Source organism: Micromonospora sp. DSM 43699 (assembly GCF_055517075.1).
The window spans coordinates 56,553-168,171 of record NZ_JBTMMT010000006.1 but is presented as its reverse complement, the minus strand read 5'-3'; the positions used below and the strand labels follow the sequence as shown (position 1 = coordinate 168,171).

At 72.9% G+C, this 111,619-nt stretch carries 60 protein-coding genes and 1 riboswitch (1 of these 61 running past the window's edge); of the genes, 34 read left to right on the top strand and 26 right to left on the bottom strand.

Features of this window, described 5'->3' with window-relative positions; genetic code table 11:
• The first annotated feature begins 31 nt into the window (after nucleotides 1–31).
• From AC0AIB_RS05480 to AC0AIB_RS05440, 9 genes are all read left to right on the top strand, one after another.
• Nucleotides 32–3,970 carry an SDR family NAD(P)-dependent oxidoreductase gene (locus AC0AIB_RS05480; protein WP_465096157.1) on the top strand — a complete coding sequence of 1,313 codons (3,939 nt, stop codon included), beginning with the start codon at nucleotides 32–34 and terminating at the stop codon, nucleotides 3,968–3,970.
• A gap of 46 nt (nucleotides 3,971–4,016) precedes the next feature.
• Complete coding sequence (locus AC0AIB_RS05475) at nucleotides 4,017–18,167, top strand: type I polyketide synthase (RefSeq protein ID WP_465096156.1); 14,151 nt, start codon at nucleotides 4,017–4,019, stop codon at nucleotides 18,165–18,167.
• A gap of 44 nt (nucleotides 18,168–18,211) precedes the next feature.
• Complete coding sequence (locus tag AC0AIB_RS05470; RefSeq protein WP_465096155.1) at nucleotides 18,212–29,179, top strand: type I polyketide synthase; 10,968 nt, start codon at nucleotides 18,212–18,214, stop codon at nucleotides 29,177–29,179.
• Nucleotides 29,180–29,254: 75 nt separating this feature from the next.
• A complete protein-coding gene (locus AC0AIB_RS05465) occupies nucleotides 29,255–34,198 on the top strand; it encodes a type I polyketide synthase (RefSeq protein ID WP_465096162.1) in 4,944 nt (1,647 codons plus the stop codon).
• Nucleotides 34,199–34,260: 62 nt separating this feature from the next.
• Nucleotides 34,261–43,689 carry a type I polyketide synthase gene (locus AC0AIB_RS05460; RefSeq protein WP_465096154.1) on the top strand — a complete coding sequence of 3,143 codons (9,429 nt, stop codon included), beginning with the start codon at nucleotides 34,261–34,263 and terminating at the stop codon, nucleotides 43,687–43,689.
• 25 nt (nucleotides 43,690–43,714) lie between these two features.
• A complete protein-coding gene (locus AC0AIB_RS05455; protein ID WP_465096153.1) occupies nucleotides 43,715–49,216 on the top strand; it encodes a type I polyketide synthase in 5,502 nt (1,833 codons plus the stop codon).
• 96 nt (nucleotides 49,217–49,312) lie between these two features.
• Nucleotides 49,313–50,368 (top strand): ABC transporter ATP-binding protein, encoded by a 1,056-nt coding sequence (locus AC0AIB_RS05450; RefSeq protein ID WP_465096151.1) that lies wholly within the window; start codon nucleotides 49,313–49,315, stop codon nucleotides 50,366–50,368.
• A complete protein-coding gene (locus AC0AIB_RS05445; RefSeq protein ID WP_328348231.1) occupies nucleotides 50,365–51,207 on the top strand; it encodes an ABC transporter permease in 843 nt (280 codons plus the stop codon). Before AC0AIB_RS05450 ends, AC0AIB_RS05445 begins: the two co-directional genes overlap by 4 nt.
• Nucleotides 51,208–51,216: 9 nt before the next feature.
• A complete protein-coding gene (locus tag AC0AIB_RS05440) occupies nucleotides 51,217–52,617 on the top strand; it encodes a glycosyltransferase (RefSeq protein WP_328348229.1) in 1,401 nt (466 codons plus the stop codon).
• A 129-nt stretch (nucleotides 52,618–52,746) separates the two neighbouring features.
• Here the strand turns inward: AC0AIB_RS05440 and AC0AIB_RS05435 are convergent, their stop codons facing one another.
• The gene (locus tag AC0AIB_RS05435) at nucleotides 52,747–55,578 is read right to left on the bottom strand and encodes a helix-turn-helix transcriptional regulator (protein ID WP_328348227.1); all 2,832 of its coding nucleotides are present in this window, start codon (nucleotides 55,576–55,578) and stop codon (nucleotides 52,747–52,749) included.
• Nucleotides 55,579–56,133: 555 nt separating this feature from the next.
• Nucleotides 56,134–58,950, bottom strand: a complete 2,817-nt coding sequence (locus AC0AIB_RS05430) for a helix-turn-helix transcriptional regulator (protein WP_465096150.1) — start codon at nucleotides 58,948–58,950, stop codon at nucleotides 56,134–56,136.
• A 1,326-nt stretch (nucleotides 58,951–60,276) separates the two neighbouring features.
• On the opposite strand from AC0AIB_RS05430, the gene AC0AIB_RS05425 reads away from it, so the two are divergent.
• The 6 genes from AC0AIB_RS05425 (at nucleotide 60,277) to AC0AIB_RS05400 (ending at nucleotide 65,799) form a co-directional block, all read left to right on the top strand.
• Nucleotides 60,277–61,671 carry an AMP-binding protein gene (locus AC0AIB_RS05425; RefSeq protein WP_328348223.1) on the top strand — a complete coding sequence of 465 codons (1,395 nt, stop codon included), beginning with the start codon at nucleotides 60,277–60,279 and terminating at the stop codon, nucleotides 61,669–61,671.
• A gap of 63 nt (nucleotides 61,672–61,734) precedes the next feature.
• A complete protein-coding gene (locus AC0AIB_RS05420) occupies nucleotides 61,735–62,235 on the top strand; it encodes a 4'-phosphopantetheinyl transferase family protein (protein ID WP_465096161.1) in 501 nt (166 codons plus the stop codon).
• A gap of 402 nt (nucleotides 62,236–62,637) precedes the next feature.
• Nucleotides 62,638–63,303 (top strand): HAD-IA family hydrolase, encoded by a 666-nt coding sequence (locus AC0AIB_RS05415; protein ID WP_442930819.1) that lies wholly within the window; start codon nucleotides 62,638–62,640, stop codon nucleotides 63,301–63,303.
• A gap of 225 nt (nucleotides 63,304–63,528) precedes the next feature.
• Nucleotides 63,529–64,470, top strand: a complete 942-nt coding sequence (locus AC0AIB_RS05410) for an ABC transporter ATP-binding protein (RefSeq protein ID WP_465096148.1) — start codon at nucleotides 63,529–63,531, stop codon at nucleotides 64,468–64,470.
• A complete protein-coding gene (locus tag AC0AIB_RS05405; RefSeq protein WP_328348217.1) occupies nucleotides 64,467–65,204 on the top strand; it encodes an ABC transporter permease in 738 nt (245 codons plus the stop codon). The genes AC0AIB_RS05410 and AC0AIB_RS05405 overlap by 4 nt, the downstream gene beginning before the upstream one ends.
• A gap of 277 nt (nucleotides 65,205–65,481) precedes the next feature.
• A complete protein-coding gene (locus tag AC0AIB_RS05400) occupies nucleotides 65,482–65,799 on the top strand; it encodes a DUF5988 family protein (RefSeq protein ID WP_328348215.1) in 318 nt (105 codons plus the stop codon).
• Between the two features lie 147 nt (nucleotides 65,800–65,946).
• Here the strand turns inward: AC0AIB_RS05400 and AC0AIB_RS05395 are convergent, their stop codons facing one another.
• From AC0AIB_RS05395 to AC0AIB_RS05385, 3 genes are all read right to left on the bottom strand, one after another.
• Nucleotides 65,947–66,780, bottom strand: coding sequence for a glycosyltransferase family 8 protein (locus AC0AIB_RS05395; RefSeq protein WP_328348213.1), 834 nt, complete (start codon nucleotides 66,778–66,780; stop codon nucleotides 65,947–65,949).
• Between the two features lie 437 nt (nucleotides 66,781–67,217).
• Nucleotides 67,218–68,357 (bottom strand): substrate-binding domain-containing protein, encoded by a 1,140-nt coding sequence (locus tag AC0AIB_RS05390; RefSeq protein WP_328348211.1) that lies wholly within the window; start codon nucleotides 68,355–68,357, stop codon nucleotides 67,218–67,220.
• Nucleotides 68,354–68,608 (bottom strand): hypothetical protein, encoded by a 255-nt coding sequence (locus AC0AIB_RS05385; RefSeq protein WP_465096146.1) that lies wholly within the window; start codon nucleotides 68,606–68,608, stop codon nucleotides 68,354–68,356. Before AC0AIB_RS05385 ends, AC0AIB_RS05390 begins: the two co-directional genes overlap by 4 nt.
• A gap of 241 nt (nucleotides 68,609–68,849) precedes the next feature.
• Here AC0AIB_RS05385 and AC0AIB_RS05380 point away from each other — a divergent pair, with 241 nt between their 5' ends.
• From AC0AIB_RS05380 to iolB, 7 genes are all read left to right on the top strand, one after another.
• A complete protein-coding gene (locus AC0AIB_RS05380; protein WP_465096145.1) occupies nucleotides 68,850–70,880 on the top strand; it encodes a DUF2264 domain-containing protein in 2,031 nt (676 codons plus the stop codon).
• Nucleotides 70,881–70,891: 11 nt separating this feature from the next.
• Complete coding sequence (locus AC0AIB_RS05375; protein ID WP_328348205.1) at nucleotides 70,892–72,196, top strand: ABC transporter substrate-binding protein; 1,305 nt, start codon at nucleotides 70,892–70,894, stop codon at nucleotides 72,194–72,196.
• A gap of 118 nt (nucleotides 72,197–72,314) precedes the next feature.
• Nucleotides 72,315–73,178: a carbohydrate ABC transporter permease gene (locus AC0AIB_RS05370; protein WP_328348203.1), complete on the top strand. Its 864-nt coding sequence runs from the start codon at nucleotides 72,315–72,317 to the stop codon at nucleotides 73,176–73,178.
• The gene (locus AC0AIB_RS05365) at nucleotides 73,178–74,074 is read left to right on the top strand and encodes a carbohydrate ABC transporter permease (RefSeq protein ID WP_465096144.1); all 897 of its coding nucleotides are present in this window, start codon (nucleotides 73,178–73,180) and stop codon (nucleotides 74,072–74,074) included. The genes AC0AIB_RS05370 and AC0AIB_RS05365 overlap by 1 nt, the downstream gene beginning before the upstream one ends.
• Nucleotides 74,075–74,079: 5 nt before the next feature.
• Complete coding sequence (locus AC0AIB_RS05360) at nucleotides 74,080–74,757, top strand: hypothetical protein (RefSeq protein WP_465096143.1); 678 nt, start codon at nucleotides 74,080–74,082, stop codon at nucleotides 74,755–74,757.
• 83 nt (nucleotides 74,758–74,840) lie between these two features.
• Nucleotides 74,841–76,025 carry a glycoside hydrolase family 88 protein gene (locus AC0AIB_RS05355; protein ID WP_465096142.1) on the top strand — a complete coding sequence of 395 codons (1,185 nt, stop codon included), beginning with the start codon at nucleotides 74,841–74,843 and terminating at the stop codon, nucleotides 76,023–76,025.
• A gap of 46 nt (nucleotides 76,026–76,071) precedes the next feature.
• The gene (gene iolB, locus AC0AIB_RS05350; protein ID WP_465096160.1) at nucleotides 76,072–76,896 is read left to right on the top strand and encodes a 5-deoxy-glucuronate isomerase; all 825 of its coding nucleotides are present in this window, start codon (nucleotides 76,072–76,074) and stop codon (nucleotides 76,894–76,896) included.
• A 122-nt stretch (nucleotides 76,897–77,018) separates the two neighbouring features.
• On the opposite strand, the gene AC0AIB_RS05345 is transcribed toward iolB, so the two are convergent.
• The 4 genes from AC0AIB_RS05345 to AC0AIB_RS05330 all read right to left on the bottom strand — a co-directional run bounded on the left by AC0AIB_RS05345 (nucleotide 77,019) and on the right by AC0AIB_RS05330 (nucleotide 79,750).
• Nucleotides 77,019–77,576, bottom strand: a complete 558-nt coding sequence (locus tag AC0AIB_RS05345) for a dihydrofolate reductase family protein (RefSeq protein WP_328348193.1) — start codon at nucleotides 77,574–77,576, stop codon at nucleotides 77,019–77,021.
• A gap of 52 nt (nucleotides 77,577–77,628) precedes the next feature.
• On the bottom strand, nucleotides 77,629–78,027 hold the full coding sequence (locus AC0AIB_RS05340) for a VOC family protein (protein WP_328348191.1): 399 nt from the start codon (nucleotides 78,025–78,027) through the stop codon (nucleotides 77,629–77,631).
• Between the two features lie 216 nt (nucleotides 78,028–78,243).
• A complete protein-coding gene (locus tag AC0AIB_RS05335; protein WP_465096141.1) occupies nucleotides 78,244–78,927 on the bottom strand; it encodes a lytic polysaccharide monooxygenase auxiliary activity family 9 protein in 684 nt (227 codons plus the stop codon).
• 244 nt (nucleotides 78,928–79,171) lie between these two features.
• Complete coding sequence (locus AC0AIB_RS05330; protein WP_465096140.1) at nucleotides 79,172–79,750, bottom strand: hypothetical protein; 579 nt, start codon at nucleotides 79,748–79,750, stop codon at nucleotides 79,172–79,174.
• A gap of 496 nt (nucleotides 79,751–80,246) precedes the next feature.
• Between AC0AIB_RS05330 and AC0AIB_RS05325 the strand changes: the two genes are divergently transcribed.
• The gene (locus tag AC0AIB_RS05325; RefSeq protein WP_328348186.1) at nucleotides 80,247–81,302 is read left to right on the top strand and encodes an arabinan endo-1,5-alpha-L-arabinosidase; all 1,056 of its coding nucleotides are present in this window, start codon (nucleotides 80,247–80,249) and stop codon (nucleotides 81,300–81,302) included.
• A 21-nt stretch (nucleotides 81,303–81,323) separates the two neighbouring features.
• On the opposite strand, the gene AC0AIB_RS05320 is transcribed toward AC0AIB_RS05325, so the two are convergent.
• Nucleotides 81,324–82,094: a TioE family transcriptional regulator gene (locus tag AC0AIB_RS05320; RefSeq protein ID WP_465096139.1), complete on the bottom strand. Its 771-nt coding sequence runs from the start codon at nucleotides 82,092–82,094 to the stop codon at nucleotides 81,324–81,326.
• Between the two features lie 27 nt (nucleotides 82,095–82,121).
• Here AC0AIB_RS05320 and AC0AIB_RS05315 point away from each other — a divergent pair, with 27 nt between their 5' ends.
• Entirely contained in the window at nucleotides 82,122–83,711 is a 1,590-nt protein-coding gene (locus AC0AIB_RS05315; RefSeq protein WP_328348182.1) for a DUF6194 family protein, read from the top strand.
• A 124-nt stretch (nucleotides 83,712–83,835) separates the two neighbouring features.
• Here AC0AIB_RS05315 and AC0AIB_RS05310 read toward each other — a convergent pair whose 3' ends face one another.
• Nucleotides 83,836–84,621 (bottom strand): ABC transporter ATP-binding protein, encoded by a 786-nt coding sequence (locus AC0AIB_RS05310; protein ID WP_465096138.1) that lies wholly within the window; start codon nucleotides 84,619–84,621, stop codon nucleotides 83,836–83,838.
• A 20-nt stretch (nucleotides 84,622–84,641) separates the two neighbouring features.
• Nucleotides 84,642–86,339 carry a 2-isopropylmalate synthase gene (leuA, locus tag AC0AIB_RS05305; RefSeq protein WP_328348831.1) on the bottom strand — a complete coding sequence of 566 codons (1,698 nt, stop codon included), beginning with the start codon at nucleotides 86,337–86,339 and terminating at the stop codon, nucleotides 84,642–84,644.
• A gap of 290 nt (nucleotides 86,340–86,629) precedes the next feature.
• Between leuA and AC0AIB_RS05300 the strand changes: the two genes are divergently transcribed.
• On the top strand, nucleotides 86,630–87,319 hold the full coding sequence (locus tag AC0AIB_RS05300) for a FadR/GntR family transcriptional regulator (RefSeq protein ID WP_328348178.1): 690 nt from the start codon (nucleotides 86,630–86,632) through the stop codon (nucleotides 87,317–87,319).
• A 177-nt stretch (nucleotides 87,320–87,496) separates the two neighbouring features.
• Here the strand turns inward: AC0AIB_RS05300 and AC0AIB_RS05295 are convergent, their stop codons facing one another.
• Nucleotides 87,497–88,234, bottom strand: a complete 738-nt coding sequence (locus tag AC0AIB_RS05295) for an isocitrate lyase/PEP mutase family protein (protein WP_465096137.1) — start codon at nucleotides 88,232–88,234, stop codon at nucleotides 87,497–87,499.
• Nucleotides 88,235–88,383: 149 nt separating this feature from the next.
• On the opposite strand from AC0AIB_RS05295, the gene AC0AIB_RS05290 reads away from it, so the two are divergent.
• Nucleotides 88,384–89,775: an outer membrane protein assembly factor BamB family protein gene (locus tag AC0AIB_RS05290; RefSeq protein WP_465096136.1), complete on the top strand. Its 1,392-nt coding sequence runs from the start codon at nucleotides 88,384–88,386 to the stop codon at nucleotides 89,773–89,775.
• 99 nt (nucleotides 89,776–89,874) lie between these two features.
• Here the strand turns inward: AC0AIB_RS05290 and AC0AIB_RS05285 are convergent, their stop codons facing one another.
• On the bottom strand, nucleotides 89,875–90,435 hold the full coding sequence (locus AC0AIB_RS05285) for a PepSY domain-containing protein (protein WP_465096135.1): 561 nt from the start codon (nucleotides 90,433–90,435) through the stop codon (nucleotides 89,875–89,877).
• Between the two features lie 75 nt (nucleotides 90,436–90,510).
• The gene (locus AC0AIB_RS05280; protein ID WP_465096134.1) at nucleotides 90,511–91,803 is read right to left on the bottom strand and encodes a sensor histidine kinase; all 1,293 of its coding nucleotides are present in this window, start codon (nucleotides 91,801–91,803) and stop codon (nucleotides 90,511–90,513) included.
• A 136-nt stretch (nucleotides 91,804–91,939) separates the two neighbouring features.
• On the opposite strand from AC0AIB_RS05280, the gene AC0AIB_RS05275 reads away from it, so the two are divergent.
• Nucleotides 91,940–92,434 carry a septum formation initiator gene (locus AC0AIB_RS05275; protein WP_465096133.1) on the top strand — a complete coding sequence of 165 codons (495 nt, stop codon included), beginning with the start codon at nucleotides 91,940–91,942 and terminating at the stop codon, nucleotides 92,432–92,434.
• A gap of 93 nt (nucleotides 92,435–92,527) precedes the next feature.
• Nucleotides 92,528–93,202 (top strand): hypothetical protein, encoded by a 675-nt coding sequence (locus tag AC0AIB_RS05270; protein ID WP_328348166.1) that lies wholly within the window; start codon nucleotides 92,528–92,530, stop codon nucleotides 93,200–93,202.
• 19 nt (nucleotides 93,203–93,221) lie between these two features.
• Here AC0AIB_RS05270 and AC0AIB_RS05265 read toward each other — a convergent pair whose 3' ends face one another.
• Nucleotides 93,222–93,755 carry a mycothiol transferase gene (locus AC0AIB_RS05265; RefSeq protein WP_465096132.1) on the bottom strand — a complete coding sequence of 178 codons (534 nt, stop codon included), beginning with the start codon at nucleotides 93,753–93,755 and terminating at the stop codon, nucleotides 93,222–93,224.
• Nucleotides 93,756–93,796: 41 nt separating this feature from the next.
• Between AC0AIB_RS05265 and AC0AIB_RS05260 the strand changes: the two genes are divergently transcribed.
• Nucleotides 93,797–95,137 carry a PIG-L family deacetylase gene (locus AC0AIB_RS05260; protein ID WP_465096131.1) on the top strand — a complete coding sequence of 447 codons (1,341 nt, stop codon included), beginning with the start codon at nucleotides 93,797–93,799 and terminating at the stop codon, nucleotides 95,135–95,137.
• 127 nt (nucleotides 95,138–95,264) lie between these two features.
• Here the strand turns inward: AC0AIB_RS05260 and AC0AIB_RS05255 are convergent, their stop codons facing one another.
• From AC0AIB_RS05255 to AC0AIB_RS05245, 3 genes are all read right to left on the bottom strand, one after another.
• On the bottom strand, nucleotides 95,265–96,242 hold the full coding sequence (locus AC0AIB_RS05255) for a ribonucleotide-diphosphate reductase subunit beta (RefSeq protein ID WP_328348830.1): 978 nt from the start codon (nucleotides 96,240–96,242) through the stop codon (nucleotides 95,265–95,267).
• 53 nt (nucleotides 96,243–96,295) lie between these two features.
• Nucleotides 96,296–98,674 (bottom strand): ribonucleoside-diphosphate reductase subunit alpha, encoded by a 2,379-nt coding sequence (locus AC0AIB_RS05250; protein WP_465096130.1) that lies wholly within the window; start codon nucleotides 98,672–98,674, stop codon nucleotides 96,296–96,298.
• A 119-nt stretch (nucleotides 98,675–98,793) separates the two neighbouring features.
• Nucleotides 98,794–99,014: riboswitch (cobalamin riboswitch) on the bottom strand.
• A gap of 26 nt (nucleotides 99,015–99,040) precedes the next feature.
• Nucleotides 99,041–99,928, bottom strand: coding sequence for a helix-turn-helix transcriptional regulator (locus tag AC0AIB_RS05245; RefSeq protein ID WP_465096129.1), 888 nt, complete (start codon nucleotides 99,926–99,928; stop codon nucleotides 99,041–99,043).
• A 127-nt stretch (nucleotides 99,929–100,055) separates the two neighbouring features.
• Between AC0AIB_RS05245 and AC0AIB_RS05240 the strand changes: the two genes are divergently transcribed.
• Together AC0AIB_RS05240 and AC0AIB_RS05235 are read left to right on the top strand one after the other, a co-directional pair.
• Nucleotides 100,056–100,961 carry an oxidoreductase gene (locus AC0AIB_RS05240; RefSeq protein WP_328348156.1) on the top strand — a complete coding sequence of 302 codons (906 nt, stop codon included), beginning with the start codon at nucleotides 100,056–100,058 and terminating at the stop codon, nucleotides 100,959–100,961.
• Nucleotides 100,962–101,016: 55 nt separating this feature from the next.
• Nucleotides 101,017–101,736 (top strand): hypothetical protein, encoded by a 720-nt coding sequence (locus AC0AIB_RS05235; protein WP_465096128.1) that lies wholly within the window; start codon nucleotides 101,017–101,019, stop codon nucleotides 101,734–101,736.
• A gap of 23 nt (nucleotides 101,737–101,759) precedes the next feature.
• Here AC0AIB_RS05235 and AC0AIB_RS05230 read toward each other — a convergent pair whose 3' ends face one another.
• The 3 genes from AC0AIB_RS05230 to AC0AIB_RS05220 all read right to left on the bottom strand — a co-directional run bounded on the left by AC0AIB_RS05230 (nucleotide 101,760) and on the right by AC0AIB_RS05220 (nucleotide 105,117).
• A complete protein-coding gene (locus tag AC0AIB_RS05230; protein ID WP_465096127.1) occupies nucleotides 101,760–103,547 on the bottom strand; it encodes a sensor histidine kinase in 1,788 nt (595 codons plus the stop codon).
• Nucleotides 103,544–104,233 (bottom strand): response regulator transcription factor, encoded by a 690-nt coding sequence (locus AC0AIB_RS05225; protein WP_328348150.1) that lies wholly within the window; start codon nucleotides 104,231–104,233, stop codon nucleotides 103,544–103,546. The genes AC0AIB_RS05230 and AC0AIB_RS05225 overlap by 4 nt, the downstream gene beginning before the upstream one ends.
• A gap of 323 nt (nucleotides 104,234–104,556) precedes the next feature.
• Nucleotides 104,557–105,117, bottom strand: a complete 561-nt coding sequence (locus tag AC0AIB_RS05220; RefSeq protein ID WP_465096126.1) for a hypothetical protein — start codon at nucleotides 105,115–105,117, stop codon at nucleotides 104,557–104,559.
• 280 nt (nucleotides 105,118–105,397) lie between these two features.
• On the opposite strand from AC0AIB_RS05220, the gene AC0AIB_RS05215 reads away from it, so the two are divergent.
• Nucleotides 105,398–106,108 carry a ThuA domain-containing protein gene (locus AC0AIB_RS05215; protein ID WP_465096125.1) on the top strand — a complete coding sequence of 237 codons (711 nt, stop codon included), beginning with the start codon at nucleotides 105,398–105,400 and terminating at the stop codon, nucleotides 106,106–106,108.
• On the top strand, nucleotides 106,078–107,181 hold the full coding sequence (locus AC0AIB_RS05210; protein ID WP_465096124.1) for a Gfo/Idh/MocA family protein: 1,104 nt from the start codon (nucleotides 106,078–106,080) through the stop codon (nucleotides 107,179–107,181). Before AC0AIB_RS05215 ends, AC0AIB_RS05210 begins: the two co-directional genes overlap by 31 nt.
• On the opposite strand, the gene AC0AIB_RS05205 is transcribed toward AC0AIB_RS05210, so the two are convergent.
• A complete protein-coding gene (locus tag AC0AIB_RS05205; protein WP_465096123.1) occupies nucleotides 107,150–108,250 on the bottom strand; it encodes a GNAT family N-acetyltransferase in 1,101 nt (366 codons plus the stop codon). The two genes, AC0AIB_RS05210 and AC0AIB_RS05205, sit on opposite strands and share 32 nt — an antisense overlap.
• 31 nt (nucleotides 108,251–108,281) lie before the next feature.
• Between AC0AIB_RS05205 and AC0AIB_RS05200 the strand changes: the two genes are divergently transcribed.
• Nucleotides 108,282–108,779 (top strand): MarR family winged helix-turn-helix transcriptional regulator, encoded by a 498-nt coding sequence (locus AC0AIB_RS05200; protein WP_465096122.1) that lies wholly within the window; start codon nucleotides 108,282–108,284, stop codon nucleotides 108,777–108,779.
• An 84-nt stretch (nucleotides 108,780–108,863) separates the two neighbouring features.
• On the opposite strand, the gene AC0AIB_RS05195 is transcribed toward AC0AIB_RS05200, so the two are convergent.
• From AC0AIB_RS05195 to AC0AIB_RS05185, 3 genes are all read right to left on the bottom strand, one after another.
• Nucleotides 108,864–109,808, bottom strand: a complete 945-nt coding sequence (locus tag AC0AIB_RS05195; protein ID WP_465096121.1) for an acyltransferase domain-containing protein — start codon at nucleotides 109,806–109,808, stop codon at nucleotides 108,864–108,866.
• 204 nt (nucleotides 109,809–110,012) lie between these two features.
• Nucleotides 110,013–111,605: a class I adenylate-forming enzyme family protein gene (locus AC0AIB_RS05190; protein WP_465096120.1), complete on the bottom strand. Its 1,593-nt coding sequence runs from the start codon at nucleotides 111,603–111,605 to the stop codon at nucleotides 110,013–110,015.
• Nucleotides 111,595–111,619, bottom strand: the final stretch of a protein-coding gene (locus tag AC0AIB_RS05185) for an NAD(P)-binding domain-containing protein (protein ID WP_328348136.1). The gene runs 1,541 nt beyond the window's last position; the window shows 25 of its 1,566 coding nt (coding positions 1,542–1,566); the start codon falls outside the window, past its right edge — the gene reads right to left on this strand; the stop codon is at nucleotides 111,595–111,597. The genes AC0AIB_RS05190 and AC0AIB_RS05185 overlap by 11 nt, the downstream gene beginning before the upstream one ends.

Genomic DNA, 111,619 nt, shown 5'->3' with positions numbered 1-111,619 from the left:
GTTGCGTCGTGGTGACGATGATCCGACGCGGTTGTTGACGAGTCTGGCGAGCGCGCACGCGATCGGTCTGCCGGTCGACTGGACCAGGGTCCTCACCCCGGCACCCACCCTCGACCTACCCACCTACGCCTTCGACCGGGAACGGTACTGGCTCAAGGCCCCCGCCCACCGGGTACGGGACGTCAGCTCGGCCGGTCTCCAGGACGCCGGGCACCCGATGCTCGCCGCGGCCGTACCGGTCGCCGACGACCAGACGGTGGTGCTCACCGGGCGGCTGTCAGTGCACACCCACCCGTGGCTGGCCGACCACGTCGTCGGTAAGGCGGTGGTCGTACCCGGCACCGGCCTGATGGACATGGTGATCCGCGCGGGCGACGAGGTCGATGCCGGCCAGGTGGGCGACCTGGCCCTGATCAGCCCGCTCGTGCTGCCGGCCACCGGCGCCGTCCAGGTGCAGGTGCGCCTCGGCGCGCCCGGAGCCGCCGGCGAACGGGGCGTCACCGTGCACTCGCGCCCCGAGGAGGGCGGGGACGGGGAGTGGATCCGGCACGCGGAGGGTCTGCTGCTGCCGGGACTCCCCGCTCCCGTGGCAGTGCCGGGTGAGTGGCCGCCGGCCGGCGCCGTCGAGGTCGACGTCGACCTGGACACCTGGTACGCCCACACGGCCGAGAGCGGGATCAGCTACGGTCCCGCCTTCGTCGGCCTGCGCCGGGTGTGGCGCCGCGACGACGAGGTCTACGCGGAGGTGGCACTGCCCGACGCGGTGGCCGCCGAGGCGTCCCAGTTCGGCCTGCATCCGGCCTTGTTCGACGCGGCTCTCCAGGCCACCGGCCCCAGCGGACTGCTCGGAAACCCGACGGACGCCGCCGGCACCGGCTGGTTGCCGTTCGCCTTCCGCGCGGTCAGCCTGCATGCCCACGGCGCTACCCGGCTGCGGGTGCGGCTCCGCTCGCTCGGCCCGGACACGGTCGCCGTCACCCTGGCCGATCCGACCGGGCAGCCGGTCGCCACCGTGGAGTCGCTGACCTTCCGCCCGGTCACCGCCGCCCGGACCGACGAGACCGCCGCGCTGCGCCGCAGCTCGCTGTTCCACCTGGACTGGACGCCGCTGCCGGCGATCGACACGGCCGCCGGGAGCACCACGCGCTGGGCGTTGCTCGGCGACGACTCCCTCGGTCTGGCCGACGCGCTGGCCGCCGCCGGGCACCCGGTGACGGGCCACGTCGACCTGGCGGCACTGGTCGCCGTGCTCGACGACGACGGCGACGTACCGGACGTCGTGGTCGACCTGCGGGCCGGCTCGGACCCGGACCCGGTCAGGGCCGACGTGGACGCGCACGACGCGGCGCGGGACACCCTGGCGCTGGTGCAGCGGTGGCTCACCGAGCCCCGGCTGGAGCAGACCCGCCTGGTCCTGCACACCCGGGGTGCGGTCGCCGCCGCACCCGGCGAGGCCCCCCGTGACCTCGCCCGCGCGGCCCTGTGGGGACTGGTCCGATCGGCGCAGTCGGAACACCCCGGCCGCTTCACGCTGCTCGACACCGACGACGCCGTCCCCTCCCTCGCCGCGGTCGCCGTCGCGGTCGCCTCCGGCGAGTCGCAGCTCGCGGTCCGCGACGGCGCCGTCCTGGTGCCCCGGCTCGCCCGGGCGCGGGACGCCGGGGCGTTGTCGCTGCCCGGCGACGAGGCGCCGTGGCAGCTCGACGTCACCGAGAAGGGCACCCTGGGGAACCTGGCCCTGCTGCCCGTTCCGGTCGGGGCGGACGAGGTGCCGGAGGGACACGTCGTCGTCGGGATGCGCGCCTCGGGGCTCAACTTCCGGGACGTGGTGCTGGCCCTCGGCATGGTCCCGGACCAGGAGGTGCTGGGCAGCGAGGGTGCCGGCGTGGTGCTCCAGGTCGGGCCGGGCGTCACCGGCCTCGCTCCCGGCGACCGCGTCATGGGCATCATCTCCGGCTCGTTCTCCTCCGTCGCGGTCACCGACCACCGCATGCTCACCCGCATCCCCGACGGCTGGTCGTACGCCGAGGCGGCGGCCGTGCCGGTGGTCTTCCTGACCGCCTGGTACGGGCTGGTCGAGCGGGGCCGGTTGACGTCCGGGGAGTCGGTGCTGGTGCACTCGGCCGCCGGTGGCGTCGGCATGGCCGCCGTGCAGATCGCCCGTCACCTCGGCGCGGAGGTCTACGGCACCGCCAGTCCCGGCAAGTGGCCGGCGCTGCGCGCCACCGGCTTTGACGACGCGCACATCGCGTCCTCCCGCACCCTCGACTTCGTCGACGAGTTCCGCGAGCGCACCGGCGGGCGCGGCGTGGACGTGGTGCTCAACGCGCTCAGTGGCGTGTTCGTGGACGCGTCGCTGCGGCTGCTGCCCCGGGGCGGCCGGTTCGTCGAGATGGGCAAGACGGACAAGCGGGACCCGCAGCGGATCGCGGCCGAACACCCCGGTGTGAGCTACCAGGTCTTCGACCTGATGGTGGCCGGCCCGGACACCATCGCCCGGATGCTGGACGAGCTGATGGCGTTGTTCGCCAGCGGCGCGCTGCGGCCACTGCCCCGGCGCACCTGGGACGTCCGGCGTGCCCCCGAGGCGTTCCGCTTCCTCAGCCAGGCCCGACACGTCGGCAAGCTGACCCTGAGCATCCCGCAGGTGCCGCGGCTCGACGGCACGGTGCTGGTCTCCGGCGCCACCGGGGCCCTGGGCGGGCTGCTCTGCCGACACCTGGTCACCGCGCACGGCGTCCGGCACCTGCTGCTGGTCAGTCGGCGCGGCCCGGACGCCGCGGGCGCGGACGAGTTGCTGGCCGACCTCAAGGCGCTCGGCGCGGACGTGTCGATCGTCGCCGCCGACCTGGCCGACCCGGACGCCGTCACCCACCTGCTGTCCATGGTGGACGCGCGGCACCCGCTGCGCGCGGTCGTGCACACCGCCGGTGTCACCGACGACGGCACCGTCGAGTCGCTCACCCCGGACCGCCTCGCCGCGGTGCTGCGGCCGAAGGTCGACGCGGCCTGGAACCTGCACCGGGCCACGCTCGACCAGGAGCTGACCGCGTTCGTGCTCTACTCCGCCGCCGCCGGCGTGTTCGGCGGGCCGGGCCAGGGCAACTACGCCGCCGGCAACGCGTTCCTCGACGCTCTCGCCGAACACCGGCGGGCCCTCGGCCTGCCGGCGGTCTCCCTCATCTGGGGCCTGTGGGCGCAGGCCAGCGGCATCACCGGGCATCTCGACACCGTCGACCGGCGGCGGCTGGAGCGCAGCGGGTTGGTGGCTCTCAGCAACGAGGAGGCCCTCGCCCTCTTCGACGCGTCCTGGCGGTCGGAGCGGGCGGTGCTGATGCCCGCGAAGATCAACACGGCGATGATGGCGTCCGGTGCGCCCGTACACCCGCTGCTGTCGGCCCTGGTCCGTCCGGCCAGCCGGCGGGCCGTCGCCGCCGAGGCCGCCGGCGGCCAGGCGTTCGTCGACACCCTGCGCACCCTCCCCGGGGACAAGCGGGAACGTGCCCTGCGCGATCTGGTGCTGTCGCACGTCGCCGTGGTCCTCGGCCGCGGCGACCCGGCCGGCATGGACCCGGGCAGGGCGTTCCGGGAACTCGGCTTCGACTCGCTCACCGCTGTCGAGCTGCGCAACCGGATCGGGGCGGCCACCGGGCTGCGGCTGCCGGCGACGCTGGTCTTCGACAACCCGACGCCGACGGCGCTCGCCGCGTACCTGGCGACGCAGTTCTCCTTCGCGGACACGGCGGCGGACCGGTCGGCGGGTGTCGGACGGGAACTCGACCGGCTGGAGGCGGCGCTGGACGGACTCGACCCGACCGACGACGAGTTCCGCCGGATCACCGACCGGCTGCACAGCCTGCTGGACCGGCTGGCCGACCGGCAGGCCGACGTGGCCGGCGACGACGACCTGGAGTCGGCCACCGCCGAGAACATCTTCGACCTGATCGACCGCGAGCTGGAGACATCGTGACCGCCAGCCGCAACGACCACGGCATGCCGAGTGAGGTGGGTCCACGGTGAGCAACGAGGACGAGAAGTACGTCGAGTACCTGAAGCGTACGACCTCGGAGCTGCGGCGTACCCGGCGGCGGCTGCGGGAGTTGGAGGCCCGGGAGTCCGAGCCCATCGCCATCGTGGCGATGAGCTGCCGGTTCCCGGGCGGGGTCGACTCGCCCGAGCGGCTGTGGCAGCTCGTGCGCGACGGCGGCGACGGGATCGGGCCCTTCCCCGCCGACCGGGGCTGGGACCTCGACGGGCTCTTCCACCCCGACCCCGACCACCCCGGCACCAGCTACGTCCGGGAGGGCGGCTTCGTCTACGACGCCGGGAACTTCGACGCCGACCTGTTCGGCATCAGCCCCCGCGAGGCCCTGGCCATGGACCCGCAGCAGCGGCTGCTGCTGGAGGCGTCCTGGGAGGCGTTCGAGCGGGCCGGGCTGCCGCTGCCGACCGTGCGGGGCAGCCGTACCGGGGTGTTCGTCGGGGCGGCCACGCACGGCTACGAGGCAGTGGTCGCCCAGGCCGAGAACGGTGAGGGGCACCTGCTCACCGGCAACGCCACAAGCGTCGTCTCCGGCCGGGTGGCGTACACCCTCGGTCTGGAGGGGCCGGCCGTCACCATCGACACCGCCTGCTCGGCCTCCCTCGTCGCGATCCACCTGGCCGCCCAGGGGCTGCGCAACGGCGACTGCGAGCTGGCCCTCGCCGGCGGTGTGACGGTGATGCCCACCCCGGCGGTCTTCGTCGGCTTCAGCCGGCAGCGCGGCCTCGCCCCCGACGGCCGGTGCAAGGCGTTCGCCGCCGGAGCGGACGGCACCTCCTGGTCCGAGGGCGCCGGCATGCTGCTGCTCGCCCGCCTCTCCGATGCGCAACGCCGTGGGTTCCCGGTCCTCGCCGTGATCCGGGGCAGCGCGGTCAACCAGGACGGCGCGTCCAACGGCCTGAGCGCCCCGCACGGCCCCTCCCAGGTGCGGGTCATCCGGCAGGCTCTCGCCAACGCCCGGCTCAGCCCCGGCGACGTGGACGCCGTGGAGGCGCACGCCACCGGCACCCGGCTCGGCGACCCGATCGAGGCGCAGGCGCTCATCGCCACGTACGGACAGGACCGGGGCGAGGCCGCCCCGCTGCTGCTGGGCTCGATCAAGTCCAATCTCGGCCACACCCAGGCCGCGGCGGGCGTCGCCGGCGTGATCAAGATGGTGCTCGCCATCCAGCACGGGATCGTCCCACCCACCCTGCACGTGGACGAGCCGTCCCCGCACGTCGACTGGACGGCCGGGGCGGTGGAACTCGCCGTCGAGGCGACCCGGTGGCCGGCCGTGGACCGTCCGCGCCGGGCGGCGGTCTCGTCGTTCGGGGTGTCCGGCACCAACGCGCACGCCATCATCGAGCAGGCCCCGGTGCCGGAGGCCCCCGTGCACGAGGGGGCTCCCGCCGCCGACCGCCCGGTCGTCCCGGTCCTGCTCTCCGCCCGCTCCGACGTCACCGTCGCCGCCCAGGCCGGCCGCTGGGCCGCCTGGCTGGCCGACGCCGACCGCGACGTCCGCCCCCTCGACGTCGCGTACTCGTCGGTGGTCTCCCGGTCCGTGCTGGAGCACCGCGCGGTGGTCGCCGCCACCGGACGCGACGACCTGCTGGCCGGGCTGCGCGCCCTGGCCACCGGCTCACCGGCCGGCAACGTCCTCGCCGGTACGGGTTCCGCGCTCGGTCAGCTCGCGGTGCTCTTCTCCGGTCAGGGTGCGCAGCGCGCCGGGATGGGTCGGGAGTTGTACGCGGCGTTCCCGGTGTTCGCGTCCGCGTTGGACGAGGTGTGTGGGTTTCTGGACCGGGCACTGCCGCAGCCGCTCCGGGGGGTGTTGTTCGCGGAGGCGGGTTCGCCTGAGGCGGGGTTGTTGGATCGGACGGTGTTTACGCAGGCGGGGTTGTTCGCGGTCGAGGTGGCGTTGTTCCGGTTGGTGGAGTCGTTCGGTGTGGTGCCGGACTTCGTGGGTGGTCATTCGGTCGGGGAGGTCACCGCCGCGTATGTGGCGGGGGTGTTGTCGCTGGAGCATGCGTGTGTGTTGGTGGCGGCGCGGGGTCGGTTGATGCAGGCGTTGCCGGCGGGTGGTGGGATGTTGGCGGTGAACGCCTCCGAGGCCGACGTGCTGGCCACGGTGGACGGCCTGGCCGACCGGGTGGGAATCGCCGCGGTCAACGGGCCGACCTCCGTGGTGGTCTCCGGGGACGCCGAGACCCTGGCCGAGGTGGAGCGGACCTGGCGGGACCGGGGCGTACGCACCCGGCGGCTGACGGTGAGCCACGCGTTCCACAGCCCTCTGATGGAGCCGATGCTGGCGAGGTTCCGGGCGGTCCTCGACCGGCTCACCTTCGCCGCTCCGGCGGTGCCGGTGGTGTCGAACCTGACCGGGGCGCTCGCCGACGCCGAGGAGATCCGCACGCCGGAGTACTGGGTGCGGCACGTCCGGGAGGCGGTCCGGTACGCCGACGGCGTCAACGCCCTGCGGGCCGCCGGGGTGGAGACGTTCCTGGAGGTCGGTCCGCAGAGCGTGCTGACCGCGATGGCCGTGGACATCCTGCCCGATGACGGGGGTGTGCGTGCCGTTTCCGCCCAGCGTGGGGACCGGCCGGAGGTCCAGGCTCTGCTGGCGGCCCTGTCCGAGCTGCACGTCCACGGCGTTCCGGTCACCTGGGGGTCCTGGTTCGCCGGCACCGACGCGACCCGGATCGACCTGCCCACGTACGCCTTCCAGCACCAGCGCTACTGGCCGGAGGCCGACGGCACGGCCGCCCCGTCGGGTGAGCGCGCCGACGGTGCCGAGGGCGACTTCTGGGCCGCCGTCGAACGCGGCGACCTGCCTGCCGTGGCATCCCACCTGGCCGTGCAGGACGACCCGGACGCCGTGGCGGCCCTCGCCCCTGCCGTACCGGTGCTCTCCTCGTGGCGTCGGGCCCGGCTGCGCGACGCCGTGGTGGACGCCTGGTCGTACCGGATCAGGTGGGACCCGATCCGCCCCGCCCCCGCCCTGGCCCTCACCGGCCGCTGGCTCGTCGTCACCCCCGGGGCGGACGCCGGCGAGGTGGCGGACGTGCTCGCCCGGGCCGGCGGCGACGTCGACGTGCTCGGCGTCGGCCCCGGCATCGGGCGGGAGGAGTTGGGGCCGCTGCTGCGGGACCGCGGGGAGCAGGGTTGGGCCGGCGTGCTCTGCCTGCTGCCCGAGCGGGACGAGCCGCTGCCGGACGCGCCCGCCGTACCCGCGGGGACGGCACTGCTGCTCACCCTCGTCCAGGCCCTCGCCGACACCGGACTGCCCGGCAGGCTCTGGTGCCTCACCCGGGGCGCCGTGGCGGTCGGCGGTGGCGAGACCGTCGTCGAGCCGTACGCGGCGGCTGCCTGGGGCCTCGGTCGCGTCGTCGCCCTGGAACAGCCGGACCGCTGGGGCGGCCTGATCGACCTGCCCGCCGCCAGCGCCGGGTCGCAGCGCGCCGGGGACCTCGACCGGGCCGCCGGGGACGCGCTGCTCGCCGTCCTCGCCGACGCCGGCCACGACCAGGTGGCGATCCGCCCACAGGGCGTGTTCGCACGGCGGCTCGTCCCCGCCACCGCGCCCGCCGGGGCGGCGTGGCGACCCACCGGCACCGTGCTCGTCACCGGCGGGACCGGCGCGCTGGGCCGGCACGTGGCCCGGTGGCTGCTCGCCAACGGCGCCGCCGAGGTGGTGCTCGCCTCCCGCCGTGGTCCGGACGCCTCCGGCGCGGCCGAACTGCGCGACGAGCTGACCGGACTCGGCGCGGCCCGGGTGGTCGCCTGCGACGTCACCGATGCGGACGCCGTGACCGCCCTCGTCGCCGACCTGCCCGACCTGACCGCCGTCGTGCACACCGCCGGGGTGGTCGACGACGGTGTCCTCGACGGTCTCGATCCGGCCCGGATGCAGGCCGTCCTCGACGGCAAGGTACGCGCCGCACGGGTGCTGCACGAGGCCACCGCCGGGCGGAACCTCGACGCGTTCGTGCTCTTCTCCTCCCTCGCCGGCATCGTCGGCAGCGCCGGGCAGGGCAACTACGCGGCGGCGAACGCGTACCTCGACGCGTTCGCCGCGTGGCGGCGCGGCCAGGGGCTGCCCGCCACCGCCATCGGCTGGGGCGCCTGGGCCTCCGACGGCATGGCGGCGGCGACCGCCGCGTTGACCGCCCGGCTCGCCCGGGGCGGCATCAACCCGCTGCCCGCCGCCGAGGCGGTCACCGCGCTCGGCCGGCTGGTCAACGCCGACGACCCGGCGGTCACCGTCGCCGACGTCGACTGGGGACGCCTCGCCGCCGCCTGGGGCGGACCGACCCCGTTGATCGCCGGTCTGCCCGGGGTACCGGTCGGGCGGACCGGACCGGTCCGCGCCGTCGTCGTCGGCCGGTCCCTGCCGCAGCTCACCGAGGTGGTCCGGACCCAGGTCGCCGCCGTGCTCGGCTACCCCGCCGGTAAGCCGCTACCCGACCGCACCTTCCGCGACCTCGGCTTCGACTCGCTCACCGCCGTCGAGCTGCGCAACCGGCTGACCGCCGAGACCGGCATGACCCTGCCCGCCACCCTCGTCTTCGACCACCCCACGGTCGCCGAACTCGCCGCCCACCTGCACGGCCTGACCGCCGGTCACGCCCCGGGCGAGGTGGTCGCCGACGGTGCCGGCCTGCACCGGGAGCCCATCGCGATCGTGGCGATGAGCTGCCGCCTCCCCGGCGGTGTGTCGTCGCCCGAGCAGCTGTGGGACCTCCTCGCCGCCGGCACCGACGCGATGACCCTGATGCCCGGTGAGCGCGGCTGGAACCTCGCCGAGCTGTACCACCCCGACCCCGAGCACCTCGGCACCAGCTACGTCCGTGAGGGCGGCTTCGTCGCCGGGGCAGGCGAGTTCGACCCCGCCTTCTTCGGCATCAGCCCCCGCGAGGCAGTGGCCATGGACCCGCAGCAGCGGCTGCTGCTGGAGGCCGGCTGGGAGGCGTTCGAGCGGGCCCGGATCGACCCGACAGAGCTGCGCGGCAGCCGCACCGGCGTGTACGTCGGCACCAACGGGCAGGACTACGGCTCGCTGCTGATGGCCGCCGGGGACGTCGACGAGAACTACCTCGCCACAGGTGTCTCCGCCAGCGTCATCTCCGGGCGGCTGGCGTACACGTTCGGGCTGCACGGCCCGGCCGTCACCGTCGACACGGCCTGCTCGGCGTCGCTGGTCGCGCTGCACCTCGCCGCGCAGGCCCTCCAGGCGGGCGAGTGCGACCTGGCCCTGGCCGGCGGTGCCACCATCATGGCCACCCCCGGCATCTTCGTCGGCTTCTCCCGCCAGCGCGGCCTCGCCGCCGACGGGCGGTGCAAGCCGTTCGCCGGCGCGGCCGACGGCACCAGTTGGGGCGAGGGCGTCGGCCTGCTGGTGCTCCAGCGGCTCTCCGACGCCCGGCGGGACGGCAACCCGGTCCTCGCGATCGTGCGGGGCAGCGCCGTCAACCAGGACGGTGCGAGCAACGGGCTGACCGCCCCGAACGGCCCCGCCCAGCAGCGGGTCATCCGGCAGGCGCTGGCCAACGCGCGGCTCACCCCGGCCCAGGTCGACGCGGTCGAGGCGCACGGCACGGGCACCACCCTGGGTGACCCGATCGAGGCGCAGGCGCTGCTCGCCACGTACGGGCAGGAGCGTCCCGCCGACCGTCCGCTGTGGCTCGGGTCGATCAAGTCGAACCTCGGTCACACCCAGGCCGCCGCCGGCGTCGCCGGGATCATCAAGATGGTGCTCGCCATGCGGCACGGCGTCCTGCCGCCCACCCTGCACGTCGACGAGCCCACCCCGCACGTCGACTGGTCCGCCGGCCACGTCGAGCTGCTCACCGAGGCCCGCCCCTGGGAGCCGGTCGACGGCGTCCGTCGCGCCGGGGTGTCCTCCTTCGGGATCAGCGGCACCAACGTGCACACCATCATCGAATCGGCACCCGCCGAGGAGCCCGCGCCGCAACCGGTGGCCGACGGACCGGTAGGCGAACTGCCCTGGGTGCTCTCCGGGCGCACCGCCGACGCCCTCGCCGACCGTGCGCGTGACCTGCTGGACCACCTGGAGGAGGTGCCGGCTGCCGCGCTCGGCGACGTCGGCTGGTCGCTCGTCGCCACCCGGGCCTCCCACGACCACCGCGCGGTGGTCTTTGCCGCCGAGCGCGAGGAACTGGCTGCCGGGTTGACGGCGCTGGCCGATGGTCGGCCCGGGTCGGAGGTCGTCGCGGGTGTCGCCGGTATCCCCGGTGAGGTGGCTTTCGTCTTCCCGGGGCAGGGTTCGCAGTGGGTGGGTATGGCGGCTGGACTGTTGGATACCGCTGCGGTGTTCGCGGAGAGGTTGGCTGCGTGTGCGGAGGCGTTGCGTCCGTACGTGGACTGGTCGTTGCTGGACGTGGTGCGTGGGGTGCCCGGGGCGGCGTCGCTGGAGCGGGTGGACGTGGTGCAGCCTGCTCTGTTCGCGGTCGGTGTGTCGCTGGCGGCGTTGTGGGAGTCGTACGGGGTTCGTCCGTCGGCGGTGGTGGGTCACTCGCAGGGTGAGATCGCTGCCGCGTGTGTCGCGGGGGCGTTGAGCCTTGACGACGCGGCGGCGGTGGTGGCGTTGCGGAGTCGGGTCATCGCGGGGATGGTCGGGGACGGTGGGATGGTCTCGGTGGCCACGAGCGCCGAGGAGGCGACGGAGACGATCGCCCGCTGGGGTGGCCGGGTGGCGTTGGCGGCCGTGAATGGGCCGACGTCGGTGGTGGTGTCCGGTGATGTGGCTGCGCTTGACGAGTTGGTGGCGTACTACGAGTCCGGGGGGGTTCGGGTTCGGCGGGTGCCGGTGGATTATGCGTCGCATTCGGTGCATGTGGAGCCGTTGCGTGAGCAGTTGCTGGAGTTGTTGGCGGGGTTGCGTCCGCGTTCCGGGGGGGTGCGGTTCTGGTCGACGGTGGTGGGGGGGTGGTTGGACACTGCGGGGTTGGATGGGGAGTACTGGTATCGGAATCTGCGGCAGACGGTGCGTTTCGATGAGGCGGTGCGGAGTCTGGTCGGGGTGGGTTACTCGACGTTTGTGGAGGTGAGTGCGCATCCGGTGTTGACGATGGCGGTGCAGGAGTCGGTGGAGTTGGTCGCTGCTGATCCGGCGGCGGTGACGGTGACGGGTAGTCTGCGTCGTGGTGAGGGTGGTCTGGGTCGGTTCCACTGTGCTCTGGCGGAGGTCTTCGTCAGGGGTGTGTCGGTCGACTGGCGGCCGGCGTTCGGTGGTTGGGGGCGTCGGGTGGACCTGCCCACCTACCCCTTCCAACGGCAGCACTACTGGCCGCAGCCCTCCGCCGCGGCCCGTCCCGCCGGTCCGGCCGCCGCAGCGGTGGCGGACGACGAGGTCGACGCCCGGTTCTGGGCCGCCGTCGAGGCGGAGGACCTGACCGCGCTCACCGCCGAACTCGCCGACACCGTCGACGCCGACACGGTGCCCGGGGCGGCCTTCGCCGACGTGCTGCCCGTGCTCGCCGCCTGGCGGCGCCGGCACCGCGACCAGGCCGCCGTCGACTCGTGGCGGTACCGCGACGCCTGGCTGCCCGTCGCCGACGGCGACGAGCCCGCCGTCACCGGCACGTGGTGGCTCGTCACCGGCCCCGACACCGCTGCCGACCAGGCCGCGTTCTGTCGGGACGCACTCGTCCGGCACGGCGCCACTGTCGTACCCGTGGTGCTGGAGGCCGAGCGGACCGACCGCGCCGCCCTCGCGGCCCGGGCCCGCGACCTCGCCACGGCCGTACCCGTCGCCGGGATCGTCTCCCTGCTCGCGCTCGACGAGACCCCGGCCCCCGCCCACCCGTCGGTGCCCGTCGGCTTCGCCGGCACCGTCACGCTGACGCAGGCCCTCGGTGACGCCGGTGTCCGTGCGCCGCTGTGGTGCCTCACCAGGGGTGCCGTCACCACCGACGCCGGCGACCCGCTGCCGCACCCCGTGCAGCAGCTCGCCTGGGGCTTCGGCCGGATCGCCGCCCTGGAACACCCCGACCGTTGGGGTGGCCTGCTCGACCTCCCCGACGAGCTGGACGCCACCGCCGGCCGCCGGCTCGTCCGCGTCCTCGCCGGACGGGACGGGGAGGACCAGGTGGCGCTGCGGCGCGCCGGCACGTTCGGTCGCCGGCTGCTGCGTGCCCCGCTCGGCGGTGCCCCGACCGCCCGCACCTGGCGACCCACCGGCACCGCCCTGGTCACCGGCGGCACCGGCGCCCTCGGCGGGCACGTGGCGCGCTGGCTCGCCGCCAACGGCGCGCCCCACCTGGTGCTGCTCAGTCGGCGCGGCCGGCAGGCCGAGGGCATCGCCGAGCTGGAGGCCGAGCTGGTCGGCCTCGGTGCCCGGGTCACCGTCGCCGCCTGCGACGCCGCGGACCGGGCGGCCCTCGCCACCGTCATCGACGGTCTGCCGGCCGAGCACCCGCTGACCACCGTCGTGCACACCGCCGCGGTGCTGGACGACTCCGTGATCAGCTCGCTCACCCTCGACCAGGTCGACCACGCGCTCAGCGCCAAGGTCACCGCGGCGGTCAACCTGCACGAGCTCACCCGCGACCGCAACCTCGACGCGTTCGTCCTGTTCTCCGCCATGGCCGGCACCGTCGGCAGCTCCGGCGTCGGCAACTACGCTCCCGGCAACGCGTTCCTCAACGCCCTGGCCGAGCACCGGCGCGGCCTCGGGCTGCCCGCCACGTCGATCGCCTGGGGCGCCTGGGGCGGCGGTGGCATGGCCGAGGGCGACTTCGGCCAGCTGCTGTACCGGCACGGTGCCCCCGAGATGGATCCGAAGCTCGCCGTCACCGCGCTGCACCAGGCCGTCGAGCACGACGAGACGTTCCTGACCATCTCGAACATCGCCTGGGACCGGTTCTACGTGGCGTTCACCGCGACCCGACCCGGGCCGCTGATCGCCGAGATCCCCGAGGCGCGGGCGATCGCGGCCACCAAGGGGCTCGTCCGGGCGGAGGTCGACGAGACCGGCCCCGCCGCCACCTTCGCCCGGATGAGCGCCGGCGAGCGCCAGCAGGCGCTGCTGGACCTGGTCCGCGACCAGGCGGCCACGGTCCTCAAGTACGCCGGCGGCCAGGCCGTCGACCCGCACCACGCCTTCCGGGACGTCGGCTTCGACTCGGTGACCGCCGTGGAGCTGCGCAACCGGCTCGCCACCGCCACCGGTCTGCGGCTGCCGGTGACCCTCGTCTTCGACTACCCGACCCCGACCGTGCTCGCCCGGCACCTGCACGAGGAGCTGGGTGGCGGGGCCGAGGTGGCCGCCGCCGCCCCGGTGACCCTGGCCGACGACGAGCCCGTCGCCATCGTCGCCATGTCCTGCCGGTTCCCCGGTGGTGGCCACGACCCGGAGCGGTTCTGGCAGATGCTGCACGCCGGCCGCGATGCCGTCTCCGACCTACCGGGCGACCGGGACTGGGACGTCGACCGGCTGTACGACCCCGACCCCTATTCCACAGGCACCTCCTACGTCCGCAGCGGTGCCTTCCTGTACGACGTCGCGGACTTCGATCCCGGTTTCTTCGGCATCAGCCCCCGTGAGGCGTTGGCGATGGATCCGCAGCAGCGGTTGTTGCTGGAGACGTCGTGGGAGGCGGTCGAGCGGGCAGGGGTTGACCCGGGGTCCTTGCGGGGTTCGCGAACAGGGGTGTTCGTGGGCACGAACGGTCAGGACTATGGGGCCCTGTTGATGATGGCCTCCGATGAGGTGGAGGGGTTCGGGGCGACGGGGAACGCCGCGAGTGTCCTGTCGGGTCGGGTGGCGTACGCGTTGGGGTTGGAGGGGCCGGCGGTGTCGGTGGACACGGCGTGTTCGTCGTCCCTCGTCGCGCTGCACCTGGCGGTGGAGTCGCTACGGCGGGGCGAGTGTGATCTTGCCCTGGCCGGGGGCGTGACAGTGATGGCGACGCCGGGCCTGTTCGTGGAGTTCTCCCGGCAGCGTGGGCTGGCGGCCGACGGGCGGTGCAAGGCGTTCGCCGCCGCGGCGGACGGCACCGGCTGGGGCGAGGGGGCCGGCATGCTGCTGGTCGAGAGGTTGTCGGACGCGCGGCGTAACGGCCACACGGTGCTGGCGGTGGTGCGCGGCTCGGCGGTGAACCAGGACGGTGCGTCGAACGGGTTGACGGCGCCGAATGGTCCGTCGCAGCAGCGGGTGATCCGTCAGGCGCTCGGCGCGGCGGGGTTGTCCGCGCGGGATGTGGATGTGGTGGAGGCGCACGGTACGGGTACGACGCTTGGTGATCCGATCGAGGCGCAGGCGTTGCTCGCCACATACGGGCAGGAGCGGCCGGATGGCCGGCCGTTGCTGTTGGGGTCGGTGAAGTCGAACATCGGCCATACCCAGGCCGCTGCGGGTGTGGCGGGTGTGATCAAGATGGTCCTCGCCTTGCGGCACGGGGTGGTGCCGGCGACGTTGCACGTGGATGAGCCGTCTCCGCATATCGATTGGTCGGCGGGTGCTGTGGAGTTGGTGACGGAGGCGCGGCCGTGGCCGGTGGTGGGGCGGCCGCGTCGGGCGGCGGTGTCGTCGTTCGGTATTTCCGGCACCAACGCGCACGTGATCGTCGAGCAGGCCGACGAGGTCGAGCTGCCGGTGGAGGTTGCTCCGGGGCTTGTCGACTCGGAGGTGACCGTGTGGTCGGTGTCCGCGCGGACCCGTGGCGCGTTGGCGGGTCAGGCGGGTCGGCTGGCCGCGTACGTGCGTGGGCATGGTGGTCTTGACCCGGCGGCGGTCGGTTGGTCCCTTGCCATCACGCGGTCCATCTTCGATCAGCGCGCGGCGGTGGTCGGGGCGGGCGTCGAGGAGTTGCTCGTCGGGTTGGAGGCGGTGGCGGCGGGTTCCCCGGCGGGGAATGTCGTGACGGGATCCGCCTCGGGGCACGGTGCTGGTCCGGTGTTCGTGTTTCCGGGTCAGGGTGGTCAGTCGGTGCGGATGGCGGCGGGTTTGGTGGGTCGGGTGCCGGTGTTCGATGCGCGGTTGGCGGAGTGTCAGCGGGCGTTGGGGCCGTATCTGGATGTGGATGTGGTGTCGGTGTTGACCGGGGATGACGAGTCGTGGTTGGGGCGGGTGGAGGTTGTCCAGCCGGTGTTGTGGGCGGTGGGTGTAGCCCTGGCGGCGGTGTGGGAGCACGTGGGGGTGTCTGCGGCGGTGGTGGTGGGTCATTCGCAGGGTGAGATCGGTGCGGCGTGTGTGGCGGGGATTTTGTCCTTGGAGGATGGGGCGAGGGTGGTGGCGTTGCGGTCGCGGGCGTTGGGGGTGTTGCGGGGTTCGGGGGCGATGGCGTCGGTGGATCTGTCGGTGGAGGCGGTCACCGAGCGGTTGGTGGGGTTCCCCGGGGTGGGGGTGGCGGCGGTGAACGGTCCGGCGACGGTGGTGGTGTCGGGTCCGCCGCAGCCGGTGGCCGATCTGGTGGCGGCGTGTGTGGCCGACGGGGTGCGGGCGCGGTTGGTTCCGGTGGATTATGCGTCCCACTCGGCCGCCGTGCAGGAGGTCGCCGAGCGGTTGCGCACCGATCTGGTCGATATCACCCCGCGGCCGGGCCACGCCCGGCTCGTCTCCACCCTGACCGGGGACTGGGTGGACCCGACCTCGATGACGGCGGAGTACTGGTATGAGAATCTGCGGCGGACGGTGCAGTTCGACGCGGCGGTGCGGGTGGCGGTCGCGGCGGGGCACAGCACGTTCGTGGAGGTCTCCCCGCATCCGGTGTTGACGATGCCGGTGACGGCGATCCTGGATGACACGGGTACGGCGGGGCATGTCCTGGGCACGTTGCGTCGGGGCGAGGACGACCCGACCCGCCTGTTGACCAACCTGGCTGCCGCGTACACGCTCGGTCTGCCGGTCGACCTGACCCGGGTCCTCGGCAGGACGCCGACGGTCGACCTGCCCACGTACGCCTTCGACCGGGCCCGGTTCTGGCCGAGCCGGGCCGACGGGCAGGGCGACGCGGACCTGGCGTCGAGCGGCGTCGACTCGGCGTTCTGGGCGGCCGTCGAACGGGAGGACCTGGCGGCGCTCGCGGAACTCACCGCGCAGGACGCCGGCGAGTCGCTGGAGCGGCTGGGCGCGGCTCTGCCCGTGCTCGCGTCCTGGCGTCGCCAGCAGCGGGAAAGGTCCGCCCTGGACGACCTGCGCTACCGCAGTGTCTGGCAGCCGTACCCGGGCATGCCCGTCAGCTTCCTCCCCGGCGCCTGGTGGGTGGTCGCGGACGTGCACCGCGCGGCCGAGGGCGAGGCCGCCGTGGCCGAGCTGACCCACCGGGGCGCCGACGTCCGGCTCGTGCTGCTGCCCGAGGAGCTGACCGACCGGGCGGCCGTCGCCGCGCACCTGGCCGCCGCAACCCGTACCGACGACGGCGGACACGTGCCGGTGGACGGCGTGCTGTCCCTGCTCGCCCTCGCCGACGCCCCGGTCGACGACACCCAGCCGGTGCCGCCCTTCCTGGCCCGGTCCCTCGCCCTGGTGCAGGCCCTCGGCGACCTCGACGTGGCCGCCCCGCTGTGGTGCGTCACCCGGGGCGCCGCCGGCACCACCCGGGGCGGAACCCCGGCACGGCCGGAGCAGTCGCTGCTCTGGGGCCTCGGCCGGGTCGTCGCCCTCGAACACCCGGAGCGCTGGGGTGGGCTGGTGGACGTGCCGGCGACCCTCGACGGCCACGGCTGGGACCTGCTCTGCGCCGCCCTGGCCGGTCTCGACGGCGAGGACCAACTCGCCGTCGACGGCACCACGATCCTCGTCCGCCGGCTGGTCCGGGCATCCGGTGGCACCGCCGCTCCGGAGGAGCCCGACCACTCCGGCACGACGCTGATCACCGGCGGCACCGGCGCCCTCGGCGCGGAGGTGGCCCGCTGGCTGGCCGCCCGGGGCGCCGAGCACCTGCTGCTGGCCAGTCGCCGGGGCCCGGACGCGCCAGGCACGGCCGACCTGGTCCGTGAGTTGACCGACGCCGGCGCGCGGGTGACCGTCGCCGTCTGCGACGTGGCTGACCGGGCCGCGCTGGCGAAGCTGCTCGCCGAGGTGCCCGCCGACGTGCCCCTGACCGGGGTGGTGCACGCGGCCGGGGTCCTCGACGACGGTGTCCTCGACGGCCTCACCGACGACCGGCTCGCCGTCGTCCTGCGGCCCAAGGTGCTCGGCGCGCTGCACCTGCACGAGCTGACCGCCGACCTGCCGCTGCGCGCGTTCGTGTTGTTCTCCGCGATGGTCGGCCAGCTCGGGGCCGCCGGGCAGGGCAGCTACGCCGCCGCCAACGCGTACCTCGACGCGCTCGCCGAGCAGCGGCACCAGCAGGGACTGCCGGCCACGTCGATCGCCTGGGGCCCCTGGGTCGCCGGCGGGATGGCCGCCGCCGACCGGGCCGTGGAGGAGCGCCGTCGCCGCACCGGTGTCGCCCGCCTCGACACCGCGACGGCGTTCGCCGCGCTCGCCGGGTGCGTGGCACGCCGCGAGCCGGCGACGCTGGTGGCCGGCATCGACTGGGCGCGGTACGTGCCGGGATTCGTCGCGGTGCGGCCCAGTCGGCTGCTCACAGGCGTTGCCGAGGCGCAGCGGGCCGTCGCCGAGCGGGCCGGGGACGCCGGGTCGTCCGCGGAGTCCCTCGCCGCCCTGCTCGCCGGGCAGACCGACGCCGAGCGGCGCAAGACGCTCCTCGACCTGGTACGCGGCCAGGCCGCCGCCGTCCTCGGGCACGCCTCGGCGGACGCCGTCGCGCCGGACCGGGCGTTCCGGGAGCTCGGCTTCGACTCGCTCACCGCGGTCGAGCTGCGTAACCGGCTGACCGCAGCGACGGGCGTACGGCTGCCCGCCACTGTCGTCTTCGACTACCCGACCGCCGCAGGCCTCGCCGAGTACGTGCGGGCGGCGATCGTCGACGGCGGCGTGGTCGGCGTCGCACCGGTCTTCGGCGAGCTGGACAGGTTGGAAGCGGCGCTTACCGGTTCGGCGCCGGACCGCAGCGCCCGGATTCGGATCACCGAGCGGCTACGGGCGCTGATGGCCTCCCTCAACGAGGCCGACACCCCGGCGGGCGGCGACGGGGACACCGTCGCCGAGAAGCTCCAGGACGCCACGTCCGATGAGGTCTTCGACTTCATCGACCGGGAGCTGGGGATGTCCTGACGTGATCGTTGCGTGCACGGGTCAACACAAGGAGCGGGCGGTCCATGGCTAACGAGGCGAAGCTTCTCGACTACCTCAAGCGGGTCACCGCCGACCTGCACCAGGCGCGGCAGCGGCTGCGTGAGGTGGAGGCCGGCGAGCAGGAACCGGTCGCCATCGTCTCCATGAGCTGCCGCTTCCCGGGCGGGGTACGGACGCCGGAGGATCTGTGGGAGGTGGTCGCGTCCGGGCAGGACGTGATCTCCGACTTCCCGGAGGACCGGGGCTGGGACCTCGCGTCCCTGTACGACGGCGACCAGGAGCAGGGCGGGCCCGGTACGACGTACACGGCGCAGGGCGGGTTCGTCCACGACCTGGCCGACTTCGACCCGGGCTTCTTCGGCATCTCCCCCCGCGAGGCCCTGGCCATGGACCCGCAGCAGCGGTGGCTGCTGGAGACCTCCTGGGAGGTCCTGGAACGGGCCGGCATCGACCCGCACTCGCTGAAGGGCAGTCGGACCGGCGTCTTCGCCGGCAGCACCGGCCAGGACTACGGCGGCGTGCTGATGGGCGCCGCGCAGGGCCTCGAGGGCCACCTGATGACCGGCAACGCCGGCAGCGTCGTCTCCGGCCGGATCGCCTACACGTTCGGCCTCGAGGGCCCGGCCGTCACGATCGACACCGCCTGCTCGTCGTCGCTGGTCGCCCTGCACCTTGCCGCCCAGGCGCTGCGCCAGCAGGAGTGCACCCTGGCCCTCGTTGCCGGGGTCACCGCCATGTGCACCCCGGCTGCGTTCGTCGAGTTCTCCCGCCAGCGTGGCCTCGCCGCCGACGGCCGGTGCAAGGCGTTCGCCGCCGCCGCCGACGGGACCGGCTGGTCCGAGGGCGTCGGCGTCCTGCTGCTGGAGCGGCTGTCCGACGCCAAGCGCAACGGCCACCCGATCCTCGCCGTCGTCCGGGGCAGCGCGGTCAACCAGGACGGCGCGTCCAACGGCCTGAGCGCCCCGAACGGGCCCTCCCAGCAGCGCGTCATCCAGCAGGCCCTCGCCAACGCCGGCCTCTCCGCCGGCGGCGTCGACGTGGTGGAGGCGCACGGCACGGGCACCCGGCTCGGCGACCCGATCGAGGCGCAGGCGCTGCTCGCCACGTACGGGCAGGACCGGGGCGGTGCGGAGCCGCTGCTGCTCGGCTCGGTCAAGTCGAACGTCGGGCACGCGCAGGCCGCCGCCGGCATCGCCGGTGTGATCAAGATGGTGATGGCGATGCGGCACGGCGTCGTGCCGCCCACCCTGCACGTCGACGAGCCCACCCCGCAGGTCGACTGGTCCGCCGGTGCCGTCGAGCTGGTCACCGAGGCGACGCCGTGGCCTGCGGTGGACCGTCCCCGCCGCTCGGCGGTGTCGTCGTTCGGGGTGTCCGGCACCAACGCGCACACCATCCTGGAGCAGGCCCCCGCCCCCGCCCCCGCCTCCGCCGAGGTCGACGCCGCGCCGACGGTGGCACGCCCGGTCGTGCCGGTGACGGTGTCGGCCCGCGACGCCGCCGCACTCGCCGCCCAGGCGGGTAACTGGGCCGCCCGGGTGGCCGCCGACCAGGCCCTTCGCCCCCTCGACGTCGCCTTCTCGTCGGTGGTCTCCCGGTCCGTGCTGGACCACCGGGCCGTGGTCGCCGCCACGACCCGGGACGACCTGCTGGCCGGGCTGCGCGCCCTGGCGGCGGAGGAGCCGTCCGGCGCGGTGGTCGCCGGCCAGGTCGGAGACCGGGGTTCGCTCGCGGTGCTCTTCTCCGGTCAGGGTGCGCAGCGCGCCGGGATGGGTCGGGAGTTGTACGCGGCGTTCCCGGTGTTCGCTGCCGCGTTGGACGAGGTGTGCGGCCATTTCGACCCGCTCCTGCCGCAGCCGTTGCGGGCTGTGTTGTTCGCCGAGGTGGGTTCGGTGGAGGCGGAGTTGTTGGATCAGACCGTCTTCACGCAGGCGGGGTTGTTCGCGGTCGAGGTGGCGTTGTTCCGGTTGGTGGAGTCGTTCGGGGTCGTGCCGGACTTCGTCGGTGGTCACTCGGTCGGGGAGGTCACCGCTGCTCATGTGGTCGGGGTGCTGTCGTTGGCCGATGCGTGTGTGTTGGTGGCGGCGCGGGGTCGGTTGATGCAGGCGCTGCCGGTCGGGGGCGGGATGCTCGCGGTGGGCGCGTCGGAGGAGGCGGTTGCCGAGACACTTGTCGGTCGGACCGATCGGGTCGGCCTCGCCGCCGTGAACGGTCCGTCGGCGGTGGTCGTCTCCGGGGTGGCCGACGCCCTGGACGAGGTGGAGGCGGTGTGGCGGGGTCGGGGTGTGCGGACGCGTCGGTTGACGGTGAGCCACGCGTTCCACAGCCCGTTGATGGAGCCGATGTTGGCGGAGTTCCGGGCGGTGTTGGAGGGGTTGACGTTTTCGACGCCGTTGGTGCCTGTGGTGTCGAACCTGACCGGGGCGCTGGCTGACCCGCAGGAGCTGACCCGGGCGGAGTATTGGGTGCGGCATGTGCGGGAGGCGGTCCGTTTCGCCGACGGGATCGCTGTCCTGAGGGCCGCTGGCGTCGACACGTTCCTGGAGGTTGGTCCGCAGAGTGTGCTGACCGCGTTGGCCGGCGACATCCTGCCGGGTGACGGGGGTGTGCTCGCCGTCGCCGCGCAGCGCCGGGACCGGTCCGAGGTGGAGGCCCTGCTCGCCGCCCTTGGTGAGCTGCACGTCCACGGGGTTCCGGTCGCCTGGGGGCCCTGGTTCACCGGCACCGGCGCGACCCGGATCGACCTGCCCACGTACGCGTTCCAGCACCAGCGCTACTGGCCCGAGGCCGGTGCCGGGTGGACCGGGGACGTCACCACGGTCGGTCTGCGCCCCGCCCGGCACCCCCTGCTCGGCGCCGCCGTCGGGGTCGCCCACGCCGAGGGCTTCCTGTTCACCGGCAGGCTGGCCCGGCGTACCCACCCGTGGATCAGCGACCACGTCGTGTTCGACACAGTGCTGCTGCCCGGCACCGGCTTCGTCGAACTCGCCCTCCAGGCCGGCGCACACGTCGGCGCGGACCACCTCCGGGAACTCACCCTGGAGTCGCCGCTGATCCTGCCGGAGACCGGCGGGGTCGACATCCAGCTCTGGATCGGTCCGGCCGACGGGACCGGCTGCCGGTCCGTGTCGCTGCACTCCGCCCCGGACGGCGAGCCCACCGACGGTGCCTCAGGCGAGCGCGCCTGGACCCGCAACGCCAGCGGCGTACTGGCCAGCGGGCCGGCGGGGTCCAGCGGCCCCGCCGGCTGGTCCGACCTGGCCGCCTGGCCGCCCGCCGGCGCGACCGAGGTGGCGACCGACGACCTGTACCTGAACCTCGCGGCGCAGGGCTACGACTACGGTCCGTCCTTCATCGCGCTGCGTTCGGCCTGGCGGCGCGGCGACGACGTCTTCGCCGAACTGGCGCTGCCCGAGACGCCCGCCGCCGAGGCCGGCGCGTACGGCCTGCATCCGGCGCTGCTCGACGCGGCCCTGCACACCCTCGGCCTCACCCCGCCCGGCGGTGCCCCGACCGGGGCGAACATCCCGCCCGGCTACGGCCGACTGCCGTTCTCCTGGAACGACGTCGCCCTGCACGCCGCCGGCGCGGCGGCGGCCCGGGTCCGCGTCACGCACACCGGCACCGACAGCATCTCCCTGGTGCTGGCCGACGTCACCGGCACCCCGATCATCTCCGTCGGCTCCCTCGTCCTGCGGCCCGTCTCCGCCGACCAGCTCCGGGCGGCCGGGGGCGGCGACACCGAGTCGCTGTTCCGCATCGAGTGGGCGCCGCTCGCCCCGCCCGCCGCCCCGGCCACCGTCGCCTGGGCGGTGGTCGGCACCGACGGCGGGCTCGCCGACGCCGTCGCCGCCACCGGGACGGCCGTCGCGGCGTACCCCGACCTGGACGCCCTGGCCGCAGCGCTGGACGACGGTGCCGATACCCCCGGCGTGCTGGTCGTGCCCTTCCTCGACCCGCCCGGGCCGGCCGACCTGCCCCGGGCGGTCGCGGAGACCACCCACCGGGCACTCGCCGTGCTCCAGCAGTTCCTCGCCGACGACCGGTACACCGACTCCCGTCTCGTCGTGCTGACCCGGGGTGCCGTCGCTACCGTGCGGGATGCCGACCTGACCGACCTGGCCGGCGCGGCGGTGATCGGCCTGCTGCGCTCCGCCCAGTCGGAGAACCCCGACCGGTTCGTGCTCGTCGACGTCGACGACATCGCCGGCTGCGCTGCCGCGTTGGTGCCGGCCCTCGCCACCGACGAGCCGCAGATCGTCGTGCGGGCCGGCGTCGCCGCCGGCGCCCGGCTCAACCGGGTCCCCGCCCGGGCCGAGCCGCCCGCCGCCCCCTTCGACGGCGACGGGACCGTCCTGATCACCGGTGCCACCGGCACCCTCGGCCAGCTGATGAGCCGGCACCTGGTGACCGTCCACGGCGTCCGGCACCTGATCCTCACCAGCCGGCGGGGCCGGTCCGCCGGGGGAGTCGCCGAACTCTGCGCCGACCTGGAGGCGCTCGGCGCGACCGTCACCGTCGCCGCCTGCGACGTCGCCGACCGGGAGGCCGTCGCGGAGCTGCTCGCCGCCATCCCGGCGGAGAACCCGCTCACCGCCGTCATCCACGCCGCCGGCGTCCGCGACGACGGCATCATCCCCTCGCTCACCCCCGAGCGGATGGACGGCGTCCTGCGGCCGAAGGTCGACGCCGCCTGGAACCTGCACGAGCTGACCGCCCACCTCGACCTGAAGGCGTTCGTCTCGTACTCGTCCCTCGCGGCCACCGCCGGTGGCCCCGGCCAGGGCAACTACGCCGCCGCCAACGCGTTCCTCGACGGGCTGGCCCACCACCGCAGGGCGCACGGCCTCGCCGCGCTCACCCTCGCCTGGGGCCTCTGGGCCGACCGCAGCGGCATGACGACCGAGTTGGACGACGTCCACCTCAACCGGATCTCCCGCTCCGGCGTCGCCGCGATGGAGGCCGAGGAGGGGCTGGCCCTCTTCGACGCCGCCTGCCGGACCCCCGACGCGGCGCTCGTCCCCGCCCGCCTCGACCTCGCCGCGATGAAGGTGCAGTTCGCCGGCAGCGTCCCGCCCCTGTACCGGGCGCTGATCCGTACCCCCGCCCGCGCCGCCGCGGCCACCACTGGCGCGTCTCTCGTCCGACAACTCGCGGCTCTCGGCGACACCGACCGGCTCGCCGCGCTGGTCGAGATCGTCCGGGGCCAGGCCGCCGCCGTGCTCGGCTACCCCGACCCGGGGGCGATCGAGCCGCGCCGGGCGTTCAACGAGCTCGGGTTCGACTCGCTCACCGCCGTCGAGATGCGTAACCGGCTGAACAACGCGTTCGGCATGCGCCTGCCGGCCACCCTCGTCTTCGACTACCCGAACCCGTACGACCTGGCGGTCTTCCTGGGAACGGAGATCGCCGGCACGCCCGTACCCGTGCGACCCACGACCACCACCGTCCCCGTCGGCGACGACGAGCCCCTCGCGATCATCGGCATGGCCTGCCGGCTGCCCGGCGGGGTGTGGTCCCCGGACGACCTGTGGCACCTCGTCGCCGACGGGGTCGACGCCATCACCGACCTGCCCACCGACCGGGGCTGGGACCTCGACTCGCTCTACAGCCCCGACCCCGACGCCACCGGCACCTTCTACACCCGGGGCGGCGGCTTCCTCAGCGGCGTCGACCGGTTCGACCCCGGATTCTTCGGCATCAGCCCGCGCGAGGCGCTCGCCATGGACCCGCAGCAGCGGTTGCTGCTGGAGACCACCTGGGAGACCTTCGAGTCCGCCGGCATCGACCCCGCGACCGCACGGGGCAGCAGCACCGGCGTGTTCGTCGGCACCAGCGGGCAGGACTACGCCAGCCTGCTCGCGTTCGCCCCGGAGGGCACCGAGGGCTACGCGCTGACCGGGCTCACCAGCAGCGTCATCTCCGGACGGGTGGCGTACACGTTCGGGCTGGAGGGACCGGCCGTGTCCCTGGACACCGCCTGCTCGTCGTCCCTGGTGGCCCTGCACTGGGCCGGGCAGGCGCTGCGTCGCGGCGAGTGCGACATGGCCCTCGCCGGGGGCGTGATGGTGATGGCCACCCCTACCGCCTTCATCGAGTTCTCCCGGCAGCGTGGGCTGGCGGCTGACGGGCGGTGTAAGTCGTTTGCTGCTTCGGCGGACGGTACCGGCTGGTCCGAGGGTGTGGGCATGCTGTTGGTGCAGCGGCTTTCCGATGCCCGTCGGGAGGGTCGGAAGGTCTTTGCGGTGGTGCGTGGTTCGGCGGTGAACCAGGACGGTGCGTCGAACGGGTTGACGGCGCCGAACGGTCCGTCGCAGCAGCGGGTGATCCGGCAGGCGTTGGCCAGCGCCCGGCTGTCCACGGCCGACGTGGACGTGGTGGAGGCGCACGGTACCGGCACCACCCTGGGTGACCCGATCGAGGCGCAGGCGCTGCTGGCCACGTACGGGCAGGACCGGCCCGTCGACCGGCCGCTGCTGCTCGGGTCCGTCAAGTCGAACATCGGGCATGCGCAGGCGGCTGCTGGTGTGGCGGGTGTGATCAAGGTGGTGCAGGCGATGCGGCACGGGGTGGTGCCGGCGTCGTTGCATGTGGATGAGCCGTCGCCGCATATCGACTGGTCGGCGGGTGCGGTGGAGTTGGTGACCGAGGCGCGGCCGTGGCCGGTGGTGGGGCGGCCGCGTCGGGCGGCGGTGTCGTCGTTCGGTATCTCCGGCACGAATGCGCACGTCATCGTCGAGCAGGCCGACGAGGTCGACGAGGTGGCCGTGGACGCCGCCCCGGGGCTTGTCGACTCGGACGTGGTGGTGTGGCCGTTGTCGGCGCGGTCGAAGGCCGCCCTGGCCCGGCAGGCCGCTCGTCTCGCCGAGTATGCGCGGATGCATCACGACATCGACCGGTCGGCGGTCGGTTGGTCCCTTGCCATCACGCGGTCCATCTTCGATCAGCGCGCGGCGGTGGTCGGGGCGGGCGTCGAGGAGTTGCTCGTCGGGTTGGAGGCGGTGGCGGCGGGTTCCCCGGCGGGGAATGTCGTGACGGGATCCGCCTCGGGGCACGGTGCTGGTCCGGTGTTCGTGTTTCCGGGTCAGGGTGGTCAGTCGGTGCGGATGGCGGCGGGTTTGGTGGGTCGGGTGCCGGTGTTCGATGCGCGGTTGGCGGAGTGTCAGCGGGCGTTGGGGCCGTATCTGGATGTGGATGTGGTGTCGGTGTTGACCGGGGATGACGAGTCGTGGTTGGGGCGGGTGGAGGTTGTCCAGCCGGTGTTGTGGGCGGTGGGTGTAGCCCTGGCGGCGGTGTGGGAGCACGTGGGGGTGTCTGCGGCGGTGGTGGTGGGTCATTCGCAGGGTGAGATCGGTGCGGCGTGTGTGGCGGGGATTTTGTCCTTGGAGGATGCGGCGAGGGTGGTGGCGTTGCGGTCGCGGGCGTTGGGGGTGTTGCGGGGTTCGGGGGCGATGGCGTCGGTGGATCTGTCGGTGGAGGCGGTCACCGAGCGGTTGGTGGGGTTCCCCGGGGTGGGGGTGGCGGCGGTGAACGGTCCGGCGACGGTGGTGGTGTCCGGTCCGCCGCAGCCGGTGGCCGACCTGGTCGCGGCGTGTGAGGCCGACGGGGTGCGGGCGCGGTTGGTTCCGGTGGATTATGCGTCGCATTCGCCGGCGGTGCAGGAGGTTGCCGAGCAGTTGCGTGCGGATCTGTCGGGGGTGAAGCCGCAGGCGGGTCACGTCCGGCTCGTGTCGACCCTGACCGGGGATTGGGTCGGGCCGGAAACCATGGATGCCGACTACTGGTACGAGAATCTGCGGCGGACGGTGCAGTTCGATGCGGCGGTGCGGGTGGCGGTCGCGGCGGGGCACAGCACGTTCGTGGAGGTTTCCCCGCATCCGGTGTTGACGATGCCGGTGACGGCGATCCTGGACGACGCGGGGGTGGCGGGGCATGTCCTGGGTACGTTGCGGCGGGGTGAGGACGACCCGACCCGGCTGTTGACCAACCTGGCCACCGCGCACGCCATCGGCCTGCCCGTGGACCTGACCCGGGTCCTGGCGGAGGCCGAGGTCGTGCCGCTGCCGACGTACGCCTTCGACCACCAGCGGTACTGGCTCGACCCGCCCGCGCACCGGGTGCAGGACGTCAGCTCCGCCGGCCTCCAGGACGCCGGGCACCCGCTGCTCAGCGCGACGCTGACGTTCCCCGACAGCGAGCGGATGGTCTTCACGGGCCGGCTGTCGGTGCGTACCCACCCGTGGCTCGGGGAGCACCGGGTGATGGACAACGTCCTGCTGCCCGGCACCGCCTTCGTCGAACTGGCCACGTACGCCGGCGAGCAGGCCGGCTGCCCGAGGCTGGAGGAGCTGACCCTGCTCGCCCCGCTCGTCCTGCCCGAACTCGGCGCGCTCCAGGTGCAGCTGCTGGTCGGTGACCGGGACGACGACGGTCGGCGCGGCGTCCAGCTCTACTCCCGGCCGTACCGGGAGGGCTCGGACGAGATCCTGGCCGACGTCGGCTGGACCTGCCACGCCACCGGCCTGCTCGGCCCCCGGCCCGCCGACGCGGGCACCCCCGGCTTCGACCTCGGGGTGTGGCCGCCGCCCGGCGCGACCCCCGTCCCGTCCGAGGGCTTCTACGCCGGCCTCGAGACGAGCGTCTTCGGCTACGGGCCGGTCTTCCGGGGCCTGCGCGCGGCGTGGACGCGCGGCGACGAGGTCTTCGCGGAGGTGGAGCTGCCGGCCGACCAGCACAGCGAGGCGGGCCGGTTCGGCGTGCACCCCGCGCTGCTCGACGGCGCGCTCCAGGCCATGTCGATCGGCGGTTTCCTGGGCCGCATGGGCGACGGCGCCGACGCCGCCGCACCGCGGCTGCCGTTCGCCTGGACCGGGGTCACCCTGCTCGCCGCCGGTGCCACCGCCCTGCGGGTACGCGTCGCGGCGGCCGGCGAGGTCGGGGTGTCCTTCCAGGTGGCCGACGCCACCGGCACCCCGGTCATGCACGTCGACTCGCTGATCATGCGCCGGGTCTCCGGCGACTCGCTCGGCGCGGCCCGTTCCGGTCGGCAGGAGTCGCTGTTCCAGGTCGACTGGCCGGCGCTGCCGCTGCCCACCGGCCCGGTGCCCGCCGCCACCCGGTGGGCGGTGCTCGGCGGCGACGACCTCGCCCTCAGCGCCGCCTGCGAGGCGGCGGGCGTGCGGGTACGCACCGACGTGGGCCTGGACTCCCTCGGGGACCTGCTCGCCGGGGGTGGGGCCGCGCCCGAGGCGGTGATCGTCCCCGTCGGCGGGACCGGCGACCCGACCGACCCGGCGCTGGCCGGGCAGGCGCGGGCCGCCGCGCACCGTACGCTCGCGGGGCTGCGGACCTGGCTCGCCGACGACCGGTTCGCCGAGTCCCGCCTGGTGCTGGTCACCCGCGACGCGGTCGTGGCGGGGGAGCAGGCCGTGGTCAACCTGCGGCAGGCCCCGGTGTGGGGACTGCTGCGCACCGCCCAGATCGAACACCCGGGCCGGCTGCAACTCGTCGACCTCGACGAGCACCCCGACAGCGCTGCCGCGCTGGCCGCTGCGGTCGCCTCGGGCGAACCGCAGCTCGCCCTGCGGGCCGGGCAGCTGCGCACCCCGCGCCTCGGCCGGGTCCCCGCGGGGGTGCAGCCGCTTTCCGGCGACGTCGACCCGGACGGCACCGTGCTGATCACCGGCGGCACCGGGGTACTGGGTCGCCTGCTGGCCCGGCACCTCGCCACCACCCACGGCATGCGGCACCTGCTGCTGGCCGGCCGGCGCGGCGCGGCTGCCGAGGGCATCGGCGACCTTGTCGCCGAACTGGCCGCCGCCGGTACGGAGGTGACCGTCGCGGCCTGCGACGCCGCCGATCCCGACGCCCTGGCCGCGCTGCTCGCCGGGGTGCCGGCCGCGCACCCGCTCACCGCCGTGGTGCACGCGGCCGGCGTCCTCGACGACGGCGTGGTGGAGTCGATGACCCCCGAACGCCTCGACGCGGTGGCCGTGCCGAAGATCGACGCCGCCTGGCACCTGCACCGACTCACCGAGGGCGCGGGCCTCGCGGCGTTCGTGCTCTTCTCCTCGGCGGCGGCCACCCTCGGCAGCGCCGGCCAGTCCAACTACGCGGCGGCGAACGCGTTCCTCGACGCCCTCGCCGCGCACCGACGGGCCCGGGGGCTGCCCGGCATCTCCCTCGCCTGGGGTCTGTGGGAGCAGGCCAGCGGCATGACCGGCCACCTCGGCGACGCGGACGTGCGGCGGATCACCGGGCAGGGCGCCGCCGGCCTGCCCACCGAGCAGGCCCTGGACCTGTTCGACGCGGCCTGGCGGCTCGACGCCGCGGCGATCGTGCCGATGCGGCTGGACGTCGGGACACTGCGGACGCAGGCGGAGTCCGGTGCCCTCGCGCCGATGCTGCGGGCCCTGGTCCGGGTGCCGCTGCGACGCTCGGTCGACGGGTCCGGCACCCGGGCCGGTGGGGTGCCGCTCAGCCAGCGGCTGGCCGGCCTGGCCGAGCCGGAGCGGCTCAAGGTCGTCCTGGACGTGGTGCGGGCGAACATCGCCGCCGTCCTCGGCCACGCGGGCGCCGACGCCATCGATCCGGGCCGGCTCTTCACCGAGCTCGGCTTCGATTCGCTCACCGCAGTGGACCTGCGCAACCGCCTGAACAGCCTGTCCGGGCTGCGGCTGCCGGCGACGCTGGTCTTCGACTACCCGACGCCGACCACGCTCGCGGAGAAGCTGGCCAGCGAGATCACCGCCGGGGAGGCCCCCTCCACCCAGCCCCTCTTCCAGGGCATCGACACCGTGGAGAGCCTGCTGACCAGCATTCCCCTCGATCCGGCGAACCGGGAGCGGTTCACCGCCCGGATGCGCGACCTGCTGGCCAAGGTGTCCGACCTGGCCGACGGTCCCGCCGCCGAGGAGGACCGGCCCGATCTCGAATCAGCCAGCGACGACGAGATCTTCGACTTCATCAGCAAAGAGTTTGGAATCTCCTGACATGACCGACCCCCGGATCGAGGCAGGTGCGGCCCGATGAGCGACGACGACAAGCTTCGGTACTTCCTCAAGCGGGTGACCGCCGATCTGCACGACACGAAGCGCAAGCTGCAGACCGTCGAGGCCCGCGACCAGGAACCCCTCGCCATCGTGTCGATGAGCTGCCGGTTCCCCGGCGGCGTCCGTACGCCTGAGGACCTCTGGGACCTCGTCGCCGACGGTCGGGACGCCCTCACCGAGTTCCCGGACGACCGGGGCTGGGACCTGGAGTCGCTCTACGACCCCGACCCGAACCAGCCGGGCAAGAGCTACACGCGGGTCGGTGGGTTCCTCGACGCCGCCGGTGACTTCGACGCCTCCCTCTTCGGGATCTCCCCGCGCGAGGCCCTCGCCATGGACCCGCAGCAGCGGTTGCTGCTGGAGACCTCCTGGGAGGCGGTCGAGCGGGCCGGCATCGACCCGCTGTCCCTGCGCGGCAGCCAGACCGGCGTCTTCGTCGGGCTCAGCACGTCCAACTACGGCATGGGTCTGCCGCATGTGCCCGAGGGCGTCGACATGTACCTCGGCACCGGCAACACCACAAGTGTCGCCTCGGGCCGGATCTCGTTCACCCTCGGGTTGAACGGCCCCGCCGTCACCGTCGACACCGCCTGCTCGTCCTCCCTGGTAGCCCTGCACCTGGCGGTGCACGCGCTGCGCCGGCGGGAGTGCGACCTGGCCATCGCCGGTGGCGTCACCGTGATGGCCACCCCCGGCGTCTTCGTCGTCTTCTCCCGGCAGCGCGGCATGTCCGTCGACGGGCGGTGCAAGGCGTTCGCGGCAGGCGCGGACGGCACCGGCTGGGGCGAGGGCGGCGGGGTGTTCGTCCTGGAGCGGCTCGCCGACGCGGAACGCAACGGCCACCCGATCCTCGCCGTGATCCGGGGCAGCGCCCTCAACCAGGACGGCGCGTCCAACGGCCTCACCGCCCCGAACGGCCCGTCGCAGCAGCGGGTGATCCGGCAGGCTCTCGTCAACGCCAGGCTCGGCACCGCCGACGTCGACATGGTGGAGGCGCACGGCACGGGTACCACCCTGGGTGACCCGATCGAGGCACAGGCGCTGATCGCCACCTACGGGCAGGACCGGCCCGCCGACCGGCCGCTCTGGCTCGGCTCGGTGAAGTCGAACATCGGCCACACCCAGAGCGCCGCCGGGGTCGCCGGCATGGTGAAGATGGTGATGGCCCTGCGCAACGGCGTGATGCCGGAGACCCTGCACGTCGACGCGCCGTCGACGCACGTGGACTGGTCCGCCGGGGCGGTCTCGCTGCTCACCGAGCGCCGGCCGTGGCCGGAGCTGGATCGACCCCGCCGAGGCGGTGTCTCCTCGTTCGGGGTGAGCGGCACCAACGCCCACGTGATCGTCGAGGAGTACCGGCCGTCCGTCACCACCGACGCGGAGCAGGCCGACGAGCCTACCCGGACCCGCGACCGGGCTTGCGGCCTGGTCGCCTCGGACGTGACCGCGTGGCCGGTGTCGGCGCGGTCCAAGGGCGCGCTGGCCGTTCTGGCCGCCCGCCTCGCCGAGCGCGTGCGCGAGCACGGTGCGGTGGACCCGACAGCGGTGGGCTGGTCGCTGCTGACCACCCGGTCGACCTTCGACCAGCGGGCCGTCGTGGTCGGCGCGGACCTCGACGAGCTGCTGGCCGGTCTGGACGCCCTGGCCGCCGGCTCGCCGGCCGGGAACCTGGTGTCCGGTACGGCCGTCGGTTCGTCTGCTGGTCCGGTGTTCGTGTTCCCGGGCCAGGGCGCGCAGTCGGCGCGGATGGCGGCTGGTCTGGTGGGTCGTTGTCCGGTGTTCGACGTGCGGCTGGCGGAGTGTCAGCGGGCGTTGGCCGCCTACCTGAATGTGGACCTGGTTTCGGTGTTGACCGGGGATGACGAGTCGTGGCTGGAGCGGGTCGAGGTCGTCCAGCCGGTGTTGTGGGCGGTGGGTGTCGCGCTGGCGGCCGTGTGGCAGCACGCCGGTGTCAGTCCGGCGGCGGTGGTCGGTCACTCGCAGGGTGAGATCGGTGCCGCCTGTGTCGCCGGGATCCTCAGCCTGGAGGACGCGGCGAGGGTTGTCGCGCTGCGGTCGCGTGCGTTGGCGGTGTTGCGGGGCACCGGGGCGATGGCCTCGGTCGACCTGTCCGCCGACGCTGTCGCGGAACGGCTGCCGGCATTCCCGGGTGTGGGGGTGGCGGCGGTGAACGGGCCGGCGACGGTGGTGGTGTCGGGTCCGTCGCAGCCGGTGAGGGATCTGGTGGCGGCGTGCCAGGCCGAGGGCGTCCGGGCGCGGATCATCCCGGTCGACTACGCGTCGCACTCGGCGGCGGTGCGGGGGGTCGCCGAGCAGTTGCGCGCCGATCTGGTGGACGTCACGCCCCGGGCGGGTCAGGTCCGTCTCGTGTCGACTCTGACGGGGGAGTGGGTGGACCCGGAGTCGATGGGGGCGGAGTACTGGTTCGAGAACCTGCGGCAGACGGTGTTGTTCGATCCGGCCGTCCGGGTTGCCGCCGCAGCGGGCCACAGCACGTTCATCGAGATGTCCCCGCATCCGGTGTTGGCGATGCCGGTGACCGCGATCCTGGACGACGTGGGCGTCACCGGGCACGCCCTGGGCACGTTGCGGCGGGGTGAGGACGACCCGACCCGCCTGCTGACCAGCCTGGTTACCGCCCACACCATCGGCCTCCCGGTGGATCTGCGGAAGGTCCTCGCCGAGACGGCGACGGTCGACCTGCCCACCTACGCCTTCGACCACCAGCACTACTGGCTGGACGGTAGCGGCGGACCCCAGCTGGAGGGCCTGACCCAGGGCACCGCCGACCCCGGCGACGCCGGCTTCTGGGCGGCCGTGGAACGCGGCGACCTGGCCGCGCTCGCCAACGTGGTCACCCCCGCCGACACCCCCGCCGAGCATGCCGCCGACGCGTTGCGGCCCGCCCTGCCGCTGCTCACCTCGTGGCGGCGGCAGCGACGCCGGCAGTCCGACATCGACAGCTGGCGTTACCAGGACACCTGGAAGCCGCTGACCGGAGTGGCCAACCGGGGCATGAGCGGTACCTGGCTCGTGGTGCTGCCGACCGGGGACTTCGTCGAGCCCTGGCAGGACGCTTCCGTCGAGGCGATCGCCGCGGCCGGCGCGAACGTCGTACCGGTCCCCGTCAGCACCACCGACGTCGACCGTGACCTGCTCGGCAAGCTCCTGCGGGAGGCCCTCGCCACCGGTACCGGCACCGACGGTGGGGACGCCGAGGTGACCGGCGTGGTGTCGCTGCTCGCCTTCGACGAACTGGTCCACCCGCTCTATCCCTCCGTACCCGGTGGCTTCGCCGCGACCGTCGCGCTCTTCCAGGCCCTCGGCGACATCGGCCTGTCCGCCCCGATGTGGAGCGTCACCTCCGGTGCCGTCTCCGTCGGCCGCGTCGACCAGCTCCGGGCACCGATGCAGGCGCTGGTCTGGGGCTTCGGCCGGGTCGCCGCGCTGGAACACCCGGAACGCTGGGGTGGCCTCGTCGACCTGCCCGAGGCGGTCGAGGAGCGCTCCGCCGACCTGCTCGTCGCGGCCCTCACCACCGCCGGCGAGGAGGACCAGATAGCCGTCCGCCCGACCGGACTGCTCGGCCGCCGCCTCACCCGTGTCCCGCTCGGGGACAGCCAGCCCGCCAACCCGTGGGAACCCTCCGGGACGGCCCTGGTCACCGGCGGTACCGGTGCCCTCGGTGGGCACGCCGCCCGCTGGCTGGCCCGCAGCGGAGTGGAGAACATCATCGTCGTCAGCCGGCGTGGCATGGCCGCGCCGGGTGCCCGGCAACTGGTGGACGATCTCACCGCCCTTGGTGCCCGCACCACTGTGGTCGCCTGCGACGCGTCCGACCGGGAGGCCCTGGCTGAGCTGATCGACGGCATCCCCGACGAGCAGCCCCTCACCACTGTCGTGCACGCCAGCGCGGTGCTGGACGACGCCCTGATCAACGAGATCCGGATCGACCAGATCGAACGGGTCCTCCAGGCCAAGGTCGACGTGGCGTACCACCTGCACGAGCTGACCCTCGGCCTGGACCTCTCGGCGTTCGTCATGTTCTCGTCCTTCGCCGGGACCGTGGCCAGCTCCGGCGTGGGCAACTACGCGCCGAGCAACGCCTTCCTCGACGCGCTCGCCCAGCACCGGCGTGGCCTCGGCATGCCCGCCACCGCCATCGCCTGGGGCGCCTGGGCCGGCGGTGGCATGGCCGACGGCCCGTTCGGCGAGCTGCTGCACCGGCACGGCGTCCCGGAGATGCCCCCGGAGGCCGCCATCACCGCTCTGCACCAGGTGGTGGACCACGGCGAGCCGGCGCTCACCATCGCCGACATCGCCTGGGAGCGGTTCGCCGTCGCGTTCACCGCGACCCGTCCCGGCCCGTTGATCAGCGACCTGCCGGACGTCCGTCGGCTCCAGGCCACCGAACACGCCGTCGCCGGCACCGAGTTGCCCGATGGCCCCGACCCGCTGCGGGACCGGCTCGCCGGGCTGCCCGCCGCCGACCGGATGGCCGTGCTGCTCGGGCTGGTCCGGGGCCAGGTCGCCGCCGTCCTCAACTACGCCTCGATGGAGTCGGTCGACGAACACCGGGCGTTCCGGGAACTGGGGTTCGACTCGGTCACCGCGGTCGAGCTGCGTAACCGGCTCGGCACGGCGACCGGGGTGGCCCTCCCGGTCACGCTGGTCTTCGACTACCCGACCCCGACCACCCTGGCCGAGTACCTCTTCGCCGAGGTGGCCCAGGAGGACGTGGTCACCCCGACCGTGCTCCTCGACGATCTCGACCGGATCGCCGACAGCCTCGACGTGGTGGCACGCGACGAGGCGGCCCGGGTCCGGGCCACCGTCCGTCTCCAGGCGATGCTCTCGTGGCTCGGCCAGGGCGGCGGTGGCGACATCGGCCGGCATCTCGACGACGCCACCGACGACGAACTGTTCGCGATGGTCGACAAGGACCTCGGGATCTCCTGACCCACTCCGGCTCTCCCGCCGACACCCCGGCTCTCCGTCCCCTGCGAGGAAGCGGCTCCGACATGGGCAATGAAGACAAGCTCCGCGACTACCTCAAGCGGGTCATGGCTGATCTCCACGACACCCGTCGACGGCTCAGCGAGGTCCAGTCCCAGGAACTGGAGCCGGTGGCGATCGTGGCGATGAGCTGTCGGCTGCCCGGCGGGGTGCGCAACCCGGACGACCTGTGGGAGCTGCTGCGGGACGGCCGGGACGCCGTCACCTTCTTCCCCGACGACCGGGGCTGGGACCTGGAGCGGCTCTACCACCCCGACCCCGACAACCCGGGCACCTCGTACGCCCGGGAAGGCGGGTTCATCGACGGGGCCGGTGACTTCGACGCCCGTTTCTTCGGCATCTCGCCCCGCGAGGCCCTCACCATGGACCCGCAGCAGCGGCTCCTGCTGGAGACAGCCTGGGAGGCGGTCGAATCCGCCGGCATCGACCCCGCCTCGTTGCGCGGCACCCGGACCGGAGTCTTCGTCGGCACCAACGGGCAGGACTACGGCACCCTGCTGATGATGTCGCCGGACGGGGACGAGGGCCACTCGATGACCGGAGGGGCGGCGGCCGTCGCCTCCGGGCGGGTGTCGTACACGCTGGGGCTGGAGGGGCCGGCGGTGTCGATCGACACGGCCTGCTCCTCCTCCCTGGTGGCGCTGCACCTCGCCGTGCAGGCGCTGCGCGCGGGGGAGTGCACGCTGGCCCTGGCCGGTGGGGTCACCGTGATGGCGACCCCCGGCCTCCTGGTCGGCTCCAGCCGGCAGCGTGCCCTGTCCCCGGACGGCCGGTGCAGGTCGTTCTCCGCTGCCGCCGACGGTGCCGGGTTCTCCGAGGGGGTCGGCTGGCTGCTGGTGGAGCGGCTGTCGGACGCCCGCCGTAACGGCCACCGGGTCCTGGCGGTCGTCCGGGGCAGTGCGGTCAACCAGGACGGCGCGTCGAACGGACTCACCGCCCCCCACGGGCCCGCGCAGCAGCGGGTGATCAGCCAGGCCCTCACCTCGGCCCGGCTCTCCACCGCCGACGTGGACGTGGTGGAGGCGCACGGCACGGGTACCCGCCTGGGTGACCCGATCGAGGCCCAGGCGCTGCTGGCCACGTACGGGCAGGACCGGGGGGAGGCCACCCCGGTGCTGTTGGGGTCGGTGAAGTCGAACCTCGGGCACACCCAGGCCGCCGCCGGTGTGGCCGGTGTGATCAAGGTGGTGCAGGCGATGCGGCACGGGGTTGTGCCGGCGACCCTGCACGTGGACGAGCCGTCGCCGCACATCGACTGGTCGGCGGGTGCGGTGGAGTTGGTGACCGAGGCGCGGCCGTGGCCGGCGGTGGGGCGGCCGCGTCGGGCGGCGGTGTCGTCGTTCGGCATCTCCGGCACCAACGCTCACGTGATCATCGAGCAGGCCGACGAATCCGTCGACGAGGAGGCCGAGACCCGTACCCGCGCTCCGGGCGTGGTCGGCTCGGAGGTGACCGTCTGGCCCGTGTCGGCGCGGACGAGGAACGCACTGGCCGGCCAGGCCGCCCGCCTCGCCGCGTACGTGCGCGAGCGCGACGGCCTGGACACCTCCGCGCTGGCCTGGTCGCTGGCGACCACCCGCGCCAGCCTCGACCAGCGGGCGGTGGTGGTCGGGTCGGGTGTGGAGGAGTTGCTGTCGGGGTTGGATGCGGTGGCGGCGGGTGTGCCGGCGGGGAACGTGGTTTCGGGTGCGGCTGCTGGTTCGTCTGCGGGTGCGGTGTTTGTGTTTCCGGGTCAGGGTGGGCAGTCGGTGGGGATGGCGGCGGGTTTGGTGGGGCGGGTGCCGGTGTTTGACGCGCGGTTGGCGGAGTGTCAGCGGGCGTTGGTGCCGTTTGTGGATGTGGATGTGGTGTCGGTGTTGACGGGGGGTGATGAGTCGTGGTTGGGGCGGGTGGAGGTGGTGCAGCCGGTGTTGTGGGCGGTGGGTGTGGCGTTGGCGGCGGTGTGGGAGGAGGTGGGTGTGTTGCCGGGGGTGGTGGTGGGTCATTCGCAGGGTGAGATCGGTGCGGCGTGTGTGGCGGGGGTCTTGTCTGTGGAGGATGGGGCGAGGGTGGTGGCGTTGCGGTCGCGGGCGTTGGGGGTGTTGCGGGGTTCGGGTGCGATGGCGTCGGTGGATTTGTCTGTTGGGGCGGTCACTGAGCGGTTGGTGGGTTTCCCGGGGGTGGGGGTGGCGGCGGTGAATGGTCCGGCGTCGGTGGTGGTGTCGGGTCCGCCGCAGCCGGTGGCTGACCTGGTGGCGGCATGTGTGGCCGATGGGGTGCGGGCCCGGTTGATTCCGGTGGATTATGCGTCGCATTCGGCTGCGGTGCAGGAGGTCGCGGAGCGGTTGCGTGCGGATCTGTCGGAGGTGAAGCCGCAGGCCGGTCACGTCCGGCTCGTCTCGACCTTGACCGGGGATTGGGTGGACCCGTCGTCGATGACGGCGGACTACTGGTATGAGAATTTGCGGCGGACGGTGCAGTTCGACGCTGCGGTGCGGGTGGCGGTCGCGGCGGGTTACCGCACGTTCGTGGAGGTGTCGCCGCATCCGGTGTTGACGATGCCGGTGACCGCGATCCTGGACGACGTGGAGGTGACCGGGCACGTCCTGGGTACGTTGCGGCGGGGTGAGGACGATCCGACCCGGTTGTTGATCAACCTGGCTACCGCGCACGCCATCGGTCTGCCGGTCGACCTGACCCGGGTGCTGCCCGAGGCCGAGGTCGTGCCGCTGCCGACGTACGCCTTCGACCACCAACGGTACTGGCCGGCACCGCCGATCTTCCTGAACCAGGACGACGGGGAGCCGGACCTCGACCGGTGGCGCTACCGGGTCACCTGGGAGGTACTGCCCGACCTGCCGCTGACCCGGCTCTCCGGCACCTGGCTCGTCCCGGTCCCCGCCGCCCTGGCCGAGGAGCCGCTGGTCGCCGGTGTGCTGGGGGCGCTCGGCAACGTCGGCGCGGACGTCGTACCCGTGCTGCTGGACGTGATCGACGAGCAGTCGGCGTTCACCGACCGGCTGCGCGCGGCCCTCCCCACCGATGGCCTCGCCGGCGTGCTCTCCCTGCTCGGCCTCGACGAGCGCGTGCACCCGGAGCACCTGGCGGCCCCGCTCGGCGTCGTCGGGGCCGCTCAACTGGTGCAGGCGCTCGGCACGCTGGGCGTGGAGGCCCCGCTGTGGTGTGCCACCCGACGGGCCGTCGCGGTCGGTGCCGGGGACGCCCCGCCGACCCCGGTGGCTGCCGCCGTCTGGGGCTTCGGCCGGGCGGTCGCACTCGAACACCCCGGTCGTTGGGGCGGACTGGTGGACCTGCCGGCCGACCTCGACCCGGGTACCGGCGCACGACTCTGCGCGGTTCTCGGCGGCAGCGGCGGCGAGGACCAGGTCGCCGTCCGGGAGACCGGCGTACTCGTCCGCCGCCTCACCCGGATCACCGGGCCCGAGCCGGCCACCACCGACCCCGGCGACGACGGTTGGCGGATGCGCGGCACGGTGCTGATCACCGGCGGAACCGGCGGACTCGGCGGGCACATGGCCCGCTGGGCGGCCCGCGCCGGCGCGGCGCACGTCCTGCTGGCCAGCCGACGCGGTCCGGACGCGCCGGGCGCCGCCGACCTGGCGGCGGAGCTGACCGACCTCGGCGTCCGCGTCACCGTGGCCCCCTGCGACGTCACCGACCGGACGCAGCTCGCCGCCCTGCTGGCGAGCACACCCGACGACGCCCCGCTCACCGCCGTGCTGCACACCGCCGCAGTCCTCGACGACGGCATCGTCGACACCGTCACCCCGGCCCGGCTGCACGCCGTCGCCGCACCCAAGTGCACCGCCGCAGAGCACCTGGACGAGCTGACCCGGGACCTCGACCTCGACGCCTTCGTCCTGTTCTCCTCCGTCGCCGGCACCACCGGCAACGCCGGACAGGGCGCCTACGGGGCGGCGAACGCGTACCTCGACGCCCTCGCCGAGCGACGCCGGGCCGAGGGGCGCCCCGCGCTCTCGGTCGGCTGGGGTGCCTGGAGCGGGGCCGGCCTGCCGGCCGAGAACGAGGTCGCCCGGCAGCGGCTCCAGCGTGGCGGCATGGTCGCCATGAAACCCGAGCTCGCGGTGGAGGCACTGGGCCTGGCCCTGCGGCGCGGCGAGGTCACCACGGTGATCGCCGACATCGACTGGACCCGGTTCGCCCCGGCGTTCACCCTGGTCCGGCCCAGCCCGCTGATCGGCGACCTGCCTGAGGTACGGCGGGCGGCCCCGCCGGCGGACCAGCCAGCGGAGGCAGCGCAGGACGCGCCGTCGTCGGCACTCGCCCAGCGGCTCGCCGGAATCAGCTCCGCCGACCGGAACGCGGAGCTGCGGGACCTGGTCCGGCAGTGTGCGGCAACCGCCCTCGGCTACGGGGCGGCCGAGGACGTCCCCGCCACCCGCCCGTTCCGGGACCTCGGCCTGGACTCGCTGACCGCGGTGGAGATGCGCAACTTCCTCGCCACCGCGACCGGCCTGCGGCTGCCGGCCACCCTCGCCTTCGACTACCCGAACCCGACGGTGCTCGCCGCGCACCTCGACGAACTGCTCACCGGGAACGCCGTCGACACGACCGCGCCCGTCGCGGCGGCTGCCGTGTCCGACGAACCCATCGCCATCGTCGCGATGGGCTGCCGGTTCCCCGGTGGGGCGGACACCCCCGAGCGGCTGTGGCAGCTGCTCGCCGCCGGAGGCGACGCGGTCGGGGAGTTCCCCACCGACCGGGGCTGGGACCTGGCCCGGCTCTTCGACGCCGACCCCGCCAACGAGGGCACCAGCTACGCCCGCGAGGGTGCCTTCGTCCCCGCGGCCGCCGAGTTCGACGCCGGCTTCTTCGGCATCAGCCCGCGTGAGGCCCTCGCCATGGATCCCCAGCAGCGGCTGCTGCTGGAGACCTCCTGGGAGGCGATCGAACGGGCCGGCATCGACCCGCAGGCGCTGCGGGGCAGCTCCACCGGTGTCTTCGTGGGCACGAACTACCAGGACTACCGCAACCTGATGATCGGCGCCGAGGGCGCCGAGGGCCACCTGATGACCGGCAACGCCGGCAGCGTGCTCTCCGGCCGGGTGGCCTACACCTTCGGGCTGGAGGGGCCGGCCGTCTCGGTGGACACCGCCTGCTCCTCGTCGCTGGTGGCGCTGCACTGGGCCTGTCAGGCGCTCCGTTCCGCCGAATGCTCCCTCGCCCTGGTCGGCGGGGTCACCGTGATGGCCACCCCCGGCGTGTTCGTCGGCTTCAGTCGGCAGCGGGGGTTGGCCCCGGACGGCCGGGTCAAGGCGTTCGCCTCCGCCGCCGACGGGACGAGCTGGGGTGAGGGTGCCGGCATGCTGCTGGTGGAGCGGCTCAGCGACGCCCGGCGCAACGGCCACCCGGTACTGGCGGTGATCCGGGGCAGCGCGGTCAACCAGGACGGTGCGTCGAACGGTCTCACCGCCCCGAACGGCCCCGCCCAGCAGCGGGTGATCCGGCAGGCGCTGAGCAACGCCCGGCTCTCCGCAGCCGACGTGGACGCCGTGGAGGCGCACGGTACGGGCACCCGGCTCGGTGACCCGATCGAGGCGCAGGCCCTGCTCGCCACCTACGGACAGGAGCGCCCCGCCGACCGTCCGCTCTGGCTCGGGTCGGTGAAGTCGAACATCGGCCACACCCAGGCCGCTGCCGGTGTCGCCGGGATCATCAAGATGGTCCTCGCCATGCGGAACGGCTACCTGCCACCGACCCTGCACGTCGACGAGCCCACCGACCAGGTGGACTGGAGCGTCGGCGCGGTCGGACTGCTCACCGAGGGGCGGCCCTGGCCGCTGACCGGACGGCCGCGCCGCGCCGCCGTCTCCTCCTTCGGGATCAGCGGCACCAACGCCCACACCATCCTCGAGCAGGCCCCCGAACCGGCCGTGCCGGTCGTGTCCCCGGCCGAACTGCCGCTGGTGCCGGTGCTGCTGTCGGCGCGGACCGCCGCGTCGCTGGCCGCCCAGGCGGGCCCGTGGGCCGACCGGCTCACCGGGCCGCAGGCGGCGCCGCTGGTCGACGTCGGCTGGTCGTCGGCGGTCTCCCGGGCCGTGTTGGAGCACCGGGCGGTCGTCCTGGCCGCCGACCGGAAGGAACTGCGTGCCGGGCTGCGGGCGTTGGCACGTGGCGACGACTCCCCGCTGCTGGTCACCGGGGCGGCCACTGGAACGCCGAAGGTCGCGTACCTCTTCTCCGGACAGGGGGCGCAGCGCCCCGGGATGGGCCGCGAGCTGGCCGGGGCGTACCCCGTCTTCGCCGCCGCCCTGGACGAGGTCTGCGCGGTCCTCGACCCGCACCTGCCCCGACCGCTGCGCGAGGTGATGTTCGCCGAGGCCGGTACGGTCGAGGCCGACCTGCTGGACCGGACCGAGTTCACCCAGCCGGCGATCTTCGCCGTCGAGGTGGCGCTGTTCCGGCTCCTGAGCGCCTGGGGCCTGCGCCCCGACGTGGTCGCCGGCCACTCCATCGGCGAGTTCGCCGCCGCCCACGCCGCCGGGGTGCTCACTGTGGCCGACGCCGCCGAACTGGTCGCCGCGCGGGGCCGGCTCATGCAGGCGTTGCCCGACGGTGGGGCGATGGTCGCCGTCGCCGCGCCGGAGGCCGACGTGCGCGCCAGCCTCGGTGACCGCGCCGACCGGGTCTGCGTGGCCGCGGTGAACGGTCCCACAGCGGTGGTGCTCTCCGGCCCGGCCGACGCCGTCGAGGAGGTGACCGCCGAGTGGGCCGCGCGGGGCGTACGGACCCGTAGGTTGGCGGTCAGCCACGCGTTCCACAGCCCGCTGATGGACCCGGTGCTCGACGACCTCGCCACCGTCGCCGCGCGGCTGTCGCACCACGCCCCGACCATCCCGCTGGTCTCCACGGTCACCGGCGCGCCGGTCGACGCGACGGAGATGGGCACGCCGGGGTACTGGGTGCGGCACGCCCGGGGCGCGGTGCGCTTCGCCGACGCGGTCACCGCCCTGCGCCGGCAGGGCTGCACCGGGTTCGTGGAGGTCGGCCCGGACGGGGTGCTGACCGCCCTCACCCAGGCCGCCCTCGCCGACGGCGGGTCGGCCGGCGGGCGGCCCGCGCTGGTGGTGCCCACCCTGCGCCGGGACCGTCCGGAGTCGGCCGCCCTGCTGCGGGCGGTCGCCACGCTGCACGCGCACGGCTGGTCGCCGGACTGGCCGGCCCTCTACGCCGACGCCGAACCGCAGCCCGCCGACCTGCCCACCCACGTCTTCGACAGGCAGCGCTTCTGGCCCGAACCGCCAGCGTGGCTCACCGCGCCGGTCGACGAGCGGACCGAGACCGACAGCCGGTTCTGGACGGCGGTGGAGGCCGAGGACCTCGACTCGCTGCTGCGCGAGCTGGACGTCGACCGGGACCAGCCGTTCGGCACGGTGCTGCCGGCGCTGTCCGCCTGGCGGCGGCGCGGGCGCGAACGATCCATGGTGGACAGTGCCCGCTACCGGGAGCTCTGGCAGCCGCTGGCCGCGCCGACCACCCCCTCGGCGACGCCTCCGGAGCGTTGGCTGGTGCTGCTGCCCGCCGCCCTGGCGGGCGACCCCGGTCTGGACGCCTGCGTCCGGGCGCTCGGCGCGAACGTGACAACCGTGCCGGTGGACACCGCCGCCGACCCGGACGAGCTGGTCGGCGTCCTGGCCGACGCGCTGGCCCGCACCGACCAGCCGCTGTCGATCCTGTCCCTCCTCGGCCTGGACGACTCCCCGCACGCCGAGTACCCGGCGCTGCCGCGTGGCCTCGTGGCGACCGTGCAGCTCCTGCACGCGATGACCGACCTGGACGTGGCGGCCCGGCTCTGGTGCGCCACGCGGGGCGCGGTCGGGGTCGCCGACGGCGACGCGCCGGCCAGCCCCCGGCAGACGGCGCTGTGGGGGCTGGGCCGGGTGGCGGCGCTGGAACAGTCCGCCCGCTGGGCCGGGCTGGTCGACCTGCCGGCCGCGATCGACGGCGGGACCGCGACGCGGCTCGCCGACCTCCTCACCGGCGGCGTCGCCGAGGATCAGCTCGCCGTCCGGGACGCCGGGGTGTTCGTCCGCCGGCTCGCCCCGGCCGCCACCGTCGGCGAACCGGAGCCGTGGCGGCCCCGGGGCACCGTGCTGGTCACCGGCGGCACCGGCGCGCTCGGTGGGCACATCGCCCGTTGGGTGGCCGCCGCCGGCGCCGAACGGATCGTGCTGACCAGCCGGCGCGGCATCGACACGCCCGGCGCCGCCGAGCTGCTGGCCGAACTGGAGGCGTCCGGCGTCGACTGCCGGGTGGCCCGCTGCGACGCCGCCGACCGGGCCGCAATGACCGACCTGATCGCCGAGCTGCGGCGGGAGGGCCCGCCGCTGCGGACGGTGATGCACGCCGCCGGGGTCAGCGAGTTGGTGCCGCTGGCCGACACCACCCTGGAGGACCTGGCGTACGTCATCGGCCCGAAGCTGGTCGGCGCGGAACTGCTCGACGAACTGCTCGACGGCGTCGAGCTGGACGCGTTCGTGCTCTTCTCGTCGATCGCGGCCGTCTGGGGCAGCGGCGGGCAGGGCGCGTACGCGGCCGGCAACGCCTACCTGGACGCCTTCGCCCAGCGACGGCGGGCGCGGGGGCTGCCCGCCACGTCGGTGGCCTGGGGCCCGTGGACGGAGTCCGGCATGTTCGACGACAGCGGGCCGGAGCAGCTACGCCGTCGTGGCCTGCGGGTGATGCCGCCCGGCGTGGCGTTGGCCGGGCTGCGGCACGCCCTCGCCGTCGGGGACACCTGCGTCACCATCGTCGACATCGACTGGGCCACCTTCCACCCGCCGTTCACCGCGCTGCGGTCCAGCCCGCTCCTGGCCGACCTGCCGGCCGTACGGGAGCTGAACGCCGGTCCCGCCGAGTCGGTCGGCACCCCTGCCACGGTCGGTCGGGACCTGCTCGCCGAGCTGCGTCCGCTGCCCGCCGCCGAACGGCGCGGCAGCCTCCTGGAGATGGTCCGGGTGACCGCGGCGAAGGTCCTCGGCCACTCCACTGCGGACGCCGTCGACACCGAACGGGGTTTCCTCGACCTCGGGTTCGACTCGCTCACCGCGGTGGAACTGCGCAACCTGCTCAGCGCCGAGACGGGGCACGAACTGGCCACCACCGTCGTCTTCGACTACCCGACCGCGGCCGACCTCGCCGGCCACCTCTACGGGGAGCTCTTCGGCGACGAGGGCGAGCCCGTCGACGGTGGCGACGAGGAGACGGTCCGGCGGGTCCTCGCGGCGATCCCACTGGACCAGTTGCGCCGCTCCGGCCTGCTCGACCCGTTGTTGCGGCTCGCGCGGGACACCGGCGCGCCGGAGCCGGATCCGGCCGCTGCGCCGACCGCTCCGGTCGCCCCCGAGGCCGAGATCCGTGAACTCGACGTCGCCAGTCTGGTCCGGCTCGCCCTCGAAGGCTCCGACTCGTGACCCGGCCAGCCCCGAGGAGTTTCCGATGAGCGTCTCACTGGACGAGGTCGTCAGTGCGCTGCGCGCGTCCCTGCTCGACAACCAGAAGCTCAAGCAGCAGAACCAGCAGCTCGTCGCCACGCTCAGCGAGCCGCTGGCGATCATCGGCATGAGCTGCCGGTTTCCCGGCGGTGTCCGGTCGCCGGAGCAGTTGTGGGAACTGGTCGCCACCGGCACGGACGCGATGGCGCCGTTCCCCGCCGACCGGGGCTGGGACCTCGACGCGCTCTACGACACCGACCCGGACAGCCGGGGCACCTCGTACGTGCGGGAAGGGGGGTTCCTGCACGACGCCGGGGACTTCGACCCCGCCTTCTTCGGCATCTCGCCGCGCGAGGCCCTCGCCATGGACCCGCAGCAGCGGCTCCTGCTGGAGACCGCCTGGGAGACGTTCGAGCACGCCGGGATCGACCCCACCACGCTGCGCGGCACGCCCACCGGCGTGTACGCGGCCACCAGCAGCCAGGGCGACTACGCGGCCCTGCTGGCCGGGGTCGGCGGCGGCGTCGAGGGCTACCTCGGCACCGGCAGCGCCGCCGCCGTCGCCAGCGGCCGCATCGCGTACGCCCTCGGGTTGGAGGGGCCGGCGGTCACCGTGGACACCGCCTGTTCCTCGTCCCTGGTCGCGCTCCACCTGGCTGCGCAGGCGCTCCGGCTGGGGGAGTGCACCCTCGCCCTCGCCGGCGGGGTGTCGGTGATGGCCACCCCGACGGTGTTCGTCGAGTTCTCCCGCCAGCGCGGCCTCTCCACCGACGGCCGGTGCAAGTCGTTCGCCGCCGCCGCGGACGGCACCGGCTGGTCCGAGGGGGTCGGCATGCTCCTCGTGGAGCGGCTCTCCGACGCCCGTCGCAACGGGCACCCGATTCTCGCCGTGGTCCGGGGCAGCGCGGTCAACCAGGACGGGGCGAGCAGCGGCCTGACCGCCCCGAACGGCCCGTCCCAGCGGCGGGTCGTCGCCCAGGCCCTGGCCAACGCGGGGCTGACTGCCCACCAGGTCGACGTGGTCGAGGCGCACGGCACCGGCACCACCCTGGGCGACCCGATCGAGGCGCAGGCGCTGCTGGCCACCTACGGACAGGGGCGGCCAGCGGACCGTCCGCTGTGGCTCGGGTCGGTGAAGTCGAACATCGGGCACACCCAGGCCGCGGCGGGCGTCGCCGGGGTGATCAAGATAGTGCTCGCCATGCGTCACGGCGTGCTCCCCGCCACGCTGCACGTCGACCGGCCCACCCCGCACGTCGACTGGTCCGCCGGCGCGGTACGGCTGGCGACCGAACGGATGCCGTGGCCGGACGGCGACGGCCCGCGCCGGGCCGGTGTCTCCGCCTTCGGGGTCAGCGGCACCAACGCGCACGCCATCCTGGAGCAGGCCGCTGCGGAGGACACCGTCGCGGCCACCCCGGCCGGACGGCAGGCCCCGCCCGCCCCGTGGCTGGTCACCGCCCGCTCCGCCCCGGCGCTGGCCGGGCAGGCCCACCGGTTGCTGGAGCGGCTGGCCGCCGATCCCGGGCTGCGCCCGGGCGACGTGGCGTACTCGCTGGTCACCACCCGGGCAGCGATGCCGCACCGGGCGGTGGTCACCGGGGACGACCGCAACGCGCTCGTCGAGGGCCTACGGGCAGTCGCCGAGGACCGCCCGGCCCCCAACGTGCTGCGCGGGGTGGCCCGTCCGGGCGGCAGGCTCGCCGTCCTGTTCACCGGTCAGGGTGCCCAGCGGGTCGGCATGGGCGCCGGGCTGCACCGGCGGTTCCCCGGGTTCGCCGCCGCGTTCGACGAGGTCGTGGCCGAACTCGACAAGCACCTGAGCCGGCCGTTGCGCGAGGTGGTGTTCGCCGCACCGGACACCCCGCAGGCCGCGCTGCTGGACCGGACCGAGTTCACCCAGCCGGCCCTGTTCGCCTACGAGGTGGCCGTGTACCGGCTGGTCACCTCCTGGGGGGTACGGCCGGCGTACCTGCTCGGGCACTCGGTCGGCGAACTGGCGGCGGCGCACGTGGCGGGTGTGCTGTCGCTTCCCGACGCGGCGGCCCTGGTGGCCGCGCGGGCCCGGTTGATGGGGGCGCTGCCCGTCGGTGGTGCGATGCTCGCCGTGCGGGCCACCGAGGCCGAGGTGGCCGCGTTGCTCGACGACCGGGTGGCCCTGGCCGCCGTGAACGGCCCCGCGTCGGTGGTCCTCTCCGGCGACGAGCATGCGGTGCTCGCGGCCGGGGAACAGCTCGCCGGCCAGGGCCGACAGATCCGCCGGCTGCGGGTCAGCCACGCGTTCCACTCCGCCCGGATGGACGCCATGCTGGACGACTTCCGGGTCGTCGCCGAGAAGGTCACCTGGCACCCGCCGACCGTGCCGCTGGTCTCCGACCGCACCGGCGAGCCGCTCACCGCCGCCCAGGCCACCGACCCGGGTTACTGGGTCGAACACGCCCGGGACACCGTCCGGTTCCACCGGGGCGTCGCCACCCTGGCCGCCGCGGGCACCGGGACGTTCCTGGAGATCGGCCCCGACGCGGCGCTCACCCCGATGGCCCGGGAGTGCCTGCCCGACCTGGAGGCGGCGGCGTTCGTGGCGACGGCCCGCCGGGACTCCTGCGAGGTGGCCGGCTTGCTCACCGCCGTCGCGGCGGTGGACCTGCGCGGCGGCGGAATGCGCTGGCCCGAACTCTTCGCCGGTACCGACGCCGTCCGGGTCGACCTGCCCACGTACGCCTTCGCACACGAGCGGTACTGGCCCGACCCGATCACCTTCGGCCTGCCTCCGGCGGACACCGGGGAGGACCGGGAGTTCTGGGCGGCCGCCGAGAGCGGGGACACCTCCGCGCTGGCGGCCGTGCTCGGGGTCGACGCCGACCGGGGGGAGGCGCTCCGGGCGGTGCTGCCCGCCCTGGCCGGATACCGGGACCGGCGTCGTCGCGTGTCCCGCGTGGACGCTCTGCGGTACCGCACCGGCTGGGTGCCCGTCGTGGCACCGTCCGGGCCGGCCCCGGCCGGGCGCTGCCTGGTGGTCGCGCCGGACGGTGCGCCGATCGGGCCGGTGCTGGCGGCGCTGCGCACCGAGGGGCTCTCCCCGGTGCCCGTGCCGGTCCGCCCCGGCGACGACCCGGGCGACGCGGTACGGGCGGCGCTCGGCGCGGACACCGACGCCCCGGCCCGGGTGCTGTCCCTGCTCGACGCGTACGACGACCGGTCGGACCCCGCAGTGCTGGCCGACACCGCAGTGCTGGCCGACACCGCCGGACTGGTCCGCGCCCTCGCCGATGCCGGGGCCGCCGTCCCGATGTGGTGCGTCACCCGTGGGGCGGTCGCCGTCGACGCGGATGATCCCGCGCCGCGCCCCGCCGGGGCGTCCGTCTGGGGCCTGGGCCGGGTGCTGGCGCTGGAGCAGCCCCGTCTCTGGGGCGGCCTGCTGGACCTGCCCGCTGCCGGCGACGAGGCGGACCTGGCCACGTTGGCGCGGGTCGTCGCAGGTGGTGGGGACGAGGACCAGGTCGCCGTCCGCTCCGGTGTGCTGCATGCCCGGCGACTGGAACACGTCCCGACCGGTCCGGCCGCCACGGGCGTGGCGTGGCGGCCCCGGGGTGCGGTGCTGGTGCACGGTGGCGCGGCGGTGCGCGGCCCACACGTGCTGCGCTGGCTCGCCGCCCGGGGCGCGACCCACCTGCTCCTCGCCGGGGCCCCGGTGTCGGCCGGGTTGACCGCCGAACTGTCCGCCGGTGGCGTCGACCTCACCACGGTCGCCGATCCCGCCGCGCTGCCGGCGGCACTGGACCGGCTCGACGCGGCCGGGACACCGGTGCGCACCGTGCTGCACCTCGTCGACTCCAGCGGACCCGGCGTCCCGGTCTCCGCCGTCACCCCGGCCGACCTCGCCACCGAGGTCGGCGAGCAGGTCGCCGCCGTGGCCGCCCTCGACGCCGCCTGCGTCGACCGGCCCTTCGACGAGTTCGTCGTCTTCACCTCGACCGCCGCCACCTGGGGAGGTGGCGGGGCGGCCGTCGCCGCCGCCACCGGTGCCGCGCTGGAGGCCCTGGCCGCCGGTCGCCGGGCCGCCGGCCGACCGGCCACCGTGGTGGCCTGGGCACCCTGGGTCGACGAGGTCACCGAGCCGGGCCAGCTGCGGCGGCGGGGCATCGTGCCGCTCGATCCGGAGCTGGCCGCCGACGCACTGCTGCGGACGGTCGAGGGACGCGACGACGCCGTCGCGGTGGCCGATGTCGACTGGCCCGCGTTCGTGCCGGCCTTCACCGCCGTGCGTCCGTCGCCGCTGCTGCGCGGCGTTCCGGAGGCGGCCGAGGTCGACGAGGCCGCCGGGCGGGTCACCGCGACGGCGACCGACCCGGCCCGTGCCCTGCGGGACCGGCTCGCCGGTGCCTCGGCCGCCGACCGGCACCGCATCCTGCTGGACCTGGTCCGGGCGCACGTGTCCACAGTGCTCGGGCACGCCTCGCCGGGCGCGATCGAGGCCGACCGGGATTTCCTCGAGCTGGGCTTCGACTCGCTGACCGCACTGGAACTGCGCGACGCCCTGCGCCAGGACACCGGGGCGGAACTCTCCGCCACCCTGCTCTTCGACCACTCCACCCCGGCCGAGCTGGCCCGTCACCTGCTCGGCCGGATCCTCGGCGACGCGGCCGGCGACGCGCCGGTCGAGGGGGCCACCGCGGAGGGCGCGGGCGGGATCCTCGGCGCGCTGTTCCGTGGGGCGAAAGCGCGCGAGGACGCCGCCGGGTACGCCGAACTGCTGGTGAAGCTCGCCCAGTTCCGCCCCAGTTTCACCGAGCCGGGACAGCTCACCCGTCCGGCCGGGATCGTGCGGCTCGCCGAGGGACCGGGCACCCCGGTCGTCTGCTGCTGCACCATGTCGCTGCTGTCCGGCGCCCACGAGTACGCCCGGTTCGCCGCCGGGCTGCGGGGCCGGCGCGACGTGTGGGCGCTGCCGAACCCGGGCTTCGGGGTCGGGGAGGAACTCCCCGTCGACCTCGACGCGCTGCTGCGGGTGCACGCCGACACCGTGCTACGCACCGTCGGCGACGGCCCGTTGGTGCTGGCCGGGCACTCCGGCGGCGCGATGGTGGCCAATGTGCTCGCCCGGGAGCTGGAGCGGCAGGGGCGGCCACCGGCCGCGGTGGTGCTGATGGACACCTATCCGGCCGACAGCGAGGTGCTCGGCGGCTGGACGAACCAGCTGCTCGACGGGATGGTCGAGCGGGACAGCGCGTACACCCCGATGGACGACCACCGGGCCACCGCCTGGGCCGGCTACCTCCCCCTCTTCCTGGGCTGGCGGCCGGCGCCGATGGAGTCGGCCACCCTGCTGGTCCGGGCCGGCGAGCCGCTGGGGGAGTGGTCCGGCGAGCCGGGCGGGTGGCGTTCCCGGTGGCCGTATCCGCACGAGGTGGCGGACGCGGCGGGCGACCACTTCACGATGGTCGGCGAGCGGGGTCCGGACCTCGGCGCGACCGTGCACGAATGGCTGGCCGGACGAGATCTCTGAGGCCGGCCGGGCACCGTGCCCCTGGCCTGCCCCTAGCACCCCCTATCGGAGCGAGAAGAACTGTCCCACCGGGACCCAGGACGGGAGCATGACGACGTGGACGACGCAGTAGTGGTCGAGGAGCTGGTCAAGAAGTACCGGCCCGACATGCCGCCGGCGGTGGACGGGCTGAGCTTCTCCGTCGCCGCGGGCGAGGTCTTCGGTCTGCTCGGGCCCAACGGCGCCGGCAAGACCACGACGATCGGCGTGCTGACGACGCGGGTCCGGGCCACCTCCGGCCGGGCCGTCGTGTGCGGCGCGGACGTGCTGGGCGCACCGGCGGTGGCGCGGAAGCTCCTGGCGGTCGTCCCGCAGCGGGTGAACCTGGACCGGTCGCTCAGCGTCCGGGAGAACCTGCTCTTCCATTCGGCGTACCACCGGATCCCCCGGTCGCAGCGGCTGCGCCGCGCCGACGAGCTGCTGGAGCAGATGGGGCTCGCCGAGCACGCCAAGTCCCGGACCGACTTCCTCTCCGGTGGCCTGGCGCAACGCACCATGATCGCCCGCGCGCTCATGCACGAGCCCCGGGTGCTCTTCCTCGACGAGCCCTCCGGCGGCCTCGACCCGCAGTCGCGGCTGTTCGTGCACGACCGGATCGCCGAGCTGAAGCGGGCCGGGGTCACCGTCGTGGTGACCACCCACGACATGGACGAGGCGGCGAAGCTCTGCGACCGGGTCGGCATCGTCGACCACGGGAAGCTGCTCACCCTCGGCACGCCGACCGCGCTGACCCGGACCCTGCCGGGCAGCAGCACGTTGACCCTGGTGGTCGCGGCCGGTGCCCCCGCCGAGGAGGTACAGGCCGCCCTGGACAACATCCCGGACGTCGAGCGGGTGGAGCGTGTGCGTCCCGGCGGCGCCCCGGCCGCTCCGGCCGGGGGCATGCCGATGCTGCCGGGCATGCCCCCGATGCCGACGCCGGCCCCGCAGGCCACCGCCGACCCGGACACCACGCTGTCGTTCCGCCTCTACACCTCGGGCGCACCGGCCAACGCCGTGCCGATGGCGCTGAAGATCCTCACCGACCTGAACTGCGCGGTAAGTGATCTCAGCATCGGCCAGCCCAGCCTGGAAGACGTGTTCATCCACCTGACCGGAAGGGAACTTCGGTGAGCGTCACCGCCCCCGTCACACCGTCCGCGCCGGCGTCGGCCACGACGCCCACGCCGGTGCGCTGGTCGGACCAGTTCGCCACCTTCCGGGCCGTGCTCTGGCGCGACCTCTTCGTCACCAGCCGGGGCGAGCTGGTCGGCTTCGTCGCCCAGGTTCTCATCCAGCCGCTGTTCATGCTGCTGATCTTCGGCAAGGTCCTCGGTGACCTCGGGTACGCCAGCGACAACTTCGCCAACGTGCTGCTGCCCGGCGTGGTCGCGCTGAACGCGTTCCTGATCGGCCTGGAGAACACCGCCCTGCCCATGGTGATGGACTTCTCGTTCACCCGGGAGATCGAGGACCGGCTGCTGGCCCCGATGGCGATCCCGCTGGTGGCCATCGAGAAGATCGTCTTCGGCGCGATCCGGGGTCTGATCGCCGGCCTGTTGCTCATCCCGATCGGGATGCTGATGCTCGACGTGAGCTGGCCGCTGTCGACGGTGCTGTCGGTGCTCGGCGTGCTGGTGATCGGTTCGCTTGTTGGTGCGGCCATGGGGCTGACCTTCGGCACCCTGGTCCCACCGAACATGATCCAGATCATGTTCACCGTGATCATGACGCCGTTGATGTTCACCGGCGCCACCCAGTTCCCGCTGCGCGCGCTCGACTCGATGCGCTGGTTCCAGGTGATCTGCGCGCTCAACCCGCTCACCTACGTCAGCGAGGCCACCCGGTCGCTTGTCGCCCCGCCCGGGGTCGAGTCGGTGCCGCTCTGGCTGGACCTGCTGGTCCTGACGGTGGTCTTCGTGTTCTTCACAGTCGTCGGCATCCGCGGCTTCATGCGCCGGGCGATGGACTAGGAGACGACGGTGACGACGTCCGACGAACGTCCGCTGCTGATCGTCAGCTCGGGCAGCGCAGGGCTGTTCAACCCGCTGCTCACCCTCGCCGGTGAGCTGAAGCGCCGGGGCGTCGGGCAGGTCCGGTTCGCCTGCACCGACGAGCGTCGGGCCGACATCGAGGCGCTGCCCGGCGAGGGTGACGTGCGGTTCCTGTCACTCGGTCCGGCCCGGCTCGAGATGCGCCCCGAGCACTGGGACGACGAGAAGCACAAGCGGATGTCCGCCGGGTCGCGGGTGGAGAACTTCGTCAGCTACGTCGACGCCTCGACCGACTACGACCACCTGCACCAGCTCTACGAGCGGTGCCGGGAACTGGTCGACCAGGTGGAACCGGCGCTGGCCGTGGTGGACTCGTTCGCCACCTACGGGATGGACGCGATGACCACCCGGGGTGTCCCGTACGTCATCAGCGTTTCGGTGCCGCCGTCGAACTTCCTGCAGGACAGCCTGCCGTCGGCGTACCCGACGCCACTGTCCGGCCTGCCGCTGCACATGAACCCGAGTCAGCGGGCCGCCAACGACCGCCACCGGGCGGCGCTGCTGAGCGCGTTGACCGAGCCGGAGCGGCTGGCCCGCAGCACCGCCGCCGCCGAGCACCGGCGGGCCGTCGGGATCAGCAACGCCGAGCTGAGCCCCACCCGGTACGCGGACGCCGCGGAGGCGGTGCTGGCCTACACGGTGTTCGGTCTGGAGTACCCGTTCGACACCGCCCCGGCGAACCTGCGCCTGGTCGGCTCGATGGTGCACCCGGACGTCACGCCGAGCCCGGACGGGACGCAGCTGCGGGACTGGCTCGACGCCCACCCGTCGGTGCTCTACATCGGATTCGGCACCATCATGCGGCCCTCGGCCGCCCAGGTGGCCGCACTGGTCGAGGTGGCCGCCCGGCTCGCGCCCGAGCACCACGTGCTCTGGAAGCTGCCGGCGCAACGGCAGCACCTCCTCCCGCCGGCCAGCGAGCTGCCCGCCAACCTCCGCGTCGAGTCGTGGCTGCCCTCGCAGGTCGAGGTGCTGGCCCACCCGAACGTGCGGGCGTTCTTCAACCACGCCGCCGCCAACGCGATCCACGAGGCGGCCTGGTTCGGGGTGCCGCAACTGGTGATGCCGTTCTGGCTCGACTGTCACGACGGTGCGGTCCGGGTCGTCGACGCCGGGATCGGGCTCGCCGCCGAGCAGGAGGACCCGCTGGACGTCGAGGACGTGGTCGCCAAGCTGCACCGGCTGTTGACCGACCCGGTCTTCCGGGAGCGCGCCGAGCTGTGGCGTGGGCGGCTGCGGCAGGCGGGCGGCGTCACCGCCGCCTCCGATCTGGTGCTGCGGCTGCGGGCCGGCGCGGCCGGCCGGACACCCGCCCCGGTCCCGGTCTGACCCGCACCCGGGTCGCGCGGTACGACACCCACGCGGGACGCGGGCGGAGGACCGCCGCTACCGTCCCGACGGACCCACGTCGGCGGGGCGCGCACCAGGCAGGACCCGGCGCGCGCCCCGCCGTGGGCGTCAGGACGCCGCCCCCTGCACCTCCTCGGCCAGCGGCTCCGCGTAGGCGACGAGCCGGGTCGGCAGGTCGGAGCGACGCTTCACGTCCAGCTTCCGATAGACCCGGGTGAGGTGCTGCTCGACCGTGCTCACCGTGATGAACAGCTTGCTGGAGATCTCCCGGTTGGTGTGGCCCTGGACGGCGAGCGCGGCCACCCGCCGCTCGGCCTCGCTCAGCCCGTCCTCCGACTCCGGCGTCTCGGCCGGCGGGTACCCCGGCAACCCACCCGGCTCGCGGCCGACCAGCCGTTGGGCCAGCACCGGCGCCCCGCAGTCCTGGGCGAGGTGGTACGCCCGGCGGACCAGCAGCCGGGCCTGCGCCCAGTCGCCCGCCCGCTGCAGTGTCTGACCGGTGTCGCCCAGCGCCCGGACCAGCTCCAGCCGGTCGCCGCAGTTCTGCAGCAGGTTGACCGCCTCGAAGAGCAGCTTGCGCCGGTGGTCCGGGGCGGCGGTGGTGGCGAGCAGTCGGAGCGTACGGCCGTGGGTCCGGTCGTCCACGCCGTGCGGCACACGTAGCTGCTCCTGGAGCAGTTGGTTGGCGTGCGCCTTGTTGCCCACGCTGAGCTGTACCCGGGCCAGCTCCAACCGCCAGGGGACCAGGCCGGCGACGTCGATGCCCCAGGTCCGCATCAGCTCCCCGCAGCGGAGCAGGTCGGCCGTTGCCGCGTGGGCGCGGCCCAGCGCCAGGTGGTGCCGGCCCCGCGCGGCCAGGTAGTGCACGCCCAGCGGGGTGTGGAACGCGCCGGGCGGCAGCGGCCGGGCCAGCCACTGGTCGGCCTCGCCGTGTCGGCCGGACTCCGTGGCACAGGCGATCAGGGTGGCCAGGGGGCCGGCCGCGGCCACTCCCCACGCCGGGACCGGCAGGTCCTCCAGGGCCGCGCGGGCGTGCTGCTCGGCGCCGGACAGGTCGCCCAGGCGCAGGGCTGCCTCGGCGCGCAGGGAGCGGATCACCGCCCGCCACACCGGGGTGTGCCGCACCGCCGGGCGGTCCAGCAGCGTGCCGCTCCAGACCGCCACCCGGTCCGAGCGGCCCGACCAGAGCAGCGCCAGCAACGGGGCGGTCAGCACGGGGAGGACGCCGTCGTCGGTGTGGTGCCGGTGCAGCAGCTGCTCGGCGGTGGCCACCGCGTCCTGCTCGGCGGCGGGCGTCAACGCCGAGCCGAGCACGGTCAGGGCGTGCAGTTGCAGGTGGCCGACGGCGGGCAGGACCGGCATCCGGCCCCCGGCGGCGACCGCCTCCCGTACCGCCGGGAGATGGTCGGGGTGGGAGAGGGAGAGCAGCAGCCGCATGGCCCCCAACCGGCTGGCGTCGGCCGGGTGGGCCTGGTCGTCGTCCGTGCCGCAGCCGACGATCGCCTCTGCGGCCTCCTCCGCCCGACCCTGCCAGAGCAGGTACGGCACGGCGGACAGGGTGGTGTCGGCGGGCCATCCGGCGTCGCGGGCCGTACGCACCAGCTGGGTGAGGTGTCCGTTGACCGTCAGCGGGTTGACCTGCCACCGGGCCTTGATCAGCATTGCCGTGGTGGTGGTGCGCTGCTGGTCGTCCACGTCGGCCCGGCTGACCAGCCGAAGGCAGGCGGCGGCCTCGTGCGGCCGTCCGGAGGCCAGGGCCTGTGCGGCGGCGTTCTGGAGCACCGGAACGGTCCAGGCGGCCTCGGCCCAGCCGGCGGCGACCAGGTGCTCGGCCACCGTACGCGGGTCGATGCCGTGTTCGTGCAGCACCTCGGCGGCGCGCTGGTGCGTCGCCCTGCGCTCCTCGGTGGACATGTCGCCCAGGATGGACCGGCGGATGCGCGGGTGACGTAGCTGGTCGCAGTTCATCAGACCGGAGGTGCGTAGCACCCGCACGGCCGGTACGACCGACTCGGACATGATGTCGAGCAGGTGGCCCAGCAGCTCTGTCGGTGCCGGCCGACTGAGTACCGCCAGTGCCTGGGCCACCCGCCGGAGCCCCGGCTCGTGCCGGTAGAGGCAACCGAGCACCGCCTGGTCGAACGCGTCGCCGAAGGCGGTGTCCGGGGCGGGATCCTCGTCGGACTCCTCGCGGGGCCGCTCGTCGATGAGTGCCCGGGTGAGCAACGGGTTGCCGCCGGTGATGCTCAGACAGCGCTCCGCGGTCTCCCGTACGGCGGCCTCGGTGCCCCCGCCGACCAGTTCGGCGATCGCCTCGACGGTCAGCAGCGGCAGGGTGATCCGGGTGAAGTGCGGCTGGCTGAACAGCTCGGCCCGGAAGTGCGGGTGTGGTGGGCGCAGCATCGTGGCCTCGGTGAGCACCACCACGATCGGGGCGTGCCGCAACCGGCGGGTGACGTACAGCAGGCAGTGCAGGGTCGCCGGGTCGGCGTGGTGAACGTCGTCGATGGTCAGCACCAGCGGTCCGGGCTCGGCGAGATCGAGCAGCGTGGTGAACAGCCCGTGCAGCACGGGTGCCCAGGCCCGGTTGCACGCCGACGACTCGTCCGTCGTGTTCAGGCTCGCCTCCAGCAGGGGGACGACGGATGGAGCCTCCCGCATCAGCTTCTCGACGCGGGCCGCGGCCTCCTGGCCCAGCCGCGCACTGTGGAACAGTTGTCCCAGCACCCCGAGGTGCAGTCCGCGTTCCGCCCGGGAACCTGCGGCACTGAGCACCCGTCCTCCGGCGGCAACCGCCCATTCACCGAACGACTCCAACACGCTCGTCTTGCCGCTGCCCACCGCGCCCGTCACGAGGGAGACATGGCCCCGTTGCTGCTCCTCGGACATCCGGAAGGCTTCCCGCAGCCGGGTGATCTGTTCCTCTCGCTGCACCAGCACCGTTCGCGTCAGCCTTTCTCATACCCGGCGCCGAGCGGGTCACTTCGCCCGGCACCGCCACCCCGAGGCTGACCACGGCCCCTGCCACGCGTACCCGTGCTTCGGGTAGGGGTGGAAGTGCGCGGGCCGTGTCGCCGGGTGGACCTGGATCCTGCCCTTCGGAACCCGCCACCGAGCGGCCGGAACCGGTTGCAGGGAGTCTGGCATCGGCATTGATGTGCGACAACGGGCGCGAGACCCCACCATTACGAGGGCTAACCTGTGGTCCGAATGGGCCGTTAGGGGTTGCGCTGCTGGCCGTGAGGAGCACCTCGGCGAGCCGAGTGAACAGCCGGGAACGCCAGGATGGACGGGCGGTATGACAGGACGGACGGGTGGTACGACAGGATGGACGGCCGACGTGACACTACGGACTGTCAGCGCGGCAGGCCGGACCACCAGTGATGACTATCCTACCCATGGTGCTATCCCCTCTTCGTGGCACACGCCTCGTCCGCACGGCCACCGACCGCCGAGGTCAGAGGGCGCCGACGGTCTGATGGTGCCGGGGGAGGGTCAGCGGTCGAGCCGGAGCCGGGCGGCCAGTTCGCTGCGCGAGTTGACGTCGAGCTTGCGGTAGATGCGGGTCAGTCGCTGCTCGATGGCGCTTACCGTGAGGTACATCTTCTCGGCGATCTCCCGGTTGGTGTACCCCTGCGCGGCCAGCGTGGCCACCCGGGACTCGGTGTCGTTGAGCCCGGTCAACAGGACGATCGCGTCGTCGTTGCGGTCGGCGCTGCCGTTGCGGCCGGCACGGGACGTGGGGCGCAGGACCGGAATGCCGCACTCGTCGGCGACGACCCGGGCGCACCGGGACACCTCACGCGCCTGTCGCAGGTCGCCCGCCTGCTGGTACGCATGACCCAGGTCGATGAGCGCATGGGCCAGTTCCACCCGGTCGCCGCACTGCCGCAGCAGTCGTACGGCGGCGCACAGGTGCCGGATACGGTCGGCGCCCTCCTCGACGCTGGCCAGCAACCGCAGTGCGGCCCCCCGGGGTCGCACCTGGTCCGGGCGCAGTCGGTCCAGCTCCTCCCGGACGAGCTTCTCGGCCTGCTGCCGGCGGCCCATGTGCCGCAGTGCGCGGGCCACCTCGGTCCGCCACGGGACGAGGGACGACAGGTCCAACCGCCACGAGGTCATCAGCTGACCGCAGAGCTGGAAGTCGGCCAGCGCGACCCCGGGGTTGCCCGTGGCCAGCGCGTGCAACCCGCGGGCGTGCAGGTAGTGCAGGCCGAACGGGGTCTCGAAGAGGGCCGGCGGGACCGGCGTCCGCAGGCAGGCGGCGGCCTCGTCCCACTCCTGGAGCGAGGTCAGCACCCGGAGCCGGATGGCGAGCGGCATGCCGATCATGACGCCCCACCCCTGGGGGGAGAGCCGGCTGAGGGCCACCTCGGTCAACTCCCGCGCCCGGCGGAGGTCACCGCTTCGGCCGGCGACGACACCGGCGAGGGCGGCGAGCAGCGCCCACGGGGTGTGGTGCCGGCCGGTGGCGCTGCGGTCCAATCGCTCGCACCAGTCACCGGCGATATCGAGCCGGTCGGCGTAGATCAGCGCGATCACCGCGCAGACGGCGTTCCAGAAGCTCGTCTCGTCGTCCAGGCGGAGCGCGCCGAGCATGTGGGGGGCGTCCTCGGCCGCGCTGGCGTTCCCCCGCTCCAGCACCGCGCCGAGCAGGGTGACCCCCCGAAGCTGCCGCTTGACTCGGGCGAGGGTCAGCGGGTCCCGGCCCGCCGAGTGGGCGGTCGGGCTGCCGACCGGAGCCCCCGGGTAGAGGGTCGCCATCCAGCTCTTCAGGACGATCAGGTCGGTCGCGGACTGCGGGTCGTTGCGATCGGTCCGTTCTCCCAGGTGGCGGATGAGTTCGAGCGCCTTGTCGATCTGCCCGTGCCAGAGCAGGTACTGGAAGGGACCCGCGGCCTGCCGGGTGCTGAGGTGCCCCGCCTGGACGGCGGTGGCGACGCCGAGCAGGTGGGGGACGGCGGCCTGCGGGTCGAGCCGCCACTCCGCGCGGGCCAGGGCGGAACGGATCCGCGCCCGTACGCACTCGTCGACGGCGTCCCGGTTGGCCCGCCGCAGGTACTGTCGGGCCGCGTCGACGTCACCGTCGGCGAGTGCCTGTTCTCCGGCGTCCAGCAGCACCTGGAGCATCCACGGCTGGTCCAGATCGTCGGTCTTGAGCAGGTGCGGGGCGATCCGCGCGGGTGGCGCGCCGTCGTCGTGCAGCAGACAGGCGGTGGCCCGTCGCAACCGGCCACGCTCCTCGACCGTCATGCTGTCCAGCACCGCCCGGCCGACCGCCGGGTGCCGGAGCCCCTCCTCGGTGACCAGGCCCGCGCTGGCCGACGCGTCCACCGCGTGGACGTCCAGTTCACCGGGGAGGTCGAGGAGTCGGGGCGCCAGCGGGCTGTGCGCCGACCCGCCGGTCACCGCGAGCACCCGGGCGGTCTTCAGGACGAGGTGCTCGCACCGGTAGAGGCAACTGAGCACGGCCTCGCGGAACGCCTCCCCGGTCGCAGGCCGGTCGCCCTGGCCGCCGGTGAGGTGGTCGTCGGCCAGGGCGTGCACCAGCAGGGGGTTGCCGCCGCTGATCCGGTACGCCTCGTCGACTGTCGCGCGGCCCACCGGGACGCCGAGGCGGTCGGCCAGCACCCGGTAGGTCCCGTCGGGGGAGAGCATGGGCAGTCGTACCCGGTGCGACCGCGCCGGCTGCACCAACTCGGCGTGGATGGTGGGGTGGCACGGTCGGGTCCGGTGCGCCTCGGTGAGGACGATCAGCACGGACAGGCCGGTCACGCGCCGGGCCAGGTAGTCCAGGCAGCGCAACGAGGGCCCGTCGGCGTGGTGGACGTCGTCGACCGCGATGACCAGGGGATCCTTCTCGGCGATCGTCAGTAGCTCGCCGCCGATCGCGGCGGTGAGCGGGGCGAGGGCCTCCCCGCCGTCGTCGTGCGGCTCGGACCAGGCGAGGGTGCCCCGGTCCAGCAGCCGTCCGAGCCGGTCCCGACCGCTCTCGTCCAGGGCCGCCTGCCGCACGAGCTGACGGATGATCTCCAGGGGCACGGTGCGTTCGCTGCGCGAGGCGCTCGCGACCAGGACGCTGACGCCGGCCTCGGCGCAGCGCCGGGCGAACGCCTGCAACAGGCTGGTCTTGCCGACGCCGACCGGCCCGGTCACCACCGTCACCGGTCCCGACGTGGTCGACGACTCGTCGGCCCGGAGCAGGTCGTCGAGCTGATGCGTCAGGATGTCGAGCTGCCGATCCCGCTCGATCAGCGTCATCGGGCCGGTCCCTTGGCGGGTGCCGGTGACCGAGGTCGCCTGGTTGTCCATCCGCTGTGGTCTCCCATGTCACTCAACGAAGTCAGAGACCCACAAATCCTTGACAATTATGCTGCGGAGGTCGATGGCGTTCGTGCGGCTTGTGACCGGTGCATTCCATAATTCGGAGGCTGCTCCGCCGTGCCCCCGGCCATCGATCTCAGTGCATAGTGTGGAGTATGGCAGTCCGGCAATTGAGCGGCAAGTCAAACGATGTGAAGGATCGACAAAGCTACGCTGTCGCGCCACTGGCCGGACGGAGCTTCGTTCGATCGGCAGCGTAACGTCATAGTGGCGATTCGGAGCGTGACATCGAACATCCTCTCCCGGTTTGGGTCGGGGCGCTTTGCAGGCTACCTGCCAATCTGTATTCAGGGAACCGGCATTGCGTTCGTGAACGTGCCCGTCGACCTCGACGGTGGGAGCGCTTCCGGTCGGCGGCGGCGTCCGGCCCGTCGGCGCCTGCCCGGTGTCGACGGAGCGTGGTGGCGCGCTCCACGTGGACGCGGTCTCGCCCCGACGGTGGGTTGTCGGCTGATATGGGGTCGTTCGTGGCGTTCTGGCGACCCGCCCTGCGTGGTGGCGCGGGGTCCTGTGTCATCCGGGTGCTGTGCCGCTCACCCGACGGCGATGGGCGGTTCGACGTGGACGACCCGGGCGGCGGGCGGGGGCCGGTCCCGCCCGGGTGTGTCGGTCCGTGCGACGTCGGGGTCTCTCCGTCGGATCGACCCCCGTCGCATGTCGGCATCCGCGGTAGGTTCCGCCGCCCGGTTCCGGCCCCTTTGATGCCTTTCTGGAATCTATCGGTTCGCCCCATGCCGTGAACTGTCCGCTGAATCAGCGAGCCAATCAGGAGAGCCGGAATCCGCGATCAGTGCCGGTTGGTGTTCGCCCGGTGTCGTGGATTCCGGGCCGTCGGTGGGCGCGGTTGCGCGCCACGGTTCCGCCGACCCGTCCGAACTGTCGCTCAGGCTCCGGTCGAATCGGGGAACTATTGGGGGAGATAGGCGCACATCCGTACGATCATCCGACTCCGCCGTCCTCGCCCGGCCGCAGTCGGATTACGATCGATGGTCGCCGATCGCCATCCGACCGTCACAGGCGGGACGGTTGCCGCCCGTGGCCTCGCCGTCCTGCGTACCGTCCCGTCCCGGCACGGACCGGCGACGAAGCTAGGGGTTGTCCGCGACCCTGGCGCAGCCTAATTTCGGGGCATCGCTCCGATCGGGAGATGACCGGACACCGAGGCCCCCGCCCACCCGGAGTACGAAGGGTTCCTGGCGCGATGCTCCAGCCACTGCCGAGACCCGTCGACGCGGCCGACAGGGGATAGCTCGGATGACTCTGCTGCCGGCGCTCCGCGGGTCCGGCGTCGACCGGGCCGACGCGCTCCGGGTCGGCGGCAGGACGCTTTCCAGCGAGGACCTCCAGGGCTGCGCCAACGCCGTCGCCGACCGGATCCGGGGGGCCCGGGCGGTGGCGGTCGAGGCCACCCCGAGCATCGAGACGATGGTCGGCATGGTGGGAGCCCTTCAGGCGGGCGTTCCGCTGGTGCCGGTGCCGCCACTGGCCACGGCGACGGAACGTCGCCGAATCCTGCGCGAGTCCGGCGCGAACCTCTTCCTCGGTGCCACCTCCACCGCCACTGCCGACGGCACGGCCGTCCCCGTCGTCCCCGTCGACCTGCGGCAGCGGTCCTGGGCCGCCCAGCCCGAGGCGGAACCCACCACCGACGCGGTCATCCTCTACACCGGCGGTGCCGGCGGGACGTCCCGAGGCGTCCGCATCTCCCGCCGGGCGATCGCGGCCGAGCTGGACCTGCTCGCGGACGCCTGGCGGTGGAGCCCCGACGACATCCTCGTCCAGGAGGCACCGCTCTTCCGGGCCTACGGCCTCGTCGCCGGCCTGTTCGGGGCGCTGCGGGTGGGTAGTCGCCTCGTCCACTCCGACGGACTCCCGGCCACCGGTCCGGTCGGCACCATCTACCTGGCCGTACCCGGCCAGTGGGCCCGCATCGCCCGGGATGTCGGGTGTGCCCGCACCCTGTCCGGGGCGCGGATCCTGATCTCCGGCGACGCGCCGCTGGCGCCGGCGGTGAGCGAGCGGATCCGGTTGCTCACCTCGCACTCCCTCATCCAGGGCTACGGCACCACCGAGACCCTCATCGTGGTGACCGGCCGCGCCGGCGCACCGGGAACCGCCGGCACCGCCGGGAACCCCCTGCCCGGCGTGCAGACCCGCCTGCTCGGCCGGGACGGGCAGGCGGTGCCCGCCGACGGTGAGTCCGCCGGGGAGCTGAGCATCCGCGGGCCGACCCTGTTCAGCGGCTACGTCTGCCGAACGGATCAGGGGACCCCCTCGGGCGGGTGGCACGCCACCGGAGACCTGGCCACCGTCGGCCCGGACGGCTGCCACCAGATCATCGGTCGGCGCCGGGTCGACGTGGTGCACTGCCGCGACCGACCGGTACCCGCCCGGCAGGTCGAGGAGGTCCTGCTCAGCCACCCCGGGGTCCACGATGCCGCCGTGGTGGGCACGCCGCACCGCGCCCTCGGGGATGAGATCGTCGCGTACGTCGTGGCGGCGGACGGACTCACCGCGCAGATGCTCATCGACCACGTCGGACGGATGCTGTCGGCCGTGCACCGGCCCCGGCGCGTGCACTTCCTCACCGAGTTGCCCCGCAGCGCCCAGGGTCGGGTCAGGAAGTGCCTGCTGATCGCGGCAGGGTGAGGGGGCCGGAGGAGCCGCCGGCCTGAGCTCCGGGTCCGGCCCCGGTGGAGCCCGGGCGTCCCCATCTGGCCGGCCGGGGTGGTCGGCAGCATGACCCACTGTGACGGCTACCGGTGCGCAGCCCTCGCCCCCGCGACCTCGGTCGTCTCCGTCGGGGTCGACGCCGAACCGCACGCGGCGCTGCCTGACGGCGTGCTCGACGCGATCGCGCTGCCCACCGAGCGGGCGCGTACGGCAGCGCTGCGCGCCACCGACCCGACGGTGTGCTGGGACCGCCTGCTGTTCAGCGCGAAGGAGTCGGTCTACAAGGCATGGTTCCCGCTGACCGGCCGCTGGTTGGACTTCTCCGAGGACATCGTGGTCGAACCGGACGGGACGTTCGCGGCCCGACTGCTCGTGCCCGGGCCGGTGCTGGACGGCACGGAGGTGACCACCTTCCCCGGCCGGTTCCTGGTCGAGGACGGACTGATCCTCACCACCGTCACCCTCCCGACCCGGTTTCGCCCGGGTCGGGAGGGTGCCGGGCCCCTCCTCGTCACCAGACGGCAGGAGGGGCCCGGGTAGCCACCACGGCGGGTGTCAGGCGTCGGTGAGCAGGTTGTTCCGCACCGTGCCCACCGCGTTGCGGGAGAGGTCGTCGACCAGCCGGGGGCACAGCTCCACCCAGGACACCGACCGGTCGTCGACGCGGAGCGCGTCCGGCCGCTCGTCGGTGGACTAGGACAGCCAGCTCGGCAGCGGCACGATGGCGCTCCTTCCGCGCGGGCCACCCGGTGGCGTGCCGCCGGCCGGTGGCGGCGCCGGCCCCGGTACGGTCGGTGGGCGGTCGGGAGGCCCCTACGCGTCCGGCCGGAGCCCCGACCGTGGTCGGGCCGCCCGGGGTCGGCCACCCCCATCGATCGGTCCGGGCGTCGTCGTGCCGTCGTGGTGGAGGAGGTGGGACCGGTGTCCGGTTCCGGGGGTCCGGTGGGGGCGGTGGGAGGGACGGTCGTCCCCGACGGGGTCCGCGCGGTCGTGCTCGACCTCGACGGTGTGCTCGTCGACAGTCTCGCCGTGGCCCGTGCGGCGTTCACCCTCGCCTACCGCGAGGTGGTCGGCGAGGGCGTCGTCCCGGTCGACGAGTACTGTCGCCACCCTGGTCGCTACCTGCCGGAGGTGCTGCGGCTGATGGGCCTGCCGGCGGCGATGGCGGAGCCGTTCGCGCGCGAGAGCAACCGCCTGGCGCACCTGGTCACACCGGTGCCCGGCGTGCCGGAACTCCTCCGCGAGCTGCGCGGGCACGGCATCGGCCTGGCCGTGGCGACCGGCCGCAGCGGGGAACGGGCCCGCTTCGTGCTGGACCGGGTCGGTCTGCTGCCCCTGGTCGACCACGTGGTCGGCGCGGACGAGGTGCCCCGGCCCAAGCCCGCCCCGGACATCGTCCGCCGGGCCCTCGACCTGCTGGACGTGCCACCCGGACGCGCGCTGATGGTCGGTGACGCGCCGGCCGACCTGGCCAGCGCCCGGAGCGCCGGAGTGGTCGCGGTGGCCGCCCTCTGGGGCGAGTCGGACGCGGAGACCCTCCGGGCCGCTGCCCCGGACGTCACTGTGACCCGGATCGGGGAGTTGGCCGCCCTCTGCCTCGGCGGCTGACCGGACAGGACGGACACTCCGCGTGAACCCGTAGAACCCCTGACGGGCCGGTGGTTCCGGGTCTACACCCCGATCCGTCCCCCGACGGGTTGATCACCGCCGCGGTTACCCGGATGATGGGCGGTGTCGGCCCCCGGGTCGATTCCGGACCGTTCCACTCACCGACGCCGACATTCCGAGGGTCCCGCCCTCACCACGGCAGCCGCACGTGACGGAGGACCACCCATGCCGGTCATCGAAGTCGAGCACCTGCACAAACGGTACGGCGACAAGGTCGCTGTCGAGGACGTCTCCCTCACTGTGGAGCAGGGCGAGATATTCGGCGTGGTCGGCCCGAACGGTGCCGGGAAGACCACCACCGTCGAGTGCGTGCAGGGACTGCGCCGGGCCGACGGCGGCCGGATCCGGGTGCTCGGTCTCGACCCGGTGCGGGACCGCACGGAGGTGCGCCAGCGGGTCGGTGCCCAGTTGCAGGAGAGTCAACTCCCCGACAAGCTGCGCGTACGCGAGGCCCTGGATCTGTACCGGTCCTTCTACCGCAACCGGGCCGACATCGACCAACTCCTGGCCGACCTCGGGCTGACCGGTCAGCGCGACACCGCCTTCCACAAGCTGTCCGGCGGCCAGAAGCAGCGGCTTTCGGTGGCCCTGGCGCTGGTCGGGCGACCGGAGATCGCGATCCTGGACGAGCTGACCACCGGGCTCGACCCGCAGGGCCGGCGGGACACCTGGAACCTGGTCGAACGGATCCGCGACAGTGGTGTGACGGTCATGCTGGTCACGCACTTCATGGAGGAGGCGGAGCGGCTCTGCGACCGGCTCGCCGTGATCGACGGTGGTCGGGTCGTCGCCATCGACACCCCGTCCGGTCTGCTCGCCCGCGTCGGCTCGGCCCACCAGGTGCACTTCCGGCCGCTCGACCCGCTCGACGAGGCGGTGCTCGACACGCTGCCCGAGGTGACCGGCGTGCGTCGCAGCGGCGACGAGGTGACCGTGGCCGGTCCCGAAGGCGTGGCCCAGGCGGTGCTCTCCGCGCTGGCCGACCGGAGGGTCCGCTACAGCGGGCTGCGTGTGGAGCAGCCCACCCTGGACGACGCCTTCGTCTCCCTGACCGGTCGTGCCGGCCAGACCGGTGCCCCCCAGACGATCGACGAGAGGTCATCGTGAACGCCCTGTCCAAGCTCGTCGCGGTCGAGGCCAAGCTGTTCCTGCGTGAGCCGGTGTCGTTGTTCTTCGTCTTCGCCCTGCCGCTGGGACTGATGCTCGTGTTCGGGCTCCCCTCGCGCGGGGCGACGCAGGGGAGCACCGGTCAGCACGGCGAGCTGACGTTCCTGCCGGCCCTCGCGCTCTCCCTCACCATCGGGATGCTCGCCCTGTTCACCCTGCCGATGGCGTTGGGCATCTACCGGGAACGGCGGGTGCTGCGCCGGCTCGCCACCACGCCGGTCAACCCCGCCCTGCTGCTCGTCGCGCAGGTGGTGGTCAACCTGGCCATGGGTGTCGCCGGTGCGGTGGTGACCGCCATCGGCGTCCGCTTCCTGCTGGACCAGCCGGCCCCGGCCAACGTGCCGGGCTTCGTGCTGGCCTTCCTTCTCGGGGTGGCCTGCCTGTTCGGGCTGGGTCTGCTCATCGCCGCGCTCGCCCCCTCGGCCCGGTCGGCCCAGTCCATCGGGCCGACGCTCTTCTTCCCGTTGCTCTTCCTCGCCGGGGCCTGGCTGCCGCGCGACCAGATGCCGACAGTGCTGGCGAGGATCGGGGACTACTCGCCGCTCGGGGCCACCGTGGACACCATCGCGGCGGCCTGGGCGGGGGACGCTCCGGCCGTACCGCAGCTGATGGCCCTGGCGGTCACCGCCGTGGTCGGCTGCCTACTGGCGGTCCGTTTCTTCCGCTGGGAGTGAGGTTGCGCGGGCGCGCCGTCCGTCGGGCTCGCCGGTGGCCGGCGCGGCCCCGCCACACCGGTGAAACCACGCTAGGGGGCGGCTAAGGGTTCTCGTCACAGTGTGACCTGGATTACGTTCGTGGCGGACGAGAGGCCGTCTCACCTGCGGCGGAACCACTGGTCCCGCCGCTTGCGTCTCCGGTGTCACGGGACGCGACGGCCCTCCCGTCGGCACCGGCGCCGCGGCAAGGACCGGCGCATGGCGAGGCGGAACGACGAGCGACGGAGGTCGTGCGATGACAGGTTCTTTCGATCCCGCCCCGACAGTCCGGACGGCGGATCCCTTCGTCGACGATGACGACCGGATCGCCCCCTCAGCCCCGGTAGGGACCGACATCAGCCGGGAGGCCGGCGGGATCGTCGACGCGGTCCTGGAGGGTGGGCCCACCACCCTGCCGGCCGAACTGCGCAGCCACCGGGTCCCCCTGGTGGAGCACAAGATCAAGCTACCTCACTACGGAGGGTACGAGCACTTCGAGCGGGACACCACAGGCGTCGTCGACGGCACGCCCGTGGTCTTCCAGTGGAGCGGCCGTACCCGGATCGCCGAGTAGCCGCGACCGGTCCCGGATCCGGTGTCCGGCGCGGGCCGGCACGACGCCCGGCTCCGGCACCGGGTCCGTACCCGTGACGCCCAGCTCTCCGACGTGGCGTGGCAGGTCGTCACGTCGGGCGGGACCCCTCAGGGGTGCGACCGGCGGTCACCTGCCGAAGGTCCGGGTCAGTGCTCCGGTGCTGCGCCGGTGCCGCCAGTACAGGTCCCGCCGGGCGCCCTTGGGGAAACCGGGCTGCCACGGCTTCACCGGTCCGGCCATGTGGAGCACGGCCGAGTCGCTGAGTTTGCCGCCGTACTCCGGCTCCAGCCGCCAGGCCATCAGGTCGTTCCACCGGTGGGACATCCGCAGCCAGTTGCCGTAGGTGGCGTAGTTGAGGGCGTCCTGGTCCGGGTATCGCGACTCGTGTGCGTGGCGGATGAGGTAGGCCAACGCCTTCTCGGACGCCTCGCATTCCTTCCACCGGCCGACGTCGATCAGCAGCACCCCGGAGTTGAAGTAGGACCCCCGTGGGTCGAGGTGCTCGTACGACGACAGGCCCGGGATGCCCCCCATGTCGTACAGCCGGCGGTTGAACGGGTCGCGGACCGCGCCGAGCGGGACGCCACCCATGTCCACCTCGAACAGCGGCTGGAGGCTGTTCGTGCACAGGGTGTCGCAGTCGAGGTAGAGCACCCGCTCCACGTCCGGCGGGAGCGCGGCGGGCACCAGCAGGCGCAGGTACATCGCCGGGGAGAGGTACGCCATCAAGGGGTCCTTCCCCTTGGGCAGGTCGACAGTGGAGGTGTCCACCTTCAGGTACTCGACGCAGGCGTGTGGACCCGCCGCCTTGACGAGAGCGGCCCGGGAGGAGGTCGACACGTCGTCCGCCGCGATGAGCCAGTACCTGAGCGGCTCGCCCGGGTTCGACTCGGCGACCGTCGACATGACGACTGCGGCGTGTGCCGCGTACGCGGCGTCGAAGGTCAGGGTGAGGTCCACGGGCGCTCTCCTCCGCATAGCTTGCGGTAAACCCGGAGAAAATAGCCCGGAAATTGCGAAACAGGCAAGGGCTTGGCCATTCAATTAGGGGTTGAAAAGTGGACCCCAGAAAGAACCCTTCAATTCGATCCCGCGGCTGGACAACGCGGCGTCGGCTGTGCGGTGGCGCTCGCGCGACTGCTCCTGGCGGTCGGCTGGACGGTCGTGGCCACCAGTGGCCGTACCGAGAGTGTCGTCGGTGCCACCGGGCGACCAGCCCGGCGGGCCGCTCGCCCTTGGACGGTACGGCAGGTTCATCCGCCGTGGGGGTTTCGGGGTGCGGATTCCCGACCCGGTGACGGAATACGTCCGGAAAGCCATTCCGGCAGATGCGGACGGCCGGTTCGTTCGAGGGTCCGGGGCTTGGACTCGGGTGGCGATCCAGGACGGAAGAGCACCTAGGCGGGAGGCGGCGCTGTCGATTCCCGGATCCGCAGTGACGGGCTGATGACGATCCGGTGGGTGGGGCGGCCGGGGTCGACGAGCCGGTCGGCGACGAGCCGCACGGCGGCCCGTCCGATCGAGCGTCGAGGCGGTCGGACGGCGGTCAGCGGCGGGCTGAAGAGCCCGGCGACCTCGTCGTCGTACGCCACGATGGAGAGGTCGCCGGGAACGGAGAGCTGCCGCTCCTCGCAGTGCTGCACCAGGGCGACGGCTTCGGCGTCGGCGTGCACCAGCAGAGCCGTCGTCCCGGTCGCCTGGCACCTGTCGAGGACGTCGTTGAGTACGGTGTCCCGCTCCGGTGAGCGTGCGTCGGGCACCACGGCCACCACTGTCGCGTCCGAGTCGAGGCCGCACTCGGTCGTGGCGTCGCGCCAGCCGCGCCGGATGTGCTGGCTGGTGGGGCTGTTGGCGTCGAGCACCAGACCGACCTTGCGGTGTCCGAGCGAGGTCAGGTGGCGTACCGCCATGGCCGCACCGAGTGCGTGGTCGGTGACCACCGACTCCATGACCGCGTGGTGGCTGCCTACCGTGGCAGTGCGTTCCAGCAGCACGACCGGGACGCCGACCTGGGCGAGCCACTCGATGGTGCGCTCGGCGCTCGGCGCGTCCATGCTCGGCGCGATGATGAGCGCGTCGACGCCCATCCGCTCCACGAGACGGGCCAGTTGCGGCTGGTCGTCCTCGGTGTCGTAGGAGGAGCCGCGCAGGACCACGCGCATGTCGAGCTCGCGGGCTGCTCCCTCGACGCCGCGAGCCACGTCCGGCCAGTAGTAGTCCAACGAGGGCACGAGCATGCCGAGGGCGCGTCCGACCAGCGGGTCCAGGCCGGCGACCGGTGCCTCGTCTGCTGCCGCGGCGTCGTCCGGCAGGATCAGGGCGACCCCACCGTGGACGCGGCGAACCAGACCCTCGGCGGCCAGGTCTGCAACGTCACGCCGGATGGTGACCGGCGCGGCGCCCAGCACGTGGGACAGGTCGGAGATGCGCATCGCGCCGTCCCGTTGCAGGGCGGCCAACAGTTGCTGGCGGCGGGCGACCTGAAGCGGCCCTCGGGATCCCTCCGCCGTGGCGACGACAGGACTGTCCTTGGTCATGGGGGACCTCCGGGGAACGCTTGGTGCGGCGTGAGTTTCTTGCCGGGTGCGGACGGGTTCGCCGGCCGGCCGGCGACGAGCGGGTGGATGTGGGGCGGTGAGGTCGCCTGGTCCGGGTCGAGGTCCCCGCCGTCGTCGTACGGCGACGCGAGCACCCGTGCCGGTAGTGCGAGCACCCGTGCCGGTAGTTCCGTGTCGTGATCGCGCCACGCCGCAGCCAGCGGGTCCGCGAAGCGGTCTGCGGCGGTCATGACCCCTCGGACGGTAGAGCGACTGTGAGCGATTGTGATCGTATCAGAGCACTTGGTCGGTCGGCGTAGCGTTCTGTGCTCTCCCGATCGATTGTGTCCGTACGGGTTTGAGAAGAGCATTGACTTGCTCTGATGTGAGCGTTTTACTTCGGAAACCCGGCGGATGTCCGTACGTCACATTCATGGGCAACGCACCGCTCGCCACCTTCCACGGAGACGGCTTGATGCGACAGGACCTCGGATGACGTCCGGACCGGCCGGCCGGCTGGCACCGGGAGCGAACCCCGCTGCCCCCACCGCCGCGACCTGGCACCGGGACGACTGGCTGGCCCTCGCCGACCGGATGCTCGCCGCCGTCCGGCCGTTCGCGTCGCCCGGCCACGCCCTCGTCACCCTTCCCGGGCCGGAGGGCGGTTACGGGCGGGCCGTCGACGGCCTGGAGGGGTTCGCTCGCACCTTCCTGCTGGCCGGCTTCCGCATCGCGGGCGCCCAGGGAGTGGGCGTGGACGAGCTCGTGGACCGGTACGCGACCGGCATCGCCGCCGGCACCGACCCGAGCTCTCCGGACCGCTGGGTGCGCTTGGACGAGCACCCCCAGGCGAAGGTGGAGGCCGCCTCGATCGCCCTGGTCCTGGACCTGACCCGGCCGTGGCTCTGGGACCGGTTGCCGTCCGCGGTGCGGGAGCGGGTGGTGGACTATCTGCGCCCGGCTGTCGGCGACGACACGTACCCACGGATCAACTGGGTCTGGTTCCGGCTGGTCGTACAGACGTTCCTGCGTTCGGTCGGCGGGCCGCACTCGCTCGACGAGATGGCCGAGGACCTGCGCACGCACGACGGTTTCGCCCGCGGGGACGGCTGGATGTCCGACGGTCCGGACCGCGCCTACGACCACTATGTGGGTTGGGCCCTGCACCTGTACCCGACGCTCTGGGCGCGTATGGCCGGCGCCGCGGACCTGGCCGAGCAGCGCCGCGAACGTGACCTGGCCGGCCTCGACCGTTTCCTGAGTGACGCGGTCGCGCTCGTGGGCGCCGACGGATCACCGTTGATCCAGGGACGAAGCCTGATCTACCGCTTCGCCGCGGCGGCGCCGTTCTGGGTCGGGGCCATCGCCGGCGTGTCCTCGGTCAGCCTCGGCCAGTTGCGGCGCGCGGCCACCCGCATCGTGCGCCACTTCGTCACCCACGGCGCCGTGGACGAACGCGGCCTACTCACCCTCGGCTGGCACGGGCCGTGGCCGCGACTGGCGCAGTCGTACTCCGGGCCGGGCTCACCGTACTGGGCCAGCAAAGGTCTGCTCGGCATCGCGCTCCCCGCCGACCATCCGGTCTGGACGACCCCCGAGGAGCCGCTGCCGGTCGAGGAGCGGGACACGGTGCGGGCGATACGGGCGCCCGGCTGGCTGGTCTCCGGCACCCGCGCCGACGGGGTCGTCCGCGTCGTCAACCACGGCACCGACCACGCCGTCGAGGGTGCCACCGTCGCAGACTCCCCGCTCTACGCCCGGCTGGGCTACTCCACCGCCACCAGCCCGGTCCTCGACGCCAGCGGCTGGGTCAGTCCGCTCGACCAGTCCGTCACCCTCGTCGACGACGCGGGTCGGGTCACCCACCGCGCCGGCATGCGCCTGTTGACCGTGCACGTCGACACCGACGGCGTGGGAGTGGCCGGATCACGTGCCCTCGTCCACTGGGTCGACCCGGATCCCGGTCAGCGTGATCACGGCGGCGGCCGCCTGGGCCGGTCCCGCCCGGCCGGGCACCTCACTGTGTACTCGCTGGTCCGCGGCCCCTGGGAGCTCCGGCTGACCCGCGTCGACGACCTCGCCGACGGTGTCGAGGCGGCTGCGCTGCGGCTACGGATCGGCGGCTGGGCCGTTGCCGGGGACGCGACGGTGACCCTGGGCGACCGGGTGGCGGCCGTGACCGGGGCCGGCCTGACCAGCACGCTCGACAGCGTTCACGGCGGCGGAACGGCCGGTGCCACCGCCGTTGCGCACGGCGGGCCGCTGGCCGGCGACCCGGTGGTGCCCTGGCTGGACCACCCCGTCCGGCCGGGCACATGGGTCGTCGCCCTCATCGAGCTGTCCACGGTGCCGGCAGCCACGGCCGGGCAGGCATGCCGGGTCGTGGCCGACGAGGACGTCGACGGCCTCCACCTGGCAGTCGACTGGCCCGACGGGATCCGCACGTCGACCCGGCTGGACACCGAGCATGCCGGGCCCACCCGGCCTGGTAGCAGTACGGGCCCCGCTGGGCCCCTGACCTGAAGGAGAAAGGGATGAAGCGCGCGATACCTGCCGTCATCAGCGCCGCGGCGGCCCTGACGCTTGTTCTCGCCGGTTGTGGCGGCGGAGACGAGCCAGTCGACCCCGACGCCCCCGTGACGATCACCCTGGCCGGCTGGAGCCTGGCGTCCACGCCCGAGTTCAAGACGCTCGCCGACGGCTTCAAGGCGACCCACCCGAACGTGACGGTGGAGCTCAAGGAGTACGCCCCGGGCAACGACTACGACACCCAGATGATCACTGACCTGGCCGCCGGCACCGCTCCGGACGTCTACGTGATGAAGAACCTCAGGAACTTCTACACGTACCAGAGCGGCGGTCAGCTGCTCGACGTCTCCGACGCCACCTCCGGTCTCGGCTCGGGCCCGGCGCTCGCGTCGTTCCAGGTGGACGGCAAGGCGTACGCGGTGCCGTACCGGCAGGACTCGTGGGTGCTGTTCTACAACAAGGACCTGTTCGCGAAGGCGAAGGTGGCGCCGCCGGACGGCAGTTGGACCTGGGACGACTACACCGACGCGACGAAGCGGCTGCACACCGGGCTGAAGGCGGCCGGCTCGAACGCGACAGGCGCGTACCAGCACACCTTCCAGTCGACGGTGCAGGGTTTCGCGCTCGCCCAGACCCCCGGCGCGGATCTGCTCTCCGGGGACTTCGGCTACCTGAAGCCGTACTACGAGCGGTCGCTGGACCTGCAGGCGGCCGGCGCGCAGCCGACCTTCGGCACCGCGAAGACCAACAAGCTCACCTACCAGGCGCAGTTCGGCAAGCAGCAGTCGGCGATGCTGCCGATGGGCACCTGGTACGTGGCCACGCTGCTCAACCAGCGCAAGAGCGGTGACGCCGACACGTTCCAGTGGGGGATCGCCCCGGCGCCGCAGTTCGACAAGTCCACCACCGGCACCTCCGCCACCCCCGTCACCTTCGGCGACCCGACCGGCCTGGGGATCAACCCGAAGATCAGTAAGTCGAAGGTCGCCGCGGCCAAGGCCTTCCTCCAGTACGCGGCCGGCCCGGATGCCGGCAAGGCGCTGGCCGGGATCGGCATCACCCCGGCCCAGGTCACCGACGCGGTCACCGCGACGCTGTTCGGGCTGGACGGCGTGCCGCAGGACGAACTGTCGAAGTTCGCCTACGCCAAGCACACGATCAAGCCGGAGAACCCCGTCTCGAAGCACACCGCCGGCCTGCAGAATCTCCTCAACGAGACGCACTCGGCGATCCTGTCCGACAGCAAGGGCGTCGACGCGGCGCTGAGCGAGGCGCAGACCCGCGCCAAGAACGAGGTCCTCAACCAGTGAGCTCACGGCGGGCCCGGCGTGCGTCTCTGCCGCATGCCGGACCCGCCGCCACGCCGAACGCTCCCGGAGACTCCCTATGGCAACACTGCCGCGCACGCGACCCAGGAACCGGCGTCTGGTGTGGCGCAACACGGTCACCGGTTGGTCGTTCATCCTGCCCAACTTCGTCGGCTTCGCCGTGCTCACCCTGCTACCCGTCGCGGTGCTGTTCTACGTGGCCTTCACCAGCTGGAACGTCTTCGGGGTGGCCGAGTGGACCGGCACCGCCAACTTCCGGCGGATGTGGGGTGACGCGAGCTTCTGGACCGCACTGCGCAACACCGTCTACTACACGGCCTTCCACATTCCGTTGACCCTCGCGGCATCACTCGGGCTTGCGCTGCTGCTCAACCGCAAACTGCGCGGTGTGCGGTTCTTCCGTACCGTCGCCTTCTTCCCCTACGTCACCTCGATCGTGGCGATCGCGATCGTGTGGAACCAGCTGTTCAGCCCGGAGTACGGGCCGGTCAACGCGCTCCTGCGCGCCGTGGGGGTGGACGACCCGCCGGGCTGGACCACGTCGTCCACCTGGTCGATGCCGGCGGTCATCATCGTCGGCACCTGGCGCTACATGGGCTACTACATGCTGCTGTTCCTGGCCGGCCTGCAGACCATCCCGGCCCAGCTCTACGAGGCCGCCCAGACCGACGGCGCCTCGGCGTGGCAGCGGTTCGTGCACGTGACCATCCCCGGCCTGCGGCACACCACCTTCTTCGTCACCGTGCTGCTCACCATCGAGAGTTTCAAGGTCTTCGACCTCATCCTCCTGATGACCGGCGGCGGGCCGGGCCAGTCCACACTGGTGCTCTCGCAGTACATCTACCAGAAGGGCTTCGAGGAGAACCAGTTCGGCTACGCCTCGGCGGTCTCCATCGTCCTGTTCGCCATCTGCTTCGGCATCACGGTCATCCAGTTCATGGTCAACAAGCGGGGGAACAGCTGATGACCGCGACCGACCTCTCCGTGCCCCCACCGGCCGTCGCCCCGCCCGGCGATCCCGGGAAACCCACCCGACGGGTCAGGCTCCGGGGCTGGCGGCTCCTCGGGTACGCCGCCCTCGTGCTCGCGGCGGTCGGGCTGCTGCTGCCGTTCTACTGGATGGTGCTGGCGTCGTTGAAGACCAACAACGACGTCTTCACCATCCCGATCACCTGGCTGCCCGATCCCGTGGTGTGGCGGAACTACCTCGACATCTGGCAGCGCTCGGACCTGACGACGTGGCTGCGGAACACCCTGCTGCTGTCGGTGGTCGTCACCTTCCTCCAGGTCCTCACCGGCAGCTTCGCCGCCTACGGCTTCGCCCGGGTCCGCTTCCCCGGCCGCAACCTGCTCTTCCTGGCGTACGTCGGGACGATCGCGGTGCCCTGGCAGTCGTACATGATCCCGCAGTTCATCCTCATGTCGAAGCTGCAGCTGTCGAACACCCTGTGGTCGATCGTCGCGCTACAGGCGTTCGGCGCGTTCGGCGTGTTCCTGATGAAGCAGTTCTACGAGACGGTCCCCGAGGAACTCAGCGAGTCGGCGCGGGTCGACGGGCTCAGCGAGTTCGGCATCTACCGACGGATCATGCTGCCGTTGTCCCGGCCGGCGCTCGCCAGCCTGGCCCTGCTGACGTTCGTGACCACCTGGAACGACTACCTCGGCCCGTTGATCTACCTGCGCAGTCCGGAACTGCGCACCGTCCAGTTGGGGTTGAACACCTTCATCTCCCAGTACAACGCCGAGTACGCGCTGATCATGACCGGCTCCGTGCTGTCCGTGCTGCCCGTCGCGGTCATCTTCCTGCTCGGCCAACGCCACTTCATCGAGGGCATCGCCACGACCGGACTGAAGGGGTGAGGCCGATGCGATCGCGCCACCACACCATCGCCGCCGTCTTCGACGGGATCCACGTAGCGCTCGTCACCAACCTGCTGCTGGTGCTCGGTTGCCTGCCCCTGGTGACCCTGGCGTTCACCACCGACGCGGCGCGCTCCTGGCCGCTCTACGCGCTGACCGCCCCGCTCTGCGCGCCCGGACTCTGTGCGGCCTTCGCGGTCATGTCCGCCTACTCGGCCGGCGACTCCGGCGGCGTGCTGCGGACCTACGGTCGCGCCTGGCGGGCCACCGCCCGGCCGGCGATGCTCTGGACGGCGGCAGCCATGGCGGCCCTGGTCGTGCTCGCCGTCGACGCCCGCGCCGCGTGGGGCCACCGGGTCGGGGCACTCGCCCTGCCGGTACTGGCGACTCTGATCGTCCTCACCGTGGCGACCACGCTGCTCGGGTTGGTGACCGTCGCCGAGCGACCCACCGCGCCGCTGCGCGACGTGGCCCGTGCCTGCGGATATCTGGCGGTGCGCCGGTGGTACCTCACCGTCGCGTCGCTGCTCGTGCTCGCGCTGCTCGTCCAGCTCCTGGCGGCTCGCCCCGCGCTCGCGCTCGGCCTCGCCGCCGCGCCGCTGCTCTACGTCGTCTGGGCCAACAGCCGCTTCACCCTGCGGGCCGTCCTCGACCCGTCGACGACCGCGGCCCAGCGCACCTGACCACCGCGTACCGGCCACCGAGCGGGGACGTCGACGACACACCTGCCCGGCACCGGACCCGACCACGAGGGAGAACCGCATCCATGACGGCGACCGACGTCCGTCCCAGCTCCGACGCAGAGGCCACGGCGGCTGCGGTGGCCGCCGCGATACGTACCGTCGACGCGAACATCGCCACCTTCGGCGACCGGTACCCCGCGGACACCACCGACGCCAACCGCTACCCGCTGCGACCACCGACCGCCGGTCAGCCCGAGGGCGCCAACGTCGGCTGGACGACCAGTTTCTGGCCCGGGATGTTGTGGCTGGCACACGACCTGACCGGCGACGAACACCAGCTGCGGGCAGCCCTGGCACATGTCGACAGCTTCGCGGACCGGGTGCACGGCGGCATCGACCTGGACACCCACGACCTCGGGTTCCTCTACACCCTCGCCTGCGTCAACCCGGCCCGCCGTACCGGTGACCCGCAGGCCCGGGACGCGGCGCTCGCCGCCGCCGACCACCTGATGACGCGCGTGCTCGAACCCGCCGGGATCATCCAGGCCTGGGGCGACCTCGACGATCCACGCCAACGCGGCCGCACCATCATCGACAGCCTGATGAACACGCCGCTGCTCTTCTGGGCCAGCCACACCACCGGCGACGACCGCTACGCCGCCGCGGCCCGCCGGCACACCGCCCAACTGCGCCAGCACATCCTGCGCCCGGACGGCACCACCTTCCACACCTTCTACTGGGACCCGGACAGCGGTGTGCCACTGCGCGGCGAAACCGAACAGGGCCACGCCGACAACTCCTGCTGGGCCCGTGGGCAGGCCTGGGGCATCTACGGGTTCAGCCTCAACCACCGGCACATCGGTGATCCGGCGCTGCTCGTCGCCGCGAGTGCCTGCGCCGACCGTTTCCTCGCCCACCTGCCGGCCGACCGCGTCGCCTACTGGGACCTGGAGTTCGGCGACGGCAGCGGCCAGGAACGGGACAGTTCCGCCGCGGCCATCGCCGTCTGCGGCCTGCGCGAACTCGCGGACAACCTCACCGACACGGCCAGCGCCGACCGGTACCGCACAGCCGCCGCCGAGATCCTGCGGTCGCTCATCGACCACTACTCCACCGGCGGCCAGCCGGTCTCGAACGCGCTGATCCTGCACGGCGTCTACGACAAACCCAAGGGTGTCGGCGTCGACGAGGGAACCCTGTGGGGCGACTACTTCTACCTGGAAGCCCTCACCCGCGCCACGATCCCCGGCTGGACCAGCCCCTGGTGATCGCCGCGACCGACCCGCACTGCCCCGCATCCCACGAAAGGTGACCATGGACTACCGCTACCACTGCGCCATTCCCGCCGCCGTCGGCCGGAACACGCTGCCCTTCAACCCCTGTCGGCTGTTGGACTTCACCCTGCTGCGGCTGTCGGCCGGCGAGTCCTGGACCGGCGAGTCCGGTGACCGGGAGATCCTGGCCGTCATCCTCGGTGGCACCGCCGACTTCACCGTCGCCGGCCACCACTTCCCGCAGGTCGGCCGACGGCCGGACGTGTTCTCCGGCAAACCGCACTCGGTCTACCTCCCGGCCGGTTCCTCGATCACCGTGGAGGCCGTCACCGACGTGGAGGTCGCCCTCCCCAGCGCCCCCAGCGATCTGGCCACCGACCCCTATGTCATCGTGCCGGAGCAGGTCGCGACCGGCCGCTGGGGGGCAGCCAACTTCGGCCGCAACTACCACCAGATCCTCACCGAGATCGCCCAACCGGACCTGCCCGCCCGCCGGCTCATCGTCGGCGAGACCTACACGCCCTCGGGCAACTGGAGCACCTACCCGCCACACCGGCACCGGGTCGACGACCTGCCCGCCGAGGCCGCACACGAGGAGATGTACTACTACCGCGTCAACCCGGCGGACGGGTTCGGTATCAGCCGGGTCTACACCGACGACGGGTACGAGGAGAACGTCACCATCCGCGAGCACGTGATGCAGATGATGCCCGAGGGCTACCACACCGTGGTCAGCGCACCCGGCTACACGACCTACTTCCTGTGGTTCCTGGCCGGCACGCAACGCACCCAGGGTGCCCGCGAAGACGCCGGTCTCGCCTGGGTGGGGCGGACCGTGCCAACCCTGCGCAGCCTGGGCCTGTAGGGACGGTCCCGGGCACTGTTCACCTCGACGGCCGGGTCGCGATGGTCACCATCCACAACCGTGGGATGGATCAGACCATCGCGACCAGGCCGGCGCGGAGACGACGCGTCGACTCCCGTGATTCAGCGCGCGCGGCGGTAGTGTACGGCCACCACGCCGTTGCGGAACGGCTCCGCCGAGAGCAACTCGAGCCGGCGCGTGCCGGGCAGCCCGCCCTGGTACAGGGTCGGGCCGTGGCCGGCGATCCTGGGCTGGACGAGCATCCGGTACTCGTCGATCAGGTCCAGCCGGTCGAGCTCGGTCGCGAGCTTGCCGCTTCCGAGGAGGACCCCGGCCGGGGTCGCGTCCTTGAGCTTCTGCACGCCCTCGCGCAGATCGCCGGCGATGTGGTGGCTGTTGGTCCACGGGAAGTCCGTGCGCGTCGACGACACGACGTACTTGGGTTTGGCCTCCAGCTTGGCCGCCCACTCGCGTATGGCCGGCGGCGCCTCCTGGTCGCCGCGGGCGACGGCCGGCCAGGAACTCTCCATCATCTCGTAGGTGACGCGACCCCACAGCATCGCCCCGCCCTCGTCCATGAGACGGGTGAAGAAGGCGTGCGTCTCGTCGTCGGCGATCCCCTCCTGGTGGTCGACGCAGCCGTCCAGGGTGAGGTTGAGGCTGAAGGTGAGGAGTCCCATGGCCGGGGAGTCTAACGCCAATGGCGTCGCGACCCGGGCGTGATCGGATCTGTCAGTCGTCGGTTTCGAGGGCGAAGGTGTTGCCGTCCGGGTCCTGGAACCAGGCGATACGTCCACCGCCTGCCCGAGCGGTGATGCCCTTGGCGTCGTGTTCCAACTGGTCGTAACGGATGAACTCGACGCCGGAGGAGACGAGTTCGTCAACGATCCGGTCGATGTCGTCGACATACCATGTCGCCAGTGTCGCCGGGGTCTTTCCGGCCGTGACCGCCTGGTACACATTCAGTGCCGGCGCGCCACCCGAACCATAGACGCGGCTGCCGTCGGCGATGTCGGCGCTGGGGCCGGAGTGCAGCGCCGGCAGGCCCAGTCTGCCTTCGTAGAACGCGACCGCCCGCTGTATGTCGGACACGGCGATCGACGTTCTGAGGTGATGGGCGCTCAACGGCATGAACCACTGTCCCACACGCGGGCGGTTGGAGGGCCGGGCTGGCCACCGCGTCGCGCATCCCCGACCTTGTGGCACGCTTCGCCAAGGAGGACCGCGGCGGCACCTGGCAACTGCCGCAGAGCCCGGTCACCCGTTCGAGCGCCCGTCAAAGCGGGGGAACTCAGCGTCCGGCCCAGGACGTCGACGCCCTGGGCCGGACTGGTGCCAGGTCGCCGTTCAGGCGATCTTGATGTCACTGCACCACATGTAGGTCTGGTCCGCGTGCGACGCCTTCCAGATCACGAACATGACGTGGTTTCCGGTACGCGAGGAGGGAATCGAGACGTTGAACGAGATGTTCTGTGCCGGCGCGTAACGCCCGGTCGTGGTGATCAGGTCGAGGTTGCCCCACCCGACCTTCTGCGTGGCGGGGTTGAACCCCTGCTTGGTGACGTAGACCCGGAAGAAGTCGGCGCCGTGGCTGGCCTGGTCGTACATCTGGACCGTGAGGTTGCGGTTGACGGTGGTCGCCTTCCACGCCCCGGGCTGGTTCAGTGAGTCGTTCCGGGAGAGCGCGTTGCTGCACAGCTGCCCGTCCGGGGTGCTGGACTGGTACTGACCGGCGAGGCCGTCGCGCAGCGCGCTCATCCAGTTCCACATGGTGTCCGGGTTGGCCTGGAACGCCTGCCAACACATCGGGTCCTGCTGCTGCATGGCCGGGTTTGTGTGCTGGCTGCCCCACGTCTTCCAGCACTGGTACGCCCGGGTCGCCGGGTTGATGATCGTCCCATGTGCCTGGGCTGGGCTGGTCACGGGCAGCGTACCGACCACCATGGCGAACATCAGGACGAGCGCCTGGAGGGACCGGCGGGCGGTTGACCGGGGGCGTCCGCCGGATTGGTCGGACTGGTGTGAACGCACTGTTCATCCTCCATTCGTCGGTACGGGACATCGGGAGGCGAATGCTCCCGAATCCACTGTCGCACCGATGGCTAGAAATATCAACGATGATCAATATTTAGTTGGATGTGGAGCGAGCTGTCCGGGATCGCCCGGATCCACGACACGCCTGTGCGTGGCCGGGCGCAGCCGCGGCATCGTCACGGGTGGGATCCGGCGGCCGGGCGAATGCGGGTCGTGACGCCTGCCGGGTCGTCCGGCGTGGTCACAGCCCGGCTGCGGCGTCGTACCGGCGGCGCTGGTCGGCCAGCTCCGAAGGGGCAAGCGCCTCCTCTTGCGCCAACGTCGCATACCTGGCGGGGAACATCTCCCGCAGCCGGTCGACGAACCTGACGTCGGCCGTAGCCTCGACGACCTGGATGCCCGGGGGGTCGGTGGACATGTCCATGATCAAGGGGCCGGCCAGCTTGACCGCCACGTCCCAGGGGCGCTTCTGTTCGGCGATTCCGCAGAGGTGGAAGCCGTAGACCTTCTGCACGTCGGCGAGCGTGGTGGCCTCGGCCGGCTCGTAGCCGTAGACGCGGACCCCGCAGATCACCGGCGGCTTCTCCTCGGTGCCGCCCTGCTGGGTGCTGTGTCCGGCGTGCTGGTGCTGCCCCGGGTCCGCCTGTTCGAGCGTGGTGCGCATCCGGGCCACGATCTGCGCCTGCAGATCCGCCGGCTCCGTCTCGGTGCTGGCCCGGTTGGCCAGTACGACAGTGCCGGCCGACACCGCCAACAGGGTCACCGCCGCCCATGCCAGGCGGTGGCGGTACCACCGCGCGAATCTCTCTCGGGAAACCATGGTCGCCTCTCACCTCGTCGCCGGCTCCGGTGTGCTGGCGGGCGGGATCGGATGCCCCCGCGTGTCGGGCGCGTGGGCCGTCGGGCGCGCGGGCCGGGGGGATACGTGTGGCGGGCGAGGGGCGCCCGCCGGCATGATGCCCCTCGTCGGGGGATGGCCCGGCGATGTGACAGGCGGGCGTCCGCCGGAAGGCGACGCGTTGCCGGCACTGCGATGCTCCCGCACTGGCCGTTCTCAGCACGGTTGCCCCCGTGCTGCGGCGATATGAGCCATTCCAACACGTCTGGTGCCGCTCTGCAACATTGACGAGCGTCGGTGTCGCTGCTTGCGATCATCGACGGGAGCTCGGTAGCGTGGCGAGCGAAAGCATCCAAGCTAGTCAATCTATTGGCGCTGGACCCCTCTGCCGGCTCCACCACGCACCAGAGCAACGTGTGCCACGTCGCGCCGCCACGGCCCGCAACCGGGTGCCCGGCGCCCGACCCGAGGACCTGTCGTGACCACCTCACCGTCCGCCGTACCGGCATCGCCCACCCTCCGCCGGCTGGCTCTGCTGTCCCTGGCCGTCGTGCTGACGGCCGCCGGCACGGCCGCGGCAACGCAGTCTTCGTCCGCCGCCGCGCCGACCGTCGCGCCCCGGGCGGCGGCGACCCCCACGACACCGCCTGGGTCGTACCCGGGGCCGGGCCGGGTCACCGGGGACGTCGGGGTGCACGATCCGACGATCGTGGTCCGTCCGGGTGGTGGTTACCTGTTGGCGCACACCGGTGCCAACATCGCCCTCAAGACCTCCAGTGACCGGACCGCGTTCCGTAACGCAGGTGCGGTGTTCCCCAACGGTGCGCCGTGGACCACCACGTACACCGGTGGCAGCAGCAACCTGTGGGCGCCGGACCTGTCCTACCGTGATGGTCGGTACTGGCTGTACTACTCGGCCTCGACGTTCGGGTCGAACCGGTCGGCGATCTTCCTGGCCACGAGCACCACCGGTGCCTCCGGCAGTTGGACCAACCAGGGTCTGGTGATCGAGTCCCGGACGTCGGACAACTTCAACGCGATCGATCCGAACCTGGTGGTCGACGCCTCCGGCAGGTGGTGGCTCAGCTTCGGGTCGTTCTGGTCCGGCATCAAGATGGTGGCGCTGAATCCGGCCACCGGGAAGCGCTCCGACACGACGGTGCGCAGCATCGCGGGCCGCAACGGAGGCGCGATCGAAGCCCCGGTGATCGTGCGGCACGGCAGCTACTACTACCTGTGGGTGTCGTTCGACAGGTGCTGCCAGGGCGCGGCGAGCACCTACCGGGTCATGGTGGGCCGGTCCACCTCGGTCACCGGGCCGTACCTCGACCGCAACGGTGTGGCGATGACCGCCGGCGGTGGCACCCAGGTGCTCGCCGGGCACGGCAACATCCACGGACCGGGGCATCAGGCGGTGTTCACCGACACCGACGCCGAGGTGCTCGTCTACCACTACTACGCCGACAACGGCGCGTCGTTGCTGGGCATCAACCTGCTCGGCTACGACAACGCCGGCTGGCCGTTCGTCTACTGACGGCGGCCGTCGTCCGAGATTTCACTGTGGTCGTGCGGTGGACCCGATGTCGGCGTCGAGGTGGTCGGCGAGCCGGGCGGCCCCGGTGAGCATGGCCCGGCCACGCTCGGTGAGCCGTTCACGCCACTGACGCAGTGACGCGGCGAGCGGTTCGGCGCCGCCGGCTTCGCGTACCCGACGCAGCACGCCGGCGATGTGGTCGAGCCGGTACCCGCCCCGGCGGAGCAGGTGAGCGAGTTCGGCGTCGCGGACGTCGTCCGGCGAGTAGACCCGGTAACGGGTCGTCGGATCGCGCGCCGGCTGCAGGATCCCGGCCCGCTCCCACTTGCGCAACGTCGCGGGTCGTACGCCGAGCCGGTGCGCCAGCACGCCGATCGGCACGGCCCGGCGACCCTGCGGTTGCCGTGGCGAAACGGTGAGGACGGCGACCGCCGCCTCGACCGCGTCCAGCGTTTCCCGGTCGCGTTGCAGCAAGATGTGGCTGTGGTCGATGGCGCGCCAGGCTGCCTCGAACTCACCCCGGTTGACCGCACGCATGATCTCGCCGCCGGCAGCATGGCCGTGGCCCGCGATCAGTGCGAGATAGGCGCTCAGCGCCCTGGCGTGCACCTCGGTGAAGCGCCGGTAGCCGTTCGGGTCGCGGGGGGCCGTGGGCAGGACGCCGTCCCGCTCGTAGTTGCGCACGGACTGCGCGGAGAGGCCGTGACGGCGCGCGAGGTCGGCCGGTCGGCGTACCCCTGGGTTTGAGGGTTTCGAGGCGCTCACCGTGCTCCGTCGCTCGTAGGTCTCCATCGGAGATTCAACGATACGGTTGAGGCAATGAGCTTCCTTCTCGACCTGTTCGCCGTACCGCCGACCCTGCTCGCGCTCGGCGAGCCGACGCATGGCGAGTCAGCCTTCCTCCAGATCCGCAACGAGGCGTTCCTGTCGCTGGCCGGGCACGGCTACCGCTCGATCGCGGTGGAGAGCGACCGGGCTGCCGGGCTGATCGCCGACGGGTTCGTCCAGGGTTGCGCCGCCGTCACGCTCGACCGGGCGCTCGCCGAAGGGTTCAGCCACGGGTTCGGGTCCGCCCCGGCCAATCGCGACCTGCTGCTCCGGATGCGCGAGTGGAACGCCGGACGACCGGCTGCCGAGCGGCTGACGTTCCACGGCTTCGACGCTCCGCTGGAGATCGAGGGCGCCCCGAGCCCACGGCGCCACCTCACCCGGGTCTGTGAGTTCCTCGGCCTCGACCGGGTAGCGGAGATCGACGACCTGGTCGGCGACGAGGCGCGGTGGAGCGACCCGGCCGCGGTCTGGGAGCCCGGCAGGTCGATCGGGCGCTCGACCGACGCCAGGTGTCTGCGGGTGCTCGCCGACGACCTGCTGACCGAGTTGTACCTGCGGGCACCCCGCCGACCTGTCGGCTGGCAGGCGGCGTTCGTGCACGCCACGTCCGCCGTCGCGGTGCTGCGCTACCACGCCGCGGCCGCCGCACCGTCGGAGCGGGAGGAACGCTTCGCCCGCCTGGCCGGGGTCCGGGACGGGCTGATGGCCGAGAACCTGCTGGCGATCCGGTCGGCCGAGGCGCAGCGAGGACCCACCCTGGTCTTCGCGCACAACGCCCACCTGCAACGTCATCCGATCACGATGACGGTGGCCGGAACGGACGTGTCGTGGGCGAGCGCCGGGGCGATCGTCTCCGCGCTGCGCCACGACCGGTACGCGGTGGTCGTCGGCAGCCTGGGTGCGAGCCCCGCGCTCGGCATCGAGGCGCCCACCGCGTCGACCTACGAGGGCCGGCTCCAGCAGGAGAGCGTCCTTCCCCGGTACGTGCGCGCATCCGAGATAGCGGCGGCCGAGCGCAGGACGCACGACCACCGCTACTACCCGCTGGACCGGGCCGCGATCGACCACGCCGACGCGGTGCTGCACGTCCCGACCGGTGTCGACGCGGCGGTGCTCGTCGATCGCATCCTCGCGCTGCCCGGCGTCGAGCAGCTGGTGGCGAGCGAGGAGAACGGGTCGCCCGAGGGGTCCTGGGGCGACCGGTTCTTCTATGTCGGTCCGGACCGTCGACAGCCGTTCGCCAGCATCGTCGCGCACGACGTGCCCGGCTTCGACGAGGCCTCCCAGCTCGACCGGCCCGGTGTCTTCCGGCTCAACCTCGACCTGGGCCGCGCCGAGTTCGAGAGGGTCTTCGGCTTTCCCCCGAAGGCCTTCGAGGAACACCGGCACGCCTTCGACTTCGCCCGGCTGGACACCCTCGTGCCCCACCCCGGCTACGCACGGTACGGCTTCGGCAGCATCGTCATGCCCGGCCCTCAGCTGCTGCCCGAGATCGACCGGCTACTCGCGACCGCGTACGCCCGCGCGGTCGACCGGCACGAGCGGGCCGTGCGCCGGTCGGCGGGCCGGCGGGGCTGAGCGGCGGCCCGAAGCGGCTCAGTGTTCCGTGGGCGCGGACGGCGTCCGCGACCGGGCGTGCGAAGTCGAGGGTCCGGTGGGCACCGGACCATGCGGTGGCGCACGCCGGTGAGCGCGCACCACCTCATCCGACGCGTGGCCGGGCCGGGTTCTGCGCTCTCACGCTCCACCGTCCTTCCGCGCGAGTGAGCCGGATGGGATGGTCGAAGCACGTGCTGACCTGGTCGCTGGTGAGGACCTCGTCGGCGGGCCCCGATGCCAGGCGGCACCCGTCCCGCAGCAGCAGCACATGGGTCGTCCCGGGAGGAAGCTCCTCCAGGTGGTGGGTGACCAGGACGGACGCGAGCTCCGGGTAGGTGTGTTGCAGGGTGTCGAGCCGTTCGGTGAGCTGCTCCCGGCCGGCGACGTCCAGACCGGTCGCGGGTTCGTCGAGCAGCAGGAGCCGTGGACTGGGCATCAGCGCACGGGCGATGAGCGCGCGGCCCCGTTCCCCCTGCGACAGGGTCGGCCATCGTGCCCCGTGACGCCCGCTGAGGCCGAGCAGGCCGATCAGACGGTCGGCCGTCGCGATCTGCTCGGGTGTCGGCTGCCAGCGGGGAATGCGTTCGATGGTGTTGGTCAGCCCGGTCAGCACGACGTCCTGCACCGTGAGGGGCGAACGAAGCTCGTGTCGCGGATTGACGTGGCCGACGTAGCACCGCAACTCGCGCATGTCGACCCGCCCCAACCGGTGGCCAAGCACCTCGACGGTGCCATGGGTGGGGTGCGCGAGCGCTCCGAGGAGACTGAGCAGCGTGCTCTTGCCCGCCCCGTTGGGGCCGAGTAGCGCCCAGTGCTCGCCGGCTCGTACCGTCAGCGACACCCCGTACAGGATCGGATTGCCGTCACGGACGACAGTCGCGTCGGTCACGCGCAGTACCGGGGGAGCGTTCACGAGGAAGCCCGCCCGGAGCGGTTGACGGCGGCCATCACCGCGTGCACCGAGGCGCTCAGGACGGACGTGTCCCAGCCGGCGCCCCAGCAGGTGGCGTCGTCCACCCGGCACTGGGCGTAGGCGACGGCCGGGCTGCCCGGTCCGGTGGTGGTGGAGTGCTCGGCGTAGCCGAGGATGTCGATGGTGATGCCGACGGTACCGAGGGCGTCGGCGAGGGCGGACAGCGGCCCGTTGCCGGTACCCCGGCAGGAGCGCTCCTCCCCGTCGACCTGCAGCGTGCAGACGAACTGGTGCTCGCCGGGCGCGGTCTCCGCGGTGTGCCAGGAGACCAGGGTGAGCGGGCCGTCCAGGGCCGGGGTGAGGTAGGTGGTGCGGAAGAGCGCGAACAGTTCCTTGTGGGTGAGCTCCTGACCGGTGGCATCGGTGACCTGCTGCACCGTGCGGGAGAAGTCCGGGCGCATGCCCTCGGGCAGGTCCAGGCCGTGGTGAGTGCGCAGAAGGTGCGCGATGCCTCCCTTGCCGGACTGGGAGTTGATGCGGATGACCTCCTCGTACGTGCGGCCGATGTCGCCCGGGTCGACGGGCAGGTACGGCACCGCCCACGGGGCCTCCCCGGCGGGTACGCCCAGCTGGGCGGCCTGCTTGGCGTGGTGAGTCATGCCCTTGGCGATGGCGTCCTGGTGGGTGCCGGAGAAGGCCGTGTGGACGAGGTCGCCTCCGTAGGGGTGACGGGGGTGGACCGGCAGCCGGTTGCAGTACTCCACCACCTCGCGCACCGCGTCGATGTCGGAGAAGTCGACCATCGGGTTCACGCCCTGCGCGTACAGGTTCAGGGCCAGGGTGACGAGGTCGACGTTTCCGGTGCGCTCGCCGTTGCCGAACAGGCAGCCTTCCACCCGCTGCGCCCCGGCCAGGACGGCGAGTTCGGCGCAGGCGACGCCGGTGCCGCGGTCGTTGTGCGGGTGGACCGACAGGATCACGGACTCGCGGCGTGCCAACTGACGGTTCATGTACTCGATCTGGTCCGCGTACACGTTGGGGGTGGCGATCTCCACCGTCGCCGGCAGGTTGTGGACCACCGGCCGGTCCGGGCTCGCCTCCCAGAGCTCGGTCAGACTGTCGCAGACCTCCAGGATGAAGTCCGGTTCCGTGAGGTTGAAGACCTCCGGGGAGAACTCGAACCTGATGTCGGCACCCGGACGCTCCTCGGCACGACGCATCAGGTAGGTGGCGGCGTCCCGGATCAGCTCGTGGACTTCGGCCCGGGAGCGACCGAGAACCACGTCTCGCCAGGTGGGCGCGGTCGCGGTGTAGAGGTGCACGAGCGTGCGGGGCAGTCCTTCGACGGAGGCGACGGTCCGGTCGATCAGGTCCCTGCGCGCCGCGGTGAACACGGAGACGGTGACGTCCTCGGGGACGACGCCACTCTCGGCCAGGTGGCGTACGAAGTCGAAGTCGGTCTGGCTGGCCGAGGGGTAACCTACCTCGATCTCCTTGAAGCCCATGGCGACCAGGAGATCGAACATCCGGCGCTTGCGTCCGGTGTCCATCGGCTCGGCCAGCGCCTGGTTGCCGTCGCGCAGGTCGACGGGCACCCACAGCGGGGCCCGCTCGATCCGCCGGGAGGGCCAGGTCCGGTCAGTGAGGGGCAGGGCGACCCGTTCGTGCGCGGGCTGGTAACGGTGGTGCGGCATCGCGCTCGGGCGCTGCGGATTCCAGTGCGGCGCATCCTCGGGGACGTCGCCGGCGGGCGTGCGCAGGGTGGGGAACACCGTGCCCTGAGAGTGGGAGATCATCGTGCGGAACTTCTTTCGGTCGGCTGTCCGGTGACCGGCACAACGCGGTGCCCCGCTGCGGGGTGCCGGTCGTGTCAGACCCCGCAGCGGCAGCCGAGGAGAAGAAGCTCATACAGCAGCATGAGGAGTAAGATAGCAACAACTCAGCTCCTCAGACAACCTGATAGGTTTAGAAGGGTGGACCACACATGTCGCTAGGTGCTTTGCGGCCGTCCCCTCTTGTCGAGCAGGCCACCGACCACCTGCGCGAGCAGATCACCGGCGGTGAGTGGGCGGTGGGGACGAAGCTCCCCGGCGAGACCGCCCTGGCCAAGGCGCTCGGCGTGGGGCGATCGACCGTCCGGGAGGCCCTGCGAGCCCTCGCCGGCGCAGGGCTGGTGCAGGCGCGTCAGGGATCCGGTGTCTTCGTCATCGCGACCAGGCCCCACCAGAGCTGGTCCACCCAACTCCGACGGGCGGCCATCACCGATGTCTACGAGGTCCGGATGCTCGTCGAGGTGGAGGCCGCGCAGTTGGCCGCGCTGCGCCGGACCGACGACGACGTCGTCGCCCTCCACGAGGCCCTGACCCGGCGTCGTGATGCCGCGAACGCTGACGACGCCGAGTTCGTCGCAGCCGACATCGCCCTGCACGAGAAGGTGGTCGCCGCAGCGCACAACCCGGTGCTCACCGGCCTGTTCACCGAGTTCGTACCGGTGCTGCAACAACGGCTGCTCGACCTGGTGGAACTGCTCGACCTGCGTGCCGACGACCCGAACCACGGCGACGAGGGGCACGCCGCGCTGGTGGGCGCCATCGCGGAGAGAGACGCCGAGGCGGCCGGGCAGGCGCTGCGGGACGAACTCAAGCAGACCCTCGCCCTGCTCCGTTCCCTCTGACACGTCATTCCTGCAGAGAGCGGCGGCCGGGGGCCGGCGACGGGGCACGTCCGAACCGGCGGAGGACTCGTCGGTCAGGAGTTCCAGGTACGCGGTGTGCAGTTCGGGGCTCGGGTCAATGTCGAAGTCGTCGCGCAGTTGCCGCTGGATGCGGGTGGCCCCGGCACCGCGCTGGCGTCACCGCGGGTGCGGTCCGGTGTTTACCTGTGCGTAGGAGGGCAGGTCCGCGCGCACCGGGCGGCCGTCGCGGACGGCCAGGGCCGCCTCCACCGTCGCGGCGAGGGCGGCGCGGAAGAGCAGGGAACCGGTGCTGATCCGTCGTACGCCCAGGTCGGTGAGGGTGGCGACGGTGTGCCGTCCGGGCAGGAACAGGACGTTGACCGGTACGTCCACCGCCGCCACGACGGCGGCGATGTCGGCGGGTCCGGCCAGGCCGGGGACGAACACGGCGTCGGCGCCGGCGTCCGTGTAACGCCGGATCCGGTGCAGGGTCTCGGCCAGGTCGCCGGGGCGCTGCCAGTGGGTGTCGGTCCGGGCGTTGACGAACAGGTGCGGCACCTCCCGCTTCACCGAGCGGATCAACGCCGCGTGTGTGGTGACCGGGCCCATGGCGTCCTCCATGTTGACGCCGACGGCACCGGCGGCGGCCACCGCGACCGCGGCGTCGACCGAGCCGGTCTCGATGTCGACGGTGACGTGGACCGGAAGTGTCGCCAGGCTCTGGGTGAGACGCAGGGTGTGGGCGTCGGCGGCGTGGACACCGTCGGGAAGGCCGTTGGCGGCCGCGACGCCGAGGCTGGTCGTGCCGAGTGCCGGGAAACCGGCGTCGACCAGGAGGCGGGCCGAGGCGACATCCCAGACGTTCGGCAGGACGAGCGGGTCGCCGGTGCGGTGGAGGGCGGCGAAGTCCCTCACCCGTGGGCTCCGGCGACGAGGGCGGTGTCACGACTGCTGAGCTGCGGCATGTGCCGAACCCTAACGGCCACCACTGTTCGACGGCCGCAGCCGAGAGTGCGCGCGGGTCCTATGGTGGCGGCTCTGACCGTCGATCGAGGGAGAGCCCGTTGTCGCCGTCGCACCGACCAGCCCGTTGGCGCACCGTCGCTGTCGCCCTGAGCCTGGTCATCGGGCTCCCCGGCTGCACCGCGCCCCGGGCGGAGCGGGCAGAGCGGGCAGAGCGGGCGGAACGACCGTCCGCGCGGGTCGAGCAGACTCAGGAGAGCCTGCGCGACGGCGTCGCGTCGGCCACCCCGGACGGACCTCGGCCGGCCTGGTCGGTGTCGGTCCGCCGGCTCGACCAAGAGCTCGGCGAGAGCGGTCAGCTCGTCATCGTCCCCGACGAGCGCGAACTACGGGCGGTGGACCGGGCCACCGGGCAGGACCGGTGGCGTCATCCGTTCACCACGGGCTACCAGTACGTGATCGCCGGTGGGTCGATCGTGGCCAGTGACAACGACGACGGCGGCATGGAGGTGCTCGACGCGGCCACCGGAGCCACCCGGTGGCGGGCGGACGGGAGCCAGGACGTCGTCGTCCACGAAGAGGCCGTCTACGCCAGGGAATGCGCCGGCACCGGCAGCTCGGCGACCTGCGTGATCACCGGTCGGGAGGTGCAGAACGGTCGCGAACTCTGGAAGCTGCCCGCCGACCGGTTCGCCAGGGTGAGCGACGTGACCCTCGGTGCGCGCACGCCGTACGCGCCGGCCACCGGCCGGTACGTGGTGGTGCGGCTGAGCACGCCGACCCGACCGGCCACCTACACGCCCGTCGCCCCGACCACCGGGCGGGCCGGGGCCGGGCGGTTGCCGAACCGGGCCTGGTACGGCTTCGTCGCCGGTGACCTGCTGGTGAGCACCGACAACGACCCTCCGAAGGGTGACCGGCGCTGCACGGTCAGCGTCACCAGCGTCAACGCGACGACCGGTGTCAAAGGCTGGTCCGGTGCGGTCTACAGCGGCCGCCGGGAGGACGGCGAGTGCGCCAAGCGGCTGGCCCACCACCGCAGCGGGCCGACGCTGATCGGGACCGGCACCCGGCTCGTCGCGGTCACCGCCGACGAGCGACCGCAACTCGTCGACCTGCGCACCGGCGGGACGGTGTGGAAGGGTGACGCCGCCGGCGTGCCGATCGACGGTGACGACCGGTCGGTGCTGGTGCGTGGCACCGCCGACACGGGTGCGCTGGCGTTGCTCGATCTCGCCACCGGCGTACCCCGGTGGACCGCGCCGGATCCGGCGCTGGCCGGTACGTCGGCGAGCTGGCGGTCGGCGGTGACCGCGGGGCTGGTGGCGGTCAGCGCGGCCGAGGACGACCGGCCGCAGGTTGTCGTGTACGAGGTGGGCACGGGTCGTCAGCTCGGCCGTTATCCGGGCTGGCTCGCCGGGGCCGGGAAGGACTGGGTCGCGGTCAGCCACTCCGGTGCCGGCGGCCTCGCGGTGGAGCTGCACACCTTCTGACCGGCCGCCGGTGCCGGCCACCGGACCGCGACGTGCCCCGGCGGAATCCGCCGGGGCACTCACCGCACTGCCGCGCTGCGGCCGGCTCGACGGTCCGGGTCAGTCGTCGTCCCCGTCGTCCGAGTCGTCATCGTCGTCGTCCCTGCCGGACCTGTCGTCGTGGTCCGCCTTCTCCTGCTCGGACTTGACGATCGCGCCGCTTTCCCGGTCGACCTCGACCTCGTGTTCGGTGTCGCCGTTGATGATCTCCACGCTCCAGACCGGGCGGCCCTCCTCCTGCTCCCGCTCGATCTCGGTGATCTGGCCCCCGCCGGCCTTGGCCAGGGCGATCTCACCGGCCCGCTGCTGGCTGACCGGGTCGTCGGTGGCCGGTGCGGTGCTGCCCGTCGAGGCGGGCGTGCCGGGCGTCGAGGTGGTGGCGCTCGGCGTGCCGGGCGTTGAGGTGGTGGCGCTCGGCGTGCCGGGCGTTGAGGTGGTGGCGCTCGGCGTGCCGGGCGTTGAGGTGGTAGCGCTCGGGTCCACCGGGGCGGGATCGGTCGTCTCGGCGACGGGGGCGGGGGCAGGGGCCCGTTCCGCGGCGGACACGCCGAGCGCCGTGCCGGTGACGGCGAGGACGGCGGCGCCGCCGACGGCCGCCAGGAGCAGGGATGTGCGCTTCATGATGCGTACCTCCGGAGGTCTCGGTTGTTGCAGTGAGCTTGCTCCGGCGGTGGATAGCGGCGCGCTGTGCCGACGCTAAGCCCCGGTTAAGGCCGGGCCGAGCCGCAGGGTCACCACCGCGCCGCCCTCCGCACCGGCACCCAGGTCGAGCCGGCCGCCGCTCGCCTGCGCGGCACGACGGGCGATGTCCAGACCGAGCCCGGTCGAGCCGGCCCGGCTGGCACCCCGTTCGATCAGGCCGGCCGGTATCCCCGGCCCGGCGTCGCGGACGACCAGGGTGGCGCCGGTCGCCTCCCGGGTCAGCCGGACGGTGAACCCGGTGCCGTCCGGGGTGTGCGCGAAGACGTTGCCCAGCAGGGCGTCCACTGCGGCGGCCAGCTCGTCGGCGGGCACTCCGACCGGCAGCGGCCCGGTGGCGAGGTCGAGGGTGACCGTGCGGCCGGTGTCCTCGGCGAGCACCGACCAGAAGGCGACCCGTTCGCCCACGATCGTGGCGGCGTCGGCGGCGACCGCGCCGGGACCGGTGTCGGTCGGGTGGCTGCGCCAGCGTGCCTGCCGGATCAGGCCGGTGACCGCCCGTTCCAGCGCGTCCACGGCCGACGACACCCGGGCCGCGTCGTCCGGGTCGCGCAGCGACTCCGCCTCCAGCCGCAACGCGGTCAGCGGCGTACGCAGTCGATGTGACAGGTCCGCCACCTGCTCCCGTTCCTCGCGCAGCAGCACCTGGATCCGGGCGGCCAGGTGGTTGAGCGCACCGGCGACCTCGCGCAGCTCCGGTGGGCCGGCGGGCTGGGCGCGGGCGGTGAGCTCGGCGTTGGCCAGCCGGTGCGAGACCGAGGAGAGTTCGGTGATCGGCCGGACCAGGGTGCGGGCCAGCCGGTCGGCGACGGCGAGGCTGAGCAGCACGAGCACGATGCCGAGCGCGGCCAGTACCAGCCAGGCACGGGCCACCCCGGCGGTGATGTCGGACCGGGGGACCACCGTCCGGATCACACCGGTGCCGTCGGCCCGGCCCTGCACGGCGATCACGATCTCCCGACCGCCGTCGAGCTCCGCGGTGAGGCTCTGGCCCCGCGCGGCGAGGGCCACCGCGGCGGTACGCGGCTCCGGCGCGCCGAGCACCGTGCCGTCGGGCAGGAATACGCTGACCGGCCGCCCCGACTCGGCGGTGAGCTGCTCCACGGTCAACCGGATCGTCGCGGTGTCGGCCGTGCCGACCACCGGCACCAGCCCCTGCACATCGGCGGTGGCCCGGACGGTGGCCCGGTCCTCGGCGACGGTGCGCACCAGCAGGGCCAGCGGCACCAGGAAGGCGACCAGGGTCAGGCAGGTGGTCGCCATCACCAGCAGCGCCAGCCGCCGTCTCATCCGTCGTCCCCGATCACGGGCAGGGTTGCCACAGCTAGGCAGGTTAACCGGTCCGACCGGCGTCCGGGCCGGGTCTTAACCTCCACTTATCCTGCTGCCGTGCTCGGCTTAGCGGGCGGTCGGGCATAGTCGGGGCATGGGTCGCCGTACGCTCCTCGCCACCGCCGGCTGGCTGGCCGCCGCCGTGCTCGCCACCCTGATCGGGGTGGCCGCGATCCGCCTGGTCGGGGAGAGCATCACCGGCACGCCCGGCGGGGTGCGCAGCCAGGCCGAGGTCGAGCGGGCCCTGGCGGCTCCGGAACCGACCCCGGTGACGGCGGTGCCGCCGAGCGCGGTGCCCGCCACGCCGTCGTCCCCGTCGGCTGTCTCCGCCACGCCGTCGTCCCCGTCCACGGCACCCGGCCTGCGCCGTAGCTTCTCCACCGCGGGCGGTACGGCGGTCGCCGAGTGCGTGGGGACCGACGTCCGGCTGGTCACCTGGGCACCGGCGCAGGACTACCGGGTGAAGGACGTCGACCGTGGGCCGGACGACGACGCCGAGGTGACCTTCGCCGGCCCGGCGGGGGAGTTCGAGGTGAAGGTCGGCTGCATCGGCGGCGAGCCGGTGGCCCGTCCGGGTGACGGCGACTGACCTGACGCCCTGCGGGGACTCTCGTCGGGTATCGACCGGCCTCGGACGGGACGGCTAGGCTGCGACCAGGCTCCGTCGACGCAGGGAGACATCGTGTCACGCCGCACCGGTAGGCCCTCTTACCAACTGTCCGCGCCTGCCCCGCGCTCCCGTCGGCTGACCCGGCTCGGCGTGGTCGTGGCGGTCGGGCTCGTCGTCGCTCTCCTGGGCGGCGTCGTGGGCTACACGGTCGGTCGACCGGACGAGGTGGAGTCGTCCATCGCCGACATCCGTCGGGCCGAGACGCAGCGGGACAGCAAGCAGATCGCCGAGCTGACGGCGACGGCCCGCCGCCTGCGGGAGGAGATCTCACCCATTCTCGTCGCCCTCCGGGCGGACGTGCCCGTCGATCGGCAGCCGGGCCCCGAGCAGGCCCGCCAGTGGCAGCAGGTCCTGACGCGGGCGGCGGAGCCGTTCGCCAACCCGCCGTCGGGCACCACCGCCACCAACGTGGCGCGCGGCGGGCTGCGCGGCGCCGTGGAGCAGGCGTCCCTGGCGGTGGAGTCGTACCTCCTCGCGGTCACCGGCCCGGCCAGCCAACGCGCCGCGCTGACGGCTCTGGCGAAACGGCAGGCGGTCCAGGCGGCCACCGCCTGGTCGGTCGCCGCCACCCAGCTCGATCAGGTCAACGTCGATGCCGGTCAGGGCCATCAGCACGTCTATCTGGAAGGGGAGCACGACGACGGTGCGATCACCCCGGACGGCGTGGAGGAGGGCCATGACGAGTGATCCGGGCGAGGCCGGCCGGCTACTCGCCGGTCGTGCCGTCGATCAACTGCCGGGCCACGTCGAGTTGCCCCACGTGCCGCGCGTACTCCTGCACGAGATGGAAGAGGATCCGCTGTAGCGTGGGGGCCTCGGCCGAGGTGTGGAACCGGCCGCCGACCCGGGACCGTCGGTCCAGCGGCACCCCTTCGACGACGGCGTCGACCGCCCGGATCTCCTCCTGGTACCACCGGGTGACGGTGTTCAGGGAGTCGTCGGGCGTGACGACCCACTCCTCGCCGTCGGCCGGAAACGGTGACACGTCCTCGGCCGCGAAACCCCACCGCAGCCACCGCCGTTCGACCCCGCCGAGGTGGATCGCGAAGCCATCGCTCCACCATAGGCAGCGGTGGGTCGTACCGCATGTCGGTCCTTCGCGCGGGTCTGCTGCCGCCCCGAACGGCGTGAGCGGGCGCGGACACCAACGGACGAACGTCTGTCGGAGCGGCGTGCGTCGAGTCGTCCCGGCTTTCCTGCGGTGGTCGCTCAGGGCGGGCAGAGATAGGCGGCTGTCCATGATAGAAAGAGTTCGCACGCTACTGCTACGGGGAGGTAACTGTGCGTCGATCCGACCTGCGTCCACATCGCTCTTCAGGCCGCCCGCTCCGCCGGGCCCTGGCCGTCGCACTGGCTGCCAGCTGCGCGGCAGCGGCCCTGGGTGGACCGCCCGCCGCCCAGGCCAGCCCGAGCTGTCCGCAGGGCGCGATCATGAACGTGGTCGCCCACCAGGACGACGACCTGCTCTTCCTCAGCCCGGACCTGCTGCACGACGTGCAGGCCAACCGCTGTGTCCGCACGGTCTTCGTCACGGCGGGCGACGCCGGCCGGGACAGCACCTACTGGGGCGGTCGGGAGACCGGGGCCAAGGTGGCCTACGCCCAGATGGCCGGGGTCGCCAACACCTGGACCCAGGCGGACGCCGGCATCACCGGGCATCCGATCCCGGTCTTCACCCTCACCGGCAAGCCCACCGTCTCGCTGGCCTTCCTCCGGCTTCCCGACGGCTATCCCGGTGGCACGGGCCACCCGAACACCGGCTCGCAGAGCCTGCAGAAGCTCTGGCTCAACGACATCTCCACGATCACGTCGCTGGGCACCGGCTCGTCCAGTTACAGCCGGACCAGTCTGATCAACACCCTCGCCGGGCTGATGGCGGCCTACCAGCCGGACGCCGTCAACACCCAGGACCACGTGGGGAGTTTCGGCGACGGCGACCACAGCGACCACCACGCCGCGGCCTACTTCGCCCAGGCCGCCGAGCAGGCGTACGTCGGCTCGCCCACCTTCACCGGCTACCACGATTACAAGATCAAGAACTATCCGGCGAACCTGGGGTCGACCGACGTCGCCGGCAAGTCCGCGGCCTTCTTCGCCTACGGCCAGTACGACGACGGGGCCTGCACCAGCCTGCCCACCTGCGGCGGCTACGACTACCCGGCTTTCCTCCAGCGGCAGTACAAGGTGCTCGGCCCCAACCTGGCCCGGACGGCGACCGTCACCGCGACCAGCCAGGACACCGGCAGCGGGCAGACGGCGGCCAAGGCGGTCGACGGGGTGGTCGCCGGCTGGCCCGACGACCCGACCCGGGAGTGGGCGACCGTCTCCGGCGGCGTCAACAGCCAGCTCACCCTGAGCTGGTCGAGCCCGCGCACCATCCGCCGGATCGTCCTCTACGACCGGCCCAACCCCTACGACCAGATCACCGGCGGCACCCTGCTGTTCAGCGACGGCACCTCCACGGCGGTCGGCGCCCTCGACAACGGCGGCGGCCCGACCGAGATCATTCTTCCGGCGGCGAAGACGGTGACCAGCGTCAAGCTCACCGTCACCGGGGTCATCAGCTCCACCGTCAACATCGGCCTCGCCGAGATCGAGGTGTTCAACAACACCGGCCCCTGAGACCGAAGCGAGCCGCAGCCCGGCCCGGTGGCGTACCCGCCACCGGGACCGGGCTGCCGCTCAGGAACCGGCCCGGCCGGTGAACGGTGCACCCGGGCACGGTCGGCCGGGCTGCGGCCCGACCGGGTCAGAAGTCGTCGTCGAAGGTGACGCTGCCGCTGACCCCCACCTGGTATGCCGACACCCGCCGCTCGAAGAAGTTCGACAGCTCCTGCACGTCCTGCAGGTCCATGAACGCGAACGGGTTCTGTGCGCCGTAGCGCGGCGCGATGCCGAGCTGGGCGAGCCGCCGGTCGGCCACGTGCTCCAGGTACGCCCGCATGTCCGTCAGCGACAACCCGGAGACGCCCTGTTCGAGCAGGTCCTCGGCGAACTGCACCTCGCACTCGACCGCCTCGGCGAGCATCTCGGTGACCTGCTGCTCCAATTCGGCGTCGAACAGCTCCGGCTCCTCCCGCCGGACGGTCTCCACCACGTCGAAGGCGAACGCCATGTGCATCGACTCGTCGCGGAACACCCAGTTGGTGCCGGAGGCCAACCCGTTGAGCAGGCCCCGGGACCGAAGGAAGTAGACGTAGGCGAAGGCGCCGTAGAAGAACAGCCCCTCGATGCAGGCGGCGAAGCAGATCAGGTTGAGCAGGAACGCCCGCCGGTCGGCGCGGCTGTTCAGCTCGCGCAGGCCGAAGACCGAGTCGATCCAGCGGAAACAGAACTCGGCCTTGCGCCGGATCGAGGGGATGTTCTCGATGGCGGCGAACGCGGCGAAGCGTTCCTGCTCGTCGGGGACGTACGTGTCGAGCAGGTTCAGGTAGAACTGCACGTGCACGGCTTCCTCGAACAGCTGCCGGGACAGGTAGAGCCGGCCCTCCGGGGAGTTGACGTGCTGGTAGAGGTTGAGCACCAGGTTGTTGGCGACGATGGTGTCGCCGGTGGCGAAGAACGCCACCAGCCGGGACACCAGGTGCCGCTCGGCCGGCGAGAGCCGTTCCAGGTCGGCCAGGTCGGAGTGCAGGTCGACCTCCTCCACCGTCCAGGTGTTCTTGATGGCGTCCTTGAACCTGTCGAAGAAGTGCGGGTAACGCATCGGCCGCAGGGTGAGGTCCATGCCGGGGTCGAGCAGCAGGTGCCGCCCGTCGGTGCGGGGTTCGTCGACGATGGTCACTGGCACGCCTCGCAGCTCTCGGGGTTCTCCAGGGAACAGGCCAGCGCCTCGGCGTCGCCGGCCGCGACGACCGGGGCGACGGTGACGGTGGCCTGCTGGATCCGGGTCGCCGGACGCGACCGCAGGTAGTAGGTGGTCTTCAGGCCGGACTTCCAGGCGTACAGGTACATCGAGGACAGCTTGCCGATGGTCGGCGCGCTCAGGAACAGGTTCAGCGACTGCGACTGGTCGATGTAGGGTGCCCGCGCGGCGGCCAGGTCGACAAGCGCCCGCTGCGGCAGCTCCCACGCGGTGCGGAACAGCTCCCGCACCTCGGCGGGCAGGTCGACGATCCCCTGCACCGACCCCTCGGCCCGCTTGATCTGGTCGCGGATCTCCGGCGTCCACAGCCCGCGCGCCTTCAGCTCCCGCACCAGGTAGGTGTTGATCTGGAGGAACTCGCCGGACATGGTCTCGCGCTTGAACAGGTTGGACACCTGCGGTTCGATGCACTCGTAGCAGCCGGCGATCGACGCGATGGTGGCGGTCGGGGCGATCGCGACGAGCAGCGAGTTGCGCAGCCCGTGCGCCGCGATCCGGGCACGCAGCGCGGCCCACCGCGCGACCTGGGTGGGTTCGACCCCCCACAGGTCCGGGTGCAGGTCACCCCGGGCCGCCCGGGTCTCGTGGTACGCCGGGTGCGTGCCGAACCGTTCGGCGAGGCCGGTCGACGTCTCCAGGGCGGTCAGGAAGATCTCCTCCTGCACCCGGGTGGACAGCTCCCTGGCCGCCACCGAGTCGAACGGCAGGCGCAGCGCGAAGAACGCGTCCTGCAGGCCCATCAGCCCCAGCCCGACCGGTCGCCAGCGCGGGTTCGACGCCGCCGCCTGCGCGGCCGGGTAGTAGTTGATGTCGATCACCCGGTCCAGGAACACCACAGCCGTACGCACCGTGGCGCGCAGCTTCTCCCAGTCGACGCCGTCCCCGGCCAGGTGCGCGCCGAGGTTGACCGACCCGAGATTGCAGACCGCCGTCTCGGTGTCGCTGTTCACCTCGAGGATCTCGGTGCACAGGTTGGACAGGTGGATCGTGTTGCCCGGGGCGCCGGTCTGGTTGGACAGCCGGTTGGCCGGGTCCTTGAACGTCATCCACCCGTTGCCGGTCTGCGCCAGGGTGCGCATCATCCGCCCGTACAGGTCCCGGGCCCTGACCGTCCGGATGGCCTTCTTCTCCGCGACCCGGTACGCGGCGTCGAACTCCTCGCCGTACAGGTCGGGCAGCTCCGGGGCGTCCGACGGGTCGATCAACGACCAGTCGGCGTCGGCTTCGACCCGGCGCATGAACTCGTCCGGAATCCAGTTGGCCAGGTTGAGATTGTGGGTACGCCGGGCCTCCTCGCCGGTGTTGTCCCGCAGCTCCAGGAACTCCTCGACGTCCGGATGCCACGGCTCCAGATAGACGCAGGCGGCCCCCTTGCGCCGGCCGCCCTGGTTGACCGCCGCCACCCCGGCGTCGAGGGTCTTGAGGAACGGCACGATCCCGTTCGACCGGCCGTTGGTGCCCCGGATCAACGCGCCCCGGCCACGTACCCGCGACCAGGAGATGCCGATGCCGCCGGAGAACTTGGACAGCTTCGCCACCTGGTGGTAGCGCTCGTAGATCGAGTCGAGCTCGTCGCGGGGCGAGTCGACCAGGAAACACGACGACATCTGCGTGTGCCGGGTGCCGGAGTTGAACAACGTGGGGGAACTCGGCAGGTAGGCAAGCGACGACATCAACCGGTAGAACCCGACCGCCTCGTCGGGCGTGGTGGACAGCCCGCAGGCCACCCGCAGCAGCCAGTACTGCGGGGTCTCCACCACCAGCCGCGACTCGGGGTGCCGCAGCAGGTACCGGTCGGCGACCGTGCGCAGTCCGAAGTACTCGAACCGCAGGTCACCCGCCGGGTCGACCGCGTCGTCGAGGGTGCGGGCGTTGCGGGCCACGAACGCGGCGGTGTCGTCGGAGATCAGGCCGAGGCCGTGGGCGTACCGGATGGACTGGCTGAAGCTCGCCACCGCCTGCCCGCGGACCTCCTGCTCCACGTAGCCGGCCAGCAGCCGGGCCGCCAGCCGGGAGTACTGCGGTTCGGTGCCGATCAGCTCCGCCGCCGTCTGGATCGACAGCTTGTCCAGCTCGGCAGTGGTCGCCCCGTCGTAGAGGCCGCTTATCGTCTTGGTCGCCACCCGCAGCGGGTCCACCTCGTCCAGGTCGGCGGCCCACCGCTCGACCGCCTTGACGATCTTGTTGACGTCCACCGGCTCGGTGTCGCCGTTGCGCTTGCGTACCCGCATCGCCGGCCGGCGTGGCTCCGCGCCGTCGGCCTCGGACGGGGGGCTCTCCGCTACGTTCGTCATGACCTCTCCTCGCTGTCACCGATGGCCCTCGGACGCGGGAGAACGCCAACGGGCGCGGCGCGGCGGCCGGCCCGGTTGCTGGCGTCGGTCGTCCCGCGCGACCTCCGACCGCCGCACGCAGCAGCGCACGGCGCACTGGCAGGTCTTCGGACTCGCGGGCCTGACCGGGTTCCACCGGTCGCCTACTGGCCGTCGCTTCCCAGACCTCGCGGCCCAGTGCTCGATGACGGCGGTCGTTCCCACTCACCGCTGCGGGGCAGTCCCGGATTTACACCGGGTTCCCTGTTGCCTCGACCGGGCCGTTCAGGCCCGGTCGAACCAGCTGCGTGGGACACCATATATGGCGTCCCCTGGGGAGAAGCAACACTAGATGTCGCGTCGGCGTGTCGGATCACTCTCACCCGCCCGGCCGGTCGCGCGCAGTGACGCCAGCAGCCGTAGCCGGTCGGCGTCGGGGCTGCCCGGCGCGGCGGTGAAGACCAGCATGACCGGGCCGGGGTTGCCGGGCAGCGGGTAGGTGTCCCAGTCCAGGACGATGTCACCGACCTCGGGGACCTCGAAGGTCTTGGTGCCGCTGACCGAAGCGCGCACGTCGTGCCGGGCCCACAGCCGTCGGAACTCGGCGCTGCGGATGCTCAGCTCGCCGACGATCGCGGTGGCCCGGGGGTGGGTGGGGTCCGTGGCGACGGCGGCACGCATCATGCCGATGTAGTCCATGGCCTGCTGTTCCCACGCCGCGCAGCGCCGCGACGCGGTCGTCGGGTCGTCGAACATCAGCAGGAGCATGTTGAGCCGGTCGGGCGGGTAGCCCTCCGGGTCGCCGAGCAGCGCCGTCGCCCACGGGTTCCAGGCGAGCAGGTCGAGGTGTCGGCCGAGCACGACCGCCGGGGTGTCCAGCACCAGCAGCAGCCGTCGGGTGCTCTCCGGCACCCGCTCCGGGCCGGGGTCCACCCGGACGGGCACCGGCCGGCGGGCGGCGCGGGCCAGGGTGAACAGGTGCCGGCGTTCCTCGTCGTCGAGGCCGAGCGCGCCGGCGAGCGCGTCCAACACGTCGTCGGACGGGCGGACCTCGCGGCCCTGCTCCATCCGCTGGTAGTAGTCGGTGCTCAACCCGGCCAGCAGGGCCAGTTCCTCACGCCGCAACCCGGTGACCTTACGTCGGCCGCCCGGCTCCAGGCCGACGTCGCGGGGGTGCAGCCGGCCGCGCCGGGCGCGCAGGAAATCGCCGAGTTCGCGGGCGTACGGATGGGTCATGCCGCAAGTGTGTCGCGGCCCGGACCGGTGAAGGTAGGTCCGGCAGACCTGGGCAACCGGGAACGACCGATCCGGCCCGGATTGCTCCTAACGTCGTCGCTCCACCCCGATTTCCCAGGAGCAGCAGATGACCGGATGGACCGCCGCCCACATCCCCGACCAGCACGGCCGTACCGCCGTCGTGACCGGCGCGAACTCGGGCCTCGGCCTGGTCACCGCCACCGCACTGGCCCGCCACGGCGCGCACGTCGTGCTCGCCGTCCGCAACACCGCCGCCGGGGAGCAGGCCGCCCGCCGGATGGACGGCGACGTCGAGGTACGCGAGCTGGACCTGGCCTCCCTCGCCTCGGTACGGGCGTTCGCGGCGAAGCTGACAGTCGATCATCCGGTGCTCGACCTGCTGGTCAACAACGCCGGTGCGGTGCTGCTCGGCCCGCGCCGCACCACGCCCGACGGCTTCGAGGCGCACCTCGGCACCAACCTGCTGGGCCACTTCGCGCTGACCGGCCTGCTGCTCGGCAACCTGGCGGCGGCGCGGGCGGCCCGGGTGGTGAGTCTCAGCTCGATCACCCACCGGAGCGCACACCTGGACTTCGCCGACCTGATGTTCGAACGTGGCTACCGGGCCGCCGCCGCCTACGGCCGGTCCAAGCTCGCCACCACCGTCTTCGGTGTCGAGCTGGACCGCCGACTGCGCGCCACCGGATCACCTGTCCTCAGCACGCTGGCCCACCCCGGCGTCACCCGCACCAACCTGACTCCCCGGGCGTGGGAACACCGGGGCCGGCGGGGCCGGGTGATCGCGTGGCTCGGCCTGCTGGCCACCCAGCCGGTGGAGCGGGGCGCGCTGCCGCAGTTGCGTGCCGCCACCGACCCCGGGGTACGGGGCGGCCAGTTCTTCGGTCCGTCCCGGCTCGGGGAGACATGGGGACCGGTCGCCGAGGCCCGGCTCAGCCGGGAGGCCGCCGATCCCGCCGTCGGCCGTCGGCTCTGGACGGCGGCCGAGGAACTGACAGGCGTCAGCTGTCTCTGACGTCGGGGCGCACTAGCATGGCTGCGGTCGGTGACGGCGGTGGAGACGAGGCGACATGGGATGGCTCGGGCGGGTACTGGGCGGCGGGGGCCGGCAGGTCCAGGACGATCCGGTCCGGCAGGCGGCGCTGTTGACCGAGGTGCGGCAGCGGTACGGCGCTCACCTGGCGGTCCGGTCGGCCGAACAGGTGGCGGAGATCGTCCGCCGGCTCGACGACGGCGACGGAGCGGCGGTGGCGGCCACGATCGTCGGTGAGTTCGCCGACGCGGCCCATGCGGACCTGCTGGCCCAGACGGCGGAGCTGTACCGGCGTGGCGGTCACCGGTTCCCGGTCGACCGCCGCAACTACCGACCACTGTGGCGGGCGGCCGGTGCCCAACTGCACTGGCCGCTGTTCGCGCTGCCGGGCGGCCTCCACCCGTACGTGCACGTCACCGCCGCCGCCACGGTCATCGGTGGTCGGGCCCCGCAGTTCGTCCGGGCGACCGACCCCCACCCGCTGCTCGCCTGCCTGTTCGAGGTGCTCGACCTCACCACCTGCGGCTGGGAGTACGGCCGGGTACGGGTCGACCACGACGGCGCGTCGCTGGTCGGTCGACTGATCTCGACCGCCCGGGACGTCCGGGCGGCGATGAAGGAGCCACCGTCGCTGCCGCCGTCGACCCGGGAACTCATGCGCAGCAACCGGACCGTCAACGTCTTCGACCTCACCGGTGACCGGGTGGTCGGCACGATCAACGTGGGCGCGGAGCTGCGACCGGCGCTGCTGACCTGACGCCGCCATCCCCGGACCACGGGTCAGGAGCGGGCCGGGACGACGATCGGTAGTCGGACGGTGAAGGTGCTGCCCTGACCCAGGACGCTCTCGACGTCGATCGTGCCGTCGTGCGCCTCGACGAGCTTGCGCGCGATGGACAGGCCGAGCCCGCTGCCGCCGGTGCTGCGGGCCCGGGAGTCGTCGGCCCGCCAGAACCTGTCGAAGATCCTGGCCTGGTCGGCGGGGTCGATGCCGGTTCCGGTGTCGGACACCGCGATGGCCAACTGGTCGTCGCGCACGGCGCAGTGCACGACGACCGAGCCGCCCGGGGTGGTGTGCCGGACCGCGTTGGCGACGATGTTGCCGACGATCTGGCGCAGTCGGGCGCCGTCGACCGCCATCTCCAGGTCGGTGCCCACCGAGGTGCGCAGCCGTACCCCGGCGGCCTCGGCGGCGCCCCGGTGCGCCTCGACGACCTGCTCCAGCAGGTCGGCCACGAAGTACGGCTCGCGGTGGATGCGCAGGTCGCCGGCGTCGGCGGCGGCCAGGTCCCGCAGGTCGTCGATGATGTGCTGCAGCAGCAGCGCCTCGTCGAGCAGCAGGGTGAGCAGTTGGGTGTCGAGCTGCGCCAGACCGTCCTGGGCGGCCTCCAGCCAACTGCGCATGTTGGTCAGCGGGGTGCGCAACTCGTGCGCCACGTCGCTGACCATGTTCCGGCGCAGCGCCTCGGTCTGTTCGCGCCGGGCGGCGAGGTCGTTCAGCGCGGTGGCCAGCAGGCCGATCTCGTCGCGGGTGGTCACCGGCACCCGGGCCGGTTCGGCCATCGGCTGCCGGGTGGCGTCGGTGAGCGCCCGCAGCGGTCGGACCAGCCGCCGCCCGACCAGCACGGTGATCAGCACGGTGGCCACCAGCACCGTTCCGGTCACCTGGGCGATGCGCACCACGTTCGCCCGGGACAGGTTGAACACCGGCTCGGCGCCACCCTGGGCCTCGTCGGTCACGAACAGCAACGCCGGTGGCGCCACGTACGCGCGCAGTTGGGCCGTGCGCGCCTTCTGCAGGCAGCCGTCGACCTGCTTGTCGAATCCGGAGTCACGGCTGCGTACCGCGGTACGGTCCGCCCTGATCTCGACCCGGGTCGGTGCTCCGAGCTCGCGGAGGCAGCTCTTGGTCAGGGTCTCCAGTTGGGTGATCCCGTCGGCCTCGCTCGGCAACGGCTCCGTCAGCTCCGCAGGCAGGCAGAACTCGACGATGCCGCGGTCTCTCGCGTCGGTCACCTGCACCGAGGCCCGTCCGGTCGGACCGACCACCACCCTCGCGTCCGCCGTGGATTCGGCCTGGACGCAGCCGAGCTGCCGGGTGGCCAGGTCCCGGGTGGTGGTGCTCTCCCGCTTGGTCAGCCGGTACGGCCCGACCGCGCGCGGATCGGTGCGCTCGGTCCCGCCGGTCAGGCCGAGGTCCACCTGCAACGGGTCGACGGTCGCCGACGGTCGGGCCGTCTGCAACGACGGGCCGTCCGGCGCGGAGTCGGCGATCACCTGCCGGTCCGGGGTCATCAGGGTGATCCGGCGTTCGAGCCGGTCGGCCCGCCCGGCGAGCACCGCCTCCACGCCAGTCCAGTCCCGGTGGGTGGCGGCGTGGGTCAACAGCGTGTCGTAGATGCTCTTGTCGTCGGCGAGCGAGCGGCCCTGTTCCTGTCGGATCGCCCGGGTGGTCGACTGCACGGCCAGCCAGGTCGTGGCCAGGATCGCGCAGACCGCCACCAGCAGCGAGGTGGCCAGCAGCCGCACCACCAGGCTGCGGTGCAGGGGGACCCGTTGCCGCTTCACGACGTGCCGGCACCCAGCTTGTAACCGACGCCGTAGACGGTCAGCAGCTGCTGCGGCCGGCGGGGGTTGGCCTCGATCTTGCGGCGCAGGTTCATCACGTGGACGTCGATGGTGCGCCCGGTCGACTCCCGGTCGACGCCCCGGGTGTGTTCCAGCAGTTGACCACGGCTGAACACCCGACCGGGCTGACGGATCATCGCGGCGAGGATGGCGAACTCGCCGGCCGTGCAGTCGACCGGGGCATCCCCCGCGGTGACCAGGCGGCGGGCCTCGTCGACGGTGAGCCGCCCGAGCCGGTGCACCGGCGACTGCTGGGGTGCGGTCCGGACCCGACGCAGCAGCGTCCGGATCCGGGCGACCAACTCGCGCGGGCTGTACGGCTTGGTCATGTAGTCGTCGGCGCCCAGATCCAGCCCGCGCAGCAGGTCGTCCTCGGCCGACCGCGCGGTCAGCATCAGCACCGGCACGTCCGACTCCTGGCGGATCATCCGGCAGACCTGCATGCCGTCCAGTTTCGGCAGCATCACGTCGAGCAGGAGGAGGTCGAACGGCTGTTCCCGGGCCTGGCGCAGGGCCGTCTCACCGTCGGCCACGATCGTCGCCCGGTGACCCGCCGCGACGAGGTACCGGCGCAGCGCCTCGGCCTGCCGCTCGTCGTCCTCCGCGAGCATCACGTGTGCGCACATGGTGGGGAATATAGAGCAGGTCACCGGGGTGCGAATCCTGCGAAAGGTGGTGACACCGGGTGTCCTCCGGTCCTTCCGCAGTTCGGTGGACGGGTGGGGTGGGGACCCGGCGACCGTGAGAAGAAGGTCATCCCGGCCCCTGACCGGTTCCTGACAAACCGGTGTCACGATCGGCCCGCAGGGCTGCCGTCGGCACTCGGAACCGTCGCGGTCCGCATCCGGGCCGTCATGGTTCGTGTCCCGGGACGTCGCGGCCGGTGGCGTCGCCCCGGTCGGGACGACGCCACCGTGGCAGGGCGGTCGTGGACCTCCCGCGCTCGCGGCTACTTCCGCTTCGCGGCGACCTCACGCTCACACGCCGGGGAGTACTTCAACCCCTTGGAGATCGAGTCCGAGTCGTTGTCCTTGCCGCCGAAGGCCCAGCCCGTGCCGTCCGAGCCCACCTCGACGTACCGGACGCCCTTCTCCTTCAGGCACTTCACCACGTCCCGCGCGAAGTCCTTCGCCTCCGGGTTGGCCGGGTCCAGCTCCCACGGCGGCAGCGGCATCAGGGCGTCGCACGCCCTGCTCGCCTCGCCGACCTTGCCCGACTTGGTGGTGCCGGCACGTTCCCTGTGGACGTCGACACCGTGCTCCAGCATGCACTTCTCGTACGGTTTGTAGCGCGCCTTGGTGTCCTCCTCGGTGTCGTCCAGGCGCTCCCGTGGCCGCTCGGCCTGCGGCGTCGCCGACGTGGTGGGAGTGGGCGGGCCGGTATGGAGGGTGGCCACCTCCGCCTGCTGCGTGGTGGCACCGGCCTCGGGCCGGTCGTCGCCGGCGGCCGAGCACCCTGTGCCGCCGATCAGCACGGCGGTGAACAGCGCGGCCATCAGTTGCTTCCTCATCGTGACGCCTTCCGGTCGGCTCTACGGCGATCTCGCCGAAACCGAGCATCACCGTCGACTGTCAGGAAGCTGTTTACCGCGGCGGACGAACACCGGCCCGCCGCACCGCCGGGACGACGACGCCTCCCGGGTGACCGCGTCGAGGCAGAGGTCGTCCGGGACCAATCGTGTCGGTGGATACGAGTACGGTTTCGGTGCCCGGCCGGCAGGGTCGTCGGCGCACTTCGCCGGGGCGGGAGCGGCCGGCCCGGTGGGCGACTGACCGTGGAGGGGAGCGAGGGTGACGCAGCGCAGAGCACTTGTGGTACGCGGTGGATGGGAGGGGCACCAGCCGGTCCGGGCGACCGAGCTGTTCCTCCCCTTCCTCGAAGGCAACGGCTACACCGTGCGGATCGAGGAGTCCACAGAGGTCTACGCCGACGCCGCCGCGATGGCCGACACCGACCTCGTCGTACAGTGCATGACGATGGCGGAGATCACCGCCGAGCAGGTGGCGGGCCTGAGTGCGGCGGTGGTCGCCGGGACGGGCCTGACCGGCTGGCACGGCGGCATCGTGGACGCCTTCCGGGCCTCGTCGGACTACCTGCACCTGGTGGGCGGCCAGTTCGCCACCCATCCGGGTCGGCAGCCCTGCGAGCGCAGCGGGGGCGAGGAGGACAACTTCCTGCCGCACACGGTGACGGTCACCGACCTCGGCCGGGAGCATCCGGTCACCGCCGGGATCGCCGACATCGAGCTGGTCACCGAGCAGTACTGGGTGCTGCACGACGACCTGATCGACGTGCTGGCCACCACCGTCCACCCCACCCGGGACTGGCACCCCTGGCACCGGCCGGTCACCTCGCCGGCGATCTGGACCCGACGTTGGGGCGCCGGCCGGGTCGTCGTGACGACCCCGGGTCACAGCCTCGACGTGCTGGAACACCCGTCCGTGCGGACCGTCATCGAGAGGGGGATGCTGTGGGCGACCCGCACCGCGTCGGCATCGTAGGACTCGGGGTCATCTCCCGCGCCTATCTGGACACCCTGGCGCACCACCCCGAGATCAGCATCGTCGCGGTGGCCGACCTGGACGCCACCCGGTCGGCCGAGGCCGCCGCCACGATCCCCGGTGCCGCGGCGGTGGGCGTCGCGGACCTGCTCGCCCGCCCGGACGTGCAGACGGTGCTCAACCTGACCATCCCCGCGGCGCACGCCGAGATCTCGCTCGCCGCGATCGACGCGGGCAAGCACGTGTACGTCGAGAAGCCGCTCGCCGTGACGTTCCCGGACGGTCGGGCGGTCGTCGACCGGGCCGCAGCGGCCGGCGTCCGGGTAGGCTGCGCGCCGGACACCGTCCTGGGCACCGGGACGCAGACGGCCCGTGCGGCGATCGACGGCGGGCTGATCGGGCGTCCGCTGGCCGCCTCGGCCGTCATGGTCACCCCCGGGCACGAGCGCTGGCATCCGCACCCCGACTTCTACTACGCCCCGGGGGGTGGCCCGTTGCTGGACATGGGCCCGTACTACCTCTCGGCGTTGATCCACCTGCTCGGGCCGGTACGCGCGGTGACCGCGGCGGCCAGCCGGCTGCGCCCCGAGCGGGTCGTCGGCTCCGGCCCACGCCTGGGCCAGCGCATCCCGGTGCAGGTGGACACCCATGTGAGCGGCGTGCTCGAACACGCCAGCGGTGTGCTGTCCACCATCACCACGAGTTTCGACGGGGTCACCACGACGGCCGCGCCGATCGAGGTGCACGGGGAGACCGGCACCCTGGCGGTGCCCGATCCGAACTACTTCGACGGCGAGGTCCGGCTCTGCCCGCTCGGCGGTGACGGATGGCGGGTGCTCCCGCCGTCGGCGGGTTACCGGGAGGGCGCCCGGGGCCTCGGGTTGATCGACGCGGTCCGGGCCGATGCCACGCGGGCGCCCCGGGCGGGCGGTGACCTGGCGTTGCACGTGCTCGACACGATGACGGGCCTGCTGCGGGCGGCGGCCGAGGGTCGGCGGATCGCGCTGACCACGACGGTGCGGCGACCCAGCCCCGTCCCGCTCACCCCCACCGGGGAGTGGCAGGGGCGCTGACCGGCGCGGACAGCTCCTTGGCCAGGCAGACCGTGCCGTCCGGGCTGGTCAGTGGCACCGGCTGGTAGCCCACGCTCCGGTAGAGGTCGATGTTGCGCAGGCTCCGGGTGCCGGTGAACAGCAGGATGCGGTGGCACTGCGGCCCGGCGGTGGCCTCGACGGCCCGCAACAGCCACCGGCCCAGCCCCCGGCCGCGCAGGTCGGGCACGACGGCGAGCCGGCCCAGGTGGCAGTCGGTGCCGTCGGTGCGGATCCGCACCATGCCCAGCAGCCGGCCGTCACGCCAGACGCCGGTGGTGTGCCAGCTCTCCAGCCACTCCCGTACCTCCTCCGGCGACTCGTGCAGCGGTGGGATGGCAAGCGTGTCGTTGGCCACCGCCTCCTCGGTCCAGCAGCACCGTTGCAGCACGGTGACCTCCGGGGCGTCGTGCGGGGTCAGCCGCCTCGCGTAGGAGCCCGGCAGCGGGCCGGGCACACTGTCGGCCCGCCCGCGCTCGCGCATCGGCCGCAGGGCGTGGGCCAGCCGGACCACCTCGTCCAGCAGCGCGACACCCGTGGCGTCCCGGCCGGCGTCCGGCCGCAGCCGGCCGTCCACCACGGCGTCGCCGATGCCGATGGCGACCGTGGCGCCCGTCGGCACCAGGCGCAGCGGGGTGACCACCTGCTTGGCGTGCGCCACCGCCCGGGTGCCGGCCGCGGTGTAGCCGTAGCTGACGAAGCCGATCGGCTTCCACGCCCACTCGCTGCCGAGGTAGTCCAACGCGTTCTTCAGGGTCGCCGGCATCGCGTGGTTGTACTCCGGGGTGACCGCGATGAAGCCGTCCGCCGCGTCGACGGTCGCGCTCCACCGGCGGGTGTGCTCGTGCCGGTAGACACCCGACGACGGGGATTCCTCCTCGTCGAGGAACGGCAGCTCCAGGTCGCCGAGCGCCACCGGCACCACCTCGACGTCGAGCTCGGCGGCCCGGGGGGAGACCGCTTCGAGCAACCACCGCCCCACCTCGGGGCCGAGCGCGCCGGGGCGGGTGCTGCAGGTCAGCGCAAGAATGCGAAGCGGTCTCGTTGACATAGAAACGAAGGCTAGATGCTAGATTGATTACATGTCAACTAAGTCGGGGTCGGCCCGTTGGCTGGAGCCGGCCGAGGAACGGGCCTGGCGGGCCTGGCGGCGGGTGATGGTCGCCGTCCAGACCGGCACCGCGCGTGACCTGGCGGTGATCGGCCTCTCCGAAGCCGACTACGAGGTGCTGAGCACCCTGTCGGAACAACACGCACAGACCAGCACGCTTGGCGAACAGGCCGACAAGATGGGCTGGTCACGCAGCCGGCTGTCCCGGCACGCGAGCCGGATGGAAGCGCGCGGGCTGTTGCGCCGCGCACCGGATCCGGCCGACGGCAGGGGCTGCCTGCTCGTGCTGACCGCACCGGGCCGGGCCGCCCTCCGGGACGCCGCACCGGTCCACGTCGAGTCGGTACGGCGGCACCTCATCGACCGGCTAGCCCCTCGGGACCTCGCCGCCCTCGAACAGATCGCCGGACGGCTGGAGCAGCCCCGCTCCGACGACGATCCCGACGGGTCAGGGCAGTCCCCGGCGTGATCGTCCTCCGCGGGACTGTCCACCGTCGACCCGGGCGGGCGGTCCGGCACCGCATCCGACCGGCGGGCCCCGGACGCCCCGGCTCTAGATCGGGAAGCGGCCGTGCCGCCAGTGCCAGTGACCGCCGGCCGTCAGGTGGTCGACGATCGCGCGTTGCAGCACGGTACGCCGGGGTAGCTGGTCGAGCGGCGTGCTGAGCGTACGGAAGGCGAACCGTAGTACCTCGACGTCGGCGTCCGGCCCGTCCTGCGGCACGTAGGGCTGCAACTCGAACCGGCGCTGGAACCGGATGATGTTGGAGTCCTCGGGGAGGTAGTCCCGCAGTTGCGGATCGAGCAGCCAGGAGCCGCAGGAGAAGGCGGTGTGGTCCTCGTCGGGGAAGTGCCGGGGGAAGAACTCCCGGGCCGCGTCGAGCGACGCGTCGACCGCCTCCGGCGTCAGCGGCCCCGCGTCCGGGATGTGCAGGTCGATGGCGCTGCCACCACGCTGGTGCTGGAGCCGGCCCAGCTCGTAGAGGCCGCCACGGACGTGCAGGGTCAACCAGCTCTGCATGACCGGCCAGCCCTCGCCGTGCATCCGCCTGTCGATCGCCAGGTTGCGGCCCAGGTCGGCGAGGGTCGTCCAGGAGACGGACCCGGCGATGCCGTGCTCGCGGTGAAACCCGGTGACCACGTCGACCAGGGCGAGGTAGCCGTACACGTAGAGGTGTCGCCAGGCGGGGCCCCGGTCGCGGGGAAGCTCCGGGCCGGGCGACAGCCACTCGTAACCGCCGAGGTCGGCGCGGACCAGGGCCGTCGAGCGGTCGAGCAGCCAGCGCAGCTCCGGGGTCCACAGGGGAGAGTCGGGGTCGGGCCAGCCGGCCATGATCTCGGCGGCGTCGTCCGGTCGTACCGCGAGCCGGTCGAGGATCTCCGACGCGTCGGCCCTGGCGGGCAGCGGGGTCGACGGTCGGTCACCGGCGAGCCGGTGCACCCGCTCGACCTCCTCGACGGGCAACCCGAGTCGGGCGGCGATGTCGTCCAGGTCCACCGGCTGATCGTACCGGCCACCGGGCTGTCCTCCGCACTCCGTCAGGGCGTTACCGGACCCGACGCGTGGACGGGGCTGTACCGCAGCCCGGTGGCGACCGCCAAGGCGTCCCGGTCGATCTCGGACCGCACGGCGAAGCCGGCCGGCACGGCACCCACCAGCGCCAGCACACCATCGCGACGTCCGCGTGTGCTGTCCGACGACTCAGGAGCGGCCCACCGCGCCCAGGGCATGTTTGTCGGGTTTGCCGCTCGGCCCGACGGGGACCCCCGTGATCTCTTCGACGGTCCTCGGGGCCGCGGCCTCCCCCAGGGCCGCCACGACCCGGGCGCGTAACCGTCCGGCATCCGGCGAGTGGCCGGCGGCCGGCACCACGTACGCGTGCACCGCCTCGCCGGTGACGTCGTCGGGGCGGCCGACCACGTACGCCTCGGCGACCGAGGGGTCGGCGGCGAGGACCCGTTCGATCGGGCCGGCGTACACCAGGTTGGCGTTGACGATGACGACGTCCCGGACCCGACCGGCCAGGTGCAGGTAGCCGTCGGCGTCCAGCCGGGCCAGGTCGCGGGTGCGCACCCAGCCGTCGGTGAACACGTCGGCGGTCTCGACCGGGTCCGCCCAGTAGGCGGTGGCCTGCGCCGGGGTCCGGACGAAGAGTTCACCCTCGGTGGCGGGGCGGCCGTCCGCGTCCCGGATCGACAGGTCGACCACGGCGGGTGCCCGGCCGACCGAGGCGAGCCTGCCCGGGTCGGCCAGCAGCTCGCCCGGGGTCACCATCGCGATCATGCCGGTCTCGGTCTGGCCGTAGCCGTGGAAGACCACCGGGCCGAGCACGTCGAGCGCCTCGGCGAGCCGGGACGCGGTGAGCGGGGAGCCGGAGACGACGAGGGCGCGCAGGCTGCCCAGGTCGACCGGGTCGGTGCGCTGGTCGCGGACGAGTTGGTGCAGCTTGCCGACGGTGATCACACTCGCCGTGGCCCGGTGCCGGGTGACCATGCCGGGGAAGCCCGGCGGGCGGGCGGCGACCAGGGTGCCGCCCGCGGCGAGGGTGAGGATGCCGTACTCCAGCATCACCTGGCTGCTCAGCGAGCCGAAGACGAGGTAGCGCCCCAGCCGGGGGGCGAGTTCGGCGATCGCCGGCGGCCACCGGTCCGGGTACGGCGCCCAGGCCGCGCTCATCGCCGCGTACGTCTGGGCGCAGCCCTTGGGACTGCCGGTGCTGCCGCTGGTCCAGGTGATCCTCGCGATGTCGGCGGGCCGGCCGGCGGCGACAAGCGGGGTGCCGTCGTCGGGGGTCCGCGCCAGCGTGGCGAGCCGGGCGTCGTCGACGAGCAACGCGTCGCCGCCGCCGGGCATCCGGTCGTGGTGCGTCGGGGTCAGCTCGGGCCGGAGCCCGGACACCCGGGCGCCCACGGCGAACGCCGCGACGACGGCGGCGAAGGCCTCCGGGGTGACCCCGAGCCGCAGCGCCACCCCGGTACCCGGCCCGATGCCGGCGGCGCGCAGCCCGGCGGCGACGCGCCGCACCAGCCCCGACATCTCGGTCGCGTCGACGATCCGGTCGCCGTCCTCGAACACCGGCCGGTCGCCACCGGTGGCGAGCAGCCGCAGCACGGGCTGCGGCCAGACCTCACCACCGGTGGCGGTCCCGCCGGCCGGCTCGCCGGTCGCCGCGCGGCGACCTGCCCGGCCGTCCCCCGCCGACTTCGGGACGACCGGGCCGGACTCAGCCGGCAGCAGCCCGGCCGGGTCGTGCTCCGCCGAGAGCAGCCCGGCCGGGTCGGGCTCAGCCGGCATCGGACGGCACGTCC

Excerpts from the sequence above, each read along its gene's own strand:
- AC0AIB_RS05470 (WP_465096155.1), top strand. The coding sequence starts at position 18,212 with ATGGCTAACGAGGCGAAGCTTCTCGACTACCTCAAGCGGGTCACCGCC.
- AC0AIB_RS05460 (WP_465096154.1), top strand. The coding sequence starts at position 34,261 with ATGGGCAATGAAGACAAGCTCCGCGACTACCTCAAGCGGGTCATGGCT.
- AC0AIB_RS05455 (WP_465096153.1), top strand. The coding sequence starts at position 43,715 with ATGAGCGTCTCACTGGACGAGGTCGTCAGTGCGCTGCGCGCGTCCCTG.
- AC0AIB_RS05430 (WP_465096150.1), bottom strand. The coding sequence starts at position 58,950 with ATGGACAACCAGGCGACCTCGGTCACCGGCACCCGCCAAGGGACCGGC.
- AC0AIB_RS05425 (WP_328348223.1), top strand. The coding sequence starts at position 60,277 with ATGACTCTGCTGCCGGCGCTCCGCGGGTCCGGCGTCGACCGGGCCGAC.
- AC0AIB_RS05410 (WP_465096148.1), top strand. The coding sequence starts at position 63,529 with ATGCCGGTCATCGAAGTCGAGCACCTGCACAAACGGTACGGCGACAAG.
- AC0AIB_RS05400 (WP_328348215.1), top strand. The coding sequence starts at position 65,482 with ATGACAGGTTCTTTCGATCCCGCCCCGACAGTCCGGACGGCGGATCCC.
- AC0AIB_RS05390 (WP_328348211.1), bottom strand. The coding sequence starts at position 68,357 with ATGACCAAGGACAGTCCTGTCGTCGCCACGGCGGAGGGATCCCGAGGG.
- AC0AIB_RS05385 (WP_465096146.1), bottom strand. The coding sequence starts at position 68,608 with ATGACCGCCGCAGACCGCTTCGCGGACCCGCTGGCTGCGGCGTGGCGC.
- AC0AIB_RS05380 (WP_465096145.1), top strand. The coding sequence starts at position 68,850 with ATGACGTCCGGACCGGCCGGCCGGCTGGCACCGGGAGCGAACCCCGCT.
- AC0AIB_RS05375 (WP_328348205.1), top strand. The coding sequence starts at position 70,892 with ATGAAGCGCGCGATACCTGCCGTCATCAGCGCCGCGGCGGCCCTGACG.
- AC0AIB_RS05365 (WP_465096144.1), top strand. The coding sequence starts at position 73,178 with ATGACCGCGACCGACCTCTCCGTGCCCCCACCGGCCGTCGCCCCGCCC.
- AC0AIB_RS05360 (WP_465096143.1), top strand. The coding sequence starts at position 74,080 with ATGCGATCGCGCCACCACACCATCGCCGCCGTCTTCGACGGGATCCAC.
- AC0AIB_RS05355 (WP_465096142.1), top strand. The coding sequence starts at position 74,841 with ATGACGGCGACCGACGTCCGTCCCAGCTCCGACGCAGAGGCCACGGCG.
- iolB (WP_465096160.1), top strand. The coding sequence starts at position 76,072 with ATGGACTACCGCTACCACTGCGCCATTCCCGCCGCCGTCGGCCGGAAC.
- AC0AIB_RS05345 (WP_328348193.1), bottom strand. The coding sequence starts at position 77,576 with ATGGGACTCCTCACCTTCAGCCTCAACCTCACCCTGGACGGCTGCGTC.
- AC0AIB_RS05340 (WP_328348191.1), bottom strand. The coding sequence starts at position 78,027 with ATGCCGTTGAGCGCCCATCACCTCAGAACGTCGATCGCCGTGTCCGAC.
- AC0AIB_RS05330 (WP_465096140.1), bottom strand. The coding sequence starts at position 79,750 with ATGGTTTCCCGAGAGAGATTCGCGCGGTGGTACCGCCACCGCCTGGCA.
- AC0AIB_RS05320 (WP_465096139.1), bottom strand. The coding sequence starts at position 82,094 with ATGGAGACCTACGAGCGACGGAGCACGGTGAGCGCCTCGAAACCCTCA.
- AC0AIB_RS05315 (WP_328348182.1), top strand. The coding sequence starts at position 82,122 with ATGAGCTTCCTTCTCGACCTGTTCGCCGTACCGCCGACCCTGCTCGCG.
- leuA (WP_328348831.1), bottom strand. The coding sequence starts at position 86,339 with ATGCCGCACCACCGTTACCAGCCCGCGCACGAACGGGTCGCCCTGCCC.
- AC0AIB_RS05300 (WP_328348178.1), top strand. The coding sequence starts at position 86,630 with ATGTCGCTAGGTGCTTTGCGGCCGTCCCCTCTTGTCGAGCAGGCCACC.
- AC0AIB_RS05285 (WP_465096135.1), bottom strand. The coding sequence starts at position 90,435 with ATGAAGCGCACATCCCTGCTCCTGGCGGCCGTCGGCGGCGCCGCCGTC.
- AC0AIB_RS05280 (WP_465096134.1), bottom strand. The coding sequence starts at position 91,803 with ATGAGACGGCGGCTGGCGCTGCTGGTGATGGCGACCACCTGCCTGACC.
- AC0AIB_RS05275 (WP_465096133.1), top strand. The coding sequence starts at position 91,940 with ATGGGTCGCCGTACGCTCCTCGCCACCGCCGGCTGGCTGGCCGCCGCC.
- AC0AIB_RS05265 (WP_465096132.1), bottom strand. The coding sequence starts at position 93,755 with ATGGACAGCCGCCTATCTCTGCCCGCCCTGAGCGACCACCGCAGGAAA.
- AC0AIB_RS05255 (WP_328348830.1), bottom strand. The coding sequence starts at position 96,242 with ATGGACCTCACCCTGCGGCCGATGCGTTACCCGCACTTCTTCGACAGG.
- AC0AIB_RS05250 (WP_465096130.1), bottom strand. The coding sequence starts at position 98,674 with ATGACGAACGTAGCGGAGAGCCCCCCGTCCGAGGCCGACGGCGCGGAG.
- AC0AIB_RS05245 (WP_465096129.1), bottom strand. The coding sequence starts at position 99,928 with ATGACCCATCCGTACGCCCGCGAACTCGGCGATTTCCTGCGCGCCCGG.
- AC0AIB_RS05240 (WP_328348156.1), top strand. The coding sequence starts at position 100,056 with ATGACCGGATGGACCGCCGCCCACATCCCCGACCAGCACGGCCGTACC.
- AC0AIB_RS05235 (WP_465096128.1), top strand. The coding sequence starts at position 101,017 with ATGGGATGGCTCGGGCGGGTACTGGGCGGCGGGGGCCGGCAGGTCCAG.
- AC0AIB_RS05225 (WP_328348150.1), bottom strand. The coding sequence starts at position 104,233 with ATGTGCGCACACGTGATGCTCGCGGAGGACGACGAGCGGCAGGCCGAG.
- AC0AIB_RS05220 (WP_465096126.1), bottom strand. The coding sequence starts at position 105,117 with ATGAGGAAGCAACTGATGGCCGCGCTGTTCACCGCCGTGCTGATCGGC.
- AC0AIB_RS05205 (WP_465096123.1), bottom strand. The coding sequence starts at position 108,250 with ATGTCAACGAGACCGCTTCGCATTCTTGCGCTGACCTGCAGCACCCGC.
- AC0AIB_RS05200 (WP_465096122.1), top strand. The coding sequence starts at position 108,282 with ATGTCAACTAAGTCGGGGTCGGCCCGTTGGCTGGAGCCGGCCGAGGAA.
- AC0AIB_RS05190 (WP_465096120.1), bottom strand. The coding sequence starts at position 111,605 with ATGCCGGCTGAGCCCGACCCGGCCGGGCTGCTCTCGGCGGAGCACGAC.